Genomic DNA, 91,377 nt, shown 5'->3' with positions numbered 1-91,377 from the left:
ACATCCCCACTCCGGCCGGAGCCACGCCACGCGAGATCGGCACCGCGGCGACCGCCACGCTGTTGCCGATCGTGTCAGTCAACCAGGGCAAATCCACACGACCTTGACATTTCAGATTCCACAGAACCGCAGAGAAATCGGTCCTGGCGGTACGACCCGCTGGGCACTTACACCGATGAGCCGGATATCCAGACCTGGTGATGGGGTGACGGCTGCGTGCCGAAGTGCGTCCGGGTCCGGCAGAGTGTGCCGCCGCGTTCTGCCAGTTGCCGGCGCAGGCTGGTTTGTCGGCGACGCCGATCGCCTGGTGACGGTGTTCAGCGGACGGCTATGCCTGCCTCGATTGCAATGAAGGTCGCGACTTGACGCGGCTGCAGCGCAGTGGTGTCGATGACGTGGGCTTCCTGGCTGTGCCATTGGCGGGCGGCATCGTAGTCGTCAAGGTGGTCCAGGCGCCATGGTGAGTTCGGTTTGCTCGGATCGGTTTCGATACGCCGGAGGAGCTCATCGCGTTCTGCGTGGAGAACGAAGTGATGCAGTGGGACCGCGGCTTCTTCGAGGCCGGCGCGGATCTCTTGCCAGTATTGATGGACGAGAACTGACTGCGGGACGACGAGGACGCCGCCGACGTAGTCGAGGATCTGTGTCGCTGCGGCCACGACCAGTCCTCGCCAGGGCCGCCAGTCCTGGAAGTCCCGGACGATTTCGGTGGCGAGGACGTGTCGGAGCATGAGCCCGACCTCCTCCGTGTCGAAGATCCGCGACCCGGGAAGTAACGCGGTCAATTCCCGTGCTGTCGTCGACTTTCCGGCTCCAAAGCTTCCGTTCAGCCAGATGATCACGTTTCGAGCGTATCCGGGTCGGTTCGGCGTCGGTCCGGGTCGCAGCTTCAGCGCAGATCCTTGGCGAAGCAGTTCGACAGCGGCAGCACCTCGTACGGGGGGAAGATCGGGATGCGGTGGTAGCCGCTGCGTTCGTAGAAGCGGACGGCTTCCGGTTGCAGGTGGCCGGTCTGCAGGATCAGATGGCGGCTTCCGGCTGCGCGGGCGGCGTCCTCAGCGACGCTGTGCAGCAGCGCCGCGGCCCGCGCACCGCCGCCCGCGCACATCAAGCGCAACCGCCTGGGACGACGAGCACACCGATGGCGCCCAGCCCGAGATGCACCGCCAGCGCGGGTCCGAACTCGGCGACGATGAGTTCGCGTATGCCTGGAATGCGTTCGCGCAGCTGGCCCGCGATGGTGTGCGCGGCGTCCTCGGCGCCCAAATGCTGCACTCCCACCGCCGCACCGTCGACACCGGCCGCCTCGACGGCCGCTGCCACGAGCTTCGTGTACGCCTTGGATCGGGTGCGGACCTTCTCGCGCAGTTCGAGTCGCCCCTCGACGATGTGCAGCAGCGGCTTGGTGACCAGCTCGGTCGCGAAGAACGCCGCCGCCGACGACAGCCTGCCGCCGCGGCGCAGCTGCTCGGTGCGATTGACCAGGATGAACGTCCGGGCGCGCGCGGAGGCGGCGACCGCCGCGTCGTAGACGACGTCCAGCGGCGCCCCGGCCCGCGCCCGCCGGGCGGCGGCCAGTGCGGGCAGCCCCGTGGCCAGCCCGGCGCCCAGGGAGTCGACCAAGCGGACCCGATCGGCGGCATCCAGGTCGCGAACAGCCTGCCGTCCCGCCTCCCAGGTTCCGGACAGCTGCCGCGAAAGATGCACCGCCACAACGCCATCGCCGCCGCTGCGCGCCAACGCCTGCTCGTACACCGCGCGCAGCTCGCCGGGTGAAGCGGCCGAGGTGGTCACGGTGTCGGCGGCGTAGTCGATATCGACCGAGTCGACCCCCTCCCTGATCGCACGGTCGCCGATCAGCACGTGCAGGGGGACGACGGCGATATCCAGCTCGTCGAGGTGTTCGGCAGGGAGGCTGGCGGACGAATCGGTGACGACCACGACGGCCACGGACTACCGAACCTCCTGCAGGGTCTTGACCATCGCATTCGCCACCGCTGTGTGGCCCGCCCAGCCCCAATGGATGCCGTCCGGGTTCGCCTCGCCGGAGAAGATGTTGTCACGCACGGCGTCGGCCAAGTCGACCAGCGGCACCGAGGTCCGCTCCGACCAGGCTTGCAGCGCCGCGACAGCGCCCGGCCGACCGGAGTGCACGCGTCCGTAGGCGTCGCAGTTGTGCACCGAAGGCAGCACCGCGACAACCGGCAGATCGGGACGCAACTGCGCCAGCGCGGTGCGGGACTGTTCCAGATAGTCGACGCTCACCTTCGGAGGAAGCGCTACAGGGCGGCCGAGTTTCGAGAGTTTCGGCTGCAACCAGTTGTAGGTGGCGCGGACGGCGCGGCGCAGGGCGGGCGGACGCACGTAGCGGATCAGCTCGCGCAGCGCGGTCGGCAGCGGCGACGGCAGCGAGTCCATGCCGCCGACGGCGAACACCACCGCACCCGCGCGCGGCACCGCGGCCCACACCCGGGGATCGCCGATCAGCGCCCAGTAGGCGTCGCGGCAGGTCCAGCCGATCCGCGCGACCAGCTCGACATCCCAATCCAATTCGGCGGCAACCAGGTTCGGCCAGATCCGCGGATCGTCGGCGGGCAGGCCACCTTTCGGGCCGAAATAGGCCAATGAGTCGGCCAGCACCAGCAGCACCGGACGCGCGGTCGCATCCGGCTTGCCGGGCTCGTCGGCCACCGGTTCCATGATGGGAGACGTGGAGTCGGCCGCAAGAGCTTCGGAGGTCTCTTTCGCCACGGCGTCGCCCGATTCAGCTGCCGCGGCAGCGGACTCGACCACTGCACCGGTCAGCGCGGGCGATCCGGCCGAAGCCCCGAAAGTCTCCATGGCCACGGCATCGACTGATTCCGCTGCCACAGAACCGGATTCGACCACTGCACCGGTCAGCGCGGGCGATCCGGCCGAAGCCGGAGAAGTCTCCATGGCCACGCCGTCGCCCGATGCGACTGCCACAGCGGCGGATTCGACCACTACGCCGGTCAGAGCAGACGATTCGGCAAGCGCGGACGCGTCGTCGACGGTTACAGTGACCGGCTCGCCGCCGACTACCGAGACTTCGGAGTCGTCCGCCGCCGTTCCGACCGATGCGGAGCCGTTGCCCTCAGCCGCACCGGCGGGTCCATCACTATCGCCGACCGCGGACTCGACAGCACCGGATCGCGCGACGACGGGCTCATCGCCATCGCCATCGGCTCGAGCACCCGTCTGCACCCCGGTGGCGGCTTCCGCGGATACCGCCGCCACCGATCGATCGTCGTCCGCTTCCCCGCCGTCGGCTTCCTCGGCAGATGACTCGGCCGAGCCGCCGGATTCCCCCGCACCCGAGGACGCCGCCCCGGCCTGCGCTTCGGATTCCCGGGCAGCCGGTGCCGGTCCGCCGAACAACGCGTCCGGCAACTGCCGCTCGGCCTTCGCCGACACCTTACGAAACAGTTCGTCCGGGACCGATCTGATCGGCTCTTCAGAGGACATCTGGTGCTACCTTCGCCGCTGCGTTCCACACATCCAGACGCCAGCCGGGCTGTTCGATGCTCGGGCCGTGACTGCTCAGCTGCACCCAACTGGTGTTGGCCAATCCTCCGAGGATCGGCCAGTTCTGCGGCGGCAGGTCGAGCAGCGCGGCCGTGAGGGCGGCGATCAGCCCGCCGTGCGCCACCAGGATGATAGTCCGGCCCGGCCAGTCCTGCCGCTCGGCGAGCAACTCCTGGACAACCGGCAGCGACCGGGCGCCGACCTCGAGCTTGCTCTCACCGTTCGGGGGTGTGTAGCTCGCGTCCAGCCGCCACGCCATCCGCGCGCCCGGGTAATCCGCGTCCACCTCCAAGTGGGTGAGCCCCTCCCAGTCACCGAGGTTGGTCTCTCGCAGCCTGGTGTCGGGTACGACGGTGAGTCCGGTGTGGTCGGCCAACGCGGTCGCGGTGTCGAAGGCTCGCCGCAGATCCGACGAGAGGACCGCGATCGCATTGCGCGAAACCAATTCGTGGGCGGCCTCTTTGGCCTGCCTGCGGCCGAGTTCGGTGAGATCGGTGTCGATCTGGCCCTGCATCCGGTCGGTGGCGTTCCATTCGGTTTGCCCGTGGCGCAACAGGATAAGAGTGCGCACGCCGGCATGTCTGCTCACGACTCCGCCTCGCCTGCGCTCGGCCCCGTCGTGCGCAGCCGCGCGCTGTGCCTTTGGTTCACTCGCTGACGCTCGCTCACGGTCAGGCCTCGTCCTCTGTCACCGCGGCACGGGCACCTGGCCCGGCTCCGGTGACGCCTTCGACCGGAACGACCGGGCAGTCCTTCCAGAGGCGTTCCAGCGCATAGAAATTGCGCTCGTCGTTGTGCTGGATGTGCACCACGACGTCGACGTAGTCCAGCAGCGCCCAGCGACCTTCCCGGGTGCCCTCGCGCCGGACCGGCTTGTGCCCGGCGGCGCGCAGCTTCTCTTCCACGTTGTCGACGATGGCGTTCACCTGACGCTCGTTGGGCGCGGACGCGATCACGAAGCAGTCCGTGATCACCAGCTGCTCGGACACGTCCAGCACCACCACGTCGGACGCCAGCTTCTCGTCGGCAGCCCGCGCGGCGACCTGGGCGATCTCGACCGACTCCACCGAAGCACTCATGCCAGCACCTCGCCGGCGCTCGACTCCGGCTGGCTCATGCCCGCACCTTTGCGCTCGCTCACGCTCAGCTACCTTCCGCTGCTCCCGGCACATACAGGTGCCGCTTCGATATGTACTGCACCACCCCGTCGGGGACGAGGTACCACACCGGCCGGTTCTCGGCGGCGCGGCGACGGCATTCGCTCGACGAGATCGCCAACGCGGGGATTTCGATCATGGTCACCGCATCGGCCGGAAGATCTCGCAGATGGTCCTCGAGATGATCGGTGTTCAGCTCGTACCCCGGACGGCTCACCCCGACGAACTTCGCCAGTTCGAACAGTTCCGCCCAATCCTGCCATGTCAGGATGCTGGCCAACGCGTCCGCACCGGTGATGAAGTACAGCTGCGCGTCGGGATACTGCGCTTGCATCTCCCGCAGTGTGTCGACGGTGTAGGTGACCTTGCCGCGGTCGATGTCCGCACGGCTGACCGAGAACCGCGGATTGGAGGCGGTGGCGATCACCGTCATCAGGTAGCGGTCTTCGGCCGGGCTGACCCGCTCGTGTGACTTCTGCCACGGCTGCCCGGTCGGGACGAAGATCACTTCGTCCAGCTCGAAGCGGTGGGCGACCTCGCTGGCGGCGACCAGATGCCCGTGGTGGATGGGGTCGAACGTGCCGCCCATCACCCCGAGCTTGCGGCCGCGCCGACCTGTCTCGTGCATGACTGCCGAGCTTAACGGGTCGCCTCGGACCGGTCGGCAGGGCGGACATCGACTGGGGACACCCGCCCGCACACCGGCAGGTCACGGACTCGGCGCTAAGCGCCGGACTCCGGGACGCCACCCATCTTCAGCATGCGAGCCAGGTGAGCACGGGTGCGAGCGAGTTCGTCGGCCGCCTCCGCGGATTGCCCGGCCAGCGCGGTCAGCTCGGCGATCAGCGCCTTCATGGACGGGAGCCAGGGCCCCGGACCGGCGCCGCCGGAGACTTGGAGCCAGGCCGCCGACCGCAGACACCGTGCCCGCGCCGCTACCTCGCCCAGCCGTGCCCACAACTCGGCCGTGCGCTGGTAGGCCGCCACGGCCTCCTCGTCCTGCCCGCAGTGCTCCAGCGCGGTGGCGGCCGACCACGCGAGCTCCGCGTGCAGCGCCGACCGCTCCGGATCGTGCTCGACGAGGCGAGCGCCGTCGATGAAGTGGTGCGCGGCCTCGCGGTGCCGTTTCAGTGCGGTCAGGGATCGGCCGAATTGCTTGCGCACCACGGCCAGTTCGCCGGGCGGATACGGTATCTCGGCGCCGGCGAGCGCCTGTTCGAACAGGGCGACTGCCTCACCATGGCGTTCGGCGCGGTGGAACGCGCGGGCGGCGACCAGAGTGTGGTGCAGCGCGTCCGGTTCGGACAGTCCTTCCCAGCGAGCGGCGGCACGCACCGCGGCGTCGGCGAGGTCGAGCGCGCGGTCCGGCTGGCTCGCGATGGCGATGACCAGCTGTGCACCCAGCCGGGCGGCCTCCTCCCGCGGCAACACCGGCGTACCGAGCGCCAGGGCCTCCCGCAGGTGGGCCTCCGCCTCCTCGGGTGCGTCGCCGAGCCGGGCGGCGCCGAGTTCGGAGAGCCGCCGCACCTCGGCGGGCAGATCGCCGGAGAGTTCCGCGGGGGCCCCGGACAGCGCGCTCGTCGCACGGGGCAACCGGCTGCGCAGGCCGAGCGGCAGTCCGTCCAGCAGGGGCTGGGCGGCGAGCCGGGCGGCCGTGCGCAGGCTGACCGCACTGTTGCCGTTGCGGGCGTCGTAGCGGGCGCACAGCGCGCCGATCTCCACTTCGAGGTCCGCGCGGATCGACTCCACGGTCCCGGACCCGAGCGGGAGATCGCCCAACCGCAGCGCCACCAGTCTGCGCAGCAGCACGCACACGCCGGTCGCGAACGCGAGCCGTGCGGCGGCGTCGGCATTTGGATCGGTGAGCCAGCTCGCGTGTTCGGCGAGGATCTCCAGCCCGCGCGCCTCGTTCCCGGTCATGGCGCAGAACTCGGCGTGCAGCGCCACCGAGGCCCGGAGGTCCTCGGTGTGCCGGACCAGGGGGTATCCGGTCAGATGCGCGCTGCGCGCGGCGGCGACGCGACCGGTGCGCACCAGCGGGAGCAACGCCTCGGCCAGCACCCGGTGTGGTTCTTCGGCACAGGTCCGGTCGCCGTCGAGCACGGGCTGCCAGTGCGCGAGGCCTGCCTCGTCGTCGCCGAGGGCCACGGCGGCCGTGCCCCATTCGTTGCGCTCGCAGGCGTCGCAGTCGGACATGCTGTCGCGCGGGGCGGCCATCGCCGCCTCCAGCCACTCGGTGGCGGCTGCACTGTCACCGGTCTTGCGTGCGAGTTCGGCGCGCAGCGCCAGCACCGGGCGCAGACTGTATCCGCGTTGGCGAAAGCGGTTGTCGAGCTCGTCGAACCATCGGTGAACCGTGGGCAGCGGAATCGAGGGGTTGTCGATCATTCCCCAGGTCATCCACTTCAGATGCCAATGCACGGAATGGCTCATCGGTCCCAGCTCGACGGGGTGATCGTCGTAGATGCGCAGCAGCCTGCCATAGGCGACCGGCACCAGATCGCGTTCCCCCGCCAAGGTGTACGACTTGGCCAGTTCCAGCAGCACACGGCCTTCGAGCGCGCGGTCCGGTCCCGCTTTCGCGGCCGCGGCCAGCGTTTCGAGTCGCTCGTTCCGCATACGGCTGTGCGGCAGCGCGGAGACCTGCGCCAACTCCGTGGTGATCGTGGCGGTGTCCATGCTCACTCGGTCCCTTCGCCGCGATGCGTTGCCCAGCCGAGGAATTCGCCGAAGGCGCGGTTCAGCAGTGCCGTGTCGGCCGCGGTGAGCGGGCGATGGGTCATCAGGAGAGCCTGGCCGTACAGCGATTCCACGGCCGTCTTCAGCAATCCAGGGTCGTCGATGCGGGTCAGTCTGCGCAGGATCGGGCTGTGGTAGTTCAGGACGAGCCGGGCACGTGGCGCGGCGTCCGCCAACGCGCCGAGGATCTCCGACCACAATTCGTCCGCGCCTTCTGCGGTCTGTGCCCTGGCTCGTTCCGTACGGGCGGCGCGTCCCTCGAGGTAGAGCGCGGGCACCGATACCGGGTGGAAAGCCCGGACGATCACGTCGCACGACAGCGAGTCGAGCACGGTGCGCGCCAGCGCGAGCACCGGAGCGAGCGCCAGCTCCTCGGCCGGTTCGACGGGATCGAGCGCCGCCGTGATCGCCTCCGCGTCGAGTTCGACCACCTCGACGCCGGGCACCAGCCGCGGCAACTGCGCGACCAAGTCGCGGTCGTAAGCGTACCCGCCGTTGACGACTCCGATCCCCTGCGCGGCGGCGGTCGAGGCCACCTGGCGGAACTCCTCGACCGTCGAGGTCACCCTGACCGTGCGATGGTTGCGGGCGAACTCGGTCAGCGGCACGCGTCCGTCGGTGGTCTCGAAACTCAAGTGCGGCAGCATGATCCGAAGCAGGTCGAGCGAATGCCTGGCCATCGCCTTCACCCCGAGTGCGTGCACCGACAGGAAGGCGGCCAGCCGACGCGGCTGCTCGACGGCGATCTCGGTGAGCCAGTCCCGGATCTGGTCGCCGAGTACCTCCCGGACGACGGCCAGCCGCTCGTCCTCGTAGAGCCCTTCCCGCGACGCGGTCGGCCGCAGCGTGTCGGTGTCGATCACACAGCGCACGAAGAACGCCCAGTCCGGGAGCACGCCGCGCACCGCGTCACCCAGCAGCATCCCCTTCAGATACACCCGGTGCGCACTGCTCTCGGTCGGGTTCCCCGGCTGCGAGAGCACATAGGCCACCCCGCTGACCCCTGCCGCACCGGCATCGAGATCGATCACGTCGAGCGGCGGGAAACCCAGCGTCCGGTGACCATACTCGAGCAAGGCGTCTCTGCGGTCCTCCGCGGTCGCGTATGCGCGCCGCCACACCGGAACGCCGTCGGTGACCGACTCCACGACACCATCGGATTCCACGGTCACCTCGTAGGGCAGCAGCGACCCGAATTCGCGCGCCAGATCGAGCACCCGCCGCGGTTGGAACCATGCTCGCGCCCCGCCGCGCGGGGTGAGCCACACCGTGGTGCCCGGCTCCGGATGCTCGTCGGGGTCGAGCGCGCGCACCACGTACGTGCCGTCGGCGGCGGCCAGCCACTCGACCGGCGGAGCCGTGGTGTCGGTGGCGGATCGGGTGACCACGCGGATGGTCTCGGCGACCGTGAAGCAAGCCAGCAGCCCGATGCCGAACTGCCCGAGAAACTCTCGCCGCGCGCCTTCGATGTCGTCACGCTTGGACGAGCGACCGATCGTGGCCAGGAACCGGTGCACCTCGGCTTCGGTGAGACCGACACCGGGATCGCTGATCCGCAGCCCCGAATCCTCCACTACGAGGCGAATCACGGTGGGCGCCAAGGCGTCCCGGCTGGCACGCGCGGTGACCGCGTCGACGGCGTTCTGCAACAGCTCACGCAGGTAGACCCGCGGGCCGGAGTAGAGGTGATGGGAGAGCAGATCGACGATCCCACGCAGATCGACCTGGAACGAATAACTGTTGTGTACCGCCGCCGGACCGTGCGGCGTTCTGTTCACCATGGTCGCCGATCTTGTCGGCGTGCGCCAAAAGTTACCTTAACGAAGGCTTTTCGGCCTCGCGGTCGACGTCAGCGTCGCACGATCGGCTCGGACGACAGGACGATCGGACCGCATATGCGCCGGCGGAGACCGTACCCCTGGCTATCTTTCCTGCTGGAAGCGTTGAACATTCAAACGAAGGCGGCCCGCGAATCGCCGGTGTTGCCGAACCGGGCGGCTACAGCCGACACCCGTTGTTAGGGTCTGCACCTGCAGGCGCAAGGCGTCTGCCCGGGGCGACGATGTCTACGGACACAGCTCGATCACCTCGGACGAATGACCGATCCAAGCTGTGCACACTTCGATTCGGAGGAGGACCTTTTGCGATTCGTCAAAGCAGGTGCCATCGCCGTGGCACTGGCCTGTTCGACCGTCGCCGGCGCGGGCGCGGCGCAGGCCGACCAGATCATCGTCGTGAACGCGCAACTGCTGACCTGTGCCCTCGACGCCGGAGTGAACCTGGGGGCGAATGTCGGCCTCGGCCTCATCACCGTGTCCGACCAGGTGTACGCCGACCTGCACGCCGCCGGCTGCCTCCACTGAGTCCGCTGGGTCCGTCTGGCCTGTCGCAAGCCGCGACGGGTCAGACGGGCTCCCGCTCGTCGGCTCAGGCGGTGGGGCGCTTGGACTTCGGTAGTTTGCGCACGATCGCTTCGTAGGACAGGTCGACCAGCTCGTACAGTTCGTCCTCTGGGATCGTGCCCGTGAGCCGGATGGTGTTCCAGCCGTACCGGCCGATATAGGCCGATGCCGCCACGTCGTCCGGGTACACCCGGACCAGTTCGTCGGCCTCCTCGCGGGTACGTCCGCATTTGAGGCCAACCGAGGTAGCCCCGAGGAAAGCGAATATCTTGTCGCCGACCTTGGCGACGACATCACCCTCCCAGGGTTCGTCCTGCCAGGCGCCCGGCTTGGCCAGGCAGTACGTCAGCAGTACGGCGTCGTCCATGCCCGTCTCCTACACCGGCAGCAGCCGGGACACGACCGCGGTGAGCTGTTTGGCCGAGCGGCATTCGTGCATCTCGATCACCTCGCGGTACTTGTCCGCGGCGGAATCACCGGTGCCCCACTGGTCGCGGCGTTCCGGATTGAGCCAGTGGGCGTGCTTGGCGACCCCGACCAGCGACCGCAGTGTGTCCGGCCGCGGGTCACGGTAGTTCGTGCGGGCGTCACCGAGGATGAGCAGCGAACTGCGACTCGTGACGGCGTCCGGGTAGTCCCTGGCAAACCCGGCCAGCGCATGGCCGTAGTCGGAGTGCCCGTCGAAGCCCGCCACGTTCGCCTCGCGGAAGATCCTGGTCATCGCCTGGTCCAGCTGGGTGCGCGGGTCGAAGAACCGGGTCACCTCGTCGACCTGGTCGACGAACGCGAAGATCCGCACCCGGGAGAACTGTTCGCGCAACGCGCTCACCAACAGCAGCGTGAAGTTGCTGAAACCGGCCACCGAGCCGGAGACATCACACAGCAGCACCAGTTCCGGGCGGCCGGGCCGCGGCTTGCGGTTCACCAGATCGATCGGCACGCCGCCGGTCGACATGGATCTGCGCAGGGTGCGGCGCAGATCGATCTCGCCGCGGCGGGCGTGCCTGCGCCGCGCGGCCAGACGCGAGGCCAGGATGCGGGCCAAACGCTGGGTGCTGCGTTTGAGTTCGGCGAGTTCGGCCTCGGAGGCGCGCAGGAAATCGACCTCCTCGGCTTGGCGGGCGACGCCGTAGCCGGCCACCCGCTCGCGGCCGATCCGTTCGGCGACCCGGCGCCTGGTCTCGGCCTCGACAGTCGTGCGGAAGCCGGCGATGCGTTGCCGGGCCGCGCGGCGGGCGATCTCCATGTCGAAGTCACTGGTGTCCGGTCCCGCGGCCAGCCCGGCGAGAATCTTGGCCAGCAAGGTCTGCGGCTGCACCTCTTTCAGCGCTTTGTACGCCGAGAACGACGAGTGGCTGGCGGCCTGGTACTGACCGAGCTGCTCGACCAGCTGTGCGGCCAGCGCCTCCAGTCGCGCGGTCGCGTCCTGGGTGAGCAAGTCGGCGAGCAGCTCGCGCAACGCGGGGATATCCACGTCACCGGATGGCGTACGGGGAATCTCGACCTCATCCGCCACCGCGGTGCGTTCCCCCAACGCGGCCGGGAACCAGAGGTCGAACAGCCCGTCGAAGGTCGCGCGGTCGGTCGTGCGCCGCAGCAGCGCGCAGGCCAAGCCCTCGCGGACGACCTCACGGTCCATCAGGTCGAGGACGGTCACCACGCGGCCCGCGTCCACCGTCTCCGACGGCCCGACCGGGATCCCGCGCCCGCGCAGCGCCTCGACGAATCCGACCAGGTGGCCGGGGAGCCCGTGCGGCGCGCTCAGCGACGCGACATCCGCAGGGACCGATCCCGCCGCCATGGCTCAGGCCAGCTTCAGTTCGGCCAGCGCGCGCTGGTGATCGCTCTGGTGCTTCAGCACGACGCCGAGGGTGGCGCGGACGGTCGTGTCGTCCAGATCGCGCAGGCCGAGCGCGAGCAGCGTGCGGCCCCAGTCGATCGACTCGGCGACCGAGGGCAGCTTCTTCAACTGCATCCCACGCAGCACGTGCACGATCCGCACCAGCTGCGCGGCGACGGCGGCGGACAGCTCGGGCACCCGGCTGGCCAGGATGCGCCGCTCCAGTTCCTCGTCGGGGAAGTCCAGGTGCAGATAGAGGCAGCGGCGTTTGAGCGCCTCGGAGAGATCGCGGGTGGCGTTCGAGGTGAGCACCACGAACGGCTTGCGGCTGGCGGTGATGGTGCCCAGCTCCGGCACCGTCACCGCGAAGTCGCTGAGCACCTCCAGCAGGAGGCCCTCGATCTCGATGTCGGCCTTGTCGGTCTCATCGATCAGCAGCACAGTGGGATCGGTGCGCCGGATCGCGGTGAGCAGCGGCCGCGACAGCAGGAACTCCTCGGTGAAGACGTCGGCCTTCGTCTCCTCCCAGTCGTTCTCGCTGGAGGCCTGAATGCGCAGGATCTGCTTGGCGTGGTTCCACTCGTACAGCGCGCGGGCCTCGTCGACGCCCTCGTAGCACTGCAACCGGACGAGTTCGGCGCCCGAGGTCTGCGCGACCGCGCGCGCCAACTCGGTCTTGCCGACGCCCGCCGGTCCCTCGATCAGCAGCGGCTTGCCCAGCCGATCGGCGAGGAACACCGACGTGGCGGTGGCCTTGTCCGCCAGGTACCCCGTGCTCGCCAAGCGCTCGATCACATCGTCCACCGATGCGAAGACCGGTTCCTGACTCGTACTGTCCGACACCGCCGCGTACCTTTCTTCCGAACCCTCCCTCACGGTACGGCAGCGCCGATCCGGCGTCGTCCGCGGCCGGCGCGAGTCAGACGGGCCGGATCTGGCCTTCGCCCCAGACGATCCACTTCGTCGAGGTCAGCTCCGGCAGCGCCATCGGGCCGCGGGCGTGCAGCTTCTGCGTCGAGATGCCGATCTCGGCGCCGAAGCCGAACTGCTCCCCGTCGGTGAACGCGGTGGAGGCGTTCACCATGACGGCGGCGGCGTCGACGCGGCTGGTGAACTCGCGCGCGGCGGACAGGTCGCCGGTGACGATGGCCTCGGTGTGGCCGGTGCCCCAGGTGTTGATGTGCTCCACCGCCGCGTCCAGGTCGTCGACCACCTTGAGCGCGATGTCCAAGGTGAGGTATTCCTGCCCCCAGTCGGCGTCGGTCGCCGGAACCTGGCCGGGCAGGTCGCCGTGGATGGTGACGTCGTGCCGCTGCAGAGCCTCGGTGAGCTTCGGCACCGCGGTGTCGGCGATCGCCGCGTCGATCAGGACGGTCTCGGCCGCGTTGCACACGCTGGGGCGGCGGGTCTTGGCGTTGATCAGGATCTGCTCGGCCATGTCCAGATCGGCGGCGGCGTGCACGTAGACGTGGCAGTTGCCGGTACCGGTCTCGATGGTGGGCACCTGCGCGTCGCGGACGACCGCGTTGATCAGTCCGGCGCCGCCGCGCGGAATGACGACGTCGACCAGGCCGCGGGCCTGGATCAGGTGGGTGACGCTGGAGCGGTCCTCGCTCGGCAGCAGTTGCACCGCGTCGGCCGGAATATCTTGCGCGACAAGGGATTCGCGCAGCACGGCGACGAGGGCGGCGTTGGAGCGGGCGGCCGAGGACGAGCCGCGCAGCAGGGCGGCGTTGCCGGACTTGAGGGCGAGCCCGAACGCGTCGACCGTGACGTTCGGCCTGGCTTCGTACACCATGCCGACCACACCGAGCGGCACCCGCACCTGCTTGATCTCCAGGCCGTTCGGCAAGGTCGAGCCGCGGACCACCACGCCGACCGGATCGGGCAGCCCGGCCACCTGGCGCAGTCCGGAGGCGATGCCGTCGATCCGCGCCTTGGTCAGCCGCAAGCGGTCGAGCAGCGACTCCTCGGTGCCCGCGGCCTGTGCGGCGGCGATGTCCTCGGCATTGGCGGCGAGCACCCGATCGGCGGCGGCCAGCAGCGCGTCGGCTGCGGCGTGCAGCGCCTCGTTCTTCCGCGCGGTCGTCAGCCGTGCCAGCGTCCGCGACGCGACTCGGGCTTTGCGCGCGGCCTCGTGCACCGCCTCGCGGACATCCGGCTGGGTCGTCGTTCCTACCGTCATGGGTACAGCCTACGCACCGGCGGCACTGCCGATTCCACCTGCTGGGGCACGTCGGCATCCGGTCGCGAGAACGTCCGCGTCGATCGCCCCGGACGCGTGCGCGTTGGTTGCCGCGCGGGTGGTCGATGGATGCGGGGCGGCGATCGGCGGAAATCGGCTATCGCCCGCCGGTATCGGATAGTCGAACGTCGCGGTCCCGGACAGCGGCCGTCATCGACGCGATTCGGGAGTTCGGCCGCACGTTCTCTTTGCGCACGGTACCCCGACAGGCTCGAGGCGGTGGGGAACGCCTCCCGCAGGTCGGGCACGTGACTACGTGCACGGCGCGGGTTCGGCGACTACCGTCCGGCGGTATGACGGCCGAATCGGACGCTCCGGCGATCGTGGTGCTCGGCAGCATCAACATGGATCTGGTGACCACGACCGCGCGGCGGCCCGTTCCCGGGGAGACCGTGCTGGGCACGAGCTTCGCCACGGTGCCAGGCGGGAAGGGCGCCAATCAGGCCATCGCTGCGCGGCGAGCCGGTGCGGCGGTGCGATTCCTCGGTGCGGTCGGTGCGGACCTGTTCGCCGCCGAGCTGCGCAGAACGCTCACCGATTCCGCCGTGTCCGTCGACGGGCTGCGCACGGTGGCCGGGCCGAGTGGCATCGCCACGATCGTCCTCGACAGCGACGGCGAGAACAGCATCATCGTCGTCGGCGGCGCCAACGCAGGGATGACCGAGCTCACCGAGGACGACCTGGCGGCCATCGCGGCGGCCGATATCCTCGTGTGCCAGTTGGAGATTCCCATCGATACGGTGGCCGCCGCCGCGCACCACGCCCGCGCGCACGCTACGACCGTCCTGCTGAATCCCTCGCCGGTCCGCCGCCTGCCCGCGGACCTGTGGGCGGACGTTGATGTGGCCGTGGTGAATTCGGGCGAAGCCGAGCAGCTGCGCGACGATCTAGAGCAGGTCCCGCACGTGGTGGTGACGCGTGGTGCGGCAGGCGCGGACTACCGCGGCCCGGGCGATACGCGGCTGTCGTGCCCCAGCCCGCAGGTGGACGTCGTCGACACCACCGGGGCGGGTGACGCGTTCACCGGCGCGCTGGCCGCCGCTTGGCACCGCGGCCCGGAATGGGCGCTGACCTGGGCCTGCGCCGCCGGTGCGCTGGCCACCACCACGCTGGGAGCGAGCAGCTCGCTGCCGACCCGGGAAGAGATCACCGCCGCACTGGTCGCGGAATGACGACGCGCGCCCCCGCTCCCGGTGCGCCCGAGCAAGAGCGGCCGCCAGGCCGAATCGGATCACCGCCGACCGCGACAGGACGCTGATCGCCGGGTACGGGCGCGCAACTCGACTCCCCCGCGCGCGTGCGCCGATGTCGCGGTTAACACGGCTGCGACCCTGGTCCTCATCCCGCCCCCACACCGCGGTGATCGCCGAATATGGGCGCGCGTGCCTCGGCTCCCCGTGGGCCCGAACCGATATCGTTGTACGCATGGCCACGCCGGATCGCATCCCCGCCGACGGCGACACCGCACTGATCGACCAGCTGGACGCCTCCATGATCGCGCTGAGCTTCGTCGACAACGCGGGCATCACGCGGGTGAAAGCGGTGCCCAAACAGCGGCTCGACCTGGCGTCCTGGTACGGGGTCGGCGTGTCCCCGTGCTTCGAGACCTTCGCCTTCGACGACCTGATGACGGTCGGGCGCTATCTCGGCGGTCCCGACGGGGATCTGCGGCTCGTCCCGGATCTGTCCAAACTGACCGAACTGGCCTGCCAGCCCGGCTGGGCGTGGGCGCCCGCCGACAAGTACACCCAGGACGGCACCCGCTTCGTCGCCTGTCAGCGCCACTTCGCGGCCCGCCAGGCGGACGCTGCCCGTGCGGCGGGGCTGGGGTTGTCCATGGCATTCGAGACCGAATGGTCCGTAGGCCGGGACGACGACACGGACGGTTTCACACCGGCCGTGCACGGCCCCGCCTACGGCATCGTGCGGCTCGGGCAGGTCGCCGAGTACGCCGCCGACCTGGTCGCGGCACTGGACCGGCAGGGTGTCGCGGTGGCCCAGTTCCACCCGGAATACGCGCTCGGGCAACTGGAGTTGTCGGTGGAGCCGTCCGAACCGGTCACCGCCGCGGACGAGGCCGTCCTGGTCCGGCATACGATCCGTCAGGTGAGCGCGCGGCACGGCTGGCGCGCGCTGCTGGCCCCGTGCATCGAACCGGGCGGCGCCGGTTCCGGAGCGCACCTGCATCTGTCCGTACACGACGACGAGGGACCCCTCTTCGCGGGCGGTGACGGTCCGCACGGTATCCGGCGCACCGGCGAGGCGTTCTTGGCGGGCGTGCTGCGTGAACTGCCCGCGCTGGTCGCGGTCGGCGCGGGCAATCCGGCGAGCTTCCTGCGGCTGGAGCCGTCGCGCTGGGCCGGGGTGTGGCAGTGCTGGGGTCGCGAGACCAGAGAGGCGGCGCTGCGCTTCATCACCGGGATACGCGGCACCGAAGGGTGGGCGGCCAACGCCGAGATCAAGTGCTTCGACGCGACCGGCAATCCGTACCTGATCGTCGGCTCGGTGATCGCGGCCGGGCTCGCCGGCATAGCCGAACAGTTGCATTTGCCTGCCGAAATCACCGGGGACCCGGTGACTTTCGATGCCGAAGCCCGCAGGATGTCGGATGTGCGGCGACTGCCGACCACACCGGCCGAAGCCGCCGACCACCTCGCCGCATCCCGGGTGCTCGCCACCGCGATGGGCGCCGAGCTGCACGACGCGCTGCTCACCGTGCGGCGCGCGGAAGCCGAGCGATACGCCGACGCGAGCGCCGAAGAAATCGTCGCCCTGACGCGCTGGCGGTTCTGACGTGCTCACCGACGACGTGCCGCTGACCGACCACCACTGTCACGGCGTCGACATCGGCACGCTGGATCGTCCCGGTTTCGAGCGCTTGCTCGGCGAAGGCACGCGGGGCAGTTTCGATTCCGCGATCGGACTCGCGGTGCGCCGCTGGTGCGCGCCCGCGCTCGACCTGCCCGCGCACGTCGGCTCCGATGTCTATCTCCGCCATCGCGCCCAGCTCGGAGCAGGGGAAGCCGCCGCGCGGCTGCTGCGCGCGTCGGGCGTGACCCGATGGTTCCTGGACACCGGATTCGGCGGTGGCACAGCCGGTTTCGCCGGCCTGGTGGACGGAGACGTGCACGAGGTCGTGCGCCTGGAAGAGGTCGCCGAACAGGTCATCGCGGAGGTCGGCGCGGTATCGGGCGTCTACGACCGGATCGAAGCCGAGCTGCGCGCGCGTGCCACCACCGCCGTCGGATTCAAGACGATCGTCGCCTACCGGTGCGGCTTGGACTTCCCGCCGCAGGATCACCCGCCGACCAGTTTCGCGCCCGAACACCGGCTCACCGATCCGCATGTGCTCGGCTGGCTGGTCGGGCTCGGCGCGCGAATCGGGGCCGAGCTCGGCCTTCCCATGCAATTCCACACCGGATTCGGTGACCCCGACCTCGATCTCCGGCACAGCGACCCGCTGCTGCTCACCGGCTTCCTGCGCCGGACCGCGAGCACAGGACTCTCGGTAATGCTGCTGCACTGCTGGCCGTTCCACCGCAATGCCGCCTACCTCGCTCACCTCTTCGACCACGTCCACCTGGATCTGGGCCTCGCCATCCCGTACGTGGGACACCGCGCCGCGGCGGTCCTCGCGGAGACGCTGGAACTCGCCCCGTTCCGCGCGCTGTGTTACTCCTCGGACGGCTACGGGCTGCCGGAACTGCACTATCTGGGCGCCCTGCTCTGGCGGCGCGGACTCGGCACGCTGATGGACGAGTGGATCGCCGCCGACGCGATCACAACCGTCGATGCGGAAGCCCTGGTCACGGCCATCGCACACGGGAATGCCGAGCGCGTCTACGGCGCGGGGCTCGGTCAGGTCACCACCCGAAAACAGAACCGTCCGGTCGGTCGATAATCAAGTGCATCCGGCGCTCTCGGTCCCTACCGTTGATGGTGAGAACCAACGAGAGGATCGAGACCATGTTTCCCGTCGAGCTGCGCGGCACCAAGGCGCAGACGCTGATGTGGGCCCACGAGCACGAGGTCGAGCAGGCCGCGCTCCGGCAGCTGCGCAATATCGCCGCGCTGAAGTGGGTCCACGGCGTCCGCGTGATGCCGGACGTGCACCTCGGCAAGGGGGCCACGGTCGGCTCGGTGATCGCGATGAAGGACGCGGTGTCGCCCGCCGCGGTCGGGGTGGACATCGGCTGCGGCATGGAGAGCGTGCGCACCGACCTCACCGCGGCCGACCTGCCCGACAACCTGCATTCGCTGCGCTCGCGGATCGAGGCGGCGGTACCGGTCGGGTTCCAGGCCCACCACGACCCGGTCGACGTCACCAGGCTCGGCAGCCAGGTCGCCGGGCTCGGCGTGAGCACCGCGACGCTGCGCGCGGGCTGGGACCGCTTCTGGGGCTCCTTCGACGCCCTCGACGGTCACGTGCAGGCACGAGAGTCCAAGGCGCACAAGCAGATGGGCACGCTCGGCGGCGGCAACCACTTCATCGAGGTCTGCCTGGACCAGGACGACCGGGTGTGGATCCTGCTGCACTCCGGCAGCCGCAACATCGGCAAGGAACTCGCCGAGCGGCACATGACCATCGCGCGAACGCTGCCGCACAACGCCGACCTGCCCGACCGCGATCTGGCGGTCTTCGTCTCCGGCACGCCGGAGATGGAGGCCTACCGGCGCGACCTCACCTGGGCGCAGGAGTACGCCGCGCGCAACCGAGCGGTCATGCTCGCCCTGGTCTGCCGCGCGGTGAGCGCCGAATTCGCCGGGCGCGGAGTGCGTTTCGAGCAGCCCATCTCATGTCACCACAACTATGTGGCGGAGGAGATCATCGACGGTGTGCCGATGCTGGTGACCCGCAAGGGCGCCGTGCGGGCGGGCGACGGCGATCTCGCGCTGATCCCCGGCTCGATGGGTACCCGGTCCTATGTGGTCCGCGGCAAGGGAAATCCGGCGTCGTTCCAGTCGGCCTCGCACGGCGCGGGACGGCGGATGAGCCGCAACGCGGCCAAGAAGCAGTTCACCGTAGCCGATCTCATCGCCCAGACCGAGGGCGTCGAGTCGCGCAAAGACGCGGGTGTGGTGGACGAGATCCCCGCCGCGTACAAGGACATCGACGAGGTCATCGCGGCACAGCGCGACCTGGTCGACGTCGTCGCGACGCTGCACCAGGTGCTGTGCGTCAAGGGATGACGACCGCGTAACTTCGTGCCGGGCGACCACGTGCGCCCGGCACGGACTCCGCGTTCGACGTCGCCGCAGCCTGGTGCCGAGTTCCGCCCCGATCAGAACCGGTCCTGATCACTTCTCGATACCATCGGGTATGCCCTGGCGGCCCTCGTTCTTCTCACCTGCCCCGGAATCGGACTCCGCAGCGGGTCCGCCGGAGATCGCCGGTGTACGCCGCTCGTTCGTCACCGCGCGCGGCGTCCGCTTCCACGTCACCGAGGCGGGTCCTGCGGACGGACGTCCCGTGCTCGCGCTGCACGGTTGGCCACAGCACCATTACGCGTACCGCCACCTGCTCGCCGATCCACCGGACGGACTGCGGATCATCGCGCCGGACCTGCCCGGGTACGGCTGGTCCGGTCCCCCGCCACACCGGTGGGCCAAGGAGGACGTCGCCTCCGACCTGCTGGCGCTACTGGACGCACTCGGCCTCGACCGCGTCCTGCTGGTCGGACATGACTGGGGCGGCTACATCGCCCACCTGCTCGTGCTGCGGGCACCGGAACGGTTCGACGCGCTGCTGGCGCTGAACATCGCCCACCCCTGGCAGACGCCACGTAGTTTCCTCCCGCACGCATGGCGGTTCTTGGTCTACCAGCCGCCGATCGCGGCGTTGGGCACCTACCTGCACCAGCACACCCGCTTCCTGGAGCAGATCATCTTCGCCGGTGCCGTGCGCAACCGCGACGAGTTCGGACCCGAGGTGGTCCACGCGTACGCCGACCGCTTCCGCGACCCGGTCTGCGCCCGCGCCGCGACCGATACCTACCGCACATTCCTGCTGCACGAAGTCCCCCGGTCGGCCGTACGGGGCGAACAACGCCGTGCGACCGTGCCGATCCGCGCGCTGTTCGGTGTCGCCGACGCCGCGGTGCATCCCGCGCTTGCGTCCGAGGAGACGGCGCGTGCCGACGACTACCACCTCGAGCTGGTCCAGAACTGCGGCCACTTCATCGCCGAGGAGCGACCGGACCTGGTCCGGGCCCGGCTCGTCGAGCTGGCCGCGACGACCGCGCGTCCGGCCTGAACACGGTCGTCGCGTCGCGATGCCGCGTCCGTCCGGAACGCTGCAGCGCGGGTGACCGGCTGGCTGTGCGGTATGGGAGGTGAGGCGGGTGAGGTCGGCGGCGGTCGGCCACAGCGTCACCTGTCGGTGTCATCGGGCACGATGGAGCGCATGACCACGGCGACCGATGCCTCTTCGATCGACCTCACCGCCCCCGACCTGCGCGAACATGCCGAGCAGCTGCTGCGCGAGCTGGCCGGGCCGGGCGCGCGGCTGCGCGAGGATCAGTGGACCGCCATCGAGGCGCTGGTCGTGCGGCGGCGCAGGGCGCTGGTGGTGCAGCGCACCGGCTGGGGCAAATCGGCGGTGTACTTCATCGCCGCGAAATTGCTGCGCGGGGGCGGTCGCGGGCCGACGGTGATCGTGTCGCCGTTGCTGGCGCTGATGCGCAATCAGGTGGCTGCCGCGCAGCGCGCCGGGGTGGTCGCCGCCACCATCAATTCCGGCAATATGACCGAATGGGACGAGATCCACGCGCGGGTCGCCGCCGGCGCGGTCGACGTGCTGCTGGTCAGCCCGGAGCGGCTGAACAACCCGGATTTCCGGGACCAGGTGCTGCCCGCGCTCGCGGCGGACGCGGGGCTGGTGGTGATCGATGAAGCGCACTGCGTCTCGGACTGGGGCCATGACTTCCGGCCGGATTACCGCCGCATCCGGACCCTGATCGCCGATCTCGGTTCCGATGTGCCGGTGCTCGCGACCACCGCGACCGCCAACGACCGGGTGGTCACCGACGTCGCCACCCAGATCGGCACCGACACCCTGGTGCTGCGCGGCACGCTGGATCGCGAGTCGCTGCACCTGTCGGTGGTCCGCTTCGACGATGCCGTGGAACGCACCGCCTGGCTCAGCGGTCACCTGCACCGGCTGCCCGGCTCCGGCATCGTCTACACACTCACCGTCGCCGCCGCGCACGATCTGGCCGACGTGTTGAACTCGCACGGCCACAACGTCGCCGCCTACACCGGCCAGACCGACCCGGCCGAGCGGGAGGCCTTGGAAGCCGCGTTGCTGAACAACGAGGTGAAGGCGCTCATCGCCACCTCAGCGCTGGGCATGGGATTCGACAAACCCGACCTCGGATTCGTGGTGCACGTCGGCGCGCCCTCCTCGCCCATCGCCTACTACCAGCAGGTGGGTCGCGCCGGGCGCGGCACCGATCGCGCGGAGGTGGTCCTGCTCCCTGGCCCCGAGGACGCACGGATCTGGAGTTACTTCGCCTCGGTCGCGTTTCCGCGCGAGCACATCGTGCGGGCGGTGCTCGACGCCTTGGACCCCGGCCGGGCGCTGTCCACCGCGGCGTTGGAACCGCTGGTTGAGCTGAACCGCTCCCGGTTGGAGATGGTGCTCAAGGTGCTCGACGTGGACGGTGCGGTGCGCCGAGTCCGCGGCGGCTGGATCGCCACCGGTCAGCCATGGACTTACGACACCGAACGCTACGAGCGCTTGTCCGTCGCGCGCGAGGCCGAACAGCAAGCCATGATCGACTACCAGTCGACCTCGGACTGCCGGATGGACTTCCTCCGCCGCCAGCTCGACGACCCCGGACTGCCCACCGACTCCGCGGCTGCACCCGGCTGCGGCCGTTGCGACAACTGCACCGGCACTCGGCCCGATCGCACCGTCGCCGTCGATGCCGTCGCGGCGACCAGGGCTCGTCTCGACCGCCCCGGCATCGATCTCGCGCCCCGCAAGCAGTGGCCCACCGGCATGGCAAAACTCGGAATCTCCTTGTCCGGCAAGATCTCCAGTGGCGCCGAGACCGGTCGCGTGCTCGGCAGGCTGACCGACCTCGGCTGGGGGCAGCGCCTGCGAACACTGCTCGACGGCCCGGACGCCCCCGTTCCCGACGCGGTCTTCGACGCCTGCATCGCCGTTCTGCGCGAATGGGATTGGGCAACCCGCCCCACGTCGGTACTCGCGCTGGAATCCGGACGTCATCCGGTGCTCACCGCGAGCCTCGCCGCGCGGCTCGCCGAGGTGGGCCGCCTGCGCGACCTCGGCACCCTGCGCACCCGCCCGGACCGGCGGCTGGTCTCCGCCGCGAACTCCGCCCATCGCGTCGCAGGACTGTTCGACTCGTGGGAAGTCCCCGACCTCACCGCGATATCGGGCCCGATCCTGCTGGTGGACGCCAGCACCGACACCGGCTGGACATTCACCGTCGCCGCCCACGCACTGCGCGCGGCCGGAGCCGACGCGGTCCTGCCGTTCGCGCTGGCCACGGTGACGTAGGGCAGTAGGGATGCGGGGTGCGGCCTAACCCGTCCACCGGCCTGTGCGATCAGAGGCTGAGGGTCGCCCGCAGTCGTGCGTCGAGGGATTCCGTCTCGGACGGTGTCAGCACGTCGAGGTATTCGCTGAGCCAGGGACGGTAGGCGCGGTGCAGTTCGAGGGTATCGGCCCAGCCGTGCTCGGTCTTGGTGGCCAGCACGTGACCCGGGTCGGCGTCGCGCAAGGGGATGACGTGCAGCCAGGGGTAGCGCGAGGTGATCACCGCCGAATCGGACACCAGCACGACCGTCATGCGCCGCGGGAACGGCGTGCCGTCGCTGAGTGTCGGGGCGTAACGCCAGATTTCGCCGCGCCTCATGCTCTGTCGTCCTCGGCGTGAGCGCGCCCTCCCTGGTTACGGAAGCTGGGCCGCGCGCTCATGCCGCGCCGCTGGCGTCGTCTTCGGCGGCCTGGGTGAGCGTCACGTCGTCGTACGCGGCGGCCAGCTCGGCCTCCTCGTCGATGATCAGCGAGGTCAGACTGTCGTGCACGATCGTGGTGCGTACCGCGGCATTGATCACCGAGGACAGGCTGCGGTTCTGGCGATCGGCGGCCTCCCTGACCCACTCCGCCACCTGCGGATCCAACGTGACGGTCACGCGCGTCGCCTTGCTCATACCCGTATGCATACCAGAACGGTGCAACAACCATGCCCGGTTCGCCGCATTGGTCGTACGCGGTATCGCCTTCACTCCACCGCACGAACTGCCACGCCTGGGCCCGAGATCGCCGCGCAAACGCTGGCGTCGTCGCTGTACTACCAGAACTGGTATCTGGCACAGTCCTGGTCGGACTACCTGGCCGCCGACCCGTCCGTGAGCACGCTGCAGCATTTGTAGTCGATGGCGGTGCAGGCGCAGTTCCACCTGGCTCGTCGTTCCGATGGACTTCCTTCCGGCTGCACCGTTACGCGGCTGTCCCTGTCTCCGCCCGCGCCGGGCCACGAAGCCGGTAGCTCGGCGAGCTGGAACCGGAGTTGCCACCTTCCGTCCAGTCCATTCGGCGGCGCGGGATACGGGTCTGCCCGCCACTTGGCCGGCGCGCGCTGTGAATCGGACTACATAGGCTGCGCCCGTTAAGGTCGACATGTGGCCCGCAAATCCGCTGCGCCGGCAATCGAACTCGAGGTCGGCGAACACACGATTCGCATCTCCAACCCGGACCGGGTCTACTTCCCGGAATCCGGCGCGACCAAGCTCGACTTGGTGCAGTACTACCTGAGCGTCGGGGACGGCATCGTCAACGCGCTGCGCGACCGGCCCTGCATGCTGCACCGGTTTCCGAAGGGACTGGCCGGTGACAAGGTGCATCAGAAGCGGTTGCCCGCGGGCGCGCCGGACTGGATTCCTACTGTGCGCGTGTATTTCCCGCGCTACGGCAGGCATGCCGACGAACTCTGCGTCGAGAAACTCGCGGATGTCATCTGGGCGGTGCAGATGTCGACCGTCGAGTTCCATCCGTGGAACTCCCGTGCCGCCGACACCGAGCGTCCCGACGAGTGGCGCATCGACCTCGACCCGATGCCGCACTGCCCGTGGCCGCGGGTGCAGCGCGTGGCGGGCGTCGTACACGAACTGCTCGACGAGCTCGGCGCCGTCGGCTGGCCGAAGACCTCCGGCGGCAAGGGACTGCACGTGTATGTCCGGATCGCGCCGAACTGGGGATTCCAAGAGGTGCGGCGGGCGGCGCTCGCCTTCGCCCACGAGGTGGAACGCCGCGCACCGGATGACGTGACCACCACGTGGTGGCGTCGCGACCGCGACCCGGCAATGCTCTTCGTCGACTACAACCAGAACGCCCGCGACCACACGATCGCCGCCGCCTACTCGGTGCGCGGCAACCCCGCCGCCACGGTCTCCACCCCGGTGCGCTGGGAGGAGATCCCCGACATCGATCCGCGCGACTTCACCATCTCCACCGTCCCCGCCCGCTTCGCCGAGCTCGGCGACCTGCACGCGGGCATCGACGACGCGGTGTTCCACCTGGATCGGCTGCTGGAGTGGGCGGACCGGGACAAGGTGGACGCGGAGTTGGACGAGCAAACAGATCGAGACGAGGACTAGCGCCGCGTTGGACGGACACCCCACGCCACCGTCCGCGCGGCGGTGCTACGGTCGCAGCGGCGAGTCCGACCGCCGTTCGTCCCCGCGCGACCACGTCGTACTGGACTGAAGGAGGTCTATTCATGAGCGAGCGTCAGCGAGCGAACCGAGGACACAGTGCGGCCCCGCGCACGACGGAGCCGAGCGCCGGCGAGGCGCAGTCGTGAGCGGACCGGCAGTACCGATCGCCATCGGGCCGACGGACCCTCCACCCACGCTGGTGGAGAAGGCGGTACTGGAGGCGGGCGCCGCGATCTCCGACCTCGACGAGGCGCGCGGGCTGATCTGGGTGGGCGGACCCGGCGAGTTCCCGGACGAGCTACCCGCATCCCTGGAATGGGTGCAGCTGTCGGCCGCCGGTATCGAGGACTGGTTCACCGCCGGCATCTTCGCCAAGCATCCGCACATCCGATTCACTTCCGCCGCAGGCGCTTTCGCGGCCAGCGTGGCCGAGCACGCGCTCATGCTGCTGCTCGCCGGTGTCCGCTATCTGCCGGAGCACCTGCGCGCGTCGGGCTGGCGTCAACAGGACTTCTTCCCGCACGTCGGTACGTTGCGCGGCAAGACGGTGACCATCGTCGGCGCGGGCGGCATCGGGCGCGCGCTGATTCCGATGCTGATTCCGCTCGGCGCGCACATCATCGCGGTGAACCGCAGCGGTCGCCCGGTCACCGGCCCCGGCATTCCGGACACCGTCGAGACGATTTCCGCCGACCATGTCGGCCGGATCTGGCCGCGTACCGATCACGTGGTCATCGCCGCGCCCGCCACGCCGGCCACCAGGCATCTTCTCGGCGCGGACGAACTCGCCCGGCTAAAGCCGTCATCCTGGATCGTCAACGTCGCCCGCGGCAGCCTGATCGACACCGACGCGCTGGTGGCCGCCCTGGCCTCGGGCGCGATCGGCGGCGCCGGGCTGGACGTCACCGATCCCGAACCGCTGCCGGACGGCCATCCGCTCTGGGTGCTGCCGAATTCCATTGTCACGCCGCATGATTCGAATCCTCCGCAGCTGCGGTTGGCGGCATTCGCCGATCACGTCGAAGCCAACGTCCAGCGCTTCGTCACGGGACGCCCGCTGCTGGCGCCGATCGATCGCGATCGCGGGTACTGAGCAGGAACAGGCCCGGGTCGCAGGCGCCCACGTTCGCCGGCGTGCTGGACGAATTCCAGTTACCAGCGTCCGCACGTAGCACGCCCGGTCGTCGTGGGTGAGCAGCCGGTTACGGAACGCCAGGTTCCGCTCGATTTCCGGTGCGCCCGACGTCATGACAAGACGGGCGGGTTCACGCGCCACCGCGCACCCCTACCCGCGCCGGACCAGACAGTGAAGCTGCTACCAGCGCGGATATCGGATACGCACCTGCGTATCCGTCCCCAGCGCACGCGCGAACGTATGCGTCATCAGCGTGCATAGATCAGCCTTCTATGAATGTGCCATTGACAAATGGCACATTTGTGACTGATTCTGAACGCATGACAAGGTCAACGAGGACCGCGGCTCCCGGCGTTCCCGCCGCGCCCTCCCCGCGCGCCACCGTGGCCGCGGCCGCGGCTCGTATCGGTTTGCGTCCGCTGAACTGCGCAATTCCGATGAACGCCGCGGGCGTCTGGTTCGCCCGCAAGCTCATCGCCACGATGATGGCGCTCGGCGGTCCCGTTCCGCCGGGTACTTCTGTCACGCAGATCCGGTCCGGAACGATTCGGGGGGAATGGGTCCGAGCGGCCGGTGTGCCCTTCGGCTCGCAGGCGATCTACTACATCCACGGCAGTGGCTACGTGATCTGCTCGGCCCGCACGCACCGTGGTCTCGCGGCCCGGCTGTCGAAGCAGACCGGCCTCCCGGTCTTTCTCAGCGACTACCGGCTCGCGCCCGAGCACCGGTTCCCCGCCGCGGCCGACGACGTCGAGGCAGGCTACCGCTGGTTGCTCGGCCGGGGCATCGCCGCGGAAGACGTGGTGATCGCCTGCGATTCCGCGGGCGGGCATCTCGCGCTGGACCTGCTGGTCGAGAACGGCCGCCACGGCAGGCCGCAACCCGCCGCGGTCGCGATGTTCTCCCCATTACTCGACCTCACGCTTGGTACGGCTGCCGAACAAGAGCGCCTCGGCACGGACCCGCTGATCTCCGCCGCCGCGGCGAAGCGGCTGCCCGCGTCCTATACCAGCGGCCAGCCCGCCGACGCACCACGCCTGCGGCTGGCGATCCCGCACGGCATGGCACTGCCACCGATCCTGGTGCAAGTCGGCGGCACCGAGATGCTCCGCGCCGACGCGCGAGCGCTGTGCGCCATGGTCCGTCGTGCCGGCGGTCGCTGCGACCTGGAGACCTGGCCCGGCCAGCTGCACGTCTTCCAGGCCCTGCCGATGGTGGTGCCCGAGGCCGACCACGCCCTCGCCCGCGCCGCCGACTTCCTGCGCGCGGCACTGATGGCGACCTCCACGGAGAAGGTGAGTTGAGATGTTCGGACTGGATCGATTGGCGGGCCTGGGCAGACCCGGCCGCACGCACGGGGCGCGAGCCGTGGTCACCGGCGCGGGCAGCGGCATCGGCCGGGCGTTCGCGCTGGAGATCGCGGCCCGCGGAGGCCAGGTGATCTGCGCCGACATCGACGAGACCCGCGCCGACGGGACGGTCGCCCTGATCGAGCGCGACCACCCCGGCGCCGCGCACGCCTTCCGGTGCGACGTGGCGCGCCGCGAGGACGTCGAGCTGCTCGCCCGCTTCGCCGACACGCTTTTCGAGCGCCCGGTCAGCTTGGTGATCAACAACGCGGGCGTAGGCATCGGCGGAAAACCAGTGGGCCGCATCGGATTCGACAACTGGCAGTGGGCGCTGGACATCAATCTGTGGGGCGTCGTGCACGGCTGCGAGGTCTTCGCGCCCCGGCTGCGCGCCACCGGGCGCGGCGGCATCATCAACGTCGCTTCGGCCGCCGGATTCGCCGCGGCGCCCTCGATGGCCGCCTACAACGTGTCGAAGGCGGGCGTGCTGTCGCTCTCGGAGACCATGGCCGCCGAACTGCACGGCACCGGCGTCGCGGTCACCGTCCTGTGCCCGACGTTCGTGCGGACGAACGTCGCGCGCGACGGCCGGATCACCAAGGAGTCGGCGCAGCTTGCCGACTTCCTGATGCGCTGGACCGGCTTCTCCCCCGAGCGCGTCGCCCGCACGGCGCTGGACGCGCACGATCGCGGGCAGCTCTACGTCCTGCCCCAGCTGGACGCACGCGTCGTCTGGCTGCTCAAGCGGCACTTCCCCGCCCGGTACACCTACGTCCTCGGGCTGCTGGATCGGCTATTGCCCCAGGACGACTCGACCACCACCGGCGGCATGCCGGTCACCGACAAGACAGGAGTCTGACATGGCCATCACGATGGACTTCGACGACATGCTCCGCAAGATCAAGGACCGCCAGTGGGCGCTGGCCGACATCGACTGGGACGCACCCGGCGCCGAGACGATCACGCCCGAGCTGCACGCCAAGCTGAAGCCGTTCATGGCGGACCTGATGTGGATCGAGAACGTCGGCGCGCGCGGCTTCGCGGCGATGGCCAAGAAGGCGCCGAACGAAACGTTGCGCGAGATCTACCGCTACTTCCACGCCGAGGAGCAGAAGCACGCCAACGCCGAGCTGGCGCTGATGCGCCGGTGGGGCATGCTCGACGGTGACGAGATCCCGCAGCCGAACGTGAACGTCAAGCTGGTGATCGACTTCCTGGACAAGTACTCCGACGACATGTCGCTGTCGTTTCTCGGCACGGTGATCCCGATGCTGGAGGTGGCGCTGGACGGGGCGCTGATCAAATTCGTCATGGACGAGATCGAGGACCCGGTCTGCCAGGAGGCGTTCAAGAAGATCAACTCCGACGAATCACGGCATCTGGCCGTCGATTTCGCGGTGATGGATCTGCTCGGGCACGCGCAGACGCGCAAGTTGCTCATCGACCTGGTCGGCGGCTGGGCCAAGCCGTCGCTGATCATCGGCGTGCTCAGCTACGTGCCGCTGCTGAACAAGATGCGCGACAACATCGTCGCGATGGGCGTCGACGAGGAGAAGCTCTACGGCGCGCTGAAGCGGTACGCGAACGTGGGCGAGCGCAGCGAATTCGCGCGCAGGCTCCCGATGTACCAGATCGTCAAGATGCACGGGGGCTGGGTGATCAACCGCGACCACCCCTACCACCTGGTGGCCGACGCGCTGGTGAAGATCACCGGCTTGGTGCCGAAGGCCATGTTGCGCAAGGACCCCACCTGGTCGAAGGAACTGACCTACGAGCCCGCCGCATGACAAGGGAACCGATGAGCACGCACACCCTGGACGTAGCCGTGATCGGCGCGGGGTTCGCCGGGATCGGCACCGCCATCCGCCTGAAGCAGCACGGAATCCACGATTTCGCGATCTTCGAACGCGGCGCCGCGGTCGGTGGAACCTGGCGCGACAACACCTATCCCGGCGCGGCGTGCGACATACCGTCGCGGCTGTATTCCTACAGTTTCGCGCCGAATCCGGATTGGTCGCACACCTATTCCGGCAGCGCCGAGATCCTCGGCTATATCGAGGCGATGGTCGCCGAGTTCCGGCTCGGTCCGCACATCCGCTTCCGGCACAACGTCACGGGCATCGTGTTCGACGAGCAGGCCGGGGCGTGGGAGATCGCCGTGGAGGGATACCCGCACCCGATCGTGGCGCGCACGGTGGTGCTGGCATCGGGACCGCTGGCCAACGCCGGTTTCCCGGATATTCGCGGCATAGAGACCTACCAGGGTCACAAGATCCACAGCGCCCGATGGGATCACGACTACGACTTCGCGGGCAAGCGGGTCGCGGTGATCGGCACCGGGGCCAGCGCGGTCCAGATCATTCCGGAGCTGGTCGAGCAGGCGGCCTCGGTGAAGGTGTTCCAGCGCACGCCCGGCTGGGTGCTGCCGCGGATCAACCGGCGCACCACCGTCCTCACGAAGGAGCTCTACCGCCGGGTGCCCGCCGCCGAGCAGCTGGCGCGGCGCGCCTGGTACTACGGGCACGAGTCGGTCGCGCTGGGCGTGGTCTGGAATACGCCGCTGACCAGGGCGGTCGAGCTGGTCGGCAAGGCGCAGCTGCGCAGGCAGGTCAAGGACCCCTGGCTGCGCCGTCAGCTCACTCCGGACTTCCGGGCGGGCTGCAAGCGCCTGCTGATGACCGACGACTACTACCCCGCGTTGCAGCGCGACAACTGCAAGCTGATCACCTGGCCCATCGCCCGGATCTCCGAACAGGGCGTCCGCACCGCGGAAGGCATTGAGCACCAAGCTGATTGCATTGTGTTCGCGACCGGGTTCGACGTATCCAAGACCGGGACACCCATTCCGGTGGCCGGGCTCGACGGGCGAATTCTGGCGGATGAGTGGTCGCGCGGCGCCTACGCATTCAAGAGCGTCGCGGTCTCCGGATATCCCAACCTGTTCCTGACGTTCGGTCCCAATTCCGGACCCGGGCACAACTCGGCGCTGGTCTATATGGAAGCCCAGATCGACTACCTGGTCAGCGCGATCGGCACGATTCTGGACCGGGATCTGCTGCTGCTCGACGTCCGGCGCGATCGGCAGGACCGCTACAACGCGGCCATCCAGCGCAGGCTCGGCGCCACCACGTGGAATTCGGGCTGCCGCAGTTGGTACCTCACCGAGGACGGCTTCAACGCGACCATGTATCCGGGCTTCGCCACCCAGTACGCCCATCAGTTGCGCACGGTCGATCTCGACGACTACCTGGTGGTCGAGGCGAGCGCAGCCGAGCGCCGGGTAGCACCGGTTTCCTAGGTGCCGAGGCGGCGGTGGGCCGGAGGATAGACTCGGTCGGCACGGTTTCCGCAGCGCGCCGCCGTTCTGCTCGGCGCCGTGGTCAGCGAGGGAGGTGAGGTCGACGCCGGAGTACCGGATCGACGATCTCGCGCGCGCCGCGGGCACCACCACCCGCAATGTCCGCGCCTACCAGGAACGTGGGTTGCTGCCGCCGCCGGTCGGCAAGGACGGGCGCGCCAGCATCTATGACGACTCGCACCTGGAACGGCTGCGCCTGATCGACGCGCTCCTGCAGCGTGGCTTCACCACCGCGCACATCGCCGACTTCATCACCAGCTGGGAAACCGGCAAGGACCTGACCGAGGTGCTCGGGCTGCAGCACGCCGTGACCGCGTCCTGGGCCAAGGACGAGACCTTCGAGGTGCCGCGCGAGCTGATCGGCACCATCCTCGGCGCCGAAGCCGACGAGCTGGTCGACCGCCTGCGTGAGATGCAACTGGTCCGGCTCGAGGGCGAGACGGTGGTGTTCACCGACACCCAGCTGCTCACCTCGTTCGCCGAACTGCACGAGTACGGGCTCGAACTGCGCACGCTCATCGAGATCTACGCCAAAGTGGCCGACCGGATCGATGACATCACCCACATCATGATCACCGCCGCCAAGCAGCACATCATCGACGAGCACGGACCCGGCTGGCTTCCGGACACCAGCAGCGAAATCGCCGACACCACAACGATGCTCAACAAGATGCGCGAGCTGGCGGTCGCCTCGGTGCACGCCACCCTCGCCCGTTCGCTGGACGTCACGCTGCGACGCGAACTCGGCGACTATCTCGCCACGGCCGCCGACCGTGAGCGCAGCCGCAGCCAAGCCCGGCCCGAGATCTGAGGCGGCATCCCGCGCCGGTACCCACCCGCCGCGACGTACCCTCCTAGGCAAGCGCAGAGTGCCGACCTTCGACGGATGGAGTCGCCGTGGCGTCCGACCGACCCAGAATTCCTCCGCAGCGTCTGGTGCGGGCCGTCGAATCGGTCCGCACCGTGCTGGCCGTGGCGTTTCGCAAGCTGGTGCCGGGACACATCGCGCTGATGGAGCTGATCGCCGCGGGATGGATCACGCAGGCGATCCACGCCGCCGCGGCGCTCGGAGTGGCCGATGAACTCGCGAAAGGACCCCGATCGAGCGGGGAGCTCGCCGCGGCGGTCGGCGCCGACGAGGACGCGCTGCGACGCCTGCTCCGGCTGCTGATCAGCTACGGCATCTTCACGCAGCATCGCGACGGCCGGTACGCGCTCACCTCCATGGCACGGGGACTGCGCCGCGACGCGGACGTGTCACTGCGCGACGCGGTGCTGTTCTTCGGTTCGGCCACCCACCGCAACCACTGGTCGCACCTCGTCGACGCCGTACGGACCGGCCGGCCCGTCGGCGAAGAATTGGACGGGATGCCGTTCTTCGACCACGTGCAGCGCGATCGCGAACTCGGCGAGCTGTTCGACCGCGCGATGACCAGTATCAGCACCCTGGCGATGGAACCGTTGCTGGCGGCCTACGACTTCGGACGCTACGACACCCTCGTCGACGTCGGCGGTGGCGAAGGAACACTGCTCACCGAAATCCTGTGTCGCTCGCCGCGGTCGCGGGGCATCCTGTTCGACCTCCCCGAGGTGGTGGACGCCGCGCCCGCGCGCCTCGCCGAACTCGGCTTGGCCGAACGCTGCACCGTCGAGAGCGGATCGTTCTTCGACAGCGTCCCCAAGGGCGGCGACGCCTACATCCTCAAACACATCCTGCACGACTGGGCCGAGCCGGACGCCGGCCGCATCTTGGGTGCACTGCGAGCGGCTATGGAGCCCGATGCCCGGCTGTTGATCATCGAACTCGTGATTCCGGAGCACACCGGTCCGCACCCGAGCAAGTTCATCGACCTGGAGATGCTGGTCAACGCGGGCGGCCGGGAACGGACCGAGGCCGAGTACCGGGAGTTCCTCGCCCGCCACGGGTTCACGCTCGTCCGGTGCGTGCCGACGGTCTCGCCCGACAATGTGCTGGAAGCGCGGCCGAGCTGAAAACCGGAGCGCTCCGCTACCGCGCCGAGGGCACGACGAACGCGAGTGTCGCGATCCCGATGGAGCCATCCGACACGCACGTGGCGCGCATCGGCTTGCCGACGTTCGTCTGCTGCGATTCGAAACCGCTGTAGTAGCCGAACACCGGGCCGGAATACCCGGGCGGCACGTGGAAACCGAGGCACTCGGTCTCCAAGACCGCCGACCCCTCACCGCTGTGGCACAGGGCGGCCGCGTCGGTGACGCCGCGGTCGACATAGCAGCCGGTCGGCACCGCCCCGGCTGATCCCGCGCCGATGAAGACCGAACCGATCCCGAGGATCGATAGACCGATCGTCCCGCCCACTCGCCGCATCATGGTGTGCACCGCAATCCCTCCTCGGCAGACCTCCGCCAATCCTGGTTTGCTGTGCGGGGCCGCCCCATCGCCCTCGCATCGCTGCTCTTTCCGAATATTTCAGCAGAACCGGGCGGACCGGTCGAGCGCGACACCAGCGCGAACAGGCTGCGGCGCGATCGCGGCGAAATCGCGGCACACGTCACCGGAGGTACGCTGGTTCCCCGGATGCCTGGGACCGCCACACGTCGACAGCCCGAAGCGGCGGCGGTGCAAAAGAATCCATGCTTTCCGGTGTGAATGGCCTCGGACATCGTTGTCGATGTGAGATCCATCACTTTTGATGCGACGGCCGTCGAGGTTTTCCCACGTCGTCGGAGGTGCGGTCCAGGACTCGAAATCCGCTCTGCCGTGGCCGATACGGCTCCCGGTGATCACCGTGGTGTAGCGGCAAGAACCTGCACAGAGCGCTCCTCTGGAATACTTTTCCCGCGCCTGGTGCTGCGGTACCCGGAACGTAACCCGCGCAGGGGTCCGATCGCGCGTCCGAGTATGCGACGGGGCATCGCTTCGCAATCCCGGTAGCCCACATGACATCTCCGGTCTTGCTGTGCGACCGCTAGGCTACGGACATCGCCGGCGGGTTCGAGTGAGGATGTGATTCGGGCGTGGATTGGACCTTCACTCCGGACGAGTTCGCCCATATCTGGCGTGAGACCGACCTGGATCGCCACCCGTATCCCCTGCGCATCCTGGAGACGCCACGCACCGAGGCCGAGGCGGAGAAGCTGCGCATCACCCTCGCCGAGCGGCTGCCACACGACCGCGACCCCGATCTGTCGGCGTGCCTGCGCATTCTCGCCGAGCCGCACACCAGGATCGTCGCGATCGGTGGCGCACACCGGCCGGGCAGCGAACTGCGGCTGCTGGCCGCCGCGATCTACGACCGCGCCGTGCTGGCGGTGCAGGAACCGGGGGCGAGTCCGGATTTCGGTGGCCGGGTGCGGGTTTCGATCGGACACAGCGCGAAGTTGGGCCAGCGGATCGCGGCGCTGCTGCCGAAGACGCCGCCGGGCAAGGAGCCCCCTCGCGTGGCCTCCGGGGACGCGGTGCGCGATCAAGAGACCGTGCCCGCGCGCCGATCGGCCGCTCCGCGGATCCGCAAACTGCTGCTCGAGCCGCACACCGCCGAGGGGCACATCAGAATCGAACCGCGGCTGGATCGTCCGGCTCCGCCGCCGCCGATCCACTACACGTGGATCGACGTGCACAACGACGGGCGGTACCTGATCAAGGCGGGTGACGAGGTGCGCATCACCCCGGCCTCGTCCGAGCAGATCGCCGCGCAACTGCAGAAACGCATTCCCGTTTAGCCCGCGTCGGCGGCCGAGGCCGACGACTTTGCTGACCCGGCATCGTCTTCCGGTTAATCTGGGGCGGATGACCGATCTCAGGGGTGAGCGATGACGATCGAGACCAGCCGAAGCGATATCGCCCGATTCAAGGAGGCGGCACAGGCCGGGACCGTTCAGTTCGATCCGGCGGCGGCCCGGCAGTGCGCCGAGATGTACGACCGGCAGGCCGATCGGCTGCTCCACCTACAGCAGCGCCTCGAATCCGCCGCGGAACTGGACGGATTCGGTGGTTTCGTCTCGGCGCAGCAGTTGCAGGCCGGTTTCGGTCACAAGGCGCGCGACGCCGCGGCCCTGCTCGACCACTACATCGAGGCGGCTTACCGGATGAAGGAAGCGTTCCTGATCAGCGGCGGCCTGTTCGAGGAGGCCGACGCCGCACACGCCGCCGCGCTGCGTGCGATCCAGCCGAGGCTCGCACGATGAGCGGCTCCGATCCCACCTACATCAGCTCGATGGAGCATTTCGAGTCGATGCGGCACGAGGAGATCTACGCCAAGGCCCAGCAGATCGATGCCGCGCAGGTGCTGCGCGCTTCGGAAGCCTGGCTCGAGGTGGCCGGCGCCCTCACCACGTCGTTCCCGCTCACGCGCGGCGGCGTGGACCGCGTGATGGACTCCGTGGAGTGGAAAGGCGCAGCCGCCGACGCGGCTCAGGCCAGCGCACGCAGTTTCGCCGCGTCGGCCGACGAGCTGGCGGCGGTGCTGGGGCAGGTCGGCGCCCGGCTCGGCGGGGTCGCCGCCGCCGCCGAGGCGGTGAAGCTCGCGGTGGTGCCCCCCGGCGATTCCGGACCGGTCGGCGCGATCGCGAAAGCCCTCGAGGCGGCCCGCGTCATCGACGCGCAGATGGCGCAGGAAGCACTGCGTCAGGAAGCACTGCTCGCGATGAACATGGTCTACAAGCCCGCCTACTCCGCGGCGGGTACCGCCGTGCCCGCGCTGCCCGAACCGCCCGCCGTCCCCGTCACACCGTCCCCACCGCGGGTGGGGGCGCCCAGCGCGCCGAGATACTCAGGGCCCGAGCAGGTACCGCAGAACGACGAATCACCTCACGGCGCAACGCAATCCGCACCTGCCGCACCGGAATCTACCCCGCCGTCGCACAATCCGGTGCCACCGAAGCAGGAACTGGAGCAGACGCCTCCCGCGCCACCCGCCCAGCAACCGCCTTCTACCCAGACGCCGACGCCGTCACCCGACACTGCGCCGCACACTCCGCAGGCGCCACCTACAACTCAGGCACCGCCGCCGTCACCCGAACCAGCGCCGCAGACACCGCCCACAACCCAGGCACCACCGCCGCCACCCACAACCCAGGCACCGACACCGTCACCCGAACCAGCGCCGCAGACACCGCCCACAACCCAGGCACCGCCGAGTCCCGCACCGCAGCCCCCGGAGCCCACGCAGCCGCCGAGCTCGTCGGCACCCCCGGCCCAGCCGCCGCTGCCGACTCCACCACCCCCGCAACAGATCCCGGAACCGGCACAACCACCGGCCCCAACTCCACCGCCGGCGCCGCAGACCCCAGAATCCGCACAACCACCGAGCCCACCCCAGCCACCACCGCCCCCGCCACCCGTGCAGCCCCCGGTTCCCGGCCCCGCCCGGCCCCCGGCGGAGCTGCCCGACCCGGGCGGCCAGCCCGGCGTCACCGGTCCGGTGGAGGGCAACCAAGGACACATACCCACCACCAACCAACCCGGCGTCGTCCCGTCCTGACGGCCGACACCGCGCGTCCGCACCGCACCGGCGCATGACGGTCAACCGCGCGTCGCTACGCCCGCGGTGGCGCGTTCGCCGACCCGGTCGCCGCGATGCACGCTGGCCGCGGTCGCGGTTGGTCGCGGTGAGCGCGCTGTCCGGGACACCGGAGCGCCTCCGCGATCGGCTCCGACGCCCTGGTCGCATCCTCGATCCGTGGGCGGCGATGCGGGCCGCGGACAAGCCCTGCCCCTGGCCGGACCGAACCTGGAGGAATCGATGACCACACCGTCATTGGCAACCGAATACGCCGACCCCATCCCGCTGCAGGTCCGGATCGCCGCCAGCGCGCGTGCGCGCTAACGCGTGGGCAGCAGATCGAATGCAGGTACGTGCCTCGGTTTTACGACGAGGAAGTGCTTCACGTCCAAGGTTGCGACGGCTCGCGCCCCGAGACGTTCTGCAACAGCGATGACCGATGCGTCCACGGCACCAAGTGGCAGGTCGGCATAGGTGAGGATCAATTGGTGTATCCGCTGTAAGTCGCCTGAGGTCAACGGCTCCAATGAAAGGTCGCCATCGAGGAGTCAGCACTCGACGCCGCCCAAGCCCTTACGGACCAAGTCTCCCGATCTTTCCGCCAGCTCCGGTTCGGCGTCGAGCGTGCCGATGAACCCCAGCGACCTCCGGCGAGGCATGAATTTGTCCGAGACCTTCCCGGCGTCATGTGCGATGCCGAGTTCGCGAGCAACCTTCTTGACTGCCTGCAGCAGTTCGGTGTCCTCGGTTTCGATCTGCTCGGGCTCGGTCACCAGCAGCCTCAGTCGTCGGACCTGATCCGGCGACAACCGATCCACCATGTTGTGGACCGCCTCGTAGTCATGGGCCGCTGTCACGGCTCCAGCTTACTGGGTAATGTCTCACAGGCTAGGCAAACACCCGACGACCGGGCACCACCGCCAGCCCGCGCAAGCACACGGCGTTGTGCTGCGGATTACACCTTGACCAGGTCGTCAGCGTGGATGACGGGGCGTTGCATGGTCTCGGGGAGTTCGTCGGTGGAGCGGCCGAGCATGCCGGCCAGTTCGGTGCTGTCGTATTCGACGACGCCGCGGGCCACGATGCGGTTGTCGGGGGCCACCAGGTCGACCACGTCGCCGCCGTAGAAGCGGCCGCGGACGCCGACGATGCCGGCGGCGAGCAGGGATCGACGCCGGTGCGCCACCGCTTGGACCGCGCCGTCGTCGATCAGCAGGGCGCCGCGGCTGTCGGCCGCGTGCCGGACCCAGAACTTGCGCGCGGACAACCGCACCGGGCGGGCGGCGAACGCGGTGCCCACGGTGCCGGTGGTGAGTGCGGTCGCGGCCGAGGACGCGGCGGCCAGCAGGACCGGTACGCCCGCGTCGGCGGCGAGCCGGGCCGCGGACAGCTTGGACGCCATGCCGCCGGTGCCGAGCGCGCCGCCGCTGCCCGCGATCACGCCGTCCAGGTCGGCACTGCTGCGGACCTCCGGAATGAAGTTGGCGGGGCCCTTGCGGGGGTCGCCGTCGTACAGGCCCTCCACGTCGGACAGCAGCACGAGCGCGTCCGCGCCGACCAGGTGCGCGACCAGCGCGGCGAGCCGGTCGTTGTCGCCGAAACGGATCTCTTCCGTTGCGACGGTGTCGTTTTCGTTCACCACGGCGATCGCGCCGAGCGAACGCAGGCGATCCAGCGTGCGCTGCGCGTTGCGATGGTGTTCGCGGCGGGCGAAGTCGTCGGCGCTCAGCAGGACCTGGCCGACCGTGCGGCCGTAGCGGGCGAACGACGTGCCCCACGCGTGGGCGAGTGCCAGCTGTCCGACGCTCGCGGCCGCCTGCTTGGTAGCCAGGTCACGAGGACGACTGGTCAGCCCGAGCGGCGCGATACCTGCGCCGATCGCGCCGGAGGACACCACGACCACATCGGACCCCGAGCGCATCCGGGCCTCCACCGCGTCCGCGAGCCGATCCAGCCGCGCGGTGTCCAGACCGCCTTTCAGACTGGTCAGTGCGGACGAACCGATCTTCACCACCACCCGCCGCGCCGACGCGATCGCCAGCCGAGCCTCGCTCAGGCCCGACGAATCCGTCTCGGCGGTCACCGAAGTCACCTGCATCGCAACCGAACTCCCTGCGCCACAATAGGATCCACAGTGGTACGGGCGGATGCCGCGACCCGCCCTGACCGCGAACGGTCGAACTCGCCGCCCGGCGTACGCACCGCGACCCGACCCTCCACGTCCTACTCCTCGTCTTCTTGCACCAACCCGCGCCGCACCCGGGACGCGTGCTTGCGCTCGGCCGCGCTCACCCGGTCGGTCTGCTCCAACCGGACATCGGTGCCGCGACCGGTGGGCACCATGTCGATGCCCGCCGAGATCTGTGGCTCCCAGTCGAAGGTGACGTCGCCGATGGTCACCGGCGCTCCCGGCTCGGCACCCAACCGCACCAGCTCGTCCTCGACGCCGAGGCGGGCGAGGCGGTCGGCCAGGTAGCCCACGGCCTCGTCGTTGTCGAATTGGGTTTGGCGCACCCACCGCTCCGGCCGGGTGCCGCGCACGATGAAGCCGCCCGGCTCCTCCGGGTCCGCGATCACGCTGAAACCGGTCTCGTCCACCGCGATCGGACGGATGACCGGGCGCTTGGGCGCCGCCTTCGGATGCTCCTCGCGGTAAGTGCGCACCAGATCGGCGAGTGCGAACGTCAAGGGGCGCAGGCCCGCCCGGCTCACCGCGGAGATCTCGAACACCGGCCACCCCCGCTCGGTGAACTCCGGGGTCACCATTTCCGCGAGCTCGGCGGCGTCCGGCACGTCGATCTTGTTGAGAATCACCACGCGCGGCCGGTCGGCCAGATCGCCGAGCCCGGCGTCGGCGCTCAAGGCCGGTCGATAGGCGGCGAGTTCGGCCTCGAGCGCGTCCACGTCGGACACCGGGTCGCGCCCCGGCTCCAGCGTCGCGCAGTCCACCACGTGTGCGAGCACCGCGCAGCGCTCCAGGTGCCGCAGGAAGTCCAGGCCGAGGCCACGGCCCTCGCTGGCGCCGGGGATCAGGCCGGGCACGTCCGCGACGGTGAAAGTGGTGTCACCGCTGGCGACTACACCGAGGTTGGGCACCAGCGTGGTGAACGGGTAGTCGGCGATCTTCGGCTTGGCCGCCGACAGCACCGAGACCAGCGATGATTTGCCCGCGGACGGAAACCCGACGAGCCCGACGTCGGCGACCGACTTCAGCTCCAGTACCAGGTCGAGCTCTTCGCCGTTCTCGCCGAGCAGCGCGAAACCGGGCGCTTTGCGCGCCTTCGAGGCCAGTGCGGCGTTGCCGAGCCCGCCGCGTCCGCCGCGGGCGACGATGAAGCGGTTGCCTGCGCCGACCAGGTCGACGAGCACCTTGCCGTCGTCGTCGAGCACCACGGTGCCGTCGGGCACCTTCAGCACCAGGTCGGCGCCCTGCTTGCCGTCCCGGTTGCCGCCCTCGCCCGGCTTGCCGTTGCCCGCCTTGGCGTGCGGGTGGAAGTGGAAGTCCAGCAGGGTGTGCACGTTGGAGTCGACCTCGAGGATCACGTCTCCGCCGTTGCCGCCGTTGCCGCCGTCCGGTCCGCCGAGCGGCTTGAACTTCTCCCGGTGCACCGAGGCGCAACCGTGGCCCCCCTTGCCCGCACGCACATGCAGTACGACACGGTCGATGAACTTGGACATACGCCGAATCATCCTCCTTCGGGACTGGTCGTACTCAGGGCCGGCGTGGCGGGAACACGAAAAACGGGCCAGGGTTTCGAGACCCTGACCCGCTCGCTGTTGTCCGGAAGTGGTTCGGCGGTCAGGCCTGAACCGGCTCCGGGACGACGATGTTGACGGTCTTGCGTCCACGCTTGCTGCCGAACTCCACCGCGCCCGCCGCGAGGGCGAACAGGGTGTCGTCACCGCCACGGCCGACGTTCACGCCGGGGTGGAAGTGGGTGCCGCGCTGACGCACCAGGATCTCGCCCGCCTTGACCGTCTGGCCGCCGAAGCGCTTGACGCCGAGTCGCTGGGCGTTGGAATCGCGTCCGTTCCGGGAGCTGGACGCGCCCTTCTTGTGTGCCATAGCTGATTCTCCTCGGGATGTCTTACTTGATGCCGGTGACCTTCAGGACCGTCAGCGGCTGACGGTGACCCTGGCGCTTGTGGTAGCCGGTCTTGTTCTTGAACTTGTGGATGCGGATCTTCGGGCCCTTGGTCTGCTCGACCACCTCGGCGGCCACGGAGACCTTGGCCAGCTTCGCGGCATCGGTGGTCAGCTCGGCGCCATCGACGACCAAGACCGGATCCAGCGCCACGGCGGTGCCCGGCGCACCCTCGATCTTCTCGACCTTCACCAGGTCACCGACCGCGACCTTGTACTGCTTTCCGCCGGTCTTGACGATCGCGTACGTTGCCATCGGTCGGCTGCCCTTCTTCCTATAGTGCTCGGCACTTGCTCACGCGGCGCTCCCCGGGACTGATCCCACCGGAAACCGCCACACGACTGGTCTGGTAATCGCCGCCGCCTCGGCGCCTGGTGGCTCTCGGTGTCGAACTGGCGAGAACCGAGCCACGAAGACAAAACATGTTGTCACCGGGCAGCGACTGTCCAAGATTACAGGACGGCTACCGCCACGACCAAACCGGCGTCGGTGCACACCGCGCCGACGCCACCGGTTCGCCGCCGACACGCACGTGGCCCCCGCCGGTCGCACCGGCGAGGGCCACGGGACCTGAGCGACGACTCAGTCCGACGACTCCGGCGCACCCGCCGGTCGCCCGACCGCCCGCCTGCGTGGCCGGTTGCGCTGCGGCAATTCGACCGGCTCGGGCTGGGAGTAGTCGATGGTGGGCGCGGGCGCCTGATCACCGGTAGGCAGCACGAACACCGCGCCCGAGCTGTCCGCGGCCGGTGCGGCGGTGGAACGAGCAACCCTCCGGCGCCGAACCTGGCGGACCTGCCCCGGTTCGGCCACACCGTTGGTGGCCGCCGGAGCACCGGCCGCGGCGACCGCCGCGGCGGGCTCCGCGGTCCGAGCGGGTTCGGCGGCGTATGCGGGCTCCGCCGCCTGTGCGGGTTCGACGGCCGGGGTCGGCTCAGCGGTCCGAACGGGCTCGGTGACGTGAGCGGGCTCGGCAGCCGGTGCCGGCTCGGCAGCCTGCACGGGCTCGGCAGCGCCGACGGGCTCCGGACCCTGCGCGGGCTCGGCAACCCGAGCGGGCTCGACGGCCTCTGCGGGCTCGGCAACCGCCTCGGGTTCCTGGGCGCCCACGGGCTCGCCGGTCTCGACCTCCTCGATGACCTCCACGACTTCGGCGGGCTCGGTCTCGGGCTCCTCCGCGGGCACCGCCACGGCAGCGTGCACCGCCTCCTCGATCAGCGACTCGGCGGCGGCAACGCCTTCGGCGGCCGCGGCGGATTCGCCGACAACCGCGGGCTCGACAGCCTCGGTCTCCTCGGACTGGTGCGCGGCCATCGCCAACGCCACCGGATGCGCCCGCTTGACGGCGGCGTCCTCGTCGACGTGGTCGGTGGCCGGACCGGCACCGTTGGCGGGCTGGGCCTGCGCGGCCGCACCCTTGTCCCGGCCGCGCCGCCTGCGCGAACCGCCTTCCCGGGCCCGCCCGGCGGTTTCGTCGCCCGAACCGGGTTCCACCGGGTAGGTGTGCACCAGGATGCCGCGGCCATGGCAGTGCTCACAGGTGGTGGAGAACGCCTCGACCAAGCCCGTGCCCAGCTTCTTGCGGGTCATCTGGACCAGGCCCAGCGAGGTGACCTCGGAGACCTGGTGCCGGGTGCGGTCGCGGCCCAGCGCCTCGGTGAGGCGGCGCAGCACCAGGTCGCGGTTGGACTCCAGGACCATGTCGATGAAGTCGACGACGATCATGCCGCCGATGTCGCGCAGCCGCATCTGGCGCACGATCTCCTCGGCCGCCTCCAGGTTGTTCCTGGTGACCGTCTCCTCCAGGTTGCTGCCGCCGGAACCGGTGAACTTGCCGGTGTTCACATCGATGACCGTCATGGCCTCGGTGCGATCGATCACCAGGGTGCCGCCGGAGGGCAGCCACACCTTGCGATCCAGCGCCTTGGCCAGCTGCTCGTCGATCCGGTAGGCCTCGAACACGTCGACGCCGTTGTTGTCGTGCCGGGCGACCCGGGCGAGCAGGTCCGGCGCGACGGTGCCGATGTACTTCTCCACCGTGCTCCAGGCCCGGTCGCCTTCGATGACCAGTTTGGAGAAGTCCTCGTTGAACAGGTCGCGGATGACCTTGACCAGGAGGTCGGGCTCCTCGTACAGCGTCTTCGGAGCGTTGTTCTCCTTGCCGGTCTGCTGCTGGATAGTGCGCCAGGTGGCCTGCAGCCGGTCCACGTCCCGGGCCAGCTCGGTCTCGCTGACGCCCTCGGAGGCGGTGCGGATGATCACACCGGCGTCGGCGGGCACGATCTCGCGCAGGATCTCCTTCAGGCGCTTGCGCTCGGTGTCGGGCAGCTTGCGGCTGATTCCGGTGGAGGTGCCGCCCGGCACGTACACCAGGAAGCGCCCGGCCAGGCTGATCTGCGTGGTCAGGCGGGCGCCCTTGTGACCGACCGGGTCCTTGCTCACCTGGACGAGCACCTGATCGCCCGGCTTGAGCGCCTGCTCGATCTTGCGCTCCTTGCCGCCGAGCCCGGCGGCCTCCCAGTTCACTTCACCGGCGTAGAGCACACCGTTGCGGCCGCGGCCGATGTCGACGAACGCCGCCTCCATGCTGGGCAGCACATTCTGCACCTTGCCCAGGTACACGTTGCCCACCATGGACGCGGAACCGGTGCTGGTGACGAAGTGCTCGACCAGGACGTTGTCTTCGAGCACCGCGACCTGCGTCGCGGTCGGATGGTCCGGGAAGGACTTCTCCCGCACCACCATGACCCGGTCCACCGCCTCGCGCCGGGCCAGGAACTCCGACTCGGTCAGGATCGGCGGACGGCGGCGGCCTGCCTCCCGGCCGTCCCGGCGGCGCTGCCGCTTGGCTTCCAGCCGGGTCGAACCCGTGATGCCCTGGACCTCGTCCACCGTCACGCGGGTGCGGGCCTTGTTGCGCGGCTCGCGCTCGTGCACCACCGTGTTCGGCGGATCGTCGTCGGCGGGCTCGGTCTCGCCGGATTCGCCGGCCACCTTGCGACGACGACGCCGACGGCGACGACGGCTCGAACCCTCGGGTAAGCCCTCCTCGTCCTCGGACTCGGCGGCGCTGGTATCGGCCGATTCCGCGGCTTCGGCGGGCTCGGTGGTCTCGGCGGCCGACTCGTCCTCGGTTTCGGACTCGGTCTCCTCGCCCTCGTTGTCGCCTTCGGACTGCTGCTCGCCGCGCCCGCGCCCACGACCACGGCGGCCGCGACGCCTGCGCCGCGGCTGGCCCTCGGCGTCACCCTGCTGGTCGGACGACTCGCGCTCGTCCTCGGCGACCTCGGTCTCGTCCTCGGCGGGCTCGGGTGCGCTCTCCTCGGAGCGCCGCGTCTCGCGTTCCTCGCGGCGCCTCTTGCGGGCCTCTTCCGCGGCGGCGGCGTCCGGCGGCAGGAACAGCGGCGCCTGCACGACGGCGGCCGATTCGAACACCATCGGAGCAACCGGGACCGGTTCCTGCCGCACCGAATGGGTGAACAACTGGGTCGGCTCGTGCACCGCACCGCCGCTCGGCGCGTGCTGCTCGGCGTTCACCACCTCCGGGGCGGAGAAGATGACGCCTGCGGCGGCGAAAGGCGTCGCGGCTTGTGGTTGCGGAGCGGGTTCCGGAGGTTCAGCCGCCTCCTGCGCGGGCTCGGTCGTCTGCGCGGTGCCGGTGTCCGCCGGTTCGGCGGCGGTGCGCTCCGGCGCGGGCGGCTCCTCCGGCTCGGGCGCGGCGTCCGTCTGGACCGGCACCAAGGCGTCGCGGACGGACTCCGCGACGGCTCGGTCGACGTTCGATTGCGCGCTGCGCGCGTCCGCCCCCATCTCGGTCAGCTTGGCCAGGATGCGCTTGCTCGTTACCCCGAGCAGCTTGGCAAGGGCGTGAACTCGGATTCGCTCCGGCAATTGTTCGGCATCCTGTGATGTTGTTTCCAGCGGCTCTTGATCGGCCACGAAGTCTCCTCGGGCCCCCGGGCGCGTCCCTCCCGGCGGGAGTGACGCGGCCGACGCGGGGGCGCTGTTCGTTCGACTCGCACCCGGTGGGCGCGAGGTCAAGTGGTCTCGCCCCGCGTGCCCGGTTATCTCCTCGATCGTTCGTCGCTCGGGCTAACTGGTCACGCGGCGCCTGGCAGTATGGCTGAACTCCACGGGTCGAGCGCTCATCCAGCGTGCCGACGCGAACAGCGAGCCTCAATTACCAGGCCGTTTGTCCGTGGCAGCGATGATCGGCATCGAACCGCGGTGTCATCCGGCTGCCCTCGTCACGTCTCGTTCGCGCACCTGCACGAACAGTCGGCATCGAATGCAGCCGATGCCAGTATCCCACATCGCGCGCCGGGCGTTCGCCATCGGCGCTCGGCACCGTCGGCCCGCGACGCGTTCGCCCTGCGCCGGCACGGCGCGGGCACGACGGTCCAGACCCGATCAGGCGGGCAGTTCCGGGAACCAGAGGGCGATCTCGCGCTTGGCGGATTCGGGTGAATCGGACCCGTGCACCAGGTTCTCCTGCGTCTCGAGAGCGAAGTCTCCGCGAATGCTGCCGGGGACGGCCTTCTCGACCGGATCGGTACCGCCGGCAATCTGCCGGAACGCCGCGATGGCCCGCGGGCCCTCCAGGATGGCCGCGACCACCGGCCCCGAGGTGATGAACTCGATCAGGGAACCGAAGAACGGCTTCTCGGCGTGCTCGGCGTAGTGGCCCTCGGCCAGTTCGTCGGACACCTGCTTCAGCTCGAGGGCGACGATCTTCAGGCCCTTGCGCTCGATACGTGCCAGCACCTCGCCGACAAGGCCACGGGCCACACCGTCCGGCTTGATGAGTACCAACGTCTGCTCAGTCACGGCGCTCAGCATAAAGGACGCAGTTGTCCGTCCTCAGCCCAGCTCACGGCCGGAGCGAAGGCGGAGGTACGCCTAACGGGCAACCTTCCGGACGCCGCACCAGCGGTCGGGCTCCGGCTCGTTCCGCGCGCCGCACCATGTGGGCCTGGGCCGGTCGCCCAGGCTCTTGTGCCGATCGGGGCTCACGTTCTGACAAGGCGGCACGGCACGGCACGCAAGACAATCAGGCCGGGACGAGCACCCCGGCGCGCTCCGAGGCGCCGGGGCGATCGCCGCGACGACAGCTAATCGCGGCGAATGCGCTGACTCGGCAGCAAGCCCTTCTCCATCCGCCCCCGCACGTCGGCGCGCAGCACCAGGATGAAGCCCCAGACCACGGCGAACACCACGCCGATGATGCCGATGGACAGGTGTATCAGCGCGCCCAGCAGAACGAACACTTGCAGCGCGAGGTTGAGCGGCAGTGCCCAGGGCCGCCGCTGCAAACCGGCGCCGAGGAACATCACCACCGCGAGCGCGACGAGGTAGGTGCCGGACAGCCAGGTCACCCCGCCCCCGACGTCGGCGACCACGGGCAGCGCGAGCAGTACGACGATCGCCTCGAGCACCAAGGTGCCCGCCATCACCCCGCGGAAGCCCTTCCACGGATCGGTCGCGGGCGGCGGCACCGGCCGCTCCCCTTGGTCGGCGGGTTCACTCATGCTGTATCCCTTCCGGCCGAAACGCGACCCCGCGTGGTCGCACTCCGCTGCCGCTTCCGGCCCTGACCGCTCAGGCTGCATCCCTTGTCGGCAGGACCGCGACCCTGCGTCGTCACATTCCGCTGCCGCCTCCGGGCCTGCTGGCGGTTCATGCGGGGTCCTTTCCGAACAGCGCGCGGGTCGCGCCCGCGGTCACCACCGAGCCGGTCACGACGACGCCCGCGCCGGACACCATCTCGCCCTGTTCGCCGACTTCCTCGGCCATGGCGATCGCGGTCTCCAGCGCGTCCGGCAGCGTGGTCGCGGTGACCACGCGCTCGTCGCCGAACCGCTGTACCGCGAGATCCGCCAGGGTCTCCACGTCCAGCGCGCGCGGCGAGCCGTTGGTGGTGACGACGATCTCGTCGAACACCGGCTCCAGCGCGGCCAGGATGCCCTCGGCGTCCTTGTCGCCGAGCACCGCGATCACGCCGACCAGCTTGCGGAAGTCGAACTCGTCGGTGAGCGTCGCGGCCAGCGCCCGAGCGCCCGCCGGGTTGTGCGCGGCGTCGATGAAGATGGTCGGCGCACTGCGGACGCGCTCGAGCCGGCCCGGGCTGGTCACGCTCGCGAAACCGGCTCGGACGGCCTCGACGTCGAGCTGGCGCTGCGCGCCCGCGCCGAAGAACGCCTCCACCGCGGCGAGCGCGAGCACCGCGTTGCGTGCCTGGTGCTCGCCGTGCAGCGGCAGGAAGATCTCGTCGTACACCCCGCCGAGACCCTGCAACTCGAGCTGCTGCCCGCCGACCGCGATCTGGCGGGCGAGTACGCGGAACTCGGCGCCCTCGCGCGCGACCGCGGCGTCCACCTCGACCGCGCGGCGCAGCAGCGCCTCCATCGCCTCCGGCTCCTGCTCCGCGATCACCGCGACGTTGTCGCGCGGCACCAAGCTCTCCGGGGCGCGTTTGATGATCCCGGCCTTCTCCTTCGCGATGGAGGCCAGGTCCGGGCCGAGATATTCCATGTGGTCCAGGCCGATCGGAGTGACCACCGCGACTTGGCCGTCGATCACATTGGTGGCGTCCCAGGCGCCGCCCATGCCGGTCTCGACGACCGCGACATCGACCGGCGCCTCGGCGAAGGCGGCGAACGCCATACCGGTGAGCACCTCGAACTTGCTCATCGCCGGGCCACCCGCGGCCGCCGACTGCTTGTCGATCATCTCGACGTACGGCAGCAGTTCGCGGTAGAGCTCCACGTACTTCGCCGGCGAGATCGGCGCGTTGTCGATGCTGATCCGCTCGGTCGCCAGCTGCAGGTGCGGGCTGGTGATCCGGCCGGTGCGCCGGTGCAGGGCGGTGAGCAGCGCGTCGATCATCCTGGTCACCGAGGTCTTGCCGTTGGTGCCTGCGACGTGGATCGCCGGATAGCTCTGCTGCGGCGAGCCGAGCAGGTCCATCAGCGTGGCGATCCTGGTGAGCGACGGCTCGATCTTGGTCTCCGGCCAGCGCTGGTCGAGTTCCGCCTCGACCAGCGCCATCTCGGCCAGTTCCACCGGGGACGGCCCGGAGCCGAGCCGCGCGCCGCCACGGCGCTCGTCGTCGCCGTACTGCGGTTCCGGCTCGTGGTTCACTTGCCGCTCAACTCCGCCAGGCGGGACTCGATTCGCGCCACTTCGGCGGACGCGATCTGCTGCCTGTCTTTGATCTTGTCGACGACATGCTCGGGCGCCTTGGCCAGGAACGCGTCGTTGCCGAGCTTGGCGGCGGTGCCCTGGAGTTCCTTCTGCGCGGCCGCCAGGTCCTTTTCCAGACGGCGGCGTTCGGCGTCCAGGTCGATCGCGCCGGAGGTGTCCAGCTCGACGGTCACCGTGGCCGCGCTCAGCCGCACCTCCACCGCGGCGGTGGCGGCGAAATCCGCGCCGGGCTCGGTGAGCCGGGCCAGGTTCGCCACCGACGCGGCGAGCTCACCCAGCCCCGCGGCGTCCACGCCGATCAGCTTGGCCGCCACCTTCTGCTTGTCGGCCAGACCCTGGTCGCTGCGGAACCGCCGGATCTCCGTGATCAACCGCTGGGTGTCCGAAATACGTTGCGCGGCGGCCTGGTCGGCGGGAACGCCGGAGGCCTGCGGCCACGGCGCGATCACCACCGACTCGCCGCCGGTCAGCGCCTGCCACAGCTCCTCGGTGACGAACGGGATGACCGGATGCAGCAGGCGCAGCACCGCGTCCAGCACCGCGCCGAGCACCAGCTGGGTCGCCTCGGCGCGCGCGCCTTCCGCGGCGAACTGCACCTTGGCCAATTCCAGGTACCAGTCGCACAATTCGTCCCAGGCGAAGTGGTAGAGCGCCTCGCACGCCTTGCCGAACTCGTAGGCGTCGAACGCCGAATCCACCTCGGCCCGCACCTCGTCCAGCCGGTCCAGGATCCACCGGTCGGCATCGGTGAGCTGTGCGCGGTCGGGCAGGTCGCCGACTCGCGCGCCGTTCATCAGCGCGAACTTGGCCGCGTTGAACAGCTTGGTCACGAAACTGCGCGAGGCGAGCACGTGCGGCTCGCCAACCGAGAGGTCGCCGCCGGGCTGCGCGCCGCGCGCCAGGGTGAAGCGCGTGGCGTCCGCGCCGAAAGTGTTGATCCAGTCCAGCGGGTCGATGCCGTTGCCGCGTGACTTGGACATCTTCTTGCCGAACTGATCGCGGATCAGGCCGTGCAGGAACACGTCCTTGAACGGCACCTGGCGCTCGCCGCCCTTGCCCGTGGTCAGCACGGCGTCCTCGGCGACGTAAGTGCCGAACATCATCATCCGCGCCACCCAGAAGAACAGGATGTCGTAGCCGGTGACGAGAACGCTGGTGGGATAGAACTTCTCGAGTTCCGCGGTGGCGTGCGGCCAGCCCATGGTGGAGAAGGGCCACAGCCCGGAGGAGAACCAGGTGTCCAGCACGTCCGGGTCCTGCACCCAGCCCTCGGGCGCCTGTTCGTCGGGTCCGACGCACACCACTTCGCCCTCGGGGCCGTACCAGATCGGGATGCGGTGGCCCCACCACAGCTGGCGCGAGATGCACCAGTCGTGCATGTCGTCGACCCAGTCGAACCAGCGCGGCTCCTGGCTCTTCGGGTGGATCAGGGTGTCGCCGTTTCGCACCGCGTCACCCGCGGACTTGGCCAGCGATTCCACCTTCACCCACCACTGCATGGACAGGCGCGGCTCGATCGGCTCGCCGGTGCGTTCGGAATGCCCGACGCTGTGCAGGTACGGCCGCTTCTCGGCGACGACGCGGCCTTCCTCGGCGAGCCGCTCGCGCACCTTCACCCGCGCCTCGAAACGGTCCATGCCGTCGAATTCGGTTCCGGTGCCGGTGATCCGGCCGCGCTCGTCCATGATGGTCGGCATCGGCAGCCCGTGCCGCAGACCCATCTCGAAGTCGTTCGGGTCGTGCGCGGGTGTGATCTTCACCGCACCCGAACCGAATTCGGGATCGACGTAGTCGTCGGCGATGATCGGGATCCGCCGCCCGGTGATCGGATGTTCCAGGGTGGTGCCGATCAGATCCCGGTAGCGCGGGTCCTCGGGGTGCACGGCCACGGCGGTGTCGCCGAGCATGGTCTCCACCCGGGTGGTGGCCACGACGACGTGCGGCTCGTCGTCGCTGAGCGAGCCGTAGCGCAGCGAGACCAGCTCACCTTGCACGTCCTCGTACTTGACCTCGATGTCCGAGATCGCGGTGCGCAGCTCCGGCGACCAGTTCACCAGTCGCTCGGCACGGTAGATCAGGCCCGCGGCGTAGAGCCGCTTGAACATGGTCTGCACGGCGCGGGACAGGCCCTCGTCCATGGTGAAGCGGTCCCGGCTCCAGTCCACGCCGTCGCCGAGCGCGCGCATCTGCCATTGGATGGCTCCGCCGGACTCGCGCTTCCAGTCCCACACCTTCTGGAGGAACAGTTCGCGGCCGAAGTCTTCCTTCGTCTTGCCGTCCACCGCGAGCTGCTTTTCCACCACCGTCTGGGTGGCGATGCCCGCATGGTCCATGCCGGGCAACCAGAGCACCTCGTAGCCCTGCATGCGCTTGCGGCGCGAGAGCGTGTCCATCAGGGTGTGGTCGAGCGCGTGGCCCATGTGCAGCGTGCCGGTGACGTTCGGCGGCGGCAGCACGATCGAGTACGGAGGCTTGCCGCTGGCGGTGTCCGCGGTGAAATAGCCAGCCGCTACCCAGCGCTCGTACATCTCGGCCTCTACGTCGCTGGGGGTCCAGCTCTTGGGGAGGGCATCGGCACGATTACGCGTGTTGTCAGGGGCTGCGCTGGTCACCCCGCGATTCTAGAGCGCGTCGATCCGTCCACTTCGGGTCGGTCGACCCGCCTGGCGCCGGGGTCGGCCGAATCGGGTGCGGATCCGACCGGCGCCGGTCTCGGAACTCAGGTGGAACCAGCGCTCATAGTCGGCCGACCGCGTCGGAACCGGTCGAGATCCTTGCTCGACCGATCGGCGATGCGCTTTCCGGCTGAAGACAAAATAAGGCGGAGTCTTCGGTGGATGAGGGACACCGAACACTCCGCCTATGTCAGTAGCTTACCGGCGATCCGAGACCGGACCCGGAATCCATAAGTAATTCTCAGCTTCCGGCAATTTCTACCCCGGGCATTCCCCAGGAAAGACGCAGCCGGACGGAGTCCGTCTACAGCCCGCGCCGGGCCGAGCGAAGGCGAGGCAGCCGCAGGAAAGACGCAGCCGGACGGAGTCCGTCTACAGCCCGCGCCGGGCCGAGCGAAGGCGAGGCAGCCGCTTATCGCACGAGCGCGGTGGCGTCCGCCATCACCAGGTCTGCGTTGATCGCGATCGCGGCGGTCGAGCCTGCACCCGCCGCCGAGATCACCTGGGCTGCCGGGTCGGCGACGTTGCCCGCGGCCCAGACGCCGGGAACGCTGGTGCGCCCGGCCGGGTCGGTGATCACCCAGCCGCCGTCGTCGAACGCGCAGCCCAGCGCGACGAGCAGTGCGTCGTCGGCGCGGAAGGCCGGGGCGACGAACATCGCCGCACGCGGCACCGTCCGCCCGTCGGACAGTTCCACCCCGCGCAGTGCGTCGTCCACGACGAACCGGGCGACCTTCCCCTCGAGCACGCGAACCCCGCGCGCGTCGAGGTGGGCCCGCTCGACGTCCGACAGGGCCATCGTGTGTGGAAAGAAGAGCACATCCTCCGACCACTGTGGCAGCAGCAACGCCAGGTGCACCGCGCGCGCGATCGCGCCCGGCTCCCGCCCGCCGAGCACGCCGATCGGCTGGTCACGAACCTCATAGCCGTGGCAGTAGGGACAATGCAGCACGTCGCGGCCCCAGCGCTCCCGCACGCCGGGCAGGGCGGGCAGTTCATCCCGCAGCCCGGTGGCGATCAGTACGCGGCGTGCCCGCAGCGATTCGCCGCGTTCGAGCCGCAATATGTAGTCGTCCGCGGACCCGCCCGCGTCGATGACGACGTCATCGATCACTTCCCCGCCGTAGCGCGTGACCTCCGCGACGCCGGTCGCGAGCAGATCCGCGGGCGGCATCCCGTCGCGGGAGAGAAACCCGTGCATGTGCTCGGCGGGCGCGTTGCGCGGTGCGCCGGCGTCGACCACCGCGACCCGTCGCCGGGCCCTGGCCAGGACCAGCGCCGCGGAAAGTCCCGCCGCACCGCCACCCACGATCACCACGTCGTATGTCCTGATCATGCCCGCATCTCGCGGGCTCTCGGCCCCGGCGCGCGAGTGCTCGGCTGGGTCCATTCTTCGTTCGCTCATCCGCGATCACCTCCACAGGCAGGTTGCCGTCCCGGTCGAATTTCGACAACTAATGTTGCTGATTCCGGGAAGACGCGGTGCACTGGTGACATGTCCACACAACCAGCGGTCACCCAAGCACTCGCCGACATCGGCCCGCGGCTCAAGGCCCTGCGCACCCGCCGCAACGTCACGCTCACCGCGCTGGCGGAAAGCACCGGGATCTCCAAGAGCACGCTGTCGCGATTGGAGTCCGGGCAGCGCAAAGCCAGTTTGGAGCTGCTGTTACCCATCGCGATGGCCCACCAGGTGCCTTTGGACGAACTGGTCGCCGCGCCGAAGATCGCCGACCCGAGGGTGCACCTCGCGGCCCGAAAGATGAACGGGCTCACCATTGTCCCGCTCACTCGGCAACCGGGGCCGCTGCAGGCGTTCAAGATCATCATCCCGCCCGATCGCGGTGAGCCGGACCCGAAGGTGCACGAGGGTTTCGAGTGGCTCTACGTGCTGTCCGGACGGCTCCGGCTGGTACTCGGCGAGCACGATCTGACGCTCGGGCCAGGCGAGGCGGCGGAATTCGACACCCGCCAACCGCATTGGTTCGGCAGCGCGGGTCGAGGTCCGGTGGAAATCCTCAGCCTTTTCGGCTCCCAGGGCGAACGAATGCATCTTCGCGCACGCTCGGCGGGGCGGAAACGCGGATAATCCGAGGGAAAACCAGGGTTTTCCCGGTTGCCGAACGGGTCTCGGCTGGGGATTCTGGGAGGGGTGAACCCCCCGCTCGAAGCCCTGCCGACGCACGCCCCCGAACCCCGGCTGCCGATCCTGTCCCCCGGCACCCTGCACGACCTACGGGGACATGCCATCGAGGAGTTGCGGTACCCGGCATCGGCGGCGCTGATCGTCGCGGGCGTTCCCGGCGCGGGCAAAAGCACCGCGCTGCGCAAGTTCTTCAGCGCCGAGTCCGATGCCGTGGCGCCCTCGCGCGGCCCCGACGGGGCGCTGGTGCTCGACTCGATGCAGGCGCGAAACCGCTTGCGGCCCAGGCTGTGGTGGCTGCCGTATCTGCTGTGGCGCCCGGTGGTGCATATCGCACACCTCCGGGCGATCCGCACGGCATTACGCGACAGCACCGGTCCGGTCGTGATCCACGATTGCGCGACCTTCCGCTGGACACGCAGGCTGATCGCGCGCTGGGCAGCGGATTACCGCCGCGAACTGCACCTGCTCATGCTCGACGTGCCCGCCGCCGTGGCGCGGGCAGGCCAGTACGCCCGCGGACGCCGGATCAACCGCGTGGCCTTCACCATCCACGTGCGGCGCTGGCGTCAACTGATGCGCGAGATCGCGACCGAACGCGATACGGCCACCGGCGCATCGCGTTCGGTGGTCATCGTCGACCGTGCGGCGGTCAACCGGATCCGCCGCGTGGTCTTCACCTCGTGATGGACGCTGTCGGCCGTCATCAGCCGGAGCGAAGGCGGAGTACGCAGAAAGGGCGCAGCCGGACGTAGTCCGTCCACAGCCCCGCGCATGGCCGGAGCGAAGGCGGAGGTACGCAGAAAGGGCGCAGTCGGACGTAGTCCGTCCACAGCCCCGCGCATGGCCGGAGCGAAGGCGGAGGTACGCCCTGACCGGCCGACTCGTTTGTCGCGTCAGGGAACCAGGACGGTCAGCGCCGAGGGGACCGCGCGGATGGTGATCGGCAGGGTGCCCGCCGGTTCGCCGTCGGCGGTCGCGGGCGCACCCGGCGCGCTGAGCGTGACGGCCGCGGCACGGTACTGCTTGACCTCCGGATGGTCCTGGCGCTTGCCCGCCGACAGCGCGGGCAGCAGTCGCAGCATCTCCCGGCGCGACAGCGCGCCGACCACGGTCAGGTCGAGCAGTCCGTCGTCCATGACCGCGTCCGGGCAAATCAACATGCCGCCGCCGTAGGTGCGGGTGTTGCCGACCGCGACCATGACCGCCTCGGTTTCCAGCAGGGAGCCCGCGCCGGGATTGGTCAGTCCGTCGGTGACCGCATCGGTCAGCTCGACGCGGTAGGGCACGGTGAAACGTCCGGAGATCTCGGCCAATGCCGCGACGGTGTAGCGCAGCCTGCCCTTCGGCCAGCGCATCTCATTGGCGCGCAAGGTTACCCGCGCGTCGAATCCGGTGCCCGTCACGGTGGCGAACCACATCGGCGCGGCGGAACCGGTGGACTCGATCCGACCCAGATCGATGGTCCGGGTCCGCCCGCCCAACACGAGGTCGGCCGCGGCGATCGGGTCGTCGGTCGGCACGCCGAGTTCCCTGGCCAGATCGTTGCCGGTGCCCGCGGGGATCATGCCCAGCGCGACGCCGGTCTCGGCGACGGCCGCGAGAGTCACGTTGATCAGCCCGTCGCCGCCGATGCAGACCACCGCGTCGGGCTTCGCGCCGCGGCCGCCCGCGATCGAATCCCGCACCTGCTGAACGGATTCGGCAGGCGACGTGCCGCACACTTCGGTCACATCGACGCCGCCGGCGCGGAATCGGGCGACCGCCGCGCTCGCGATGTCGCCACCCTTGCCGTGCGCGGAACGCGGATTGGTCACCACGGTGACCGCCCGCATGGGCGAATGCTCGTTCACGGCACCAGCTTTCCGGGGTTGAGGATGCCCGCCGGGTCCAGTTCGGCCTTCACCGCACGCAGGACGCGCACGCCGAGATCGCCGACCTCGTCGGGCAGCCACGGACGGTGGTCGGTGCCGACCGCGTGATGGTGGGTGATGGTGCCACCTGCCGCGACGATGGCGTCGCCCGCGGCGCGCTTGGCGGCCAGCCACTGGCCGAGCGGGTCGTCCAGCTGCTTGGCGACGACGGTGAAGTACAGCGAAGCGCCGGTCGGATACGTGTGCGAGATGTGGCACATGACCAGTGCGGGCGTCCCTTGCTCGCCCAGCGCGCCGGTCAGCGCCGCGGTCACCCGCGCCTTCAGCGCCGCCAGGTTCGACCAGGTGGTCGCGGTCTCCAGGGTCTCGCACAGCACGCCGACGTCCAGGAGCGCGTCGCGGAGGTATGGCGCGGCGAACCGACCGTGCTCCCACTCCTTCGCCGGCTTCTCGCCCAGCGGTGTGCCACCCGCGGCCGCCAACAATTCGGCCGCCTCTGCGCTGCGTGCCGCGACATGCGCCGGGCTGCCCTCGTAGGTGGTGATGGCCAAGCAGCCCGCGACCGGACTACCACCGATATCACCGGAGCGGGCCAGATTGATCCCGGTCTCCGCCTCGTCGGACAGCCGCAGCACGGTCGGCGCAGCGCCTGCCTGCACCACCGAACGCAATGCGGCGGCACCGGTTTCGAAGTCGGGAAACGACCACGCTTGGTAGGTGACAGTTTCCGGGACCGGATGCACTCGCAGGGTGACTTCGGTGATGATGCCGAGCGTTCCCTCCGAACCGACGAACAATTCACGCAGGTCCGGTCCCGCGGCCGAGGCGGGGGCGCGGCCCAGTTCGATCGTGCCGCTCGGCGTGGCGATCTTCAGCCGCTGCACCATGTCGTCGAAGCGGCCGTAGCCCGCGGACGCCTGCCCGGACGAGCGCGTCGCCGCGAAGCCGCCGATCGTGGCGAACTCGAAGCTCTGCGGAAAGTGGCCGAGCGAAAGGCCGTGCTCGGCGAGCAGTTCCTCCGCGCGCGGACCGGTGAGTCCCGCGCCGAGTGTCGCGGTACCGCTGATCGGGTCGATGCCGGTCACATGATCGATCCGGCGCAGGTCCAGTGCGATCACGACGTCGAAACGGCCGCGTACGGGATCGACGCCGCCGACCACGCTGGTTCCGCCGCCGAACGGAACCACCGCGACCGCGTGCTCCGCGCAGTAGGCGAGCACGGCGAGCACCTGGTCGTGATCAGCGGGGAAGACGACGGCATCGGGCGCGTCCTGCGGGCCTTCCACGCGGCGGCGCAGCAGATCGGGCGTGCTCTTGCCACCCGCGTGCCGCACACGGTCGCGGTGGTCGGAGGACACGTTGTCCGCACCGACCACCTCGGCCAATCCGGCGCGCTGCGCGGGCGTCAGCGCCGATTCGCGCAGTGGCACGTCGCCCTCATCGCGGCGCACCACCGGGTTGCCGGAGACCCCGAAAACCTGCGTCAGCAAGGTACGGACGCGCTCCGAAAGTGGATGATGCCCGGCCGGAACTCCCCAGGCATCCCAGATCATGCCCGCCGCGGTCTTCGTCGCGACAGCCGGATCCCCGGCGGTGTGCTCATGCGTCATGCCCGCACCTCGCCGTCGCTGGGCTTCGGCATACCGCGCCGGCGGCCGTCTCCATTGGTCGCTTCGTGCACCATGCGTTACAGTTTGACATAGACTGTCAAGCAGTAACGAGCATTCGGACTATTCACCCTGGTCGGCGGGCCTGCCGCCGACGAATCGACCCCCTGGTGGTGACCTTGACCGCTCCCGACGACTCCGCCGAGAACGCGCTTTCGGCGACCGATCTCGCGATCTTGGACGCGGCGCGCGCCTGCGTGCAGGAGTTCGGCGTGCGCCGCACCACGCTCACCGAGGTGGCGCGGCGGGCGGGGGTCAGCAGGCCGACCGTCTACCGCCGCTGGCCGGATACCGGCGCGCTGGTGGCCGAGCTGCTGGTGCGTGAGCTGCGCGGCATCGTCGCGGCGACGATGCCCTCGGCGGGCAGCGCTCGCGCCAGGCTGGTCGAAGGCGTGGTCGCGGGCGCGGCGACGATCCGATCGAATCCGTTGTTCGGCAAGATCTTCCGCACCGACACCGACATCATGCTCACGTACGTGTTCGGCCGGCTCGGCCGCAACCAGCGCGCGTTGATCGAGCTGTTCGCGGCGGGTATCCGGGAAGGCCAGCAGGACGGCTCCATCCGTGCGGGCGACCCGGAACAGATGGCCACGATGCTGCTGCTGATCGCCCAGTCCGCGGTGCAATCGGCGGGCACCGTCGCGCCGCTGCTGGCGGGCGAGCACCTCGACACCGAACTCCGTCGCGCGATCGACGGGTACCTCGACGAGCGCGTCCACGGCGGCGATCGGAAGCAGCCGTGCTGACGGCGCCCTGTTGGATCGGAAAGGCATTGGTATGACCACGAATTCGCCGCACACCGGAGACTCCGCGCTGAACGCCGCCCGCCGCGCCGCGGACCTGTCCCGGCTCGGCGACGGCGCCGAGATCGACGTGCTGGTGATCGGCGGCGGCGTCACCGGGGCGGGCGCGGCACTGGACGCGGCCGCCCGCGGCCTGCGGACCGTGCTGGTGGAGCGCCACGATCTCGCCTTCGGTACCAGCCGCTGGAGTTCCAAGCTGGTGCACGGCGGGCTGCGATACCTGGCCAGTGGGCGGGTCGGCATCGCGCACGAGAGCGCGGTGGAACGCGGCATCCTCATGCGCACCACAGCACCGCATCTGGTGCGCCCGCTGCCCCAGCTGGTGCCGCTGCTGCCCGGCGTCGGTGCGGCACAGGCCGCGCTGGTGCGGGCCGGTTTCCTGGCGGGCGACCTGTTGCGGCGCGGCGCGGGAACCCCGGCGGCGATCCTGCCCCGCTCCCGGCGCGTCGCCGCCGCGGAGGCGCTGCGGCTGGCGCCGACCGTGCGCCGCGCGGGGCTGCGTGGCGGCTTGCAGGCTTGGGATGGGCAGCTGGTCGACGACGCGCGCTTGGTCGTGGCTCTGGCACGCACTGCGGCGGCGCACGGCGCGCGGGTCATCACGTATACGGAAGCGCTCGAGGTAACCGGCGATTCGGCGACCCTGCGCGACACCCGGACCGGCGAGACCCTCACCGTGCGGCCACGCACCGTGGTGAACGCCACCGGCGTCTGGGCCGACCAGGTCGATCCGAGCATCCAGCTGCGCCCGAGCCGGGGCACCCATCTGGTGTTCTCCGCGGCGTCCTTCGGCGGACTCACCGCCGCGCTCACCGTGCCGGTGCCCGGCAGCACCAGTCGTTTCGTCTTCGCGTTCCCCGCCGCGCACGGCCGGGTCTACCTCGGCCTGACCGACGAGGACGCGCCGGGCCCGGTACCCGACGAGCCGAAGCCGACCGAGCCCGAAATCGACTTCCTACTCGACACCATCAACCCCGCCCTGCGGGAACCCTTGACGCGCATCGACATTCGCGGCTCCTACGCGGGTCTGCGTCCGCTGTTGCAGACCGCAGACGACAACACGGCCGACATCTCACGCAAGCACGCCGTTCTACGCTCCCCCTCCGGCGTCGTCACGATCGTCGGCGGCAAACTCACCACCTACCGGAAGATGGCCGAAGACGCCGTCGACGCGGCCGTCGCACACGGCGGGCTCACCGCCGGGCCATGTCGCACCCGGGAACTCCCCTTGGTCGGCGCGGTCTCCGGAGCCGCCCGCGACCGCATCGACGCTCCGCCGGTGTTGATCGACCGCTACGGCAGCGAGGCGACCACCGTGCTCGCCGCGGCGCGTCGTGATCCAGCGCTCACCGAGCCGGTGGTCCCCGGAATCGACGTGCTCGCAGCCGAATTCGCGTTCGCGGTGTCACACGAGGGCGCGCTCGATGCCGACGATCTACTGGACCGGCGGTCCCGCATCGGCTTGGTCCCCGAGGACCGGACGGCCGCAGCCCCGGCCGCCGCGGCCGCACTCGCCGCAATCGGCTAGGACGGTCTTCGCTACGCGGGTCGGCAGCGCCGGGGTAAGGCCATCGCGGTCAGGCGGTACCGCCGAGTCGTCAGGCCGAGCACTTCCTCGGCCCAGGCCAGATCTTCGGCGCTGACGCCTGCCTCGGAGGCAAGCTGGTCGGCGATCTTGCGGGCAGTAGCCCAGTCGGGTTCTCGGCGGGCCACGGGTTTCCGCTGTGCGGGCGGGTCAATCGCTCACCCACGCGGACAACTCCGCTCGCATGCACGCGCGCGGCCAGCGGTCGAGTCCGTGGGCGCGTTCGGCGGCGCGTAGCGCGCGCAGGCCGGGAGTCTCCTCGTCCGGGGACAGGTACCGGAAGCCGAGCCGCTCGTAGTACGGCCCGTTCCAGGCGACCTCGGTGAACGTGGTCAGCGTCAGCGCGGGGAGGCCTTCGTCGGCGGCCCAGCGTGCGGCTCGGTCGATGAGGCGTTTGCCGATGCGCCGCCCGGCGTAGTCGGGGTGCACCGAGACCTGGTCTATGTGTGCGTTTCCGTCGATCACCCCGACGATCAGGTAGCCGATCGGCGCATTGTTCTCGGCCCGGACCCAGGCGCGTCCGGCCTCCTGGAATCCGCGCAGCGTCTCCAGCGAGGGAGGTTCGTCGTCGGCCACCGCCGTCATGCCGATCTCCGCGAATGGTTTGCCCGCCGCGCGCTCGATGTCCTGAAGCGCAGGGAGGTCGCGGGGCGTCGCAGGCCGAATCATGGGGTCAGTGTGAACCGGCGGCCACGACGGAAGCCAGCGATTTAGTCGGCCCGGGTGGCGAGGATGCCGTTGAGCAGCACCCGGACCGCCCACGCCGCGCGGGCGTCGCCGTCGCCGGACAGCATGGTGGCGCGCATGGACACGATGGTCGGGTACCGCTCGGCAGGCAGCTCGGCGAAGTGCCGCTCGACGTCGGCGAGGTAGTCGCGCTCGGTGCCGCCGCTGGTGTTGTGCACGCTCTGCTCGGCGGCCGACGCGGTGATGTGCAGGTAGAGCAGGTCCACCGCCCAGGACGCGGTGCGATCGTCCAGTCCCGCCTCGGTGAGTGACCGAAGCAGCAGTTCCATCAGACGCAGCGCGTTCGCGCTGGTAGGAATCGTGCCGAGCGCGACAAGCGCCAACCCTTCGTGCCTGCTCATTGCCGCCACCGCGGCATCGACCAGCTCGGTGATCCGCTCGCGCCAGCTCGCCCCGACCGGCTCCGGAATCGTGCCCAGGACATGGTCGAGCATGGCGGCCATCAGATCGTCGCGGTTGGCGACATAGACGTAGAGCGAAGCCGCTCCGGTATCCAGGTCCTGAGCGACGCGGCGCATGGTGAGCGCCGCCGCACCGTCCCGGTCCAGGATGCGCAGGCCGGTCTCGATGATCACCTCGCGACTGAGCGGGGCTTTGGCCGGGCGAGCCCTTCGGCTGACACCCGCTGCGCTCATCCCTTCGCCTCGCTTCCGCTTGGCCTCGGCATGACCGCCCTTGCGATTATCACGATCGTTCGCTCACTCATTGCGCCCGAGCATAACCGCAGACGAACGCCGTTTGACACGATCAGCGTTCGTACATATTTTCGGCACTCCACAGGTGGCGCGCAGGATCATGCCGCGGTGAGATCACCGGGTTCGATCAACGCGGGGTCCAGCATTCGCCGTTCGCGATGAGTGCGTGGGCCTCTGTACCGCTCAGCTTCGGTCGCACCGCGCCTGGCGGGACGCCGACACACTTCAGCGCTACCGTCGGCACGACCCAGTCGTAGTCTTTGGTGAGGTCGCCCGCGGTCATTTCGAACGGTTTCCCTCCGGGCGCGGTGATGGTCATCGATTCCCGGCCGGTTTCGGCGATGTAGTCGAGCCGGTAGGTCCACCGGCAGTGCCCTTCGGTAATTCTCGTGGTGAACGCGATCGTGTTCTTCTCCCCTTTGGGGAGGGTGATGCGCTTTTCGGCGAAGAAGTCGAGTACCTCGACACGCTCGCCCTTGTCATCGACCCCTGCCCGGTCGAACACCGGATGCTCGCTGCTCACATCGGTAACCAGAACGAGCTTGTCCGTTTCTCCTTCGCTGTGTTCCTCCACGAAGCCGTACCCTGACACCAAGGGTTCGCCACATGGTTCGACGAGCACCGGTACGATATCCACGATCTCCACGGCGCTGGTCCGGTTGGCCAGCAGTGTCACTTCCCAGGTCATGGACGATGCTGCGACGGCACCGTGTTCACGCATCCAGACCATGCGCGGCTCGTTCGTCAGCGGCCGGGTGAGGTAGGGCGTCGGGTCGACGCCGGCGGGGAGCGCCCAATTGCTCACCGGGTCATCGACCTCGGTCATATCGACGACTTTGATGTCTGTGCCGTACTTTTCGGATTGGCTGGTGAGCCAATTCTTGATCTGATCATTCGCAAAAGCGCCGACCGCACCGCCGACCACGAAGAAGGCGAGCAGCCAGGTGAGCGCGCGTTTCCACCATGGTTTGCTCTCCGCGGACGACGAAGCCGAGGCGGGTTGCTCTACTGCGGGTTGCTCTACTGCGGGCTGCTCTACTGCGGGCTGCTCTACTGCGGGCTGCTCTACTGCGGGTTGCCGTCGCTGTCGCGGAGGGGAATGGCGCAGCGACTTCCCGCGCCGTGGCCTTATGCCGGGGCGCGGATTCGGCTGCCGCGCAGTCATGGTGTTGGAATGATCGAGGTCCCCATGCAATGGAAGTCTAAGAGAGGGTGCCCCTCGGCCGCCCCCCATCAGATTTGGGGGCTCCAGCCAATTGGTTATACCCCAAGAGCCCTGAGCATAGCCGCACGGCGATAGCTAAGCGACGAGCACCGGCCCACGCGGCGCCCGAGTGAGCTTCGGCTCTTGTTGCCCGACTGGCTCCATCTCCCGCCGTCCATCCACAACGGGGTTCTCCGAGAACGGCGACCGTACGTTGTCCAGCCGGCCCCGCCGCTCGCCCCGCTCTGTCGCCGAGACTGTCACGAACAACCTTCGCGGTCCGTCCTCGCACGGCCGCAGGACACCGCGAACAATCTGCTCGCCGCAAACCAGCGGCCGGAGCCGTGCATCGCTCCCCGGCATGGACCACCGCCTCGGCGTCCGCGAAATCAGCAGCTGCGACGTCAGGTGGCGAAGTTTGCTGTGCCGATCAGGATCGACACCGACATGGCGGAACCGGGAGCGCCGATGGCCGCGCACGACAACGGGAGGCGGTGTCTTGTTTGCGCCGCGAAGTCGCGTCAATGCCAGTGCCAGCATGCCGAATTCCATCACACAAGTGATGCACATCATATTTCATCATTGACCCGCATGATCTTTGCATGAGTGCGGCTGGAACCACAATGCCCAGTTCAGAGCGGTCAGGGCGCTGGCTGAGGCCGGTGATGAAAAGCCTCTGGCAGCAGGGAATTCGACCAGCGGACGGCGCTGAGGGACCGGCTCGGAGTACACCGGGCGAGGGCTCGAGTCTCCGGTTCCACCGACGCCAACGCTCTATGCTGGCTCAGGTATGCCGGTAGTGCGCCGGGAAGGAGGGCGCGGGTGCGCAGTAAACCGTCCACCGTGGGTATCGCACCGGGCGACGGCCTGGTCGCCCGCTTCGGTTCGGTCGTCGCCTACGTGGGTGACGAGACCGCTTCCACGGACCGAATACTCGGCACCATCGAGGCCGTGGCGAATGTGGAGTATCCCGGCGCGGCGCTGGCCAAACGTCTCGCCGCGGTGATCTTCGGCGGCACGGCGCAGACGCCGCCGTTCGGCGTGGTCGCGCCGACCGACGACGGAATCCTGATCCTGTTGCGCGGAGCGGTCACCGCCGAGATCCACGGCGCGGAAGGCGTCCGCCGCTTGGACGGCGGTCGCGCGTTCACCTGGGTGGACGAGATCGTCCGCGAACCGGTGCGCCGCATCACGATCGGCTCGAGCACCGACGAGCCGCTGACGGCTCTGCCGCGCACCGATCTGCGTATGGGCGTGGTCCCCGGCGGCGGCTTCGTCTGGAACGCCGCGGTGCGCCGCGCCGGAAAGGCCACCGGGTCGCGCCCCGCCGAGTCCGCCGAACGGTCCACGAACGGCGGGCGTTCCGCGCAGGCCGAGCCCGAGCCCACGGCCGCGGCCGGATTCGCGGCGACGCCCGAACCAACCGGCGCGTCCGACGCCGTCGCACCGACTCCCACGGCTGCCCGGCCGCCCGAGTCGCCACGCCCTCTTCCCAAACCGCGGCCACCCCGCCCCGCTGCCAACCGCCCGCTGGCCTGGTCTCAGGTGCACCCAGCGGCGCAACACGAGCCGGTTGTCCTGCGCAAGACAGCCGAAAACGGCGGAACCCGTGTCTTGCGTGCGACCGCCCTCACGAGCGAAACCGCCCTCGGCGCATTGATCACCGAAGACGGCACGGCCTATCCCCTGGACCGCCCCTACGTCATCGGGCGCGGCCCGCAGGTGGACGAATCGGTGCGCACCGCGACCGCCGCTCCCCTCGTCATCCAGCGCGACCGCCACGTCTCCCGCGTCCACGCCTACGTTTCCGTCGACAGCGGCAAGGTCTACGTCCGCGACGCCGCCGCCACCTCGGGCACCTTCATCGCCGCCCCCGACACCGACCAATGGACCCGCATCACCACCTCCCCCACCGAACTCCCACCCGGCTGGCGCGTCCGCATCAGCGAACGAATCCTCACCTATCGCGGCGACGAGTAGCACACGGGAACGGCCGAGTCGCGAAGGCGCGGCACCACTCGTGAGCGACGACGGTGCAGAAACATCCGGCCACTCAACCCCCGAGACGAGCCCGGTCGGCGGGTGGCGGATACAAGCTCATCACCACTGGACGTTGGCCGTTGCAACGTATTCGGCATACGGAGTCGCCAGAGTCCAGAGCCGTTCTTTCATGCGCATGCAGTTGGCGACAATGCCTGGATCAGTGGTCACTGCCGCTCCGGCTGGCTTGCCCGCAGCGTCAACGAGGTTGAACGCTACTCGCGCGCCATCGAACAACCACCAGTCATCTGGAGGAATCTTCCCGGCGAGATGCCGTGACACATACCGGATATCCTCACCAGCTTCGACACTGCTCCCTGTCACTGAAAGCAACCAGCGCTGATAGTCCGAATGCGGGACCGTGACGACCCGCACCCGACTCATTGTGATACCCCGGCCCGTCAACGTTGCAATGAGGTCGAGCCAATCGCTCTTGTCGTAGCCGCTGAGCGGCTCACGTTCGCCATTGAGGAATCGACGGAGGGGTTCGGACTCCTCCGGTTCCGCGTAGCTGTCCCGAACTTCCAGATGAAACGCTGATTTTCGCGCTCCTTCGAACAGCTCCATCCACCGATCATTCGACCGAAATTCCACCCTGGTAGTCCCTCTCAACCTTCGGTGCCGCGCTCGTGTCCATTATCTGCGCGCCGAACGTGTCCGAGACAGCGAAGTCCAACGAGTGTGACCTGTGGGACTACGAACGCCGCCGGTCGAGCGCCCCCCTGATCAAGTCCCTGGCTTTATCGCCGGTCACGGACTGCCTGGCAAGCGTTTCGAACGCGCGTATGTAGATTGCTATCTCGCGCGGTTGCGTGATGGTCAGCTCTGCAGCTGTTCCTTCCACCATTACGAGTCGGTTGTCGAACATGACGAAGTTGGTTGACACCACTAGCGCTTCAGCCGTCGCCGCGACTATGCCGAGTGTGACGCGCGGCATGCCGATTATTGAGGCCAACCTGTCGAGCTGACCGATCATCACGTCATCGCTGCCTACGGTTGTGTAGAGCGCTTGCTCAGCGATGAGAAAGTGAAACCGGTGGTCGCGCTGATAGAGGATGCGTTGCCGTTCCATCCGATTCGACACGGCTTCGTCCAAGTCGTCGGGTACCTGGTGGAACTCCATGCCCCGCCTCAGCTTGGCTTCGGCGTATTCCGCCGTCTGCAGAAGACCGGGGACGATCTGAGGTTGGTAGTCGCGGATGAATGTTGCTTCGGCTTCGAGCTGCAGGGACTTCTGTTGTCGGCGCTTGAGCCCGGTACCGAGCACCTTCCGCCATTCGAGATAGGCCGTTTCGATGTTGTGCCGCGTCGCCAGAAGGTCTGGTAGTTGGTCTTCCGCCCCAGTGTGGACACAGTACGCGCGTAAATCGTCATCGGACGGCTTGATCCGTCCGTACTCGATCTTCGACACCTTGGTCTGGTGCCATCCGGACAGCTCGGCCAGCTTCCGGCCGGTGAGCCCGGCCGAACGGCGAAGCTCCCGGAGCCGGGCCCCGAGAGCTTCCCGAGCGTCGTGAACGCTTTCGGTCACTGCTTGACGTACTCCGCGTACGGTGTCGCCAACTCCCAGAGCCGTTCGCGCACACCTTGGCAGTACTGGACTATCCGGGGATCGGTGGTTACAGCTAGGCCCGCCGGCTTCTCGTGCTCGTTGACCAAGTTGTAGACAACACGGTCGTTGTCTACGAGCCACCAATCATCTGGTGGGACATCGCCGACGACATGCCGAGGTACATACCGTATGTCTTCCCCAGCTTCCACATTGCTACCCGTCACAGATAACAACCAGCGGTGATAGTCGGTGTGTGGCTCGGTGACAACCCGTATCCGGCTTACCGCTACGCCCCGACCGACGGTTTCCTGCACGAGATCCAGCCACCGGTTCTTGTGCTCGTCCGGCAGGGGTGGCTCACCTTCGAGAAACCGTCGAAACCGGTCCGACTCGGTTGGCACAGCGTACGCGTCCCGCACCTCTAGATGGAATGCTTCGGCTTTGCAGCCGCGGAACAGGGTCACCCAGTCCGGCGGCTCATGCTGAAGGTAGAGCACCGTAGAACGTCCTCCTGATCCTCGGAACTTCAATCGCTGTTTCGTTGGGCGCTAGGTCGAGTTGCGCCAGGGTCTCAGGCTCGGCGATAGGTCGCCCGGTGAGGGTAAACGTCCCTCGCCCGGTGTCCGTCATCGTCGCGCCGATAAACGTATCCGGCTCAGGGAACCCGAGTAGCAAGTGTGGGATCTCCACTGTGCCGGACTTTTCGGTTCGCCAGCCTTGAACGAGGTAGCTGTCCTGGTCGGTGGCGTACAGAGTCGGACATCCGCCAACGTCTGACCCACCCTTGCCAAGGAACTGTAGGCGCATGTTGTGGCCCCCTGCCTAGTTCTATGCACGAGTATTCCCGCACCAGGTACATGGTCCTCGGAATTGCAGGCTTTGTCAGCTGGAAGACGAATTTTTGCAACCTTGTGCATACTGCTGGCGCTGGCCAATGGATGCTTCGTAGCGTCTGCCACAGGCACGCGACGCCGGGTGAGTCCAAGTCACCAGGTCATCGGCACGACTGTTCCCCGGCGTCGGGTGCTCACCAACGGATGAGGAGGGAAGATGAGACCACGGCCAACGGCGATCGGATACCTGCGCCGAGATGTTTCCGGTGTGTCCCAGACCTGGGACGAGATCCAAATCCGCAGCCTTGCAAAGCGACTCGGGTACGAACTGGCGAAGACCGTGGTGTTCGGCCCCAGGACCGATTGCCCGTTGAGTCGGCTGCTGAACGTGGTCCGGCGGATCGATGTCGATGCCGTGATCGTGCCCAATCCCCAGCACTTCGGCGCGGACGTGCCGGCCGAGCTGGTGAAAGTCGTCGACGTGATCACGGTGCAGCCCGAGAACACCTACGCACGATGGGCATTCGGTTGCACCAATGGCCGGATGTTCTCGCCGGCCGAGTACGACTTCTGGATCAAGACCCTTGGTCGTTGATGCTTTGGCGCCCGATCGGCGATCCAGGCAACATGGAAGCTCCGGCGCGTCTCGAAGGCCGATGGACGTCGTTCCGGCGCGCGTATGCTGGTCGGTCGGTATTCGCAGCGGGGATTGGATCAGCTGCAACCACAGTGGATTTCCACCCATCCGACGGAGGCCTACATCAGGGAATAGCCGATATTCCCGGGTAGTCGTCTAGCGCGCTCGGCGGCTGTCCGGCTGTAGTCGCGCCGAGAACTGGCCGTACGTGGCGGCCATCAGCAGGTTGCTATGCCGCGATGTTCACGTGCACATGCCCACCGAACGCTTGCGCGATCTTTTCCAGGGTGGTGAGTGTCGGTACCACGTCCCCAGCCTCGAGGCGCGAGATCGCGTGCTGCTTCAGCCCGGAGCGGGCGGCTAGCTCGATTTGCGTCCAGCCCCGCGCTTCCCGCGCTTCTCGGACCATCTTTCCCACCCGGTAGGCGATCTCGGCATTCCTGTACGCCTGCTGGTATTCGGGAGTTGCTCGTTGTTCGGCGGTACGGCGGTCGAATTCCTCTTGCGTGATCATCGGGACGTAGGTCTCCTTTCTACAGTGTGATGATGTGCTGGTAAGTCCTGTCATGCTCCGTTTCGCAGACCTTCCGCGCATGCTTCGCTCGCTCGACCTCGCCGGACTCCCGCTGCCGCTGTTTTGTGAAGGCGGTGAGCATGATGATTACCTGCCCGCCCGGGAACCAGTAGGTAATGCGCGCTTTGACTGGTGGAGAGGACGAACCTGAGCTCTCGCACTCCATCGCCAAGGAAGCGACTGTACGGTTCCCCGAGTTGCGGCCCGAGTTCGGCGAGGAGTCCAGCGCGATGGTCTGCCGCCGCACGGCTAGCGGGGTCCAGGCAGTACAGAAACTCGACTACCTCAGGTTCCGCGAGGATCTCGTACAGCACCCGTCAACAGTATCACACAGATGTGATATCCAGCCCTGTGATGCCCAGTGCGCACACCGGCACGGGCGACTCGGGAGGACAATGGCGGCATGCATCGAAACGGACCGAGCCGGGACATCGACGAGTCCGAGCTGACCGTGACTCCGCCCAAGGAGGAGGCCGCGGGCGTGACCGCGGTGGCGGTGGCCTTGAAGCGCTCGGTCGAGGAGATGGGCGTCATCCGGACCGCTCGTACCCTGGCGCGGGTCAACCAGGTGCACGGGTTCGACTGCCCGGGCTGTGCCTGGCCGGAGCCGAGCGGTCACCGCAGGCCCGCGGAGTTCTGCGAGAACGGGGCGAAGGCGGTCGCGGAGGAAGCGACGCTGCGCACCGTCGGCCCGGAGTTCTTCGCGGCGCACTCGATCGCCGAACTGAGCGGCAAGTCGGGGTATTGGCTGGGCCAGCAGGGCCGGTTGACCCACCCGATGGTGCTGCGTCCCGGCGGCACCCACTATGCGCCGATCGCCTGGGCGGACGCCTACCGGTTGATCGCGGACACGTTGCGCGGTCTGGCTTCACCCGACGAGGCCGTCTTCTACACCTCCGGCCGCACCAGCAACGAGACCGCGTTCCTCTACCAACTCCTGGTGCGCAGCTACGGCACCAACAACCTGCCGGACTGCTCGAACATGTGTCACGAGTCCTCCGGCGCCGCGCTGTCGAGTTCGATCGGGATCGGCAAGGGCTCGGTCTCCATCGATGACTTCGAGAAGGCGGACCTGATCATCGTCGCGGGCCAGAACCCGGGCACCAACCATCCGCGCATGCTCAGCGCGCTGGCGGGCGCGAAGGCCGAGGGCGCCCAGATCGTCGCGGTGAATCCGCTGCCGGAGACGGGGCTGCTCGGCTTCCGCGATCCGCAGACGGTCAAGGGCCTCACCACCGGCATGCCGATCGCCGACGACTTCTTGCAGATTCGGCTCGGCGGCGATATGGCGCTGTTCCAAGCGCTCGGCCGCCTGCTGCTGGAAGCCGAGGACCGGGCGCCGGGAACGGTGGTCGACCGCGATTTCGTCGACAGCCACTGCGCCGGCTACGCCGAATACGAAAAGCATATTCGCGCGGTCGATTTCGACACCGTCCTGGCAGCGACCGGCCTGAGCATGACGGAACTCGAGCACACCGCCGACCTGTTCGCGCGATCGAAGAACATCATCGTCTGCTGGGCGATGGGCCTGACTCAGCAGACCCACGCCGTGGCCACGATCGAGGAAGCCACGAACCTGCTGCTGCTACGGGGAATGATCGGCAAGCCGGGCGCGGGCGTCTGCCCGGTGCGCGGCCACTCGAACGTCCAGGGCGACCGCACCATGGGCATCTGGGAGAAGATGCCCGCCACCTTCCTCGATGCCCTCGACGCCGAGTTCGGCATCACCAGCCCCCGTGGGCACGGCCTCGACACGGTCGCGGCCATCCGCGCCATGCGCGACGGTCGCGCGAAGGTCTTCCTCGGCATGGGTGGCAACTTCGTGGCCGCAACCCCGGACACCGCGGTGACCGAGGCCGCGCTGCGTGGCTGCGCGCTCACCGTGCAGATCTCTACCAAACTCAACCGCAGCCACGTCGTGCACGGCCGCACCGCGCTGATTCTGCCCACCCTCGGGCGCACCGACCTGGATCTGTCCCCGGACGGCACCAAACAGCAAGTGTCGGTGGAGGATTCGATGTCCATGGTGCATCTGTCCACCGGGCGGCTGAAGCCGGTCAGCGACCAACTCCGCAGTGAAGTCGCGATCGTCTGCGAACTCGCGCAAGCGTTGTTCGGCGCGGACCATCCGGTGCCGTGGGCTCGGTTCGCCCGCGACTACGACGCCATTCGCGACGCCATCGCCCGAGTGGTGCCCGGCTGCGCGGACTACAACACGAAAGTCCGGCAGCGCAATGGATTCCAGCTCCCACACCCGCCGCGCGATGCCCGCGAATTCCGCACCGTCACCGGCAAGGCCAACTTCGCGGTCAACGAGCTCACCTGGCTGCCGGCGCCGGAGGGCAGGCTGATTCTGCAGACGCTGCGCAGCCACGACCAATACAACACCACGATCTACGGCCTCGACGACCGCTACCGCGGCGTGCACGGCGGACGCAAAGTGGTGCTCGTGCACCCCGACGACATCTCCGCGTCCGGCTTCGCCGACGGCGACCTGGTCGACGTGGTGTCCGAGTGGACCGACGGCACCGAACGCCGCGTCGAGGGGTTCCGCCTGGTCTCCTATCCCACCCCGCGCGGCAACGCCGCCGCCTACTACCCCGAGACCAACCCCTTGGTGCCGCTGGACCACGTCGCCGCGCGGTCGAATACACCCGTCGCCAAAGCGGTCACCGTCCGCTTCGAGCCGAGTTCCTCATGAGCCGCGTCACCGCCCGCCGCCGGATGCGCCGGATCTCACCCACCGGCGAAATCCAGCGTCCGGACACCCTCGCGGTCGAAGAACCCCTGGAAATCCGCATCGACGGGCAATCGCTCACCGTCACCATGCGCACGCCCGGCAACGACATCGACCTGGTGCACGGATTCCTGCTGAGCGAAGCCATGATCGGTTCCGCAGCAGACATCGTCGCCGCCCGCTACTGCGCGGGCACCGACGACCAGGGACACAACACCTACAACGTCCTTGATGTCACCTTGCGCACGCCAGTTCCGGTGCCCACCCGCGCCTTCCCGACCACCGGCGCGTGCGGCCTGTGCGGCAAGACCGCCTTGGACGATGTGCGCACCCGCACGCGGTTCCCCTTGCCGAATGACGGCCCGGCGGTGGACACGCGCGTGCTCGCCGCCATGCCCGACAGCCTTCGAGACCGCCAATCGGTGTTCGACGCCACCGGCGGCCTGCACGCGGCAGGACTGTTCACCGCCGACGGCACCGCGCTCGCGGTACGTGAGGACATCGGCAGGCACAACGCCGTGGACAAGGTGATCGGCTGGGCGCTGCGCGAAAACCGCGTTCCCGCCCACGATCTGGTGCTGATCGTGAGCGGGCGCGCCTCGTTCGAACTGGTCCAGAAGGCCGTCATGGCCGGTATCCCGATGCTCGGCGCGGTGTCGGCGCCGAGTTCGCTCGCGGTCGACCTCGCCGCGGACGCCGGGCTCACCCTGGTCGGCTTCCTGCGCGGCGACACCATGAACGTCTACAGCACCCCCGAACGGATCCGCACCGAACCCGGCAGGTCCGCACTCATGGCCTGATTCCCTATTGCCTGTAACGGATGGTCCGACTTACCGTGACTGCACACAGTCGGAACGGGTTCGGCGAGAATGGAGCGGCCGATGCGGATCTCGCTCGAGGGGAACTCCGAGGGCCTGCGCGTGCGGATGCGGTTCGAGCAGTACCGCCGCCGCCTGCTGGCCACACGGATCGTCCTGGCGATCTTGGCCGTGCAGGGCGCGATCGTCGGCCTGTGGGCCACCCTGGCGCCGCACTCCTGGTACACCAGCTTTCCGGGCTTCGGTGTCCAGTGGGTAGCTGCCGACGGCCCCTTCAACCACCATCTGACCGGCGACGTCGGGGCGTTCTTCCTGGCGCTGACCGCCGTCACGATCGCCGCGCTGGTCGTCAACGGCACTACGGCAGCCCGGATCGCGGGCGTCGGCTGGCTGACCTTCGCCATCCCGCATTTCCTCTACCACGCCCTGCACAAGCCCGCCGAGCTTGGCGCGGGCAACTTCACGGCCAGCCTGATCGCCGCGTTCCTGCTCGTGGTCGGCGGGCTGGTCTGCGTTTTCGTTCCGCCGCGCGGCGATCTCCCGCTGTCGGACCCGCAGCCGATCACCCTGCGCTTCCCGCGCCGCCGTCCGCGCGCGTCCCGCTGACCGACGCACGGCACGCACGACCGCGCCCGGCCGGCGTCGTGCGGGAGGGCGCGTTGTGTCGTTCGGTTCGCTCGCCGGCGCTGGCCCACGACTGCGCCTCGCCGGCGCTCGGCTCCGTCCTGCGCGAGTGCGCGCTGTTGTCGGTTCGCTCGCCGGCGCTCGCTCACAAGTCCGGGACGCCCGTGGGCGATCACCACGGGCGTGATCCGGTGCGGACGCCGGGTCGCCGCGCGTCTCCCGCCGGTCAGTCCTTCAGCGCCTCGAGCAGCGCCGCACGCTGACGCGCGCCCAGGCCGCCGATGCGGCGATCTTCCGGAATCTCCGCCTGGTCCATCAGCTTCGCGGCTTTCACCGGGCCGACACCGGGCAGGGCCTTGATCACGGCGGCCACCTTGGTCTTCTTGACCAGCTCGTCGGTGTCGGCCTTCTTGAGCAGGTCGGCGACGGAAACCTTGCCCGCCTTCACCTTGCCGATCAGTTCGGAGCGTGCCTTGCGGACCGCTGCCGCCTTGGCCAACGCCTCGGTGCGCTGCTCTGCGGTCATGGTAGGCAGTGCCATGTCTCCTCCGCTTCCACTCGTCACTCGAACCTCTGGTTGACCGGACCGAGTAAACATCACGGCACCGGGCGCACAAGCTCGACACACCGGGGCACGAGCAGCGGAAATAGCGATGAATTTCCCCGGTCCACGCCGTCGGAACGGGTAACCGGCCCGTGCCCAGCGGGCGAAACGGACGAAAGGAACACCACGTCATGGAGCTGTCCCTGACCCAGTTCGTCACCGTCGACGGCGTCTATCAGGCGCCCGGTGGGCCGCAGGAGGACACCAGTGGCGGATTCACCCACGGCGGGTGGTCGGTGCCGTTCGGCGACGCGGATTTCGGCGCGTTCGTCGACGAGGTGTTCGAGCGGGTGGACGCGTTCCTGCTCGGACGGCGCACCTACGAGATCTTCGCGGGCTACTGGCCGAAGGTCACCGACCCGGACAATCCGGTCGCCGCGAAGCTCAACGCGCTGCCGAAGTACGTCGCGACCTCCACCCTGGAGCGCGCCGAGTGGGCGGGCACGCAGTTACTGCGCGGCGACCTGGTCGCCGAGGTGACCGCGCTGAAGCAGCATCCCGGCCGCGAACTCCAGGTGCACGGCAGCGGCAACCTGGCCCACACCCTGCTGGCAAACGGCCTGTTCGACACCCTGTATCTGCTCACCTTCCCGGTGCTGCTCGGCACCGGCAAACGGCTGTTCACCAGCGATATCCAGCCCACCGGACTCCGGCTCACCGACTCTCGGGTAACCGGCAGCGGCGTGGTGATCAGCACCTACCGCAACGCAGGCGCTCCGCGGTACGGCGACTACACCGACGAAGCGACCGCGGCTGCTCAGTAACAACGGCGACCTCTTCCCCGACACAGTCAGCAGCAATACCTAGCGCGGGTCGCGGTTCAACGGCGAACCAGAGGGGGATCAACGGCGCTCCCCCGAAACCCGGCTCGGTCGGCTCCGCCGATCGCCTAACCGAACAACTGCCGCTCTGCGCACGTCCGTGCCAGCATGGCCGGATGACGCCGAGCACTCCACCGCAAGCGAGCTCGCCCGCGGCGCTGTGGCTATGGGCCGGGCAGGCGATCTATCGCGGACCGTCGCTGCGCCTGGACGCCCATTCGACCGCCGTGGACTGCCTGGCTGTCGGCGTGGACGCCCCGTTCACCCTGGAGGCGGACGGCGTCGCGCGCACCGTGCGCAGCGCGCTGATCCCACCGCGCCGCGTACACCGGGTGATCGCGGGCGCCGAGAACATGATGTTCTGCTATCTCGATCCGGGATCACCGGGAGCGCGCGCATGCCGCGACCGGATGACCCTGTGGGACAACGACTTCGGACTGAATCACCGAGAAGAGGCCGCCTTGGCGGCAGCGGCGGCCCGTGCCAGGCCCGACGCGCGATCGCTGGCGGATCTGGCCGGCTCGGCACCTCATCCGCCCCTGGACGACCGCGTCGCGGCCGCCATGGCGACGCTGCTGGCGCACCCTGCCCACGAGTTCACCGCCGGACGGTTCGCCGCGGCGGCGCACCTGTCGGAGTCCCGATTCCTGCATCTCTTCGCGGCACAGGCGGGAACCTCGTTCCGGCGGTACCGGCTCTGGGCCAGGATGCTCGGCGTCGGCCGGGCGATCGCCAAAGGCGAGAACCTCACCGTCGCGTCGATCGACGCGGGGTTCGCCAGCCCCTCCCATTTCAGCGACGCCTTCCACACCCTGTTCGGGCTGTCCGCCACCGCTCTTCTGGCCACCGGCGTCCGGATCGTCGTCCTGGATGACGCCGGAGGGATCGAACCAGGGGCGCGGACTTGCTAGGCTAGAAATTAGAACACGTTTCACTTCGTAGGAGGTTCGGTGGCCAAACAGATCCGCGACGTGGTCGAGCGGTACGTGAAGCTGGTCGGCTCGGGCCCGACCGAGGACATCGTCGACCTCTACGCACCCGACGCGATCGTGGAGGACCCGGTCGGCACCCCCGCCCGGCAGGGACACGCCGCCATCCGCGAGTTCTACGAGGTGATCGCCGCGTTGGATCGGGAGACCGAACTGCGGCCCGAGGAGATCAGGATCGCGGGTAACCAGGCCGCGTTCCCGTTCACCCTCGTCACGAGGGTCGGCGGGAAGCGTTTCACCGTCTCGCCGATCGACGTGATGGAGTTCGACGACGAAGGCCGGATCACCGGGATGCGTGCCTACTGGAGTCAGCAGGACATGCGGGTCGAGCCCGAGTAGTCCACCGTGGGCCGGGTCACATCATGACCCCATCACATTCCGGCACGGTCTCTCGTCCGAGAAGTAGGAGCCATATCCGCTGATCGAAGGAGATCGACATGGGCGCCACCCGCATCGCCGCCGTCACCCCGCGACAAGCCGGACCGGTGACGAAGCTGCTGTACCGGTTCGCCAAGCGCCGCTTCCGGGAAGTGCCGGAGCCGTTCGCCGTCGCCGCCAACCATCCCAAGCTGCTCGTCGCGAACGCCGTCCACGAGACGATGGTCGACAAGGCCAGCAAGGTCCTGCCCGCCGTCATCCGCGAGATCGCGGTCTACCGCACGGCGTGGACGATCGGCTGCTCGTGGTGCGTCGACTTCGGCGCCATGCTCATGCGCCTCGGCGAGCTGGACACCGAACGGCTCGAACACATCGCCGATTACGCCACCTCGCCGCTGTATTCCGACGACGAGCGCGCCGCCATCGCCTACGCCGACGCGATGACCGCGACACCGACCTCGGTCACCGACGAGCAGGTCGCCGATCTGGAGCGGCGCTTCGGGCGCGCCGGGGTCGTGGAACTCACCTATCACATCGCGCTGGAAAACTCGCGCGCTCGGTCCTATTCAGCGCTCGGCATCACGGCACAGGGCTTCAGCACCGATTCGTGCCGGGTGCCTTGGGCGTGACGGTTCGCCACTGCCGGAATCCCCTGTCCGACCAGGCCTTCTGACGCCGCTTCCGCTCCGGGCTGTCGCTGCGGCCGGGAATGGACTATGAATAGGAGGTGTTGACGCCGGTCGTCGAGCTACCGTGTCGCATTCGGTGACCCGGTAGGGCGAGTCGGCGTCTTCGGTTTCTCGAGTTCCCCTCCGCTCAACCGTTTGGAGCCGCATGCTCGACGAACATCCCCTGGACGACGACGTCGCGCGGCTCGCGAGGCGGGTCGAGAAGGCCAGGGGCCGCCTCGCCTACCAGTTCGACCCGGCGCTGACCGGCGCGCTGTCGGAGGAGGAACTGCACGCCGAACGCGAACTGGCCGAACGGATCCGGACCCAGGACCGGGAACAGCGCTGGAAGCAGGCCGAGGCGGCGTCAGCGGCATCCGACCGGGCGCGGCACACCACCGAGGCCATCGAGAAGGCCGAGATCAGGGACCTCCTCTTGGCGCGCAAGGCCATTGCCGCGCAGCGGCGCGCGTCCAGCCCGCACGCCAGGCTGGCGTCGCTGTACCGGCACCGCTCGTGGTCGCTCGGCGCGCTCGCGGGCGTGGTCGCCGCGGGGATGCTGTGGTCGGCGGTCAACGTCCAGCAGAACATCGCGCCCGGCGGGCCGACCGACCCGCTGTACTGGTTCAGTTATCTGCTGGAGGCGATGATCAGCGTGTCGCTGATCATCATCATGATCGGCACGAACAAGGTCACCGAGTGGGGCGTGCTGGACAATCGCACCCAGGTCGCGGCAGCCGAGATCTCGTTGCTGGCGCTCACCGTCGGCCTGAATACCTACCCGTACGTGAGTGCGGGCCGGTGGTTCGACGCGGCGGTGCACGGGGTCGCGCCGGTGATGATCGGCGTCGCGCTGCTCATCCACGATGCCGCCAGCGCACGCTATGGCCGTGCGATCGGCATCGCCACCGAAGAGGTCCGAAATCTCCCGGACCCCATCGGATCCGAACCGCTTCCGGAATACGCGGCGGAGGTCGGCGTGGAACCCGACCTGCCGGTGGCCGTGCAGAACGACGACCGTTTGGTCCCCAGCGCGCACCGATAGCAGATCCCGCTGCGCGAACGGTTACGCGGCACTTCGCGTCTACGAATGCCGAGGCGGCACCGGACCACCGCGCAACCATGCAGTTCCTCCAGCCGCCCCCGCAAAGTGTGCCGATCGTTCCGGCACGGCACCGCGCGTCGCGCCTCCCATAGAGACCGGCACGCGGTGCCGTCGGCGTCGGACTCAGTACGGATATCGCCGTTCCACCGCGTCTTTGGCCTCTTTGAGACCGCACCCGGTGAGTTCGCGGTATCGCTTGATCGCGTGAATCTTCTTGCCCCGCATCAGAAGCGCGTCGATCTCGGCCATCCCGTCACCGCTCGGAACGAGCGGTGACGGAATGAGCGGGGTGACGGCCTGCTGAATGCCGAGATGGTTCATGATCAGGTCGAGCTTGTAGTGCAACGCGTCGACCTTGCGCTCCAAACGCCGATGGGCAAACATGCCCCGATCGTAGTGACCGGCACGGACCTCAGGCGGCGTCCAGCACGGCATGAGCGAGACTCGCCATGGTCTCGAAGGAGGCGACGTCGGCGGCGACCTCGAGCAGCCGGTCTACGCACCGCGGTCCGGTGACCAAGCGTAGGCGCTGGTCGGTTCCTAGCCGGGATCGTGCCTCGATCAGCACCCGTAGCCCGGCGATGCCGAAGAACGTGACTTTGGATAGATCGACGACTACCAGCGGTGCCGCCGTGCCCAGTGCTCCGATCAGTTGGCGGCGGAGCACGTCGGCGGTGTAGTGGTCGACCTCGCCCGCGACGGCGCACAGTGTGACCTGGTCGCTCGGGGAAGTAACGGAAGTTTGCAGCCGCTCGGCCGGATGGTCGGCTTTGCGGGCGTCGGTAACGAAAAACGGAGGAGTGGCGAAAGCTGTCGACATGAGGACCTCGGTCCAGCCGTCCGCGGGGATCTCGAGAATGACGCCCGCGGTAACGATTCGCTCCGGACGACACACCCGTCGGAACTAGGCTGTTTGCTCAACCCTCACAGAGGAGTACCCAACCGGCCGAGCCGCCACACGCGGAATTATGCCGACTTCTCCCGGCGCTCCGGCCGCTGCGCCTTGCGCGGGACGATGGTGGGCAGCACGTTGTCGTTGACGGTGTCCGCGTTGACGACCACCTTGGCGACGTCGTCGCGGCTGGGAATGTCGTACATCGCGGGCTGCAGGACTTCCTCCATGATCGCCCGCAGACCACGCGCACCAGTGCCGCGCAGGATGGCCTGGTCGGCGACGGCCTCCAGCGCGTCGTCGGTGAACTCGAGGTCGACCCCGTCCATCTCGAATAACCGGACGTACTGCTTGACCAGCGCGTTCTTCGGCTCGGAAAGGATCTTGACCAGCGATTCCTTGTCCAGGTTGGTCACCGAGGCGACCACCGGCAGACGGCCGATGAACTCGGGGATCAGACCGAACTTGATCAGGTCCTCCGGCATCACTTCGGCGAAGTGGTCGGTGGTGTCGATCTCGGCCTTGGACCTGACCTCGGCGCCGAAGCCGATGCCCCGGTGGCCGGTGCGGTCGGAGATGATCTTCTCCAGGCCCGCGAACGCGCCCGCCACGATGAACAGCACGTTGGTGGTGTCGATCTGGATGAACTCCTGGTGCGGGTGCTTGCGCCCGCCCTGCGGCGGCACGCTCGCCTGGGTGCCCTCCAGGATCTTCAGCAGCGCCTGCTGCACACCCTCGCCGGACACGTCGCGGGTGATCGACGGATTCTCGCTCTTGCGCGCGATCTTGTCGACCTCGTCGATGTAGATGATGCCGGTCTCGGCGCGCTTGACGTCGTAGTCCGCCGCCTGGATCAGCTTCAGCAGGATGTTCTCCACGTCCTCGCCGACGTATCCGGCCTCGGTGAGCGCGGTGGCGTCGGCGATGGCGAACGGCACGTTCAGCATCTTCGCCAGCGTTTGGGCCAGATAGGTCTTGCCGCAGCCGGTGGGGCCGAGCATCAGGATGTTCGACTTGGCCAGCTCGACGGTCTCGCCGCGGCTGTCGCGACCTTTGTCACCGGCCTGGATGCGCTTGTAATGGTTGTAGACGGCCACCGCGAGGGTGCGCTTGGCGGTGTCCTGCCCGATGACGTAGTTCTCCAGGAAGTCCCGGATCTCGGCGGGCTTGGGCAACTCATCGAGCTTGACCTCGCTGGATTCGGCGAGCTCCTCCTCGATGATCTCGTTGCAGAGATCGATGCACTCGTCGCAGATGTACACCCCTGGTCCCGCAATGAGCTTCTTGACCTGCTTCTGGCTCTTTCCACAGAACGAGCACTTCAGCAGATCGCCGCCATCTCCGATGCGCGCCATCTCGTGGGTCCCTACTTCCTTGTCCGCGTGCAACCGTCCGTCCAGGTTGCCAGCTGTCCACCGCTTTCGCAGCCGCAAACGCATCGACTGTTTCGGAGCTGGTGGACAGTGCCCGCAACCGGGAGCAAAGGTCCCTAGGTTGACCGTACCCGGTGTGCGGGATGGAGGTCGACAACTCGCGCATGTTTCCTCGCGCGGGTTGCGCACACGGTGGCCACCGTGACCTCCGACCGACCGCCGCGCGACGCCGGGGTCCGAACGAAATCGTCCGAATCGCCGGCGACGGGGAAGCGGTCCGGCCGGGCAGCATGCCTTCGACATACCTCCCGGCCGGAATTCCCTGTTGTAAGAGCGTCTTTCGAGCGAAGCGCCGCCGGGATCGGCGATTCGCCCCTTCGGGGTTCTACCCGAAAACTACCCGAATGTGCGTCACTTCTGCGCGCTGAGCTTGCGGTAGTCGAACACCGTATCGATGATCCCGTACTCCTTGGCCTCCTCGGCCGTCAGGATCTTGTCGCGGTCGGTGTCCTTGCGGATGGTGTCGGCGTCCTTGCCGGTGTGCCGCGCCAGCGTGGTCTCCATCAGGCGGCGCATCCGCTCGATCTCGGCGGCCTGGATCTCCAGGTCCGACACCTGTCCCTGGATACCGCCCTCCAGCGACGGCTGGTGGATGAGCACGCGGGCGTTGGGCAGGCAGGCGCGCTTGCCAGGGGTGCCCGCGGCCAGCAGCACGGCCGCGGCGGAGGCGGCCTGGCCCAGGCATACGGTGGCGACGTCGGCGCGCACGTACTGCATGGTGTCGTAGATGGCCATCAGCGAGGTGAACGAGCCACCGGGCGAGTTGATGTACATGGTGATGTCGCGGTCGGGGTCCAGCGACTCGAGCACCAGCAGCTGCGCCATGATGTCGTTCGCCGAGGCGTCGTCCACCTGCACGCCGAGGAAGATGATGCGCTCCTCGAACAGCTTGTTGTACGGGTTGGACTCCTTGACGCCGAAGCTCGAGTGCTCGATGAACGACGGCAGGATATAGCGCGCCTGCGGGCTCTGCGGTGCGATGCCGGACAGGCCGGCGCGCGGGTCGATCAGATTGGCCATCTTCGTCTCCAAAGTCGGTGCGGCGGCCGGACGTTCGAGGCGTCCGGGGGCCTGTGGGTGATCCGGTGCGTTACTTCTTGGCGCCGTTGGCCTGGTTCGCGTGGCTGATCACGTGGTCGATGAAGCCGTACTCCAGGGCTTCGGACGCGGTGAACCAGCGGTCCCGGTCGGCGTCGGCGGTGACCTGCTCCACGGACTTGCCGGTGTGCAGGGCCTGCAGCTCGTTCAGCTCCCGCTTCGTGTGCGCGAACTGCTCGGCCATGATCGCGATGTCGGCCGCCGAACCGCCGATGCCCGCCGACGGCTGGTGCATCATGATCCGCGCGTGCGGCAGCGCGTACCGCTTGCCCTTGGTGCCCGCGGTGAGCAGGAACTGTCCCATCGACGCGGCCAGGCCCATGCCGTAGGTGGCGATGTCGCACTCGGCGAACTGCATCGTGTCGTAGATGGCCATGCCCGCGGTCACCGAACCGCCCGGCGAGTTGATGTAGAGCGAGATGTCCTTGGTGGGATCTTCCGCCGACAGCAACAGGATCTGCGCGCACAGCTTGTTCGCGATGTCGTCGTCGACCTGGGTGCCGAGGAAGATGATGCGCTCACGCAGCAGGCGCTCGTACACCGAATCACTGAGATTGAGACCAGCAGTCGCGGTTGTCATGACCCCTGCCTGGTTGATTGTCACGGATACCTGCCTTCTCTCACCGGCTCGTTGCGGATTGCCACATAGCCATCACTGGTCGGATATGCCGCACCCGATTGGACAGGGCGTATCCAACTTGTCGTCACAAACATTAACGAAGCAGGGCGGCACCGAACTCCCGGTACCGCCCTTTCTTCGCTCACAGCGCAATCAGTGCACCCCTCGGGCGCCGATAGCGCGGGTATTTCATGGAATTATTCGGCGTCCGCCGCGGACGTCTCCTCTGCGTTGCCCTCGTCCGCGGAATCCGCCGGAGCGCCGAACATTTCGGCGGTGTCCACCGGGTTGCCCGCGGAGTCGGTGACGGTCACCTGGCCGACCACCCCGGCCAGCGCCTTGCCGCGGCGCACGTCGGCGAACACCGCGCCGAGCTGGCCCGCCTGCTGCACCTGCTGGATGAACTGCTCCGGCGACATGCCGTAGCGCTGCGCCTGGAACAGGATGCGCTCGGTGAGCTCCTCCTGACCGACCTGGGTGCCCTCCGCCTCGGCGATCGCGTCCAGCAGCAGCTGGGTCTTCACCGACTTCTCGGCGGCCTCCTTGGTGTCGGCGTCGAACTCCTCGCGGGTGCTGCCCTGCGCCTCGAGCGCCTCGGCGAACTTGGCCTCGTCGTGGTCGAAGCCGTGCACCGCGTCATGGGTCACGGCGTCGATCTCGGCCTTGACCACGGCCTCCGGCAGCGGCACCTCGACCTGCTCCAGCAAGGTCTCCAGCACCTTGTCGCGGATATCGCCCGCCTGCTGCACCTTCTTGACCCGCTCGACGCGGCCGCGCAGGTCGGCCTTCAGCTCATCCAGGGTGTCGAATTCACTGGCCAGCTGGGCGAACTCGTCGTCGGCCTCGGGCAGCTCGCGCTCCTTGACCGACTGCACCGTCACCGTGATGACCGCGTCCTTGCCCGCGTGCTCGCCGGCGACCAGCGTCGAGGTGAACTCCTTCGACTCGCCCGCCGACAGCCCGACCAGCGCCTCGTCCAGGCCCTCGATGAGCTGGCCGGAGCCGACCTCGTGGGACAGGCCGGTGGTGGCGGCCTCGGGCACCTCTTCGCCGTCCACGGTCGCGGACAGATCGATCGAGACGAAGTCGCCGTCGCGCACCGGGCGCTCGACGCCGGTCAGCGTGCCGAAGCGCTGCCGCAGCGACTGCAGCTGCTCCTCGATGTCCTCGTCACCGACGCTGATCGCGTCAACGGTGACCGCGATGCCGGAGTAATCCGGCAGGGTGATCTCCGGACGCACATCGACCTCGGCCGTGAAGGCGAGCTCCTGGCCGTCTTCGATCTTGGTGATCTCGATCTCGGGCTGCCCGATGACCTTCACCTCGGAGGTGGTGACCGCCTCGCTGTAGCGGCCGGGCAACGCGTCGTTGACGACCTGCTCCAGGATCGCGCCACGGCCGAGGCGGGCCTCGAGCAGCTTCGCGGGCGCTTTACCGGGACGGAAGCCGGGGATGCGGACCTGCTTGGCCAGTGCCTTGTACGCGCGGTCGAAATCCGGCTTCAGCTCCTCGAAGGGCACCTCGACATTGATCCGGACCCGGGTCGGGCTCAGCTGCTCGACGGTGCTCTTCACGGACATGCTCCTTGTTCGTTGTTCGTACTGGTTGACGTTCGGGTGTGCGTGCCCCACCCCGGCGGTCGGAATGGCAGCGAAGCGGCGCTACGCCGGCAGCCGCCACCGGCGCCGGTCCGACCCGGGTTCCCGGCCTCGGCCGGGACGACGAGGAATGCGGTGTGCGCGACGCATCCCGACCAGGTTAGTTGACCGGCCGAGCGGACCTGCACTCGGCGGTGCCCGGCGCAGGCCGCGACGGTTCGGGCTACTTCCCCACCGACACCACGTCGGTAACGAACACCAGCGTCTCGTACGGCGCGATGCCGCGCCCACCGGCGCCGTAGCCGAGCTCCGGCGGCACGACCAGCAGCCTGCGCGAGCCCTCCTGGACGCCGACCAGCCCTTGGTCCCAGCCATCGATGACCTGGCCGCCGCCGAGAGTGAGCTGGAACGGCTTGCCGCGGTCGAACGAGCTGTCCAGCGTCTTCTTGTCCGACCAGGTGACCAGCGCGTAATTCATGGTCAGCTGCTGGCCGGCCACGGCGCCGGGCCCGCTGCCCGTGCTGAGGTCCTTGACGATCAGCTGCTTGGGCGGGTCGCAGTCGTCCGGGATGGTGATTGTCGGCGCGGCGCCGAAATCCCCGGTCACGCGGATGTCGTCGGCGGTGCATTCGCGGCCCTTGCTCGGCGTGGCCGGGCGCTGCGCTGCGGAAGGACCCGCCTGGGCGGTGGCTTTGGTGGTGGTGACAGCGGTGGAGGTCTCGTCGTCCGACCCGCAGGCGGCCAGCGCGACGGTCGTCGCGGCGATGGCGCCGATCCCGATGATCCTTCCGAGAATGTGCATGCCGCGGACCTTAGTGCACGCAGCCGGACGTAGTCCGTCGATAGTCCGCGCGCGACACGCTTTCGCCACGCCGGAATCGCAGATCCCGTTAAGCTGGCGGTGAATTCTCCATTCCGCGTGGCCGATTGCTATCGGCAGCCGTGCACGATCCGGGGCGGCGCGCATGGTCGCGCCACCGTCCCGGATGCCCCGAGCGTGAGGAGAGTCGGCGCATGACCCATATGGCCAGTGCAGGCGGCGATACTTCGGCCGACAATGTCGGCGGTTCGAGTGGGGAGACCGTCGCTCCGCTTCCCTACCGGCTCGCGGACGTCCGGGGCCCGCTGGAGCCCGACGAGCTGACGTCCGTGGACGCGTGGTGGCGGGCCGCGAACTACCTCTCGGTCGGCCAGATCTACCTGATGGCCAATCCGCTGCTGCGCGAACCACTGCGACCCGAGCACATCAAGCCGCGCCTGCTCGGCCACTTCGGCACCGTGCCCGGACTGAATCTGGTGTGGACCCACGCGAATCGCGCGATCCGGCAGCGCGGCTTGAACGCGGTGTTCGTCGCGGGGCCCGGGCACGGCGGGCCGGGCCCGAACGCATGCGCCTGGCTGGAGGGCACCTACTCCGAGCTCTACAGCCACATTCCCCAGGACGCCACCGGCATGGGCGCGCTGTTCCACCAGTTCTCCTTCCCTGGCGGCGTGCCCAGTCACTGCGCACCGGAGACGCCTGGCTCCTTCCACGAGGGCGGTGAGCTCGGCTACTCGCTGCTGCACGCGTTCGGCGCCGCGCTGGACAACCCCGATCTCACCGTGTTCTGCGTGATCGGCGACGGCGAGGCGGAGACCGGTCCACTGGCCACCAGCTGGCATGCGAACAAGTTCGTCAACCCGGCGCGCGACGGCGCTGTCCTGCCGATCCTGGCGCTGAACGAATACAAGATCGCCAACCCGACCATCCTGGCGCGGATCCCGGAAGAGGACTTGCTCGCACTGCTGCACGGATACGGCTACGAGCCGATCGTCGTCGCCGGCGATGATCCGGCCGCTGTCCACCAGGCCATGGCCGGCGCGATGGACGCCGGTCTCGAGCGGATCGCCCAGATCCAGCGCGCCGCGCGCGGCGGCACCGACGGGATACGGCCCGCGTGGCCGATGATCGTGCTGCGCACGCCGAAGGGCTGGACCTGTCCACCGATGGTGGACGGCAACCCGGTCGAGGGCACCTTCCGCGCACATCAGGTCCCGCTGCCCGCCGCGCGCACCGACCCGGAGCACCGCGCGGTACTGGAACAGTGGCTGCGGTCCTATCGCCCGGAGGAGTTGTTCGACGAAACCGGCAAGCCGGTGTCGGAGCTGTGCGACCAGGTGCCCGACGGTGATCGGCGGATGAGCGCCAATCCGGTCGCCAACGGCGGCATGCTGGTCCGCGACCTGCGCCTGCCGGACTGGCGCGAGTTCGGCGTCGAAGTGCCCGCGCCGGGCGCGACCCGGCACGAGGCCACCAGGGTGCTCGGCGGGTGGTTGCGCGAGGTCACCAAGAGCAATCCGGACAACTTCCTGACCTTCGCACCCGACGAGCTGGCCAGCAACCGGCTGCAAGACATCCTGGAGGTCACCGGACGCGACTGGCAGGCCGATATCGATGCTCGCGACGAGAAACTCGATCGCACCGGCCGGGTGATCGAGGTGCTGTCCGAGCACATGTGCCAGGGCCTGCTGGAGGGATACCTGCTCACCGGCAGGCACGGCGTGTTCACCTGCTACGAGGCGTTCATCCACATCGTGGACGCGATGTTCAACCAGCACGCCAAATGGCTCGACGCCAGCGCGGCGGTGCCGTGGCGGCGGCCGATCGCCAGCCTCAACTACCTGCTGTCATCGCATGTCTGGCGGCAGGACCACAACGGCTTCACCCATCAGGACCCCGGCTTCCTGGACGTGGTGCTGAACAAGAAGGCCTCGATCGTGCGGGTGTATCTGCCGCCGGACGCCAACACGCTGCTGTCCACCTACGACCACTGCCTGCGCTCCCGGCACTACGTGAACGTGGTGGTCGCGGGCAAGCAACCGCAGGCGGACTGGCTGTCGGTGACCGACGCGGCCGAGCACTGCGCACGCGGCATCGGCATCTGGCCCTGGGCCTGCCACCGGGACGAGGTCGGCACCATGCCGGACGTGGTGCTCGCCTGCGCGGGTGACGTCCCCACACTGGAGACCCTGGCGGCGGCGGCGATACTGCGCGAACGTCTGCCCGAGTTGCGCGTCCGGGTGGTCAACGTGGTCGATCTGATGCGCCTGCAACCCCGGGACGAGCATCCGCACGGGCTGCCCGACAGCGAGTTCGACACCCTGTTCACCCGCGACCGGCCGGTGATCTTCGCCTTCCACGGCTATCCGTGGCTGATCCACCGGCTGACCTATCGGCGCACCAATCACGGCGGCCTGCACGTGCGCGGCTACAAAGAGCGCGGTACCACGACCACGCCGTTCGACATGGTGATGCTCAACGACCTGGACCGCTACCACCTGGTGATGGATGTGATCGATCGCGTCCCGACGCTGCGCGAGCGGGCCGCGGGACTGCGGCAGGAGATGGTCGACGCGCGCTGGAGCGCCCGTGCGTGGACCAGGGAGCACGGCGAGGACATCCCCGAGGTCGCCGACTGGACCTGGCCCTACCAGCGCGCCTGAGTGCGCCTACCGGCACGGAGAACGTACGATCGACCGTATGGAAGGTGTCGACGCCGTTTCGCCGCCCGAGCAGCACACCGCGGGCATCACCGACAAACGTCTGCTGCGCGGCGCGAAGACCCGCGCGGCAGTACTGCGGCAGGCGGTCGACATCGCCTCGCTGGACGGGCTCTCGGGTTTGAGCTTCGGCAGGCTGGCGACCGGCACCGGACTGAGCAAGGCGGGCATCCAAACCCTCTTCCGCACCAAAGAGGCGCTGCAACTGGCCGCGATCGATTACGCACGAGATCGGTTCACCGAAGCGGTCGTGCAGCCGGCACGATCCGCGCCGCACGGTGTCGCCCGCCTGCGAGCACTGGTCGACCACTGGATCGTGTACGCCGAGACGCCGTTGTTCGCGGGCGGATGCTTCCGTGTCGCGACCATGGCCGAGCACGACAGCAAGCCGGGCCCGGTGCGGGACGCGCTGCTGCGCGACCAGCGAGCATGGGTGCGGCTACTGGAACGGGAACTGCGCGCGGCGGTGTCCGCGGGTGAGATCGCCGAGCTGGACACGGATCTGGCCGCGTTCCAGATCGACGCGGTGCTCTGCGCTACCAACACGGCGTTGCGGATCGGCGACCCCGAGGCCGCCGAGCGCGCCCGCCGGATCATCGAGGGATTCCTGAAGCCCGCCTGAACATGCGCTATAAGTCTTGCGCATAACACGTGTACGAATGATCAGGTAGCCCTGGACATTCGGATACTTCGGACAAGCGGCGCATCGGCTTGTATCTTGCGAATAACGCGTCTGCACGCGTTTCGTTGCACATCCCATCCGTCGCCGTTGCCGGAGGGCGGACAGAAGGGGGTTCCATGAACCACACGGCCGAAGCGAGCGCACTGGAGATCCTAGGCGCGATAGGGATGGTGGCGTGGATGGTGGTGATGTGGGCGGCCATCGGCGTGCTGGTCGTCGCCTTGCGTAAACCATTGCGCCCCTGGATGTTCCGCACCGCGCTCGGCGTCATAGGACTGGGCGTGATCGCCCAGATCGGCCACTTCCAAGAACATGTCGCACAGGTCGGGTACTGGATCCAGCATCCGAACTCACCGGCGTGGATGACCCCGTGGGGCACCGGCCTGGCCAACGGCTTCGGCCAGGTCAACCATATGAAGCCGTCATTGGGTATGGAGCTGCTGCACCTGGTCGGCAACTTCCACTTCCTCGCCGGGCTGGTCGGTGTCGCGCTGGTCACCCATCACGCGCTGGAGAGCAAGGCGCGCAAGTGGGGCCGGATGGGCGTGCTGATGCAGGGCATCCACGGGCTCGAGCATCTCGCGCTCACCCTCACGGTCGTGTTCGGCACCAAGGCGATCGGGCTGTCGACCATCTTCGGCCTGCTGGATCCCGGTGCGGGCGCGTCGGCCTACCGCGTCTGGTGGCACTTCCTGGCCAACGTGATCGGCACGACGATCTTCGCGCTCGCGCTGTACCACCTGTGGCGTGAACGGGCCGTCATCGAAGCCCCGTTCCGCGATCCCGCCGCCGCGGCCGAGCCTCGCAAGGTTCCGGCCGCGAAGGAGCCGGTGGCCGCGGCCTACGCGGTCGAAGCCTGATTTCTCGAGATCGAAACCGCGCTTGCTTGCAAGTCACCTGCGGCAGGCGCGGTTTCTCGTATTCGCCCCACGACGACAGGGCCAATCTTCCCGAGCTCCGCTCGACCAAGAGAGCACCTGGATGGTGCACGCGCGCGGACTCCTTCTAGCGGCCGTGAGCCCGGAATCCATGCCACTGACGTAATCCGCCAAGTCCCGCCGATAGCGCGTCCGCACGCCGGCACGATCTCTTACAGCAGCTCAGCCACCGAAGATCCGTGCAGTGAACCACTCGAGCAGCCCATGATCGCCGGTCACTCGGGTCGGCGGCTGCCAGCGTCCGTCCATGCCACCTCGCCGCGAATTCCGCGAGCCACATCACCTTTCGGCAGCCGTGCTATGACACCCACCCCGGCCGGACAGCTGTTGCCGAGTTAACACGGACGAAATATTGCCGGCGACAGGCCTTTCGGCCCGCCCATTGCCGCTGGTCATGGGGCGGCCCCCGAGTCGGCGACACGCAGACTTCCCAACACGGAGAAAAGCACTCGACAAGTCATCTGCCCGTCGATTAATGTGACGTTATCCAACGGCACGATAGACAGGGAGTCGTTGATCGGACCGCACCGGGCCGATCCTCGCTCTCGAAGGTGGCGAGATGAATCGGACACGAACGATGACCGGCATCACGGCACGCCAGCGACGGACGCAGACCTGGCTCGTCCGCCCGCTGATCGTGAGCGCGATAGCGGCCACGCCGGAAACCCCGGCGCCGGACCCAGCGCTGGCCGGGCCCGACACCGTCGAGGCCCCGCGCTCCGCGTACCCGGGCCGCCACGGAGACGACAGGCCGGGCTCTTCCCACTCCGACGACCGGAACCGTGCCGACCGGCACCGCCCCGCGGACGACATGTCCGCGACGGATGCCGCCGCGATTCCATTCCCGCCCACACCTCGCGCGGCAACCCCGACACCCGCCGTTCGCCGCACCGCCGCATCCCGAACCGCACCGCGCACAGGTCGAATTCCCCACGGAGACTTACGATGAACGCCACCATCACGCATACCGCCCGGCGACTGCTCACCTGTGCCGCGATCATCGGCGCACTCACCGCGGGCGCCGCTGGCATCGGCGTCGCCGACGAGTCGCACGGTCCCTCCGACCCGCGCAACGGCACCGGCGACGACCATGGCTGGACCCACATCGACCCGATGGGTCAACACCACCGCAACAGCGACCGGCTGGAGGCCAACGCGGCCGACCAGGCTCGCCGCGACTACCACCAGCGCCAGAGCCAGCCCGGGCCGAGCGACACCGTCACCGGCAACAACAACAGCTCGACCTGGTCGCGCACGACCCGCCCGGACGGCAGCGGCTACACCGTGTGCAAGCCGCAGGCCCGCTGGTGCAACTGAGCGACCAGCAGGCGCACTCGCTCGCAACACCACCTGGCCACCCGACTTTTCGGACTGATCTTACCGCTATATAGCGGCACATTACTTGAACCATCATCATTCCCGAGGCCCCCGACTCCGTCGACGGCCGGGATAGCGCACGAAAGAGAAGCACCAATGAGCAAGATTAGAGGTCTCCGCCAGGCGACCGCGTGTAACCACAAGCGGACCGCGACGGCACGAACGCTCACCCTGCTGGCGGCGGCAGTGGTGGCGGCGGGCGGCCTGAGCCTCGGCGCGGGCACCGCCGAGGCTCAGGGCGCTGCCTGCCTCTGGGCCGGTGGCGCCTACGGCCAGGGCTCGACGGTCGTGGCAGGCGGCTGGAACTTCTTCTGCGGCACCGACGGTCGTGGCGCTCCGTACTGGCATACGTCCTCCTGGCACCGCGGAGACGCGCGGCGGGGGAGCACCGTTCCCAACCCGGGCGCGTACACCAACCCCGCCGGCCTGTTCAGCGCGGGCGCACGCCAATTCGGTACCGACTACAACGATTACTGCGTCGGCAACCAGCTCATCGAGGGCTCCGAGGACGTATACCAGGTGGTCGCGGACGGACGCGGCGCGCTGTACTGGAAAGCCGCCGGACCGATCGACCAGTGGGCGTTCGATCCCGGCACGGGCCCGCGGCCGTCCTGGCGGTCGTCGGGCAGTTGCCACGACGGCTCGCTGATCTGACCGAACCCGAATAACGCGCACTCACGCCCATAACCGCGGCGACGGTTATGGGCGTAGTTGCGTTGAGGTGTTTCGCATCCAGCGCAACCACACTGGCCCCGCCTCCACTTTCGAGCGAAGCGAGACCGAGCATTGCCTGTTCGCGAATCAAGCCGAGCGTCGCGCGGGCCGCCGCTCGGATTCCAGCCGCACCCGCTCGTCCAGCTGCTCCGGGATATGCCAGGTGATGTCGGCCCTGGTGGCCGCCATCAATTTCCTGCGCACCGCCGCGACCTGTGCGTCGACCGTCCGGATCGAGCTGCCCCTGCGCCCGGCTATGGCGCTGTTGGCCCAGCCCGCGGCGGCGAGCACGGCGACCTCGCGCTCCGCCGGAGTCAGCTCGTCCCAGCGCGAGGCGACGGTCCTGGCTCGCGGGCGCGGACTCGGGAGTTGAGCGATGGGCAGCCTGCCGAGCAGGAACAACTGGAGCTCGTCGCGTTCCGGCCGCAGGCGGGCGCCGCGCTGGGCGGCCGCCGCGTAAACCTCTTCACCGATGACGGCGGTGGCCACCTCGATGGCTCGGGCGGTGCCGCGGGCCACCAGCGTCACCCGGTCGGCGACGATGCCCATCGACCGGTGCAGCGTGTCGATTCCGCCTTGCAGATGCGCGATTTCGGTGGCGGCGGCGATCGATTCGGCGCTGCCGGTGTCGCCCGCGTCGACCCGGGCGGAGAGCAGATATGTCTTCGCCATCATGCTGAAGTGGGCAACCCAGCCCGCCGTCCAGGTATCCCCCGTGGTCAGCAGGCGCTCCAGCGTGGACTGTCCGAGCCGCACCGCCTCGTGCGGGTCGCCATGCCTGGACACCGCGATCATCAAGGCCAGCTCCGCCCAAGCGATGGCCCAGGCCGCGCCGGAGTCGATGGCCCGGTCCAGATGCCTGCGCGTGGCCCCGAGCGCCACGTCGGCGTCGGCGATATTGGCGTAGGTGAGCGTCTCGAACAACTCACTGCGCTGCTCCCCCGCCCGATCGCCGACCGCGGCGAATTTCCTTCGCGCCCGCGACAGTACGTCGGCCGCACGCAGGTCGAAGTGGATCAGCAGCAGTTCCAAGCCCCAGGTGAACTCCACCGGGGCGGGCAGGCCCACGTCGGTCGCCGTGGTCTCCCGCCAGCCGCGACGCAGTTCCGGGTCGGTCAGGCACTCCGCGGCGCACTCGTCCAGCAATTGCGCGGTGTAGGTGTGCCTGCCCTGCCAGATGGCGATCCAGCCGACCAGCGCGGTGGCGTTGATGCGCAGCCTGGTCGGCGGCGGATCGAGCTGGGCGGTGACTTCCAGTGCCTGTTCGGCGAGACCTGTGATAGCACGGTTGGAACCGGTGATGAACGCCACACGCAACGCCATCAGCGTCGCGGCGGTCTCCAGTCCGACGACGGCCTCCTCTGGGTCGGCGAGGCTGGTTTCGATGGCAATGAGGATGTTGTCCCAGGCCGTGCGCGCCCAGTCGATCCACTCCTGCTCCCGAGGGCCGGACCAGGTGGCCGGGCCTGCGGCGACCCGGTCCCGGTAGTGCCGCCGGTGCCGGGCGAGCAGCCGCGCCTCGTCGATGTCGTCGCCGCGCGCCGACAAGCGGTCGCGCATGAACACCCGGACGCTCTCCAGCAGGTAGTACCGAACCGCGGTCGGAGTGATGTGCGCCGACAGCAATGACCGTTCGACCAAACGCTCGAGCAACCGATCGATCTCCTCGGCGGGCAGCGACGCGTCCGCGCAGACCGCCACGATCGCGTCGGCTTCCGCGCCGCACGGAGATTCCTCGTTCTCCGAATCGCAACCGGTGGCGAACACCGACATCCGTTCCAGCAGCACCTGTTCGAGGTCGGTGCACAGGCCGTAGGACCAGGCGATCACGTCGCGCACGCTGCGGTGGCGTTCCCCGACGCCACCCCTGGCGCCGTGCGTCCACTGCAGGCGCCGGTCGTCGGTGTCGCCGGACAGCTCGCGCAGCACGATCGCGGGTGGCCGGTGCAGCAGTCGCGCCGCGGCCAGCCGGATGAACAGCGGGTTGTTGTCGACATGACCGCAGATCCGCGCTGCGATGGCCAGCTGTCCGGGGTCCTCGGCAATCGGCCGTCCGGTGCGCTCGGCACGCCGCCGGAACAATTCGAGGGCGTGCGCGCTGGACAGCGGCGGCACGGTGACCAGGTGCTCATCGATCCAGCCCACCGGCTCCCGGCTGGTCGCGACGACGGTCAGGCCGGGCACCGCTTGGAGCAGTCCGACGATCAGCGGGCCGACCCCGCCGAGCACGTGTTCGCAGTTGTCGAGCACGAGAATCGTCCGGTACGACTCGTCGTCGTCCTCGCTGAACGTCGCCACCAAGCCGTCCCAGGCCGACCGGCCCGTGATGCCGTTCTTCGCGAGGGACTGCAGCACTTCCTCGGCGACCGCTCCGGTTTCCGCGCCTGCCGCGAGCCGAGCCAGGCGCGTCCAGTAGACGGCGTGCCGTGCCGCATCCCGATAGCGGCGCACGGCCTCGACCGCCAACGTCGTCTTGCCGATGCCTCCCGGCCCCACCAGCGTGATCAACCGCGCGCTCGACGAGGACAGCAGCGCGTCGATCTGTCGCAGCTCGGCGTGTCTGCCCACGAACTCGCCGGGCACGGCGGGGCCGTTGCCACCGCCGCCGTTCACTTCCGACATGCCGCCCACACCTATCGATCCAGAAACCACCGGGAGGAGCAGCCTAGTACGTGCCTCCGCCTTCGCTCCGGCCATGCGCGGACTATCGACGGACTGCGTCCCGCGCCCATCAGGCGCGCCTGCGTCCGCGCCGAGGCCGTCGCTCGGATTCGTGGCGGACGCGGTCGGCGAGTTCGTCGGGAATGTGGCCGGCGATATCTGCGCGGGAGGCGATCATCAGCTTCTGCCGGATGGCGGCGACTTGCGCGTCGACCGTCCGGATGGAGCTGCGTCGCCGGGCGGCGATGGCGCTGTTGGGCCAGCCCGCAGCGGCGAGGACGGCGACGTCGCGTTCGGCTCGGGACAGCTCGCTCCAGCGCGAGCTGGGCCGCCGCGACGCGGGGCGGGCAGCGCTCGGCCGGTCCGGTCGCCGCGGCTGGGACTGGGGCTGGGGCTGGGGCGCCGACTCGGTGGTCGGCCACCACAGCGCGTCCAGTTCGGGGCGCAGCCGGGTCCGGCGCTCGGCCGAAGCGTATGCCCGATCGCCGAGCACCGTGCGGGCGACCTCCGCGGCGCTGCGGATCTCGGCGGCGACCAGCGGCACCCGGTCCACGGCGATACCCATCGAACGCTGCCGTGTCTTGAAACTGCCCACCAGATAGGCGATCTCGGTCGCGACCGTCGCGGGATCGCCACCGCCGTCCCGCTCGGCGATGAGCACTTGGGCCATCGCGACGATATGCGCGCCCACCGCCCAGGTCGCCGTCCAGGTGTCCTGCTCCCCGCGGTGGCGGGTGAGCACGCCGTGGGTCATCGCCAGCGCC

Annotated in this window: 86 protein-coding genes (1 of these 86 cut by a window edge); 38 read left to right on the top strand and 48 right to left on the bottom strand. The window is 68.8% G+C overall.

Annotated elements, in window-relative coordinates:
- Window positions 1–317 precede the first annotated feature (317 nt).
- The 9 genes from IU459_RS24385 to IU459_RS24345 form a co-directional block, all read right to left on the bottom strand.
- Entirely contained in the window at window positions 318–842 is a 525-nt protein-coding gene (locus IU459_RS24385) for an AAA family ATPase (protein WP_195131882.1), read from the bottom strand.
- A gap of 47 nt (window positions 843–889) precedes the next feature.
- Window positions 890–1,108 (bottom strand): hypothetical protein, encoded by a 219-nt coding sequence (locus IU459_RS24380; RefSeq protein WP_228838425.1) that lies wholly within the window; start codon window positions 1,106–1,108, stop codon window positions 890–892.
- Window positions 1,108–1,950 (bottom strand): DegV family protein, encoded by an 843-nt coding sequence (locus IU459_RS24375; RefSeq protein ID WP_195131881.1) that lies wholly within the window; start codon window positions 1,948–1,950, stop codon window positions 1,108–1,110. Before IU459_RS24375 ends, IU459_RS24380 begins: the two co-directional genes overlap by 1 nt.
- Before the next feature lie 3 nt (window positions 1,951–1,953).
- Complete coding sequence (gene octT, locus IU459_RS39785) at window positions 1,954–2,700, bottom strand: diglucosylglycerate octanoyltransferase (RefSeq protein ID WP_195131898.1); 747 nt, start codon at window positions 2,698–2,700, stop codon at window positions 1,954–1,956.
- Between the two features lie 775 nt (window positions 2,701–3,475).
- The gene (locus IU459_RS24365; RefSeq protein WP_195131880.1) at window positions 3,476–4,135 is read right to left on the bottom strand and encodes a histidine phosphatase family protein; all 660 of its coding nucleotides are present in this window, start codon (window positions 4,133–4,135) and stop codon (window positions 3,476–3,478) included.
- Between the two features lie 82 nt (window positions 4,136–4,217).
- Window positions 4,218–4,625, bottom strand: coding sequence for a ribosome silencing factor (gene rsfS, locus IU459_RS24360; protein WP_195131879.1), 408 nt, complete (start codon window positions 4,623–4,625; stop codon window positions 4,218–4,220).
- 64 nt (window positions 4,626–4,689) lie between these two features.
- Window positions 4,690–5,331, bottom strand: a complete 642-nt coding sequence (gene nadD, locus IU459_RS24355; protein ID WP_195131878.1) for a nicotinate-nucleotide adenylyltransferase — start codon at window positions 5,329–5,331, stop codon at window positions 4,690–4,692.
- A 95-nt stretch (window positions 5,332–5,426) separates the two neighbouring features.
- Window positions 5,427–7,382, bottom strand: coding sequence for a hypothetical protein (locus IU459_RS24350; RefSeq protein ID WP_228838423.1), 1,956 nt, complete (start codon window positions 7,380–7,382; stop codon window positions 5,427–5,429).
- Between the two features lie 2 nt (window positions 7,383–7,384).
- Complete coding sequence (locus IU459_RS24345) at window positions 7,385–9,223, bottom strand: HSP90 family protein (protein WP_195131876.1); 1,839 nt, start codon at window positions 9,221–9,223, stop codon at window positions 7,385–7,387.
- A 360-nt stretch (window positions 9,224–9,583) separates the two neighbouring features.
- Between IU459_RS24345 and IU459_RS24340 the strand changes: the two genes are divergently transcribed.
- Window positions 9,584–9,805 (top strand): hypothetical protein, encoded by a 222-nt coding sequence (locus tag IU459_RS24340; protein ID WP_195131875.1) that lies wholly within the window; start codon window positions 9,584–9,586, stop codon window positions 9,803–9,805.
- Window positions 9,806–9,869: 64 nt separating this feature from the next.
- Here IU459_RS24340 and IU459_RS24335 read toward each other — a convergent pair whose 3' ends face one another.
- The 4 genes from IU459_RS24335 to IU459_RS24320 form a co-directional block, all read right to left on the bottom strand.
- On the bottom strand, window positions 9,870–10,211 hold the full coding sequence (locus tag IU459_RS24335) for an MmcQ/YjbR family DNA-binding protein (protein WP_195131874.1): 342 nt from the start codon (window positions 10,209–10,211) through the stop codon (window positions 9,870–9,872).
- Window positions 10,212–10,220: 9 nt separating this feature from the next.
- Complete coding sequence (locus tag IU459_RS24330) at window positions 10,221–11,645, bottom strand: vWA domain-containing protein (RefSeq protein WP_195131873.1); 1,425 nt, start codon at window positions 11,643–11,645, stop codon at window positions 10,221–10,223.
- A gap of 3 nt (window positions 11,646–11,648) precedes the next feature.
- The gene (locus IU459_RS24325; RefSeq protein ID WP_195131872.1) at window positions 11,649–12,527 is read right to left on the bottom strand and encodes an AAA family ATPase; all 879 of its coding nucleotides are present in this window, start codon (window positions 12,525–12,527) and stop codon (window positions 11,649–11,651) included.
- A 76-nt stretch (window positions 12,528–12,603) separates the two neighbouring features.
- Window positions 12,604–13,869: a glutamate-5-semialdehyde dehydrogenase gene (locus tag IU459_RS24320; RefSeq protein WP_195131871.1), complete on the bottom strand. Its 1,266-nt coding sequence runs from the start codon at window positions 13,867–13,869 to the stop codon at window positions 12,604–12,606.
- A 353-nt stretch (window positions 13,870–14,222) separates the two neighbouring features.
- Here IU459_RS24320 and IU459_RS24315 point away from each other — a divergent pair, with 353 nt between their 5' ends.
- From IU459_RS24315 to IU459_RS24290, 6 genes are all read left to right on the top strand, one after another.
- Window positions 14,223–15,101: a ribokinase gene (locus IU459_RS24315; RefSeq protein WP_195131870.1), complete on the top strand. Its 879-nt coding sequence runs from the start codon at window positions 14,223–14,225 to the stop codon at window positions 15,099–15,101.
- Window positions 15,102–15,354: 253 nt separating this feature from the next.
- The gene (locus tag IU459_RS24310) at window positions 15,355–16,722 is read left to right on the top strand and encodes a glutamine synthetase family protein (protein ID WP_195131869.1); all 1,368 of its coding nucleotides are present in this window, start codon (window positions 15,355–15,357) and stop codon (window positions 16,720–16,722) included.
- 1 nt (window position 16,723) lies between these two features.
- On the top strand, window positions 16,724–17,830 hold the full coding sequence (locus IU459_RS24305; RefSeq protein ID WP_195131868.1) for an amidohydrolase family protein: 1,107 nt from the start codon (window positions 16,724–16,726) through the stop codon (window positions 17,828–17,830).
- Between the two features lie 65 nt (window positions 17,831–17,895).
- Entirely contained in the window at window positions 17,896–19,119 is a 1,224-nt protein-coding gene (locus IU459_RS24300; RefSeq protein ID WP_195131867.1) for an RtcB family protein, read from the top strand.
- Window positions 19,120–19,249: 130 nt separating this feature from the next.
- Window positions 19,250–20,182 (top strand): alpha/beta fold hydrolase, encoded by a 933-nt coding sequence (locus IU459_RS24295; protein ID WP_195131866.1) that lies wholly within the window; start codon window positions 19,250–19,252, stop codon window positions 20,180–20,182.
- Window positions 20,183–20,332: 150 nt separating this feature from the next.
- The gene (locus IU459_RS24290; RefSeq protein WP_195131865.1) at window positions 20,333–22,456 is read left to right on the top strand and encodes a RecQ family ATP-dependent DNA helicase; all 2,124 of its coding nucleotides are present in this window, start codon (window positions 20,333–20,335) and stop codon (window positions 22,454–22,456) included.
- Between the two features lie 49 nt (window positions 22,457–22,505).
- Here the strand turns inward: IU459_RS24290 and IU459_RS24285 are convergent, their stop codons facing one another.
- Together IU459_RS24285 and IU459_RS24280 are read right to left on the bottom strand one after the other, a co-directional pair.
- Window positions 22,506–22,814: a hypothetical protein gene (locus IU459_RS24285; protein ID WP_228838422.1), complete on the bottom strand. Its 309-nt coding sequence runs from the start codon at window positions 22,812–22,814 to the stop codon at window positions 22,506–22,508.
- A 58-nt stretch (window positions 22,815–22,872) separates the two neighbouring features.
- A complete protein-coding gene (locus IU459_RS24280; protein WP_195131864.1) occupies window positions 22,873–23,112 on the bottom strand; it encodes a hypothetical protein in 240 nt (79 codons plus the stop codon).
- Between the two features lie 471 nt (window positions 23,113–23,583).
- On the opposite strand from IU459_RS24280, the gene ligD reads away from it, so the two are divergent.
- The 8 genes from ligD to IU459_RS24240 all read left to right on the top strand — a co-directional run bounded on the left by ligD (window position 23,584) and on the right by IU459_RS24240 (window position 32,452).
- Entirely contained in the window at window positions 23,584–24,558 is a 975-nt protein-coding gene (gene ligD / locus IU459_RS24275) for a non-homologous end-joining DNA ligase (RefSeq protein WP_195131863.1), read from the top strand.
- A gap of 202 nt (window positions 24,559–24,760) precedes the next feature.
- Window positions 24,761–25,711 (top strand): D-isomer specific 2-hydroxyacid dehydrogenase family protein, encoded by a 951-nt coding sequence (locus IU459_RS24270; protein WP_195131862.1) that lies wholly within the window; start codon window positions 24,761–24,763, stop codon window positions 25,709–25,711.
- A gap of 362 nt (window positions 25,712–26,073) precedes the next feature.
- Complete coding sequence (locus IU459_RS24265; protein ID WP_195131861.1) at window positions 26,074–27,057, top strand: alpha/beta hydrolase; 984 nt, start codon at window positions 26,074–26,076, stop codon at window positions 27,055–27,057.
- A gap of 1 nt (window position 27,058) precedes the next feature.
- Window positions 27,059–27,961: an SDR family NAD(P)-dependent oxidoreductase gene (locus tag IU459_RS24260; protein ID WP_195131860.1), complete on the top strand. Its 903-nt coding sequence runs from the start codon at window positions 27,059–27,061 to the stop codon at window positions 27,959–27,961.
- A 7-nt stretch (window positions 27,962–27,968) separates the two neighbouring features.
- On the top strand, window positions 27,969–28,889 hold the full coding sequence (locus IU459_RS24255; RefSeq protein ID WP_195131896.1) for a ferritin-like domain-containing protein: 921 nt from the start codon (window positions 27,969–27,971) through the stop codon (window positions 28,887–28,889).
- On the top strand, window positions 28,886–30,400 hold the full coding sequence (locus tag IU459_RS24250) for a flavin-containing monooxygenase (RefSeq protein ID WP_228838420.1): 1,515 nt from the start codon (window positions 28,886–28,888) through the stop codon (window positions 30,398–30,400). Before IU459_RS24255 ends, IU459_RS24250 begins: the two co-directional genes overlap by 4 nt.
- 94 nt (window positions 30,401–30,494) lie before the next feature.
- Entirely contained in the window at window positions 30,495–31,271 is a 777-nt protein-coding gene (locus tag IU459_RS24245; protein WP_195131859.1) for a MerR family transcriptional regulator, read from the top strand.
- Between the two features lie 86 nt (window positions 31,272–31,357).
- Window positions 31,358–32,452, top strand: coding sequence for a methyltransferase (locus IU459_RS24240; RefSeq protein WP_195131858.1), 1,095 nt, complete (start codon window positions 31,358–31,360; stop codon window positions 32,450–32,452).
- Window positions 32,453–32,468: 16 nt separating this feature from the next.
- Here IU459_RS24240 and IU459_RS24235 read toward each other — a convergent pair whose 3' ends face one another.
- Window positions 32,469–32,819, bottom strand: a complete 351-nt coding sequence (locus IU459_RS24235; RefSeq protein WP_195131857.1) for a hypothetical protein — start codon at window positions 32,817–32,819, stop codon at window positions 32,469–32,471.
- 638 nt (window positions 32,820–33,457) lie between these two features.
- Between IU459_RS24235 and IU459_RS24230 the strand changes: the two genes are divergently transcribed.
- From IU459_RS24230 to IU459_RS24215, 4 genes are all read left to right on the top strand, one after another.
- Window positions 33,458–34,162, top strand: a complete 705-nt coding sequence (locus IU459_RS24230) for an ESX secretion-associated protein EspG (RefSeq protein WP_195131856.1) — start codon at window positions 33,458–33,460, stop codon at window positions 34,160–34,162.
- Window positions 34,163–34,252: 90 nt separating this feature from the next.
- Entirely contained in the window at window positions 34,253–34,627 is a 375-nt protein-coding gene (locus tag IU459_RS24225) for a hypothetical protein (protein WP_195131855.1), read from the top strand.
- A complete protein-coding gene (locus IU459_RS24220) occupies window positions 34,624–35,922 on the top strand; it encodes a hypothetical protein (protein WP_195131854.1) in 1,299 nt (432 codons plus the stop codon). The genes IU459_RS24225 and IU459_RS24220 overlap by 4 nt, the downstream gene beginning before the upstream one ends.
- A gap of 198 nt (window positions 35,923–36,120) precedes the next feature.
- Complete coding sequence (locus IU459_RS24215; protein WP_195131853.1) at window positions 36,121–36,267, top strand: hypothetical protein; 147 nt, start codon at window positions 36,121–36,123, stop codon at window positions 36,265–36,267.
- Between the two features lie 224 nt (window positions 36,268–36,491).
- Here the strand turns inward: IU459_RS24215 and IU459_RS24210 are convergent, their stop codons facing one another.
- The 11 genes from IU459_RS24210 to IU459_RS24160 form a co-directional block, all read right to left on the bottom strand.
- A complete protein-coding gene (locus IU459_RS24210; RefSeq protein ID WP_195131852.1) occupies window positions 36,492–36,800 on the bottom strand; it encodes a hypothetical protein in 309 nt (102 codons plus the stop codon).
- A 98-nt stretch (window positions 36,801–36,898) separates the two neighbouring features.
- The gene (gene proB, locus IU459_RS24205; RefSeq protein WP_195131894.1) at window positions 36,899–37,999 is read right to left on the bottom strand and encodes a glutamate 5-kinase; all 1,101 of its coding nucleotides are present in this window, start codon (window positions 37,997–37,999) and stop codon (window positions 36,899–36,901) included.
- A 167-nt stretch (window positions 38,000–38,166) separates the two neighbouring features.
- Complete coding sequence (gene obgE, locus IU459_RS24200) at window positions 38,167–39,621, bottom strand: GTPase ObgE (RefSeq protein WP_195131851.1); 1,455 nt, start codon at window positions 39,619–39,621, stop codon at window positions 38,167–38,169.
- Between the two features lie 121 nt (window positions 39,622–39,742).
- Window positions 39,743–40,009: a 50S ribosomal protein L27 gene (rpmA, locus tag IU459_RS24195; protein ID WP_067478569.1), complete on the bottom strand. Its 267-nt coding sequence runs from the start codon at window positions 40,007–40,009 to the stop codon at window positions 39,743–39,745.
- A gap of 22 nt (window positions 40,010–40,031) precedes the next feature.
- Entirely contained in the window at window positions 40,032–40,343 is a 312-nt protein-coding gene (rplU, locus tag IU459_RS24190) for a 50S ribosomal protein L21 (protein WP_040775804.1), read from the bottom strand.
- A 327-nt stretch (window positions 40,344–40,670) separates the two neighbouring features.
- Window positions 40,671–44,027 carry a translation initiation factor IF-2 N-terminal domain-containing protein gene (locus IU459_RS24185; protein ID WP_195131850.1) on the bottom strand — a complete coding sequence of 1,119 codons (3,357 nt, stop codon included), beginning with the start codon at window positions 44,025–44,027 and terminating at the stop codon, window positions 40,671–40,673.
- 471 nt (window positions 44,028–44,498) lie between these two features.
- A complete protein-coding gene (ndk, locus tag IU459_RS24180) occupies window positions 44,499–44,915 on the bottom strand; it encodes a nucleoside-diphosphate kinase (protein WP_195131849.1) in 417 nt (138 codons plus the stop codon).
- A gap of 284 nt (window positions 44,916–45,199) precedes the next feature.
- The gene (locus tag IU459_RS24175; RefSeq protein ID WP_195131848.1) at window positions 45,200–45,616 is read right to left on the bottom strand and encodes a DUF4233 domain-containing protein; all 417 of its coding nucleotides are present in this window, start codon (window positions 45,614–45,616) and stop codon (window positions 45,200–45,202) included.
- 148 nt (window positions 45,617–45,764) lie between these two features.
- Window positions 45,765–47,150: a bifunctional tetrahydrofolate synthase/dihydrofolate synthase gene (folC, locus tag IU459_RS24170; protein WP_440446525.1), complete on the bottom strand. Its 1,386-nt coding sequence runs from the start codon at window positions 47,148–47,150 to the stop codon at window positions 45,765–45,767.
- 74 nt (window positions 47,151–47,224) lie between these two features.
- Complete coding sequence (locus tag IU459_RS24165; protein WP_195131847.1) at window positions 47,225–49,903, bottom strand: valine--tRNA ligase; 2,679 nt, start codon at window positions 49,901–49,903, stop codon at window positions 47,225–47,227.
- Between the two features lie 475 nt (window positions 49,904–50,378).
- The gene (locus IU459_RS24160) at window positions 50,379–51,302 is read right to left on the bottom strand and encodes an NAD(P)/FAD-dependent oxidoreductase (RefSeq protein WP_195131892.1); all 924 of its coding nucleotides are present in this window, start codon (window positions 51,300–51,302) and stop codon (window positions 50,379–50,381) included.
- A gap of 159 nt (window positions 51,303–51,461) precedes the next feature.
- On the opposite strand from IU459_RS24160, the gene IU459_RS24155 reads away from it, so the two are divergent.
- Both IU459_RS24155 and IU459_RS24150 read left to right on the top strand, forming a co-directional pair.
- Window positions 51,462–52,055 (top strand): helix-turn-helix domain-containing protein, encoded by a 594-nt coding sequence (locus IU459_RS24155; RefSeq protein ID WP_195131846.1) that lies wholly within the window; start codon window positions 51,462–51,464, stop codon window positions 52,053–52,055.
- A 63-nt stretch (window positions 52,056–52,118) separates the two neighbouring features.
- Window positions 52,119–52,796 (top strand): AAA family ATPase, encoded by a 678-nt coding sequence (locus IU459_RS24150; protein ID WP_324199007.1) that lies wholly within the window; start codon window positions 52,119–52,121, stop codon window positions 52,794–52,796.
- Window positions 52,797–53,005: 209 nt separating this feature from the next.
- Here the strand turns inward: IU459_RS24150 and IU459_RS24145 are convergent, their stop codons facing one another.
- Together IU459_RS24145 and IU459_RS24140 are read right to left on the bottom strand one after the other, a co-directional pair.
- Window positions 53,006–53,944: a diacylglycerol kinase gene (locus IU459_RS24145; protein WP_195131890.1), complete on the bottom strand. Its 939-nt coding sequence runs from the start codon at window positions 53,942–53,944 to the stop codon at window positions 53,006–53,008.
- 14 nt (window positions 53,945–53,958) lie between these two features.
- Window positions 53,959–55,593 (bottom strand): FAD-binding oxidoreductase, encoded by a 1,635-nt coding sequence (locus tag IU459_RS24140; protein ID WP_440446524.1) that lies wholly within the window; start codon window positions 55,591–55,593, stop codon window positions 53,959–53,961.
- Between the two features lie 176 nt (window positions 55,594–55,769).
- Here IU459_RS24140 and IU459_RS24135 point away from each other — a divergent pair, with 176 nt between their 5' ends.
- Both IU459_RS24135 and IU459_RS24130 read left to right on the top strand, forming a co-directional pair.
- Entirely contained in the window at window positions 55,770–56,396 is a 627-nt protein-coding gene (locus tag IU459_RS24135) for a TetR/AcrR family transcriptional regulator (RefSeq protein WP_195131845.1), read from the top strand.
- Between the two features lie 31 nt (window positions 56,397–56,427).
- Window positions 56,428–57,978, top strand: a complete 1,551-nt coding sequence (locus IU459_RS24130) for a glycerol-3-phosphate dehydrogenase/oxidase (RefSeq protein ID WP_195131844.1) — start codon at window positions 56,428–56,430, stop codon at window positions 57,976–57,978.
- An 11-nt stretch (window positions 57,979–57,989) separates the two neighbouring features.
- Here the strand turns inward: IU459_RS24130 and IU459_RS24125 are convergent, their stop codons facing one another.
- The 4 genes from IU459_RS24125 to IU459_RS24110 all read right to left on the bottom strand — a co-directional run bounded on the left by IU459_RS24125 (window position 57,990) and on the right by IU459_RS24110 (window position 60,711).
- A complete protein-coding gene (locus IU459_RS24125; protein ID WP_195131843.1) occupies window positions 57,990–58,163 on the bottom strand; it encodes a hypothetical protein in 174 nt (57 codons plus the stop codon).
- Window positions 58,164–58,185: 22 nt separating this feature from the next.
- The gene (locus tag IU459_RS24120; RefSeq protein ID WP_195131842.1) at window positions 58,186–58,704 is read right to left on the bottom strand and encodes a GNAT family N-acetyltransferase; all 519 of its coding nucleotides are present in this window, start codon (window positions 58,702–58,704) and stop codon (window positions 58,186–58,188) included.
- A gap of 41 nt (window positions 58,705–58,745) precedes the next feature.
- A complete protein-coding gene (locus IU459_RS24115; RefSeq protein WP_195131841.1) occupies window positions 58,746–59,417 on the bottom strand; it encodes a TetR/AcrR family transcriptional regulator in 672 nt (223 codons plus the stop codon).
- A 187-nt stretch (window positions 59,418–59,604) separates the two neighbouring features.
- Complete coding sequence (locus IU459_RS24110; RefSeq protein WP_195131899.1) at window positions 59,605–60,711, bottom strand: hypothetical protein; 1,107 nt, start codon at window positions 60,709–60,711, stop codon at window positions 59,605–59,607.
- Between the two features lie 792 nt (window positions 60,712–61,503).
- Between IU459_RS24110 and IU459_RS39780 the strand changes: the two genes are divergently transcribed.
- The gene (locus IU459_RS39780; RefSeq protein WP_195131840.1) at window positions 61,504–62,661 is read left to right on the top strand and encodes an FHA domain-containing protein; all 1,158 of its coding nucleotides are present in this window, start codon (window positions 61,504–61,506) and stop codon (window positions 62,659–62,661) included.
- 120 nt (window positions 62,662–62,781) lie between these two features.
- On the opposite strand, the gene IU459_RS24100 is transcribed toward IU459_RS39780, so the two are convergent.
- The 3 genes from IU459_RS24100 to IU459_RS24090 form a co-directional block, all read right to left on the bottom strand.
- The gene (locus IU459_RS24100) at window positions 62,782–63,288 is read right to left on the bottom strand and encodes a DUF6879 family protein (RefSeq protein ID WP_195131839.1); all 507 of its coding nucleotides are present in this window, start codon (window positions 63,286–63,288) and stop codon (window positions 62,782–62,784) included.
- 127 nt (window positions 63,289–63,415) lie between these two features.
- Window positions 63,416–64,252 (bottom strand): helix-turn-helix domain-containing protein, encoded by an 837-nt coding sequence (locus IU459_RS24095; protein ID WP_195131838.1) that lies wholly within the window; start codon window positions 64,250–64,252, stop codon window positions 63,416–63,418.
- A complete protein-coding gene (locus IU459_RS24090) occupies window positions 64,249–64,770 on the bottom strand; it encodes a DUF6879 family protein (RefSeq protein ID WP_195131837.1) in 522 nt (173 codons plus the stop codon). The genes IU459_RS24095 and IU459_RS24090 overlap by 4 nt, the downstream gene beginning before the upstream one ends.
- Before the next feature lie 553 nt (window positions 64,771–65,323).
- On the opposite strand from IU459_RS24090, the gene IU459_RS24085 reads away from it, so the two are divergent.
- A complete protein-coding gene (locus IU459_RS24085) occupies window positions 65,324–65,701 on the top strand; it encodes a hypothetical protein (RefSeq protein WP_195131836.1) in 378 nt (125 codons plus the stop codon).
- 271 nt (window positions 65,702–65,972) lie between these two features.
- On the opposite strand, the gene IU459_RS24080 is transcribed toward IU459_RS24085, so the two are convergent.
- Both IU459_RS24080 and IU459_RS40145 read right to left on the bottom strand, forming a co-directional pair.
- Complete coding sequence (locus IU459_RS24080; RefSeq protein WP_067475959.1) at window positions 65,973–66,257, bottom strand: helix-turn-helix domain-containing protein; 285 nt, start codon at window positions 66,255–66,257, stop codon at window positions 65,973–65,975.
- A gap of 50 nt (window positions 66,258–66,307) precedes the next feature.
- A complete protein-coding gene (locus IU459_RS40145) occupies window positions 66,308–66,631 on the bottom strand; it encodes a type II toxin-antitoxin system RelE/ParE family toxin (RefSeq protein ID WP_369123100.1) in 324 nt (107 codons plus the stop codon).
- A gap of 89 nt (window positions 66,632–66,720) precedes the next feature.
- Between IU459_RS40145 and IU459_RS24070 the strand changes: the two genes are divergently transcribed.
- From IU459_RS24070 to IU459_RS24060, 3 genes are all read left to right on the top strand, one after another.
- On the top strand, window positions 66,721–69,018 hold the full coding sequence (locus tag IU459_RS24070) for an FdhF/YdeP family oxidoreductase (protein ID WP_195131835.1): 2,298 nt from the start codon (window positions 66,721–66,723) through the stop codon (window positions 69,016–69,018).
- The gene (fdhD, locus tag IU459_RS24065; protein ID WP_195131834.1) at window positions 69,015–69,854 is read left to right on the top strand and encodes a formate dehydrogenase accessory sulfurtransferase FdhD; all 840 of its coding nucleotides are present in this window, start codon (window positions 69,015–69,017) and stop codon (window positions 69,852–69,854) included. The genes IU459_RS24070 and fdhD overlap by 4 nt, the downstream gene beginning before the upstream one ends.
- A gap of 81 nt (window positions 69,855–69,935) precedes the next feature.
- Complete coding sequence (locus IU459_RS24060) at window positions 69,936–70,478, top strand: hypothetical protein (protein ID WP_195131833.1); 543 nt, start codon at window positions 69,936–69,938, stop codon at window positions 70,476–70,478.
- Window positions 70,479–70,722: 244 nt separating this feature from the next.
- On the opposite strand, the gene mihF is transcribed toward IU459_RS24060, so the two are convergent.
- Window positions 70,723–71,037 (bottom strand): integration host factor, actinobacterial type, encoded by a 315-nt coding sequence (gene mihF / locus IU459_RS24055; RefSeq protein ID WP_040775700.1) that lies wholly within the window; start codon window positions 71,035–71,037, stop codon window positions 70,723–70,725.
- 194 nt (window positions 71,038–71,231) lie between these two features.
- On the opposite strand from mihF, the gene IU459_RS24050 reads away from it, so the two are divergent.
- The 5 genes from IU459_RS24050 (at window position 71,232) to IU459_RS24030 (ending at window position 75,001) form a co-directional block, all read left to right on the top strand.
- Window positions 71,232–71,864, top strand: a complete 633-nt coding sequence (locus IU459_RS24050) for a dihydrofolate reductase family protein (protein WP_195131832.1) — start codon at window positions 71,232–71,234, stop codon at window positions 71,862–71,864.
- Window positions 71,865–72,037: 173 nt separating this feature from the next.
- Window positions 72,038–72,832: an AraC family transcriptional regulator gene (locus tag IU459_RS24045; protein WP_195131831.1), complete on the top strand. Its 795-nt coding sequence runs from the start codon at window positions 72,038–72,040 to the stop codon at window positions 72,830–72,832.
- 39 nt (window positions 72,833–72,871) lie between these two features.
- Entirely contained in the window at window positions 72,872–73,249 is a 378-nt protein-coding gene (locus tag IU459_RS24040; RefSeq protein ID WP_195131830.1) for a nuclear transport factor 2 family protein, read from the top strand.
- A gap of 98 nt (window positions 73,250–73,347) precedes the next feature.
- Window positions 73,348–73,917, top strand: a complete 570-nt coding sequence (locus IU459_RS24035; protein WP_195131829.1) for a carboxymuconolactone decarboxylase family protein — start codon at window positions 73,348–73,350, stop codon at window positions 73,915–73,917.
- A 205-nt stretch (window positions 73,918–74,122) separates the two neighbouring features.
- Window positions 74,123–75,001 carry a hypothetical protein gene (locus tag IU459_RS24030; RefSeq protein WP_228838417.1) on the top strand — a complete coding sequence of 293 codons (879 nt, stop codon included), beginning with the start codon at window positions 74,123–74,125 and terminating at the stop codon, window positions 74,999–75,001.
- Between the two features lie 183 nt (window positions 75,002–75,184).
- Here the strand turns inward: IU459_RS24030 and IU459_RS24025 are convergent, their stop codons facing one another.
- The 7 genes from IU459_RS24025 to IU459_RS23995 all read right to left on the bottom strand — a co-directional run bounded on the left by IU459_RS24025 (window position 75,185) and on the right by IU459_RS23995 (window position 81,503).
- Window positions 75,185–75,445, bottom strand: coding sequence for a ribosomal protein L7/L12 (locus IU459_RS24025; protein ID WP_228838416.1), 261 nt, complete (start codon window positions 75,443–75,445; stop codon window positions 75,185–75,187).
- 28 nt (window positions 75,446–75,473) lie between these two features.
- Window positions 75,474–75,881, bottom strand: coding sequence for an STAS domain-containing protein (locus IU459_RS24020; protein WP_195131827.1), 408 nt, complete (start codon window positions 75,879–75,881; stop codon window positions 75,474–75,476).
- A gap of 146 nt (window positions 75,882–76,027) precedes the next feature.
- Window positions 76,028–77,308 carry an ATP-dependent Clp protease ATP-binding subunit ClpX gene (gene clpX / locus IU459_RS24015; protein WP_195131826.1) on the bottom strand — a complete coding sequence of 427 codons (1,281 nt, stop codon included), beginning with the start codon at window positions 77,306–77,308 and terminating at the stop codon, window positions 76,028–76,030.
- A 429-nt stretch (window positions 77,309–77,737) separates the two neighbouring features.
- Complete coding sequence (locus IU459_RS24010; protein ID WP_067475990.1) at window positions 77,738–78,406, bottom strand: ATP-dependent Clp protease proteolytic subunit; 669 nt, start codon at window positions 78,404–78,406, stop codon at window positions 77,738–77,740.
- Window positions 78,407–78,476: 70 nt separating this feature from the next.
- Window positions 78,477–79,064 carry an ATP-dependent Clp protease proteolytic subunit gene (locus tag IU459_RS24005; protein ID WP_039796608.1) on the bottom strand — a complete coding sequence of 196 codons (588 nt, stop codon included), beginning with the start codon at window positions 79,062–79,064 and terminating at the stop codon, window positions 78,477–78,479.
- A gap of 236 nt (window positions 79,065–79,300) precedes the next feature.
- Entirely contained in the window at window positions 79,301–80,677 is a 1,377-nt protein-coding gene (gene tig, locus IU459_RS24000) for a trigger factor (RefSeq protein WP_195131825.1), read from the bottom strand.
- A gap of 247 nt (window positions 80,678–80,924) precedes the next feature.
- On the bottom strand, window positions 80,925–81,503 hold the full coding sequence (locus tag IU459_RS23995) for an FKBP-type peptidyl-prolyl cis-trans isomerase (protein ID WP_195131824.1): 579 nt from the start codon (window positions 81,501–81,503) through the stop codon (window positions 80,925–80,927).
- 212 nt (window positions 81,504–81,715) lie between these two features.
- On the opposite strand from IU459_RS23995, the gene IU459_RS23990 reads away from it, so the two are divergent.
- The 5 genes from IU459_RS23990 to IU459_RS23970 all read left to right on the top strand — a co-directional run bounded on the left by IU459_RS23990 (window position 81,716) and on the right by IU459_RS23970 (window position 87,892).
- On the top strand, window positions 81,716–84,184 hold the full coding sequence (locus IU459_RS23990) for a phosphoketolase family protein (RefSeq protein ID WP_228838414.1): 2,469 nt from the start codon (window positions 81,716–81,718) through the stop codon (window positions 84,182–84,184).
- 37 nt (window positions 84,185–84,221) lie between these two features.
- The gene (locus IU459_RS23985; RefSeq protein ID WP_195131823.1) at window positions 84,222–84,863 is read left to right on the top strand and encodes a TetR/AcrR family transcriptional regulator; all 642 of its coding nucleotides are present in this window, start codon (window positions 84,222–84,224) and stop codon (window positions 84,861–84,863) included.
- A gap of 176 nt (window positions 84,864–85,039) precedes the next feature.
- Window positions 85,040–85,783 carry a DUF6008 family protein gene (locus IU459_RS23980; protein WP_195131822.1) on the top strand — a complete coding sequence of 248 codons (744 nt, stop codon included), beginning with the start codon at window positions 85,040–85,042 and terminating at the stop codon, window positions 85,781–85,783.
- Between the two features lie 1,023 nt (window positions 85,784–86,806).
- Window positions 86,807–87,178 carry a hypothetical protein gene (locus IU459_RS23975; protein WP_195131821.1) on the top strand — a complete coding sequence of 124 codons (372 nt, stop codon included), beginning with the start codon at window positions 86,807–86,809 and terminating at the stop codon, window positions 87,176–87,178.
- A 156-nt stretch (window positions 87,179–87,334) separates the two neighbouring features.
- Window positions 87,335–87,892, top strand: a complete 558-nt coding sequence (locus IU459_RS23970; protein WP_195131820.1) for a hypothetical protein — start codon at window positions 87,335–87,337, stop codon at window positions 87,890–87,892.
- Between the two features lie 147 nt (window positions 87,893–88,039).
- On the opposite strand, the gene IU459_RS23965 is transcribed toward IU459_RS23970, so the two are convergent.
- Together IU459_RS23965 and IU459_RS23960 are read right to left on the bottom strand one after the other, a co-directional pair.
- Window positions 88,040–90,574, bottom strand: coding sequence for an ATP-binding protein (locus IU459_RS23965; RefSeq protein WP_195131819.1), 2,535 nt, complete (start codon window positions 90,572–90,574; stop codon window positions 88,040–88,042).
- Window positions 90,575–90,683: 109 nt separating this feature from the next.
- Window positions 90,684–91,377: the end of an ATP-binding protein gene (locus tag IU459_RS23960; RefSeq protein WP_195131818.1), read on the bottom strand. 1,832 nt of this gene lie beyond the right edge of the window; the window shows 694 of its 2,526 coding nt (coding positions 1,833–2,526); its start codon lies beyond the right edge, outside the window — the gene reads right to left on this strand; it ends in the stop codon at window positions 90,684–90,686.

The sequence above is a fragment of the Nocardia amamiensis genome, assembly GCF_015477605.1.
Classification (GTDB): Bacteria; Actinomycetota; Actinomycetes; order Mycobacteriales; family Mycobacteriaceae; genus Nocardia; species Nocardia amamiensis_A.
This window is presented reverse-complemented; position numbering and strand designations above follow the sequence as displayed.

What these genes read in the sequence shown, in the direction of transcription:
- IU459_RS24380 (WP_228838425.1), bottom strand. Translation starts at nt 1,108, where the DNA reads ATGTGCGCGGGCGGCGGTGCGCGGGCCGCGGCGCTGCTGCACAGCGTC.
- octT (WP_195131898.1), bottom strand. Translation starts at nt 2,700, where the DNA reads ATGGAACCGGTGGCCGACGAGCCCGGCAAGCCGGATGCGACCGCGCGT.
- rsfS (WP_195131879.1), bottom strand. Translation starts at nt 4,625, where the DNA reads ATGAGTGCTTCGGTGGAGTCGGTCGAGATCGCCCAGGTCGCCGCGCGG.
- nadD (WP_195131878.1), bottom strand. Translation starts at nt 5,331, where the DNA reads ATGCACGAGACAGGTCGGCGCGGCCGCAAGCTCGGGGTGATGGGCGGC.
- IU459_RS24350 (WP_228838423.1), bottom strand. Translation starts at nt 7,382, where the DNA reads ATGGACACCGCCACGATCACCACGGAGTTGGCGCAGGTCTCCGCGCTG.
- IU459_RS24345 (WP_195131876.1), bottom strand. Translation starts at nt 9,223, where the DNA reads ATGGTGAACAGAACGCCGCACGGTCCGGCGGCGGTACACAACAGTTAT.
- IU459_RS24335 (WP_195131874.1), bottom strand. Translation starts at nt 10,211, where the DNA reads ATGGACGACGCCGTACTGCTGACGTACTGCCTGGCCAAGCCGGGCGCC.
- IU459_RS24330 (WP_195131873.1), bottom strand. Translation starts at nt 11,645, where the DNA reads ATGGCGGCGGGATCGGTCCCTGCGGATGTCGCGTCGCTGAGCGCGCCG.
- IU459_RS24320 (WP_195131871.1), bottom strand. Translation starts at nt 13,869, where the DNA reads ATGACGGTAGGAACGACGACCCAGCCGGATGTCCGCGAGGCGGTGCAC.
- IU459_RS24315 (WP_195131870.1), top strand. Translation starts at nt 14,223, where the DNA reads ATGACGGCCGAATCGGACGCTCCGGCGATCGTGGTGCTCGGCAGCATC.
- IU459_RS24310 (WP_195131869.1), top strand. Translation starts at nt 15,355, where the DNA reads ATGGCCACGCCGGATCGCATCCCCGCCGACGGCGACACCGCACTGATC.
- IU459_RS24300 (WP_195131867.1), top strand. Translation starts at nt 17,896, where the DNA reads ATGTTTCCCGTCGAGCTGCGCGGCACCAAGGCGCAGACGCTGATGTGG.
- IU459_RS24295 (WP_195131866.1), top strand. Translation starts at nt 19,250, where the DNA reads ATGCCCTGGCGGCCCTCGTTCTTCTCACCTGCCCCGGAATCGGACTCC.
- IU459_RS24290 (WP_195131865.1), top strand. Translation starts at nt 20,333, where the DNA reads ATGACCACGGCGACCGATGCCTCTTCGATCGACCTCACCGCCCCCGAC.
- IU459_RS24285 (WP_228838422.1), bottom strand. Translation starts at nt 22,814, where the DNA reads ATGAGGCGCGGCGAAATCTGGCGTTACGCCCCGACACTCAGCGACGGC.
- IU459_RS24280 (WP_195131864.1), bottom strand. Translation starts at nt 23,112, where the DNA reads ATGAGCAAGGCGACGCGCGTGACCGTCACGTTGGATCCGCAGGTGGCG.
- IU459_RS24265 (WP_195131861.1), top strand. Translation starts at nt 26,074, where the DNA reads ATGACAAGGTCAACGAGGACCGCGGCTCCCGGCGTTCCCGCCGCGCCC.
- IU459_RS24260 (WP_195131860.1), top strand. Translation starts at nt 27,059, where the DNA reads ATGTTCGGACTGGATCGATTGGCGGGCCTGGGCAGACCCGGCCGCACG.
- IU459_RS24250 (WP_228838420.1), top strand. Translation starts at nt 28,886, where the DNA reads ATGACAAGGGAACCGATGAGCACGCACACCCTGGACGTAGCCGTGATC.
- IU459_RS24225 (WP_195131855.1), top strand. Translation starts at nt 34,253, where the DNA reads ATGACGATCGAGACCAGCCGAAGCGATATCGCCCGATTCAAGGAGGCG.
- IU459_RS24220 (WP_195131854.1), top strand. Translation starts at nt 34,624, where the DNA reads ATGAGCGGCTCCGATCCCACCTACATCAGCTCGATGGAGCATTTCGAG.
- obgE (WP_195131851.1), bottom strand. Translation starts at nt 39,621, where the DNA reads ATGTCCAAGTTCATCGACCGTGTCGTACTGCATGTGCGTGCGGGCAAG.
- rpmA (WP_067478569.1), bottom strand. Translation starts at nt 40,009, where the DNA reads ATGGCACACAAGAAGGGCGCGTCCAGCTCCCGGAACGGACGCGATTCC.
- rplU (WP_040775804.1), bottom strand. Translation starts at nt 40,343, where the DNA reads ATGGCAACGTACGCGATCGTCAAGACCGGCGGAAAGCAGTACAAGGTC.
- IU459_RS24175 (WP_195131848.1), bottom strand. Translation starts at nt 45,616, where the DNA reads ATGAGTGAACCCGCCGACCAAGGGGAGCGGCCGGTGCCGCCGCCCGCG.
- IU459_RS24160 (WP_195131892.1), bottom strand. Translation starts at nt 51,302, where the DNA reads ATGATCAGGACATACGACGTGGTGATCGTGGGTGGCGGTGCGGCGGGA.
- IU459_RS24155 (WP_195131846.1), top strand. Translation starts at nt 51,462, where the DNA reads ATGTCCACACAACCAGCGGTCACCCAAGCACTCGCCGACATCGGCCCG.
- IU459_RS24145 (WP_195131890.1), bottom strand. Translation starts at nt 53,944, where the DNA reads ATGCGGGCGGTCACCGTGGTGACCAATCCGCGTTCCGCGCACGGCAAG.
- IU459_RS24140 (WP_440446524.1), bottom strand. Translation starts at nt 55,593, where the DNA reads ATGACGCATGAGCACACCGCCGGGGATCCGGCTGTCGCGACGAAGACC.
- IU459_RS24130 (WP_195131844.1), top strand. Translation starts at nt 56,428, where the DNA reads ATGACCACGAATTCGCCGCACACCGGAGACTCCGCGCTGAACGCCGCC.
- IU459_RS24120 (WP_195131842.1), bottom strand. Translation starts at nt 58,704, where the DNA reads ATGATTCGGCCTGCGACGCCCCGCGACCTCCCTGCGCTTCAGGACATC.
- IU459_RS24115 (WP_195131841.1), bottom strand. Translation starts at nt 59,417, where the DNA reads ATGAGCGCAGCGGGTGTCAGCCGAAGGGCTCGCCCGGCCAAAGCCCCG.
- IU459_RS24110 (WP_195131899.1), bottom strand. Translation starts at nt 60,711, where the DNA reads ATGGGGGGCGGCCGAGGGGCACCCTCTCTTAGACTTCCATTGCATGGG.
- IU459_RS24100 (WP_195131839.1), bottom strand. Translation starts at nt 63,288, where the DNA reads ATGGAGCTGTTCGAAGGAGCGCGAAAATCAGCGTTTCATCTGGAAGTT.
- IU459_RS24085 (WP_195131836.1), top strand. Translation starts at nt 65,324, where the DNA reads ATGAGACCACGGCCAACGGCGATCGGATACCTGCGCCGAGATGTTTCC.
- IU459_RS24080 (WP_067475959.1), bottom strand. Translation starts at nt 66,257, where the DNA reads ATGATCACGCAAGAGGAATTCGACCGCCGTACCGCCGAACAACGAGCA.
- IU459_RS24070 (WP_195131835.1), top strand. Translation starts at nt 66,721, where the DNA reads ATGCATCGAAACGGACCGAGCCGGGACATCGACGAGTCCGAGCTGACC.
- fdhD (WP_195131834.1), top strand. Translation starts at nt 69,015, where the DNA reads ATGAGCCGCGTCACCGCCCGCCGCCGGATGCGCCGGATCTCACCCACC.
- IU459_RS24060 (WP_195131833.1), top strand. Translation starts at nt 69,936, where the DNA reads ATGCGGATCTCGCTCGAGGGGAACTCCGAGGGCCTGCGCGTGCGGATG.
- mihF (WP_040775700.1), bottom strand. Translation starts at nt 71,037, where the DNA reads ATGGCACTGCCTACCATGACCGCAGAGCAGCGCACCGAGGCGTTGGCC.
- IU459_RS24050 (WP_195131832.1), top strand. Translation starts at nt 71,232, where the DNA reads ATGGAGCTGTCCCTGACCCAGTTCGTCACCGTCGACGGCGTCTATCAG.
- IU459_RS24045 (WP_195131831.1), top strand. Translation starts at nt 72,038, where the DNA reads ATGACGCCGAGCACTCCACCGCAAGCGAGCTCGCCCGCGGCGCTGTGG.
- IU459_RS24035 (WP_195131829.1), top strand. Translation starts at nt 73,348, where the DNA reads ATGGGCGCCACCCGCATCGCCGCCGTCACCCCGCGACAAGCCGGACCG.
- IU459_RS24030 (WP_228838417.1), top strand. Translation starts at nt 74,123, where the DNA reads ATGCTCGACGAACATCCCCTGGACGACGACGTCGCGCGGCTCGCGAGG.
- IU459_RS24025 (WP_228838416.1), bottom strand. Translation starts at nt 75,445, where the DNA reads ATGTTTGCCCATCGGCGTTTGGAGCGCAAGGTCGACGCGTTGCACTAC.
- IU459_RS24020 (WP_195131827.1), bottom strand. Translation starts at nt 75,881, where the DNA reads ATGTCGACAGCTTTCGCCACTCCTCCGTTTTTCGTTACCGACGCCCGC.
- clpX (WP_195131826.1), bottom strand. Translation starts at nt 77,308, where the DNA reads ATGGCGCGCATCGGAGATGGCGGCGATCTGCTGAAGTGCTCGTTCTGT.
- IU459_RS24010 (WP_067475990.1), bottom strand. Translation starts at nt 78,406, where the DNA reads ATGGCCAATCTGATCGACCCGCGCGCCGGCCTGTCCGGCATCGCACCG.
- IU459_RS24005 (WP_039796608.1), bottom strand. Translation starts at nt 79,064, where the DNA reads ATGACAACCGCGACTGCTGGTCTCAATCTCAGTGATTCGGTGTACGAG.
- IU459_RS23995 (WP_195131824.1), bottom strand. Translation starts at nt 81,503, where the DNA reads ATGCACATTCTCGGAAGGATCATCGGGATCGGCGCCATCGCCGCGACG.
- IU459_RS23990 (WP_228838414.1), top strand. Translation starts at nt 81,716, where the DNA reads ATGACCCATATGGCCAGTGCAGGCGGCGATACTTCGGCCGACAATGTC.
- IU459_RS23985 (WP_195131823.1), top strand. Translation starts at nt 84,222, where the DNA reads ATGGAAGGTGTCGACGCCGTTTCGCCGCCCGAGCAGCACACCGCGGGC.
- IU459_RS23980 (WP_195131822.1), top strand. Translation starts at nt 85,040, where the DNA reads ATGAACCACACGGCCGAAGCGAGCGCACTGGAGATCCTAGGCGCGATA.
- IU459_RS23975 (WP_195131821.1), top strand. Translation starts at nt 86,807, where the DNA reads ATGAACGCCACCATCACGCATACCGCCCGGCGACTGCTCACCTGTGCC.
- IU459_RS23970 (WP_195131820.1), top strand. Translation starts at nt 87,335, where the DNA reads ATGAGCAAGATTAGAGGTCTCCGCCAGGCGACCGCGTGTAACCACAAG.
- IU459_RS23965 (WP_195131819.1), bottom strand. Translation starts at nt 90,574, where the DNA reads ATGTCGGAAGTGAACGGCGGCGGTGGCAACGGCCCCGCCGTGCCCGGC.